Source organism: uncultured Eudoraea sp. (assembly GCF_947258925.1).
Lineage (GTDB): Bacteria > Bacteroidota > Bacteroidia > Flavobacteriales > Flavobacteriaceae > Eudoraea.
Map to the genome: position 1 here is coordinate 1 of NZ_CAMYKG010000001.1, position 115,343 is coordinate 115,343.

At 37.1% G+C, this 115,343-nt stretch carries 104 protein-coding genes and 1 riboswitch (1 of these 105 running past the window's edge); of the genes, 37 read left to right on the forward strand and 67 right to left on the reverse strand.

From position 1 onward, the window contains the following. Positions 1-62 precede the first annotated feature (62 nt). Both Q0X77_RS00005 and Q0X77_RS00010 read right to left on the reverse strand, forming a co-directional pair. Complete coding sequence (locus tag Q0X77_RS00005; RefSeq protein WP_297791556.1) at positions 63-1,730, reverse strand: ATP-binding cassette domain-containing protein; 1,668 nt, start codon at positions 1,728-1,730, stop codon at positions 63-65. Further along, complete coding sequence (locus Q0X77_RS00010) at positions 1,730-2,410, reverse strand: TetR/AcrR family transcriptional regulator (RefSeq protein ID WP_297791559.1); 681 nt, start codon at positions 2,408-2,410, stop codon at positions 1,730-1,732. Before Q0X77_RS00010 ends, Q0X77_RS00005 begins: the two co-directional genes overlap by 1 nt. Before the next feature lie 176 nt (positions 2,411-2,586). On the opposite strand from Q0X77_RS00010, the gene Q0X77_RS00015 reads away from it, so the two are divergent. The 3 genes from Q0X77_RS00015 to Q0X77_RS00025 are packed head-to-tail and all read left to right on the forward strand — an operon-like array spanning position 2,587 to position 4,400. After that, the gene (locus Q0X77_RS00015; protein WP_297791562.1) at positions 2,587-3,150 is read left to right on the forward strand and encodes a DNA-3-methyladenine glycosylase I; all 564 of its coding nucleotides are present in this window, start codon (positions 2,587-2,589) and stop codon (positions 3,148-3,150) included. Beyond that, positions 3,137-3,727 carry a hypothetical protein gene (locus Q0X77_RS00020; protein ID WP_297791566.1) on the forward strand — a complete coding sequence of 197 codons (591 nt, stop codon included), beginning with the start codon at positions 3,137-3,139 and terminating at the stop codon, positions 3,725-3,727. Before Q0X77_RS00015 ends, Q0X77_RS00020 begins: the two co-directional genes overlap by 14 nt. Further along, entirely contained in the window at positions 3,714-4,400 is a 687-nt protein-coding gene (locus Q0X77_RS00025) for a DUF2490 domain-containing protein (RefSeq protein ID WP_297791569.1), read from the forward strand. The genes Q0X77_RS00020 and Q0X77_RS00025 overlap by 14 nt, the downstream gene beginning before the upstream one ends. On the opposite strand, the gene aat is transcribed toward Q0X77_RS00025, so the two are convergent. The 3 genes from aat to Q0X77_RS00040 form a co-directional block, all read right to left on the reverse strand. Next, positions 4,380-5,045, reverse strand: a complete 666-nt coding sequence (aat, locus tag Q0X77_RS00030) for a leucyl/phenylalanyl-tRNA--protein transferase (RefSeq protein ID WP_297791572.1) — start codon at positions 5,043-5,045, stop codon at positions 4,380-4,382. The genes Q0X77_RS00025 and aat overlap by 21 nt on opposite strands. A 63-nt stretch (positions 5,046-5,108) precedes the next feature. Next, positions 5,109-5,486 (reverse strand): DUF3127 domain-containing protein, encoded by a 378-nt coding sequence (locus tag Q0X77_RS00035; protein WP_297791575.1) that lies wholly within the window; start codon positions 5,484-5,486, stop codon positions 5,109-5,111. Next, positions 5,464-6,375 (reverse strand): flavin reductase family protein, encoded by a 912-nt coding sequence (locus Q0X77_RS00040; RefSeq protein WP_297791577.1) that lies wholly within the window; start codon positions 6,373-6,375, stop codon positions 5,464-5,466. Before Q0X77_RS00040 ends, Q0X77_RS00035 begins: the two co-directional genes overlap by 23 nt. A 107-nt stretch (positions 6,376-6,482) precedes the next feature. Between Q0X77_RS00040 and Q0X77_RS00045 the strand changes: the two genes are divergently transcribed. Further along, positions 6,483-7,628 (forward strand): HAMP domain-containing sensor histidine kinase, encoded by a 1,146-nt coding sequence (locus tag Q0X77_RS00045; protein WP_297791579.1) that lies wholly within the window; start codon positions 6,483-6,485, stop codon positions 7,626-7,628. Positions 7,629-7,633: 5 nt separating this feature from the next. Further along, positions 7,634-7,990, forward strand: coding sequence for a hypothetical protein (locus Q0X77_RS00050; RefSeq protein ID WP_297791581.1), 357 nt, complete (start codon positions 7,634-7,636; stop codon positions 7,988-7,990). On the opposite strand, the gene Q0X77_RS00055 is transcribed toward Q0X77_RS00050, so the two are convergent. Further along, the gene (locus tag Q0X77_RS00055) at positions 7,977-8,369 is read right to left on the reverse strand and encodes an HIT family protein (RefSeq protein WP_297791584.1); all 393 of its coding nucleotides are present in this window, start codon (positions 8,367-8,369) and stop codon (positions 7,977-7,979) included. The two genes, Q0X77_RS00050 and Q0X77_RS00055, sit on opposite strands and share 14 nt — an antisense overlap. Positions 8,370-8,439: 70 nt before the next feature. After that, positions 8,440-8,916, reverse strand: a complete 477-nt coding sequence (gene greA / locus Q0X77_RS00060) for a transcription elongation factor GreA (protein WP_297791586.1) — start codon at positions 8,914-8,916, stop codon at positions 8,440-8,442. A 247-nt stretch (positions 8,917-9,163) separates the two neighbouring features. Between greA and Q0X77_RS00065 the strand changes: the two genes are divergently transcribed. After that, entirely contained in the window at positions 9,164-9,601 is a 438-nt protein-coding gene (locus tag Q0X77_RS00065) for a hypothetical protein (RefSeq protein ID WP_297791589.1), read from the forward strand. A gap of 38 nt (positions 9,602-9,639) precedes the next feature. On the opposite strand, the gene Q0X77_RS00070 is transcribed toward Q0X77_RS00065, so the two are convergent. From Q0X77_RS00070 to Q0X77_RS00095, 6 genes are all read right to left on the reverse strand, one after another. Further along, a complete protein-coding gene (locus Q0X77_RS00070) occupies positions 9,640-11,811 on the reverse strand; it encodes a TonB-dependent receptor (protein WP_297791591.1) in 2,172 nt (723 codons plus the stop codon). Between the two features lie 84 nt (positions 11,812-11,895). After that, positions 11,896-12,050, reverse strand: a riboswitch (TPP riboswitch). Positions 12,051-12,157: 107 nt separating this feature from the next. Further along, positions 12,158-13,699: a DUF4301 family protein gene (locus Q0X77_RS00075; RefSeq protein ID WP_297791592.1), complete on the reverse strand. Its 1,542-nt coding sequence runs from the start codon at positions 13,697-13,699 to the stop codon at positions 12,158-12,160. Then, on the reverse strand, positions 13,696-14,259 hold the full coding sequence (locus Q0X77_RS00080; protein WP_297791594.1) for an ATP-binding protein: 564 nt from the start codon (positions 14,257-14,259) through the stop codon (positions 13,696-13,698). Before Q0X77_RS00080 ends, Q0X77_RS00075 begins: the two co-directional genes overlap by 4 nt. Then, positions 14,214-14,852 carry a nicotinamide riboside transporter PnuC gene (gene pnuC / locus Q0X77_RS00085; protein ID WP_297791596.1) on the reverse strand — a complete coding sequence of 213 codons (639 nt, stop codon included), beginning with the start codon at positions 14,850-14,852 and terminating at the stop codon, positions 14,214-14,216. Before pnuC ends, Q0X77_RS00080 begins: the two co-directional genes overlap by 46 nt. After that, entirely contained in the window at positions 14,836-15,096 is a 261-nt protein-coding gene (locus tag Q0X77_RS00090) for a hypothetical protein (protein ID WP_297791598.1), read from the reverse strand. The genes pnuC and Q0X77_RS00090 overlap by 17 nt, the downstream gene beginning before the upstream one ends. A gap of 33 nt (positions 15,097-15,129) precedes the next feature. Then, on the reverse strand, positions 15,130-15,768 hold the full coding sequence (locus Q0X77_RS00095) for a 4'-phosphopantetheinyl transferase superfamily protein (protein ID WP_297791600.1): 639 nt from the start codon (positions 15,766-15,768) through the stop codon (positions 15,130-15,132). Between the two features lie 82 nt (positions 15,769-15,850). On the opposite strand from Q0X77_RS00095, the gene ahcY reads away from it, so the two are divergent. Then, complete coding sequence (gene ahcY, locus Q0X77_RS00100; RefSeq protein WP_297791602.1) at positions 15,851-17,167, forward strand: adenosylhomocysteinase; 1,317 nt, start codon at positions 15,851-15,853, stop codon at positions 17,165-17,167. Between the two features lie 85 nt (positions 17,168-17,252). On the opposite strand, the gene rpmA is transcribed toward ahcY, so the two are convergent. The 3 genes from rpmA to Q0X77_RS00115 all read right to left on the reverse strand — a co-directional run bounded on the left by rpmA (position 17,253) and on the right by Q0X77_RS00115 (position 18,707). Beyond that, positions 17,253-17,513: a 50S ribosomal protein L27 gene (gene rpmA / locus Q0X77_RS00105; RefSeq protein WP_297791604.1), complete on the reverse strand. Its 261-nt coding sequence runs from the start codon at positions 17,511-17,513 to the stop codon at positions 17,253-17,255. Positions 17,514-17,562: 49 nt separating this feature from the next. Continuing rightward, positions 17,563-18,126, reverse strand: a complete 564-nt coding sequence (rplU, locus tag Q0X77_RS00110; RefSeq protein ID WP_297791606.1) for a 50S ribosomal protein L21 — start codon at positions 18,124-18,126, stop codon at positions 17,563-17,565. 125 nt (positions 18,127-18,251) lie between these two features. Continuing rightward, on the reverse strand, positions 18,252-18,707 hold the full coding sequence (locus tag Q0X77_RS00115) for a DUF4199 domain-containing protein (RefSeq protein ID WP_297791608.1): 456 nt from the start codon (positions 18,705-18,707) through the stop codon (positions 18,252-18,254). 180 nt (positions 18,708-18,887) lie between these two features. On the opposite strand from Q0X77_RS00115, the gene Q0X77_RS00120 reads away from it, so the two are divergent. Both Q0X77_RS00120 and Q0X77_RS00125 read left to right on the forward strand, forming a co-directional pair. After that, positions 18,888-20,210, forward strand: coding sequence for a pitrilysin family protein (locus Q0X77_RS00120; protein WP_297791610.1), 1,323 nt, complete (start codon positions 18,888-18,890; stop codon positions 20,208-20,210). Between the two features lie 4 nt (positions 20,211-20,214). Beyond that, positions 20,215-22,293 carry a pitrilysin family protein gene (locus Q0X77_RS00125; protein ID WP_297791612.1) on the forward strand — a complete coding sequence of 693 codons (2,079 nt, stop codon included), beginning with the start codon at positions 20,215-20,217 and terminating at the stop codon, positions 22,291-22,293. Between the two features lie 86 nt (positions 22,294-22,379). Here Q0X77_RS00125 and Q0X77_RS00130 read toward each other — a convergent pair whose 3' ends face one another. Together Q0X77_RS00130 and Q0X77_RS00135 are read right to left on the reverse strand one after the other, a co-directional pair. Then, complete coding sequence (locus tag Q0X77_RS00130; RefSeq protein WP_297791614.1) at positions 22,380-23,132, reverse strand: head GIN domain-containing protein; 753 nt, start codon at positions 23,130-23,132, stop codon at positions 22,380-22,382. Between the two features lie 77 nt (positions 23,133-23,209). Further along, positions 23,210-24,091, reverse strand: a complete 882-nt coding sequence (locus Q0X77_RS00135; RefSeq protein ID WP_297791616.1) for a DMT family transporter — start codon at positions 24,089-24,091, stop codon at positions 23,210-23,212. Positions 24,092-24,178: 87 nt separating this feature from the next. Between Q0X77_RS00135 and Q0X77_RS00140 the strand changes: the two genes are divergently transcribed. Next, on the forward strand, positions 24,179-24,598 hold the full coding sequence (locus tag Q0X77_RS00140; RefSeq protein WP_297791618.1) for a hypothetical protein: 420 nt from the start codon (positions 24,179-24,181) through the stop codon (positions 24,596-24,598). A 4-nt stretch (positions 24,599-24,602) separates the two neighbouring features. Here the strand turns inward: Q0X77_RS00140 and Q0X77_RS00145 are convergent, their stop codons facing one another. Genes Q0X77_RS00145 through mutY form a run of 5 tightly spaced genes read right to left on the reverse strand, consistent with a single transcriptional unit; the run spans position 24,603 to position 29,007 of the window. Continuing rightward, the gene (locus Q0X77_RS00145; protein ID WP_297791620.1) at positions 24,603-25,538 is read right to left on the reverse strand and encodes a pyridoxal-phosphate dependent enzyme; all 936 of its coding nucleotides are present in this window, start codon (positions 25,536-25,538) and stop codon (positions 24,603-24,605) included. A 39-nt stretch (positions 25,539-25,577) separates the two neighbouring features. Further along, complete coding sequence (gldD, locus tag Q0X77_RS00150; protein ID WP_297791622.1) at positions 25,578-26,135, reverse strand: gliding motility lipoprotein GldD; 558 nt, start codon at positions 26,133-26,135, stop codon at positions 25,578-25,580. Continuing rightward, positions 26,125-27,453: a gliding motility-associated protein GldE gene (locus tag Q0X77_RS00155; RefSeq protein ID WP_297791624.1), complete on the reverse strand. Its 1,329-nt coding sequence runs from the start codon at positions 27,451-27,453 to the stop codon at positions 26,125-26,127. Before Q0X77_RS00155 ends, gldD begins: the two co-directional genes overlap by 11 nt. A gap of 24 nt (positions 27,454-27,477) precedes the next feature. After that, entirely contained in the window at positions 27,478-27,945 is a 468-nt protein-coding gene (gene ssb / locus Q0X77_RS00160) for a single-stranded DNA-binding protein (RefSeq protein WP_297791626.1), read from the reverse strand. 6 nt (positions 27,946-27,951) lie between these two features. Then, entirely contained in the window at positions 27,952-29,007 is a 1,056-nt protein-coding gene (gene mutY / locus Q0X77_RS00165) for an A/G-specific adenine glycosylase (protein ID WP_297791628.1), read from the reverse strand. 126 nt (positions 29,008-29,133) lie between these two features. Here mutY and Q0X77_RS00170 point away from each other — a divergent pair, with 126 nt between their 5' ends. The 4 genes from Q0X77_RS00170 to Q0X77_RS00185 all read left to right on the forward strand — a co-directional run bounded on the left by Q0X77_RS00170 (position 29,134) and on the right by Q0X77_RS00185 (position 32,806). Next, positions 29,134-29,424, forward strand: coding sequence for an HU family DNA-binding protein (locus Q0X77_RS00170; RefSeq protein ID WP_297705515.1), 291 nt, complete (start codon positions 29,134-29,136; stop codon positions 29,422-29,424). Positions 29,425-29,680: 256 nt separating this feature from the next. Continuing rightward, positions 29,681-31,228, forward strand: a complete 1,548-nt coding sequence (locus Q0X77_RS00175) for a ribonuclease E/G (RefSeq protein WP_297791630.1) — start codon at positions 29,681-29,683, stop codon at positions 31,226-31,228. 352 nt (positions 31,229-31,580) lie between these two features. After that, complete coding sequence (locus tag Q0X77_RS00180) at positions 31,581-32,057, forward strand: regulatory protein RecX (RefSeq protein WP_297791632.1); 477 nt, start codon at positions 31,581-31,583, stop codon at positions 32,055-32,057. A gap of 89 nt (positions 32,058-32,146) precedes the next feature. Further along, positions 32,147-32,806, forward strand: a complete 660-nt coding sequence (locus tag Q0X77_RS00185; RefSeq protein ID WP_297791634.1) for a sterol desaturase family protein — start codon at positions 32,147-32,149, stop codon at positions 32,804-32,806. Between the two features lie 14 nt (positions 32,807-32,820). Here Q0X77_RS00185 and Q0X77_RS00190 read toward each other — a convergent pair whose 3' ends face one another. The 4 genes from Q0X77_RS00190 to Q0X77_RS00205 all read right to left on the reverse strand — a co-directional run bounded on the left by Q0X77_RS00190 (position 32,821) and on the right by Q0X77_RS00205 (position 37,356). Next, complete coding sequence (locus Q0X77_RS00190) at positions 32,821-33,987, reverse strand: hypothetical protein (RefSeq protein WP_297791636.1); 1,167 nt, start codon at positions 33,985-33,987, stop codon at positions 32,821-32,823. 96 nt (positions 33,988-34,083) lie between these two features. Then, entirely contained in the window at positions 34,084-34,941 is an 858-nt protein-coding gene (locus Q0X77_RS00195; protein ID WP_297791638.1) for a cupin-like domain-containing protein, read from the reverse strand. Positions 34,942-35,005: 64 nt separating this feature from the next. Continuing rightward, positions 35,006-36,106: a biotin synthase BioB gene (gene bioB, locus Q0X77_RS00200; protein WP_297791640.1), complete on the reverse strand. Its 1,101-nt coding sequence runs from the start codon at positions 36,104-36,106 to the stop codon at positions 35,006-35,008. An 86-nt stretch (positions 36,107-36,192) separates the two neighbouring features. Further along, positions 36,193-37,356: a beta-ketoacyl synthase N-terminal-like domain-containing protein gene (locus tag Q0X77_RS00205; protein WP_297791642.1), complete on the reverse strand. Its 1,164-nt coding sequence runs from the start codon at positions 37,354-37,356 to the stop codon at positions 36,193-36,195. Positions 37,357-37,422: 66 nt separating this feature from the next. On the opposite strand from Q0X77_RS00205, the gene Q0X77_RS00210 reads away from it, so the two are divergent. Continuing rightward, on the forward strand, positions 37,423-37,851 hold the full coding sequence (locus tag Q0X77_RS00210) for a cytochrome c oxidase assembly factor Coa1 family protein (RefSeq protein ID WP_297791644.1): 429 nt from the start codon (positions 37,423-37,425) through the stop codon (positions 37,849-37,851). Positions 37,852-37,866: 15 nt separating this feature from the next. Here the strand turns inward: Q0X77_RS00210 and bioA are convergent, their stop codons facing one another. From bioA to Q0X77_RS00230, 4 genes are all read right to left on the reverse strand, one after another. Continuing rightward, positions 37,867-39,138 (reverse strand): adenosylmethionine--8-amino-7-oxononanoate transaminase, encoded by a 1,272-nt coding sequence (bioA, locus tag Q0X77_RS00215; RefSeq protein WP_297791646.1) that lies wholly within the window; start codon positions 39,136-39,138, stop codon positions 37,867-37,869. Between the two features lie 159 nt (positions 39,139-39,297). Beyond that, positions 39,298-39,915: a dethiobiotin synthase gene (bioD, locus tag Q0X77_RS00220; protein WP_297791648.1), complete on the reverse strand. Its 618-nt coding sequence runs from the start codon at positions 39,913-39,915 to the stop codon at positions 39,298-39,300. Between the two features lie 6 nt (positions 39,916-39,921). After that, complete coding sequence (locus Q0X77_RS00225; protein ID WP_297791650.1) at positions 39,922-40,302, reverse strand: DUF2007 domain-containing protein; 381 nt, start codon at positions 40,300-40,302, stop codon at positions 39,922-39,924. Further along, positions 40,292-41,470: an aminotransferase class I/II-fold pyridoxal phosphate-dependent enzyme gene (locus Q0X77_RS00230; RefSeq protein WP_297791652.1), complete on the reverse strand. Its 1,179-nt coding sequence runs from the start codon at positions 41,468-41,470 to the stop codon at positions 40,292-40,294. Before Q0X77_RS00230 ends, Q0X77_RS00225 begins: the two co-directional genes overlap by 11 nt. A 60-nt stretch (positions 41,471-41,530) precedes the next feature. Between Q0X77_RS00230 and Q0X77_RS00235 the strand changes: the two genes are divergently transcribed. Beyond that, on the forward strand, positions 41,531-42,064 hold the full coding sequence (locus Q0X77_RS00235) for a GNAT family N-acetyltransferase (RefSeq protein ID WP_297791654.1): 534 nt from the start codon (positions 41,531-41,533) through the stop codon (positions 42,062-42,064). A 49-nt stretch (positions 42,065-42,113) separates the two neighbouring features. Here Q0X77_RS00235 and Q0X77_RS00240 read toward each other — a convergent pair whose 3' ends face one another. The 7 genes from Q0X77_RS00240 to Q0X77_RS00270 form a co-directional block, all read right to left on the reverse strand. Further along, the gene (locus Q0X77_RS00240) at positions 42,114-42,392 is read right to left on the reverse strand and encodes a hypothetical protein (protein ID WP_297791656.1); all 279 of its coding nucleotides are present in this window, start codon (positions 42,390-42,392) and stop codon (positions 42,114-42,116) included. Between the two features lie 11 nt (positions 42,393-42,403). After that, the gene (gene atpD / locus Q0X77_RS00245) at positions 42,404-43,912 is read right to left on the reverse strand and encodes a F0F1 ATP synthase subunit beta (protein ID WP_297791658.1); all 1,509 of its coding nucleotides are present in this window, start codon (positions 43,910-43,912) and stop codon (positions 42,404-42,406) included. 185 nt (positions 43,913-44,097) lie between these two features. Further along, positions 44,098-45,627, reverse strand: a complete 1,530-nt coding sequence (locus Q0X77_RS00250; RefSeq protein WP_297791660.1) for a G-D-S-L family lipolytic protein — start codon at positions 45,625-45,627, stop codon at positions 44,098-44,100. Positions 45,628-45,637: 10 nt separating this feature from the next. Further along, the gene (locus Q0X77_RS00255; protein WP_297791662.1) at positions 45,638-48,424 is read right to left on the reverse strand and encodes a TonB-dependent receptor; all 2,787 of its coding nucleotides are present in this window, start codon (positions 48,422-48,424) and stop codon (positions 45,638-45,640) included. Between the two features lie 193 nt (positions 48,425-48,617). Next, entirely contained in the window at positions 48,618-50,465 is a 1,848-nt protein-coding gene (glmS, locus tag Q0X77_RS00260; RefSeq protein ID WP_297791664.1) for a glutamine--fructose-6-phosphate transaminase (isomerizing), read from the reverse strand. A 114-nt stretch (positions 50,466-50,579) separates the two neighbouring features. Further along, positions 50,580-52,409, reverse strand: a complete 1,830-nt coding sequence (locus tag Q0X77_RS00265; protein ID WP_297791666.1) for a DUF4270 domain-containing protein — start codon at positions 52,407-52,409, stop codon at positions 50,580-50,582. Between the two features lie 5 nt (positions 52,410-52,414). After that, entirely contained in the window at positions 52,415-53,224 is an 810-nt protein-coding gene (locus tag Q0X77_RS00270) for a glycogen/starch synthase (RefSeq protein ID WP_297791668.1), read from the reverse strand. Between the two features lie 102 nt (positions 53,225-53,326). Between Q0X77_RS00270 and panC the strand changes: the two genes are divergently transcribed. The 5 genes from panC to radA all read left to right on the forward strand — a co-directional run bounded on the left by panC (position 53,327) and on the right by radA (position 58,169). Beyond that, positions 53,327-54,175 carry a pantoate--beta-alanine ligase gene (gene panC / locus Q0X77_RS00275; protein WP_297791670.1) on the forward strand — a complete coding sequence of 283 codons (849 nt, stop codon included), beginning with the start codon at positions 53,327-53,329 and terminating at the stop codon, positions 54,173-54,175. A 13-nt stretch (positions 54,176-54,188) separates the two neighbouring features. Next, positions 54,189-54,539 (forward strand): aspartate 1-decarboxylase, encoded by a 351-nt coding sequence (gene panD, locus Q0X77_RS00280; RefSeq protein ID WP_297791672.1) that lies wholly within the window; start codon positions 54,189-54,191, stop codon positions 54,537-54,539. Positions 54,540-54,541: 2 nt separating this feature from the next. Next, positions 54,542-55,507 carry a lysylphosphatidylglycerol synthase transmembrane domain-containing protein gene (locus tag Q0X77_RS00285; RefSeq protein ID WP_297791674.1) on the forward strand — a complete coding sequence of 322 codons (966 nt, stop codon included), beginning with the start codon at positions 54,542-54,544 and terminating at the stop codon, positions 55,505-55,507. A gap of 27 nt (positions 55,508-55,534) precedes the next feature. Next, on the forward strand, positions 55,535-56,680 hold the full coding sequence (locus Q0X77_RS00290; RefSeq protein WP_297791676.1) for an alpha/beta hydrolase-fold protein: 1,146 nt from the start codon (positions 55,535-55,537) through the stop codon (positions 56,678-56,680). A gap of 115 nt (positions 56,681-56,795) precedes the next feature. Continuing rightward, positions 56,796-58,169 carry a DNA repair protein RadA gene (radA, locus tag Q0X77_RS00295; RefSeq protein WP_297791678.1) on the forward strand — a complete coding sequence of 458 codons (1,374 nt, stop codon included), beginning with the start codon at positions 56,796-56,798 and terminating at the stop codon, positions 58,167-58,169. A 50-nt stretch (positions 58,170-58,219) separates the two neighbouring features. Here the strand turns inward: radA and Q0X77_RS00300 are convergent, their stop codons facing one another. Continuing rightward, on the reverse strand, positions 58,220-59,260 hold the full coding sequence (locus Q0X77_RS00300; RefSeq protein ID WP_297791680.1) for an aldo/keto reductase: 1,041 nt from the start codon (positions 59,258-59,260) through the stop codon (positions 58,220-58,222). Between the two features lie 70 nt (positions 59,261-59,330). Continuing rightward, the gene (locus Q0X77_RS00305) at positions 59,331-60,098 is read right to left on the reverse strand and encodes an exodeoxyribonuclease III (protein ID WP_297791682.1); all 768 of its coding nucleotides are present in this window, start codon (positions 60,096-60,098) and stop codon (positions 59,331-59,333) included. Between the two features lie 126 nt (positions 60,099-60,224). Between Q0X77_RS00305 and Q0X77_RS00310 the strand changes: the two genes are divergently transcribed. Beyond that, positions 60,225-62,303, forward strand: a complete 2,079-nt coding sequence (locus Q0X77_RS00310) for a TonB-dependent receptor (RefSeq protein ID WP_297791684.1) — start codon at positions 60,225-60,227, stop codon at positions 62,301-62,303. A gap of 20 nt (positions 62,304-62,323) precedes the next feature. Here the strand turns inward: Q0X77_RS00310 and Q0X77_RS00315 are convergent, their stop codons facing one another. Both Q0X77_RS00315 and Q0X77_RS00320 read right to left on the reverse strand, forming a co-directional pair. Then, a complete protein-coding gene (locus tag Q0X77_RS00315) occupies positions 62,324-63,868 on the reverse strand; it encodes a glycine--tRNA ligase (RefSeq protein ID WP_297791686.1) in 1,545 nt (514 codons plus the stop codon). 77 nt (positions 63,869-63,945) lie between these two features. Then, positions 63,946-64,842: a hypothetical protein gene (locus Q0X77_RS00320; protein WP_297791688.1), complete on the reverse strand. Its 897-nt coding sequence runs from the start codon at positions 64,840-64,842 to the stop codon at positions 63,946-63,948. 207 nt (positions 64,843-65,049) lie between these two features. Between Q0X77_RS00320 and Q0X77_RS00325 the strand changes: the two genes are divergently transcribed. Continuing rightward, positions 65,050-65,586 carry a ComF family protein gene (locus Q0X77_RS00325; RefSeq protein ID WP_366939181.1) on the forward strand — a complete coding sequence of 179 codons (537 nt, stop codon included), beginning with the start codon at positions 65,050-65,052 and terminating at the stop codon, positions 65,584-65,586. A gap of 49 nt (positions 65,587-65,635) precedes the next feature. Further along, the gene (locus Q0X77_RS00330; RefSeq protein WP_297791692.1) at positions 65,636-67,255 is read left to right on the forward strand and encodes an Ig-like domain-containing protein; all 1,620 of its coding nucleotides are present in this window, start codon (positions 65,636-65,638) and stop codon (positions 67,253-67,255) included. Here Q0X77_RS00330 and Q0X77_RS00335 read toward each other — a convergent pair. Further along, a complete protein-coding gene (locus Q0X77_RS00335; RefSeq protein WP_297791694.1) occupies positions 67,239-68,015 on the reverse strand; it encodes an amidohydrolase in 777 nt (258 codons plus the stop codon). The genes Q0X77_RS00330 and Q0X77_RS00335 overlap by 17 nt on opposite strands. Before the next feature lie 5 nt (positions 68,016-68,020). Continuing rightward, the gene (locus Q0X77_RS00340; protein ID WP_297791696.1) at positions 68,021-68,509 is read right to left on the reverse strand and encodes an ankyrin repeat domain-containing protein; all 489 of its coding nucleotides are present in this window, start codon (positions 68,507-68,509) and stop codon (positions 68,021-68,023) included. A 189-nt stretch (positions 68,510-68,698) separates the two neighbouring features. On the opposite strand from Q0X77_RS00340, the gene Q0X77_RS00345 reads away from it, so the two are divergent. Then, a complete protein-coding gene (locus tag Q0X77_RS00345; RefSeq protein WP_297791698.1) occupies positions 68,699-70,519 on the forward strand; it encodes a PAS domain-containing protein in 1,821 nt (606 codons plus the stop codon). 11 nt (positions 70,520-70,530) lie between these two features. Beyond that, a complete protein-coding gene (locus Q0X77_RS00350) occupies positions 70,531-70,935 on the forward strand; it encodes a response regulator (RefSeq protein WP_297791700.1) in 405 nt (134 codons plus the stop codon). A 10-nt stretch (positions 70,936-70,945) separates the two neighbouring features. On the opposite strand, the gene Q0X77_RS00355 is transcribed toward Q0X77_RS00350, so the two are convergent. Both Q0X77_RS00355 and Q0X77_RS00360 read right to left on the reverse strand, forming a co-directional pair. Next, entirely contained in the window at positions 70,946-72,319 is a 1,374-nt protein-coding gene (locus Q0X77_RS00355; RefSeq protein ID WP_297791702.1) for a DUF5689 domain-containing protein, read from the reverse strand. A gap of 37 nt (positions 72,320-72,356) precedes the next feature. Continuing rightward, a complete protein-coding gene (locus Q0X77_RS00360; RefSeq protein WP_297791704.1) occupies positions 72,357-75,095 on the reverse strand; it encodes a TonB-dependent receptor plug domain-containing protein in 2,739 nt (912 codons plus the stop codon). Between the two features lie 116 nt (positions 75,096-75,211). On the opposite strand from Q0X77_RS00360, the gene Q0X77_RS00365 reads away from it, so the two are divergent. Continuing rightward, positions 75,212-76,252 (forward strand): endonuclease/exonuclease/phosphatase family protein, encoded by a 1,041-nt coding sequence (locus Q0X77_RS00365; RefSeq protein WP_297791706.1) that lies wholly within the window; start codon positions 75,212-75,214, stop codon positions 76,250-76,252. Between the two features lie 2 nt (positions 76,253-76,254). Here the strand turns inward: Q0X77_RS00365 and Q0X77_RS00370 are convergent, their stop codons facing one another. From Q0X77_RS00370 to uvrC, 10 genes are all read right to left on the reverse strand, one after another. Next, complete coding sequence (locus Q0X77_RS00370; protein ID WP_297791708.1) at positions 76,255-76,848, reverse strand: DUF1080 domain-containing protein; 594 nt, start codon at positions 76,846-76,848, stop codon at positions 76,255-76,257. A gap of 10 nt (positions 76,849-76,858) precedes the next feature. Further along, complete coding sequence (locus Q0X77_RS00375) at positions 76,859-77,296, reverse strand: hypothetical protein (protein WP_297791710.1); 438 nt, start codon at positions 77,294-77,296, stop codon at positions 76,859-76,861. Between the two features lie 90 nt (positions 77,297-77,386). Continuing rightward, positions 77,387-80,632 (reverse strand): TonB-dependent receptor, encoded by a 3,246-nt coding sequence (locus tag Q0X77_RS00380; protein WP_297791712.1) that lies wholly within the window; start codon positions 80,630-80,632, stop codon positions 77,387-77,389. 175 nt (positions 80,633-80,807) lie between these two features. Beyond that, on the reverse strand, positions 80,808-82,445 hold the full coding sequence (pgi, locus tag Q0X77_RS00385) for a glucose-6-phosphate isomerase (protein WP_297791714.1): 1,638 nt from the start codon (positions 82,443-82,445) through the stop codon (positions 80,808-80,810). A 4-nt stretch (positions 82,446-82,449) separates the two neighbouring features. Then, positions 82,450-83,721: a peptidoglycan DD-metalloendopeptidase family protein gene (locus Q0X77_RS00390; RefSeq protein ID WP_297791717.1), complete on the reverse strand. Its 1,272-nt coding sequence runs from the start codon at positions 83,719-83,721 to the stop codon at positions 82,450-82,452. A 2-nt stretch (positions 83,722-83,723) separates the two neighbouring features. Further along, on the reverse strand, positions 83,724-84,692 hold the full coding sequence (locus Q0X77_RS00395) for a tryptophan 2,3-dioxygenase family protein (RefSeq protein ID WP_297791719.1): 969 nt from the start codon (positions 84,690-84,692) through the stop codon (positions 83,724-83,726). A gap of 7 nt (positions 84,693-84,699) precedes the next feature. Continuing rightward, positions 84,700-85,530, reverse strand: coding sequence for a DUF3108 domain-containing protein (locus Q0X77_RS00400; RefSeq protein WP_297791721.1), 831 nt, complete (start codon positions 85,528-85,530; stop codon positions 84,700-84,702). 445 nt (positions 85,531-85,975) lie between these two features. After that, the gene (hppD, locus tag Q0X77_RS00405) at positions 85,976-87,118 is read right to left on the reverse strand and encodes a 4-hydroxyphenylpyruvate dioxygenase (protein ID WP_297791723.1); all 1,143 of its coding nucleotides are present in this window, start codon (positions 87,116-87,118) and stop codon (positions 85,976-85,978) included. A gap of 216 nt (positions 87,119-87,334) precedes the next feature. Beyond that, on the reverse strand, positions 87,335-89,590 hold the full coding sequence (locus Q0X77_RS00410; RefSeq protein WP_297791725.1) for a patatin-like phospholipase family protein: 2,256 nt from the start codon (positions 89,588-89,590) through the stop codon (positions 87,335-87,337). Between the two features lie 17 nt (positions 89,591-89,607). Next, entirely contained in the window at positions 89,608-91,395 is a 1,788-nt protein-coding gene (gene uvrC, locus Q0X77_RS00415; RefSeq protein WP_297791727.1) for an excinuclease ABC subunit UvrC, read from the reverse strand. 507 nt (positions 91,396-91,902) lie between these two features. On the opposite strand from uvrC, the gene Q0X77_RS00420 reads away from it, so the two are divergent. Then, positions 91,903-92,463 carry a 5-formyltetrahydrofolate cyclo-ligase gene (locus tag Q0X77_RS00420; RefSeq protein ID WP_297791729.1) on the forward strand — a complete coding sequence of 187 codons (561 nt, stop codon included), beginning with the start codon at positions 91,903-91,905 and terminating at the stop codon, positions 92,461-92,463. Here the strand turns inward: Q0X77_RS00420 and Q0X77_RS00425 are convergent. From Q0X77_RS00425 to Q0X77_RS00455, 7 genes are all read right to left on the reverse strand, one after another. Continuing rightward, complete coding sequence (locus tag Q0X77_RS00425; RefSeq protein WP_297791731.1) at positions 92,460-93,080, reverse strand: lipoprotein signal peptidase; 621 nt, start codon at positions 93,078-93,080, stop codon at positions 92,460-92,462. The genes Q0X77_RS00420 and Q0X77_RS00425 overlap by 4 nt on opposite strands. A 273-nt stretch (positions 93,081-93,353) precedes the next feature. Then, positions 93,354-93,737, reverse strand: a complete 384-nt coding sequence (locus tag Q0X77_RS00430) for a TraR/DksA C4-type zinc finger protein (RefSeq protein WP_297791733.1) — start codon at positions 93,735-93,737, stop codon at positions 93,354-93,356. Positions 93,738-93,741: 4 nt separating this feature from the next. After that, positions 93,742-97,143: an isoleucine--tRNA ligase gene (gene ileS, locus Q0X77_RS00435; RefSeq protein WP_297791735.1), complete on the reverse strand. Its 3,402-nt coding sequence runs from the start codon at positions 97,141-97,143 to the stop codon at positions 93,742-93,744. 192 nt (positions 97,144-97,335) lie between these two features. Further along, positions 97,336-99,765, reverse strand: coding sequence for a TonB-dependent receptor (locus Q0X77_RS00440; RefSeq protein WP_297791737.1), 2,430 nt, complete (start codon positions 99,763-99,765; stop codon positions 97,336-97,338). Next, complete coding sequence (gene recO / locus Q0X77_RS00445; RefSeq protein WP_297791739.1) at positions 99,749-100,468, reverse strand: DNA repair protein RecO; 720 nt, start codon at positions 100,466-100,468, stop codon at positions 99,749-99,751. The genes Q0X77_RS00440 and recO overlap by 17 nt, the downstream gene beginning before the upstream one ends. 128 nt (positions 100,469-100,596) lie before the next feature. Beyond that, positions 100,597-101,940: an NADP-specific glutamate dehydrogenase gene (gdhA, locus tag Q0X77_RS00450; RefSeq protein ID WP_297791741.1), complete on the reverse strand. Its 1,344-nt coding sequence runs from the start codon at positions 101,938-101,940 to the stop codon at positions 100,597-100,599. A gap of 103 nt (positions 101,941-102,043) precedes the next feature. After that, complete coding sequence (locus Q0X77_RS00455) at positions 102,044-103,198, reverse strand: cystathionine gamma-synthase (protein WP_297791743.1); 1,155 nt, start codon at positions 103,196-103,198, stop codon at positions 102,044-102,046. Between the two features lie 87 nt (positions 103,199-103,285). On the opposite strand from Q0X77_RS00455, the gene Q0X77_RS00460 reads away from it, so the two are divergent. After that, positions 103,286-104,029, forward strand: coding sequence for a DUF3298 and DUF4163 domain-containing protein (locus Q0X77_RS00460; RefSeq protein ID WP_297791744.1), 744 nt, complete (start codon positions 103,286-103,288; stop codon positions 104,027-104,029). Here Q0X77_RS00460 and Q0X77_RS00465 read toward each other — a convergent pair. After that, positions 104,026-104,499 carry a DinB family protein gene (locus Q0X77_RS00465; protein WP_297791746.1) on the reverse strand — a complete coding sequence of 158 codons (474 nt, stop codon included), beginning with the start codon at positions 104,497-104,499 and terminating at the stop codon, positions 104,026-104,028. The two genes, Q0X77_RS00460 and Q0X77_RS00465, sit on opposite strands and share 4 nt — an antisense overlap. A 113-nt stretch (positions 104,500-104,612) precedes the next feature. Here Q0X77_RS00465 and Q0X77_RS00470 point away from each other — a divergent pair, with 113 nt between their 5' ends. After that, positions 104,613-104,966 (forward strand): ArsC/Spx/MgsR family protein, encoded by a 354-nt coding sequence (locus Q0X77_RS00470; RefSeq protein ID WP_297791748.1) that lies wholly within the window; start codon positions 104,613-104,615, stop codon positions 104,964-104,966. Next, positions 104,963-105,865, forward strand: coding sequence for a DMT family transporter (locus Q0X77_RS00475; protein ID WP_297791750.1), 903 nt, complete (start codon positions 104,963-104,965; stop codon positions 105,863-105,865). Before Q0X77_RS00470 ends, Q0X77_RS00475 begins: the two co-directional genes overlap by 4 nt. Before the next feature lie 64 nt (positions 105,866-105,929). On the opposite strand, the gene Q0X77_RS00480 is transcribed toward Q0X77_RS00475, so the two are convergent. After that, on the reverse strand, positions 105,930-107,729 hold the full coding sequence (locus Q0X77_RS00480) for a DUF5060 domain-containing protein (RefSeq protein ID WP_297791752.1): 1,800 nt from the start codon (positions 107,727-107,729) through the stop codon (positions 105,930-105,932). Positions 107,730-107,981: 252 nt separating this feature from the next. Between Q0X77_RS00480 and Q0X77_RS00485 the strand changes: the two genes are divergently transcribed. The 5 genes from Q0X77_RS00485 to Q0X77_RS00505 all read left to right on the forward strand — a co-directional run bounded on the left by Q0X77_RS00485 (position 107,982) and on the right by Q0X77_RS00505 (position 112,381). Beyond that, the gene (locus tag Q0X77_RS00485) at positions 107,982-108,956 is read left to right on the forward strand and encodes a nitronate monooxygenase family protein (RefSeq protein ID WP_297791754.1); all 975 of its coding nucleotides are present in this window, start codon (positions 107,982-107,984) and stop codon (positions 108,954-108,956) included. A gap of 23 nt (positions 108,957-108,979) precedes the next feature. Beyond that, on the forward strand, positions 108,980-109,996 hold the full coding sequence (locus tag Q0X77_RS00490; protein WP_297791756.1) for a bestrophin family protein: 1,017 nt from the start codon (positions 108,980-108,982) through the stop codon (positions 109,994-109,996). After that, entirely contained in the window at positions 109,996-110,955 is a 960-nt protein-coding gene (locus Q0X77_RS00495) for an alpha/beta fold hydrolase (RefSeq protein WP_297791758.1), read from the forward strand. The genes Q0X77_RS00490 and Q0X77_RS00495 overlap by 1 nt, the downstream gene beginning before the upstream one ends. 41 nt (positions 110,956-110,996) lie before the next feature. Then, complete coding sequence (locus Q0X77_RS00500) at positions 110,997-111,479, forward strand: cytochrome c (protein ID WP_297791760.1); 483 nt, start codon at positions 110,997-110,999, stop codon at positions 111,477-111,479. 188 nt (positions 111,480-111,667) lie between these two features. Continuing rightward, positions 111,668-112,381: an SIMPL domain-containing protein gene (locus Q0X77_RS00505; protein ID WP_297791762.1), complete on the forward strand. Its 714-nt coding sequence runs from the start codon at positions 111,668-111,670 to the stop codon at positions 112,379-112,381. Between the two features lie 3 nt (positions 112,382-112,384). On the opposite strand, the gene Q0X77_RS00510 is transcribed toward Q0X77_RS00505, so the two are convergent. Then, positions 112,385-113,914, reverse strand: a complete 1,530-nt coding sequence (locus tag Q0X77_RS00510; protein WP_297791764.1) for a SulP family inorganic anion transporter — start codon at positions 113,912-113,914, stop codon at positions 112,385-112,387. An 82-nt stretch (positions 113,915-113,996) separates the two neighbouring features. Beyond that, positions 113,997-114,971: a phytanoyl-CoA dioxygenase family protein gene (locus tag Q0X77_RS00515; protein WP_297791766.1), complete on the reverse strand. Its 975-nt coding sequence runs from the start codon at positions 114,969-114,971 to the stop codon at positions 113,997-113,999. Positions 114,972-115,118: 147 nt separating this feature from the next. Between Q0X77_RS00515 and Q0X77_RS00520 the strand changes: the two genes are divergently transcribed. Further along, a protein-coding gene (locus tag Q0X77_RS00520; RefSeq protein WP_297791768.1) for an AraC family transcriptional regulator crosses the window boundary here: on the forward strand, positions 115,119-115,343 show its 5' portion. Its footprint extends 627 nt past the window's final position; the window shows 225 of its 852 coding nt (coding positions 1-225); its start codon is at positions 115,119-115,121; the stop codon falls past the right edge of the window.

Genomic DNA, 115,343 nt, shown 5'->3' on the forward strand with positions numbered 1-115,343 from the left:
GGTATAAACACTCAGATCTACTTTCTGATTTAGTTTATTAGGTGAAATGTTTAGCATGTCTTCTAACTTTGGTTTTTTATTTTACCATTTTCCATGGTAATAATGGTGGTACATTTTTGTTCCCATCGTGGATTTTGACTTACTACCAGGAGTGCCCATGGGTTTGACTTATCCGATAAGAAATCCATTATTTCCTTCGTTTCTTTAGGATTAAAATGGTCTAATGGATCCTTTAAAATCAACATCTTTGGCTTTTTAACTATACTACGTGCCAAAACAATTTTCTTAGAAACTACATAAGGTATTTGCTGGCCTTCGGGATAAAGCATTGTATGAAGTCCTTTAGGTTGGTTCTTTACAAATTCCACTAAACCGGTTTTCTCTAAAACCCAATAAACCTCATCTTCTGTAATAGAAGTATCTCCGAAAGTTATGTTCTCTAAAATACTGCCCTCGAAAGGAGATTCCTCAGGGAGAGATTTTCCTATATGAGAACGATAATAATTTATATTGATCATTTGCAAAGAAGCATTGTTTACATAGATATTTCCTCTATCGGGTTCTACAATTCCGGCAATTAATCGAAGTAGAGTAGACTTACCAGAACCGCTATTGCCATGTATTAATATTCTGCAGCCAGGGGTAATAGTAAGCGAAACCGAATCAATGATCTGCTTTTCGCGCCCAGGTACATTATAACTAACTTCATCTAATTCTACAGTGAAAGCTTCATCTTCCTTAAAAGGCATTTCCCCATCTTGCGGCTCTAATTCCTTATCTACCACTTGCCCCAGTTTTTCTATTGAAGTTAGCAAGTCATAAAATGTCTCTAATCCTAATATTAGTTTCTCAACGGAGTTAATCACCAACAATATTATGATTTCGGCAGCAACAAATTGTCCAATATTCATCTCCTGATTAAGGACAAGAATCCCCCCTATAAGCAATAGGCCAAGGGTAACCAGAACTTTAAAACCAATCATCTGAATAAACTGAATCACCAAAATTTTAAAGTGACTTTCCCTGGCGCCAAGATAGTCAGACACTAAAACGTCAGTCTTATTCATAGCTAAATTGGTTTTCCCGGATAATTTAAAACTAACTATTGAGCGTGCTACCTCTTGTATCCAATGTGCAACCTTATATTTATTTTTTGACTCATCTAAGCTGGTCTCCAAGCCTCTTTGTGCTGTAAATTTGAAGACTATGTATATAAGTAATAAAAGCAGAATCCCATAAATAATGAAAAAAGGATGATAGAACGAGAGTAAAAGTAGACCCAGAATTATCTGTAATAAAGCTGCCGGGAAATCAATTAGTATTTTGGAAAGGCCTTTCTGCACATTTAAGGTGTCAAAAAAGCGGTTAGCCAACTCCGGAGGATAGAAATTTAGGAGTTGATTCATCTTTATTTTTGGGAATCGGTAAGCAAACTCAAATGCAGATCTGGTGAATATTTTTTGCTGGACATTTTCAATAATCCGTATCTGCATTAATTGCAGGATACCCACAAAAGCGACACCTAATGTTACCAGAATTACCAGAATTATCCAGGAAGTACTTACCTGGGCTCCCTGGATCAGGTTTATTATGGCTTGTATCCCTAATGGAAGGGATAAATTGACTACCCCTGCAAATATTGCATAGTAAAAAATCTGGATAACGTCTCTCTTGTCCAGCTTTAATAATCCCATTAAACGCTGCCAGGCACTAAGTATATTTTTAGCCATTATATGTTTTTATTTAGGGTGTTGAAGGCAAGGTGTTTAAAGTATTCCGTTGGTGTATTTTTGTTATCACAACTTGTTAGTGAAGCAAAATGATCAATCAAAAAATATTGATGCAGGGTCCCTTCAATAATTGTACTGGCAAGACTGGCAGGATAGCGGTAATTTACATTTACTTCACTAATCATTTGGCTCATTCTGTTAACAAGCCTTTTGTAAATAACAAAATAGCCATCTTTGTTTTCCTGATCCACTTCTTTCGTTAAATACGATTTGGAATATTCATTAATCACAATTTTATTCAACAGAACTTCATTAATATGGGTGAAAGCCAGGTCTATTTCAGTAGCCCTGGTCATAATTTCTATGGCCCTCTCCAGCTTGTGACCGGGATCAGGAATATTATTTGTGGCAAAAACCAACTGATATTCAAGCCAGCCCCAATACCAGGAAGCCAGATAAAGCAACAGCTTATGTTTATTCTCAAAATAGCGATAAATGGAGCTTTCATTGGATCCAATTTTTTTACCTAACTTTTTGAACGTGAAACTCTCGAAACCAATATCATTAATCATAAGGATACTTTCTCCAACAATTCGCTTCCCCAGATTAGATGATTCAGGATCCTTCAGGTATAATTTATCATTAATCGTAATCCGAATAGAATGTATTAGCTTTTCCATAGTATTAAAATTAAAACAGGTCAAATATAATAGTATTACTATCATATATAGATAGTTTAACGTTTATTTAACAATAGTATTGCTTATTTATAGTGGTTGTAGAACTTGTTATCATCTTATGAATGATTCATCCAATTCAGATTTATGCCATATCTTTATTAAAAAGATTATAACTAATGGAACCTCACAGATGTGGCTGGTGTTTGGGCGATAAATTATATAAAGCTTACCACGATAAAGAATGGGGCGTCCCCGTGAAAGATGATGCTACCCTATTTGAATTCCTGGTTCTTGAAACCTTTCAGGCAGGATTGAGTTGGCTTACTGTACTTAAGAAACGAGAGAATTTCCGTAAAGCATTTGACAATTTTGATTTTAGAAAAATTGCTCATTACGATCAATCCAAGATTGATGCTTTACTTAAAGATGCCGGTATCATCAGGAACAAACTTAAAATTAAGGCTACCGTTACCAATGCCCGGGCATTTATCCGGATACAGGAGGAATTTGGAAGTTTTAGTGACTATATCTGGGGGTTTGTCAACGGGAAACCCATAAAAAATAGATGGGCAGATCACAGAGAGGCCCCTGCAAAAACATCACTTTCGGATACATTGAGCAAGGATTTAAAGAAGCGTGGATTCAAGTTTGTTGGAAGTACAGTAGTTTATGCTCACATGCAGGCAACAGGAATGGTAAATGATCACGAATTAAAATGTTTTAGATATGAACAAGTATAGATTTTTACTATTGGGAGTCATTGTTTTATTGCAGTTTTCAGCAGGCTTTTGTCAAGTAAAAGTTGAGCGCGAACATCGCATTAAAAAAAATCAATTCCCTGAAACTGCGCATGATTTTATCAAAGAGAAACTGAAGGATGCCAAAAATATACGTTTTTATAAAGAAACGGATACCACAAAAATTACATATGAAGCGAAGTTTAAAAAAGACAGATTGCACTACAGTGTTGAATTTGATGAATCGGGCAAACTTGAGGATATTGAAATTCTAATCAAAGAAGTAGATGTCCCTGAGGATTCCTGGTCAAATATCACAAAATTCCTGGAGGAAAAGTTTGATAAGCACAAAATCAGGAAGATTCAGCAGCAATATCCTATTACCTCCGCTGAAACAGCCGAAACTACTTTAAATAATGCATTCCAAAATCTTTTAATTCCTTCCTTGAATTATGAATTAATGGTACGCGGCAAAACAAAGGGTAACCATGCCGACTTTGAAATACTATTCGGTGCGGAGGGAGGTTTTATTAAAATGAGAGAATCCCTACCGGCCAACTATGATCATGTCCTTTATTAAAAATTATAAACTAGTAATAGGTTTACTACTATTTTGTGTTTTTGTAAGAAGTCAGAAAAATTTTACCACGTTTATTGAACCTCGTGTAGCCATAAACTACAATCTATCCAAATTGTATTCACACAATTGGTCGGTTGCCAATAGGAGTACAATATATGAATCGTCAAAATTAGAATTTAATGCGCTTCAGTTTGATTTTGGTCATTTTTCAAATTTTAGAGTAGGTGGTAATCAAAATTTGAGCCTCGGAATTTTGTACAGATATTCTGAACTATTCGAACAGGAAAGTATAAATGAATTTCGGATAACGGAACAATACAACATAATATCCAGATCCAATAAGGTACGCTATGGACATAGGGTTAGAGTTGAACAAAGGATTACATCGCTACTAACCATTCATCGTTTTAGATATAGGTTTACTTTAGACATGCCTCTTGAAGGTCAGAATCTGGATGTAGGTGAAAGTTATTTTATAGGCAATACTGAAACACTTCTTAATGTAGGAAAGGATTTGAAGCCAATTTACGAACAACGTTTTACAGCAAATTTTGGCTGGTTATTAAGCTCTAAAACCAAATTGCAATTTGGTGTCGAATATAGATTGCTGAATTTTACGGAGACTATTGAACATAGACTATTATTGCTATCTTCACTTAACTTCAGCCTGTAGTAATTCCAGAAATTCCTTCCTTGGTATTTCCTCAGCCCCCAAACTTTCTAAATGTCTGTTATAAACCTGGCAATCTATGAATTTGTAGCCCTGCTTTTCAAGGTCTTTTGCCAAATGTATAAATGCATATTTAGAAGCATTGCTTGTTTTAGAGAACATACTTTCTCCACAAAACACCTGTCCCAGATCAATACCGTAAAGTCCCCCTACTAACTTCCCTTCTTCCCAGACCTCATAAGACCTGGCAATCCCTTGCTGGTGCAATTGCAAATAAGCTTCTTTCATATTATCCGTAATCCAGGTCCCTTCCTGGCCAGTTCTTTCTATATCCGCACAGTTTTCGATTACTTCCTTAAAAGATTTGTCACGGGTTAACCTAAACCTCTTACCTGACAGAATATGTCGCATGCTTTTAGAAATCCTGATTTTTTGTGGGAATAAAACCATCCGGGGATCCGGGCTCCACCATAAGATCAACGAATCCTCATTAAACCAAGGGAATATCCCTGATTTATAGGCCAGCAATAGTCGGGCAGGAGACAAATCCCCGCCAACTGCCAGTAGTCCATCCCCATTGGCATTATCCGCCGGAGGAAATTCCAGCCGATCTGTTAAAAAATAAATTTCCGAATTCTTTTTCTTCAAGTTTAACAGCTCATTAAATTACCCTTAAACCTAAAATTAATCCGATGCTGAATAGGGCGATTTCTAAAAAGGCAGATCGTCGTGATCTTCCTCATTTAATTCTTCAGCCGGTTCAAATGCCTCAATAGGCGGAACAGGTGGTATTGCATTTCCTCCCTGATCTGCCTGCAAAGATTCTATTCGCCATCCCTGAACGGAATTAAAATATTTAACCTCTCCCTGAGGGTTAGTCCATTCCCTTCCTCTAAGGTTAATACTGATTTTTACAGCTTCACCAACACTATGCTTATTGAGTAAATCACATTTATCCTGTACGAATTCTACCAATATATGTTGTGGATATTGTTCTTCAGTAGTAATCACCACCTCTCTTTTTCTAAAACCATTATTGCCAAAGGTTTTAGTCTCACCAATCAATTTAACTTTTCCCTGTATTTCCATTTAATTCAATTTGTATTAGTAATACTTTCCATGCCGAAAGTACCTCATTATTATCTAAATATTCCCTAATTATTCTTAGTAATTCCTTTGAATCCCCACTTTTAACAATTCCCTCGATCTGGGGGTTGGATGCCACAAATTCTTCAGTTTCTTTTTTATCCGGAATACTTTCAACATTACCCAATAAACCCAGATCATTACCAGTAAGCATTTTTAATGATCTTATTTTTTCGGGTATATTATCAACCCCTATTCCTAGTTTTGATAGTGGTTTAGGCACTTCAAACATCCCCATATTTGCCCTGCTATACCAGTTACCCCCCATTCTCGCAACCTGATCAATTTTAAATTGGTCAATTAATCCCTTTTCATCTAAAACTGAATCCTGTACATGCATTTTAAGTACTTCCGCAAAAACCAAATTACCAGCCCCTCCTTTTTCACCTAAGGCCTCAACCTTTGTTACCTTACATTCAAACTGCACGGGGGATTCCGCAACCCTGAAGGGTTTAACCAAATCGGAGTCTAACATGGTTAGTCCGGCCTTAATAAATTCATTCTCACTTTCGCTGTATTCGGTACTTGTCAAAGACATTTGCTGTACAAGTTCGTAATTCACAACATTGATTACTACTTCCCTTATTTTATGTACGTTATCCAACGTATGTTTTGTTGTATTATTCCTAACCCTCCTGGCCGGCGAGAAAATTAATATGGGGGGATTAGCACTAAATACATTAAAAAAACTAAAGGGAGAAAGGTTTGGAATTCCTTCTTCACTAATAGTACTTGCAAAAGCAATTGGCCTGGGTCCCACGGCACCCAAAAGATAAGCATGTAATTGTCCGGTACTAATTTCAGACGGTATAATGGAAAGAACTTTTTGCATGAACACAAAGGTATATAAATTGTATCCCATTTAAAACTTTAACTCACTCAAGAGACACAACATTTTAGGTCATTTTCAGTTATCTTTATTGCTAATTAAAAGCAAGAATGAATTTTAGTTCCAAAAAGAAGACTTCTAATCTATTTCTATTGATAGCATCTTTGGTTATCGTTAGTCTTATTCTCTGGAATACCAATAGTTTTTTTAAAAAATTTAAGGAAGAAGAGCGCCATAAGATGGAGATATGGGCCACTGCTCAATCTGAATTGCTTCAATCTTCCGAGGACAGAGATCTGGGTAATTTACACGTAAAAATCTTTCAAAATAATACCTCTACACCCATGATCCTGGTAAATATGGATGGATCCATAAGAACCAACAACATGCCCGAAGAATTAATTGTTGACACCCTTTATTTGAAGCAAAAGATCAAAAAATTTGAGTCAGAGAATACGCCAATTACTATAGACTATAATGGAGAACAACTGGCCACCTTGTATTATGGTAACTCTGAAGTTTTAAACAAACTTAAATACTACCCTATAGCTCTTTTATTAATCATCTTTCTGTTTGCTGCAGTAATTTTCTTTTTCTTCAAAACAAGCAAAGCTTCAGAGCAAAACAAGCTATGGGCCGGAATGGCCAAAGAAACCGCCCATCAAATTGGAACCCCCCTTACGTCTCTTCTGGGGTGGAATGAGCTATTGAAAAATGAACAAATTAATCCGGATATTACTAAAGAAATCGAAAAAGATATCGGTAGATTACAGAATATTACGGATCGATTTTCAAAAATAGGTTCTCTCCCCATACTCGAAGAACATGACGTTGTAAAAGAAACAAAAAAGGCCTTCGAATACCTTAAATTGAGGAGTTCAAAGCTTATTCACTTTACATTTAAATCTCAGGTTGACCAACTTCCGGTTTTATTGAACCGTTCATTATACAATTGGACCATTGAGAATTTGGTCAAAAATGGCATAGATGCCATGAAGGGCAAGGGCAATATTGCTATTGAAATCGTTCCGGATGGAAAATACGTCAATATCCTGGTTTCGGATACAGGGCATGGGATAGCGAAAGGAGATTTCAGTACTATATTTAATCCCGGTGTAACTTCAAAAAAACGCGGTTGGGGTTTGGGTCTATCTCTGGTTAAAAGAATTATTGAAGAGTATCACAAGGGCAAGATAAAAGTGCTTTCATCGAGCAAGGAAGGAACGATAATGCAGATCTCGCTAAAATCAAATTAGTCCTAATGGCAAAAGAAAAATTAGTAGTCATAAAAGAGGCAGACCTTACGAATAATTGCCCGGAGTGTTTTAATCAGGATATGAAACTCACATTTTTTCAAAAACACTTGTTTGGGAAGTTATATCATAAGACTACATCAAAGATCAGTCATCAAATAAAATGCAATAAATGTGAAAGTCTTATTTATCCTGTAAACTGGACTGAAGATATTGAACGAATCTTTGATTATTATCAAAAAACAGTTGTCCCTGAAAAAGCGACGACCAAATTCACCGCTCTGTTTTATATTATTGTGCTTTTACCACTGGTAATAGCCGTGGTGTTATTTGTCCTTTATAAAAAAGAAATTATTTCATTTTAGACCGAATTTTTTCGGCAACTTCCTCAAATTGTAGAGGTGTTAATTCTATTTTATTCATAAAGGTCGCATCTGCCATTTTATTTAAAGGGATTAAGTGCACGTGTACATGGGGTACATCAAGACCTATGACCGTAAAACCAACTCTTTTGCAGTCCATCGCGGCTTCAATAGCCAGACCTACCCTTCTGGAAAAAGCCATTAACCCCAAATAGGTAGCCTCATCTAAATCTAAAATCTTATCAACCTCTTTCTTTGGAATGCATAGCGTATGACCCTCCGCATTGGGATTAATGTCCAGAAACGCAAAATATTGATCATCTTCGGCAATTTTGTAACACGGTATTTCGCCATTAACTATTTTAGTAAAAATGCTTTCCATGGGTTATTTTGAATAATATAAAAAGTCCTATCATTATTGACAGGACTAAATATAAAAAAATTATGTCTTTTTAATTCCTGCTTATTTCAAGAACATCAAATTTCAGGACACCATTTGGAACCTGAATTTCAGCAACATCTCCTACTTCTTTTCCAAGTAATCCTTTACCAATGGGAGAAGTAACAGAAATTTTTCCGGCTTTTAAATCGGCCTCACTTTCAGCAACAAGGGTGTAGCTAATGGTCATCCCATTTTGTTGGTTTTTTAGTTTTACCGTAGAAAGCACCAATACTTTAGAAGTATCCAGCTGAGATTCGTCTATTAACCTGGCGTTGGACAGGGTTTCTTCCAATTTGGCTATTTTTAATTCCAATAACCCCTGGGCTTCCTTAGCCGCATCGTATTCCGCATTTTCAGATAAATCACCCTTATCCCTCGCATCTGCAATTGCTTGCGAAGATTTAGGTCTTTCTACATCCCGTAGGTGATTTAATTCTTCTTTTAATTTTTGTAACCCTTCTGCCGTGTAATAAGACACATTACTCATAGCTTCATTATTTATTGAACTTAAAATAAGTCAAAATCATTAAACAATAAATCCCACGGAACCGCAGGATTAGTTGAAACAATCATTTTGATGTAACTAATTTAATATAAACACGTTAAGTGGATTTATTCTTCAAAATGAGGTTTAACTAATAAGAAAATCCCCTTTTTTAGAGAGGATTTAACGCAAAGATACATATTTTTTGTTCAATTTTGTTTAAGATTTCTAAATTGAATCCTTTTGCTATATGAAAAGAATATGCCTCTGGTTAGTTTTTGTCATGCTACTGGCCTGCAGTAAAGATGAAGGAAACCGTAACCCTTATCTGCAGGAAATTGCTTTCAGATTTGAAGTCAATCTTAATTTACCCTTATATAGTCCTTTGTCCAACACCGGAAATGCAATTTACATTGGAAACCAGGGTGTTGGATTAAGAGGTGTTTTTGTTATCAATAAAGGTTTCGACCAGTTTTTTGCCTGGGAGGCAAGTTGTCCTAATCATGCACCTAATGCATGCTCGACAATGGACCTCAATAGTCAAACGGTAATTTGTTCTTGCGAAGATTATGAATATAATCTGTTCACTGGCCAACAACTAAACAGGCCTGATGACGACAAACAATATTATGACCTTTTATTTTACAATACAACCTTTAATGGAACCACTATTGTGATTTCTAACTAGGTATTGTTTTTAGTGATCCAATATCACAGATATTTCCCTTAAAAGTTCAACGACACACCCAATAAAAAATTAATCCCTGCCTGTGGGTAATACCCGGCGCCTTCTATTGTTGTTATTGTCCCCGGGTTGGAAAAATCATCGTCAAAAGTAAAAAAGTAACCATTAGACTCATATTGGGCATCAAAAATATTGTTTAACAGTCCGGAGAGTACGATGCTTTTTATAAATGAATTGGTTTTTATTGTGTACTGCACATTAAAATCCGTTTGGGTATAATCTTGAAGTACTGAAGCTTCCGCATCAATGTTACCCATATACTGTTTACCCACATATTTGGTGAGTAATGCAATTTGAAATTTTTCACTTGGTTGATAGGAAATGATGTTTCCCAGTACAATTTCCGGTGAATACGCAATATTTGTATTGCCAAGGTTCTGTATCTCACCATCTCTCTGAAATACAAAATCAATATTCTTATTTGAACTCAGTGCTAAATTCGGCTGCCATGTGAAGTGTTTGCCAATACCCACATTGGCATCAATTTCCAGTCCCACCCGGTAACTATCACCTACATTAGACCTTAGCGGGGCTCCTACATCATTTAGTTCGCCGGTTAAAACCAATTGATCTTTATACCGCATATAATACAAGTTTGTACTTATCTGAACAGAAGGTGTCACATATCTCCAGCCCAGCTCAAAATCATTCAGTTTTTCAGGTTTAGGGGAACCATTCTCATAATCGTTCCTATTGGGTTCCCTATTGGCCACAGCAAAAGACAGGTAGAAGTTATTGTTGGTATTTAAGTCATAAGTGACCCCTAATTTAGGGTTGAAGAAGTTGAACGTATCATCCACGATCCCCGTTTCATCTCCATTGGCTCTATAGCCCACATTTCTATATTGTAAATCTCCAAAAAGTCTCCAATGTTTAGAAATCTCATAATTGATTTTTCCAAAGACATTGAAATCCGTTTTTTTGGAATCATCGTCGTAGTACCTATCCCTGATCATACTATTCCCTGCAAAACGGGCCCAGATAATTTCACCGAAATGATCGCCCTCGTAGGAATTCCAACCTCCTCCAAGGATTATATTTGTATTTTCCTTTTGATATTTTGCAGAGAAAACTGTGCCGTAAAAATCGTTATCCAACCAACGCCTGCGGATTAGATCTGTAGTATTTACTTCCTCTCCATCCACTGTTATGGGTTGAAATCCATATGTGGCAAAATCATCATCTTCCCTGAATTGTTCAAAATACCCCCCTCCTTTCGTATAATGAATTGCAATATTTGTACTCCAGAAGGGGGATATTGCCTCATTCCAATGTAATTGAAAATGATTTTGTTTATAGTTATCTTCTTCCTTATCATAAAATTGGGTATTCCCATTTTCATCCGTATAAATCCCCGCCGGGTTAAATGTCCTGTCGGTGGCAAGCGTTTCGGCATCGATACCAAACCATGACTGATAGGTAATTTCATGACCACCAAACAGGAGTGCTTTGACTAATGTATTGTCATCGACATATGCCCCTTGTAAGAAATAAGACTTCAGATCAGAGGAAGCCCTGTCCACATAACCATCCGAAGTTATTCGTGATAATCTACCTGAAATTTCAACATGCTCGTTTAACAATCCCGTACTAAACTTCAGATTGTTGCGTAACGTATTAAAACTGCCATAGGAAGCTGAAATATATCCATAGGCTTCCTGTGAAGTAGCATCTGTAAGTATATTTAAACTTGCACCAAAAGCACCTGCCCCATTGGTAGATGTGCCCACTCCACGTTGTAATTGAAGATTTTCCGTTGAAGATGCAAAATCGGGTAGGTTTACCCAAAATGTGCCATGGGATTCAGAATCGTTATACGGTATCCCATTGATGGTTACATTAACCCGGGTGGCATCGCTGCCGCGAACACGTATTCCTGTATAACCCACGCCAGCACCAGCATCCGAAGTAGTCACCACAGCAGGTAAAAAGTTCATAAGAACAGGAATATCCTGACCCAGATTCCTGGGTGCAATTTCCTCCTTTGCTAGATTAGAAAAGGTTACCGGAGATTCTTTGGTGACCCTTACAGCAGAAACAAGCACTTCATCTAAAACAATCTTTTTTAGTGTGGTAGTATCCGCTTCTTGTTCCTGAGCAAAAATATTTGTGCTGAATAACACCAGAAAACACAACGCAAAAAAAGCCTTCATTCGTAATTCAATTAAACGAATAAAAGAGGTTCTATTCTAAGTTCTTATGATTTATATTTTTTCTGAAGAGACAGAAAAAACTCCAAATGGTGACTTTCACCTCCCTTAGCAGCATTACCTGCTCAGGTTCATTGGGTATAATCTCAGCTTATCCTGAAAACTTTATGATAAAAATCGCAAACAATAATTACGAACTTACCGTAGCGCCATTTCAGGAGTTAGCACCCCTTTTGAGATGTGTCAAAGGTACAATGGTAATTTCAATTTTCATAAAAAACCACCTTCGAATTCTTTAAACTATTAATTAAAGAATTTCATGCTATTCAAATACAAAGTATTGTCCGGATTAAGTTACCTGATGGGTCGGTTTTAAAAGGTCATTTACGGTTTTTACAGGATTAAATGTAAACAAGGGGACTTCTACGAATAGGGTATTCCAAAAAGCCATTGCCCCATTCCATAATCCGGGTAATTCCAACGCTTTTAATTCTTTTCCATCCTTTGTTTTTTTACTTATAAAACCCTGTTTGGTATCGACATAGTTTAAAAGGTTATATTTTTCACCTCTGAAATTTCTGACCCCACATACGATATCGACCGGATTAAAATGCGTTGAATTCTTAAAAATAGCCATTTGTCCTTCATCAGCTGTATCTACCTGTGCAGATTCCACTATCTGCAATGAAATATGTCCATGCGCATCTCTTATCCAAAAAGGTCCCCCACCAGGTTCCCCTTCATTCTTAACCATCCCGCAAATCCGAATTGGCCTGTTAATTTTGTCTTTTAAAATTTCTAATTGCTCGGCGATACTAAAACTAGAAAAACTGTCTAAAAACCTGACATTGAGTTCATTTTCCAAAAACGTCTTGATTTCGTGTAATTGTTCTCCATTGATGTCATTTCTATCCAATAGATCTGCATAAGAAAATGCTTTCTGCTGTACTTCCAGAAGCAGACCTGCGAGTATTTTCTTGCTTCTTACAACTTTATCCTGAACACCGGGCACAACCACATTATCAATGTTTTTAATAAAGATTATATCGGCATTTTGTTCATTTAGGTTCTCAATTAGTGCCCCATGGCCTCCTGGCCTAAATAATAATGAGCCATCTTCATTTACAAAGGGTTCATTTTCCAAAGTTACAGCTAGCGTATCGGTTGAGGGTTTTTGATTGGAATAGGTAACCTCAAATTCGGTCTGTGTTGCTTTTGTTACCCTTGGTCCGGCAATTTTTAGAGTTTCTGCAAATAAGGGATGGTGATTTTCAGAAATAGTAAAATGCAATTTTGCGGTATTGTTTACGGCAGCATAACCGGCAGCCTCTTTAAGGTGTTCCTCAAACGGAGTTATTGTAAATTTGCCATATTTGTGGAAGGGCAAAAGTCCTTTCGGGTAGAAACCATAGTTGAGTCCATCCTCTAATAGCATTTCGGAAACAAAACGATATGCTAATTCACCCTTAGATTTAGTATTATTTTTTATCCTTTTTTGAACCTCCTCGTAAAAGGGGAATTCTTCTATCTTTTCAAAAAAGGTCTTTAACTCGGTATTATTTTGTCTCTTTAAAAAGACTTCTAAATCTTCGACGGCAGGATCAAAATGCTCCAAAAACTTATAAAGAGATTTGAACATCCTTGAAGCAGCACCAGATGCAGGGACAAATTTTAATAAACTTAAAAGACTTTCTAGGTTTTCAAATATATTTATTAAACTTTTCTCCCTGGACGTACTCAATTTAATAATCCCGTCTGAAACTATTGCGGCCTTTTCCAATCGAACAAAAGGGATTCCTTCTTTGAATATTTCTATCTGATTCAGAACCTTTTCTTTAGAAATTCCTTTCTTTTGAAGTTGTTGTACATCTAATGGTGATAATTCAATCATTTATCCAGTAATTTATCAATATGCTTAATCGCCAGAGCCAACCTTTCATCTTTGCCGCCCTTTAAAATAACAAAATTCCTATCATACTTTTCTAAAGTTCCTTTAAAATACTTAAACATTCGCTCTCGTTCATTCGGTTTATCCCGGAGATCATCTTTCTTCCACGGAATATCGATAGAAGTAAGCAGATATAGATCATAGGAATTCTCTAAAGCGTATCTTTCCAAAACAGGATCACAATAACCTAGATAGTACGCTTCAGAATATACTTTGGTCTCCAATAAATCTGTATCACAAATAAGAAGTTCCTTTGCAATTACAGAAAAGGAATTCTCTAATCGAATTTGTCCTTCTGCTATGGGAATAAGATCATGAGGTTCGCACGTAGTGCGTTCTTTATCCCACTTTTCCTGCAAATATTCCCGTGCGTATTCCGGCACCCATTCAGTTTTATAATGCTTAGCAAGTTCCATGGCCAGGGTCGTCTTTCCGGATGATTCAGGTCCAAAAAGGACTACTTTAATAAGGTCACTGGACTTTTGTTTAAGTTTTTCTTCCATGCCATATAACCGTAAATAGCAATTATGGTGAATAATAAATATTGAAGTGATGTAAAAATTAGTCCTTTATACAAATATAATGGAACTGTAATTACATCACCAATGATCCAATAGGTCCAATTTTCCAATTTTTTCTTAGCCATAAGCCACATTCCCACAAAGAAAATAGCGGTTGTGAGCGTATCAACATAAGCTGTCCAGCTATTGAATTTATCAAATAAGGTATAAACCAGAAAAACAAAGACAAAAGCACTTACAAACAGTAATAAAGACCATTTTTTTTCCAGCTTATTGGTTCTGGTTATTGGAATAAAATGGTCTGCATCTACTTTTCTTGTCCAGAAATACCAACCTATTATACTCATGCTAAAATAATAAGCATTAATGAGCATATCGCCCAGTAAACCATATATCCATAGAATATATACAAATATCCCCGTGCTTATTATTCCGGTGGGAAATACAAGGATATTTTCCCTTTTAGCGTACCACACACTTAAGAGCCCAAAAATAACCCCTATCATTTCAAGAAGGATTATAAATGTAGGAGTATCCCGGTACTGTGCAAATACCCAATCAAAAATCTGGCTCATACTTGCTCCGGTCTGTTTTTACAATTTTTATATACATTAAACCATTATCCATTAATTCCAAGGCAAGTTTAATTTCATTGGTAAGTAATTTCATCACCTCATCATAGTCACCATAAACCTGTGTACTTAATGGATTTTCCAATACCACAAGCCCGGATTTGCGTAACTTTTTAATGAACCCAATTATAGGCTCTTCAAAATCATCCTGAAGTGGTGTCAGGGTCAGTTCAACAGATATATTCATAACTTGTAAATTAAAATAAGGCAAGACTTTTTATTATTCCTTTTTTTCAATTGCATAAACACAGGTAAATCCTTCAAATTCGAGAAATGAAACATCATACTCAGATGTGCATCCTTCATATTTAATAATGCCTTTAGTAGTAGTATCGGTTTTAATAAAATCATCGATATATATATGCTGTAAAAAACTTAGGCCATGTGTTGCATATATTTTGAAAAGGGACTCTTTAGCACCCCAAATAATTGTTAGTTTTTTGATAATTTCAATTGAATTCTCAACCTCAGGGTTTACTTTTAAGGTGCTGAATTTATGGCCAATACGAATTATTTTATTGCGTTGTTTTTCAATATCAATCCCAACCTGATCTTTCTGACTAATAATTATACCCGTAAAATGATAGGAATGCGTAATGGAGATATTATTTCCATCCTTCAAATGCGGCTTCCCATATGAGTCGTAATATAGATCATGATCAACATAACCAGCCAGACCCATCAAGTGTCGTATACTTAAGAATCCTCTTCTGTGAAGTTCAGACTTCATTCCGTCCATTCTGGACTGGCAAATATCTGTGAGTTGAATATTTAAAGAAAGTTCGTTTTCAGTCTCCGTAATTTTCCAAATGTATACCTTGGTATTGGGATCTACTGTTATAGTTTTGTAAAGAGGCATGCAATATTTTGAGTTATCATTACCTTTGCACTTCAAAAGTATAAAAGGCTTTCCGCAAGACGAAAGTAAAAAATAAAAAGATATGAAAACCAAGACAATACCATATGTGCCGTTTAAAGTCAAGGACATTGCTTTAGCGGAATGGGGAAGAAAAGAAATACGATTGGCTGAAGCCGAAATGCCAGGGCTTATGGCTTTGCGTGAAGAGTATAAAAAAGAACAGCCCCTTAAAGGTGCCAGAATTGCCGGCTGTCTCCACATGACAATTCAAACAGCTGTGCTAATTGAAACACTTACCGCCCTGGGCGCAGATGTTACCTGGAGTTCATGCAACATATTTTCTACTCAGGATCATGCCGCTGCGGCCATTGCTGCTGCCGGTATACCGGTATATGCGTGGAAAGGAATGAATGAAGAGGAATTTAATTGGTGTATAGAGCAAACCCTGTTTTTTGGTGAAGATCGCAAGCCACTCAATATGATATTGGATGACGGAGGAGATCTAACCAATATGGTACTAGACGAATTTCCGGAACTTACATCCGGAATTAAAGGTCTTTCAGAAGAAACAACTACCGGGGTACACAGGTTATATGAGAGATTCAAAAATGGGATCTTGCCTATGCCAGCTATAAATGTGAATGATTCGGTGACAAAATCCAAATTTGATAACAAATATGGCTGCAAGGAAAGTGCGGTTGATGCAATTCGCAGGGCCACGGACACTATGCTTGCTGGAAAACGCGTGGTTGTTGCCGGATATGGAGACGTTGGAAAAGGAACAGCCGCTTCGTTCAGAGGGGCAGGAGCCATTGTAACTGTTACGGAAATAGACCCCATCTGTGCGCTACAGGCGTGTATGGATGGTTTTGAGGTTAAAAAACTGAATTCTGTAGTGGGTAATGCGGATGTAGTAATTACGGCGACCGGAAATAAAGACATAATCAAAGAAGAGCATTTTAGGGCTATGCGAGATAAGGCCATTGTCTGCAATATTGGTCATTTTGATAACGAAATTGATATGGCCTGGTTAAATGACAACTATGGCAATACCAAAGACGAGATAAAACCGCAGGTGGATAAGTATACTATAAATGGAAAAGATATTATAGTTCTTGCCGAAGGTCGTTTGGTTAACCTGGGATGTGCTACTGGTCATCCAAGTTTTGTTATGAGCAACTCATTTACCAATCAAACCCTTGCCCAAATAGAGCTTTGGAAGAATAGCGATAACTATGAAAATAAGGTTTACATGCTACCCAAACATTTGGATGAAAAGGTTGCTAAGCTACATCTTGAACGCTTGGGTGCTGAACTAACTGAACTGCGAAAAGATCAGGCTTCTTATATCGGTGTTGAGGTTAAAGGTCCTTTTAAGCCAGATTATTACAGGTATTAGGAATAAATAAAACTTAATTAAAAACATAAAAAAACCCATTATGAAAAACATAATGGGTTTTTAATTTGAGTTATTTATTTGAGCATTATGCTTCAAAAGGCTCTATAGAAACATAGGATTTTCCACCTGCCTTTTTTTCAAATTTTACCAGACCGTCTACTTTGGCATGTAATGTATGATCTTTCCCAAGATAAACATTATTACCAGGGTTGTGTTTGGTACCACGTTGTCTTACAATGATATTTCCAGCTATAGCAGCCTGACCACCAAAAATCTTAACACCTAAGCGTTTCGATTCTGATTCTCTACCGTTTTTAGAACTACCTACACCTTTTTTATGTGCCATGATATTAAATTTTACACCAACCCTAGAGTTGGCATTCGTTATTAACTTTTTACTTTTTTAAAGCCTCTATTAGATCAGCCTTCTTCATTGAAGAGATCCCTGAGATACCCTTTGCTTTGGCCATTTCTTTTAATTCCGCTACCGTCTTTTTACTTAAATCAAGTGCTTCTTTAGGAGCTGCCTTCGTTTTTTCAACTTTGGCTTTTGGAGCTTCAGCTTTTGGAGCTGCTTTTTTTACAGGGGCAGCTTTTGCAGGAGCTTCTTTTTTAGTTTCAGACTTAGCAGCCTTCTTTTTCGCACCTTTGGCAACGATTCCTTCAATAACCAGTTCAGTTAAATACTGTCTGTGGCCATTCTTTTTTCGATACCCTTTTCGTCTTTTCTTTTTAAAGACAATTACTTTGTCTCCTTTGAGATGTTTAACGACTTTAGCCTCTACCTGGGCTCCGTCTATAGCCGGGGCGCCAATTGTAATGTTTGCACCATCTTCAAGTAAAAGAACATTCTGAAAAGAAACTTTTTTTCCTTCTTCTTCCTGTAAACGATGAACATATACTTTTTGGTCTTTAGCAACCTTAAATTGCTGCCCTGCTATTTCTACAATTGCATACATAGCGTATATATTAATGATTTTTAATTCTCTTTTAAAAGAGTTTCAGGCCCTGTTACACAATTCAGGTGCTCCAAAGGCGGGTGCAAATATACTGCTTAATTGGGAAATCACAAGAGTTTTTTATCCTAAACAGGATTTTTCTTCAGCTTCCTCGGTGTTTTAAACAACTGCATAAAAGTAAGTGTTAGGACAAGGGTAGTTGCAAAACCCATAATTGCCACTGTGAAGAATACAATTCCTTGAAAGTTTTTAAAATTATTGAACCAAGTTGTAGAAAGTTTCTTTAAAAACTCCGTATTAATTTCTGTAGCGTAAAAAGCAAAAAAGATCGTAAATATTATTGTAGCTACAAAGCCGGTTACAATTCCAGTTTTAAACCCCAGTCCATAGTTGAAATTTTCTTTTTGCTCAAGTCTATTATATTTAATAGCCTCATATATTCCAAAACCTGTGATTACACCATTAAAAAGACTGTAAAACACATTGGTGTGCAAATCAAAAAGTGAAAGGATCAAAAAATAAGCTATTAGACTGCCACTAGTGGCAATACCAAATCTTATGGGAAGTGTTAATCTCTTCATCGCTGATATTTTTTACTGTTCGGTTTTAAATCTAAGAAATTAAGTGTAATTATAATATAAAATCTTGTTAAAGAAGCAGAGTTTTCCCGCATATACCACTAAAAAATTTATCTTAGCTGCTCTTTTAAATACAAGTATTAACAAGATAAATACATAAACCAATCTATGAATTCAAGATCTATGAAAAGTAAATGTTTTTTACTGCTGTTAGCATTCCTGACTGCTCTGACAGTTAGTGCTCAAGAAGTAGTCTATGAGGAATACGACCTGGATAATGGACTACATGTCATTCTGCATCAGGATAATACGGCTCCAGTGGTGACTACATCTGTAATGTACCACGTTGGTGGTAAGGACCGAACGGAAGGACGTACGGGTTTTGCCCATTTTTTTGAACACCTGTTGTTTGAGGGTACAAAGAATATTAAGAAAGGTAAATGGTTCGAAATAGTCTCATCTAATGGTGGACAAAACAATGCCAATACCTCCCAGGATAGGACATACTACTATGAAGTATTTCCATCAAACAACCTGGAACTAGGCTTATGGATGGAATCTGAACGTATGCTTCACCCGGTTATTGATCAAACCGGTGTAGATACACAACAGGAAGTTGTAAAAGAGGAAAAGAGGCTTAGCTACGATAATAGGCCTTATGGACAATTACTACCTGTCTTAGGCAAAAGCCTATTTAAAGTTCATCCTTATAAAGACCCTAACATTGGGTACATGGAAGATCTGGACGCAGCTACACTGGAAGATGTTATTGCCTATAACAAAAAATATTACGTTCCCAATAACGCGGTTTTAGTTGTTGCTGGGGATATTGATGTTGCGAAAACGAAAAAAATGGTTTCAGATTATTTTTCTACTATTCCAAGAGGGGAAGATATTGAAAGGAATTTTCCAAAGGAGACCCCTATTACAGAGGAAGTTAAGGTGACCGCTTATGATGCCAATATTCAAATTCCTGCAGTAGGCGTTGCCTACAGAATCCCCGGTTTTAAGGAGAGAGATGCTTACATTCTTGATATGGTCTCTACTTATCTAAGTGATGGTAAAAGCTCAAAACTCTATAAAAAGATTGTAGATGAACAAAAACAAGGATTACAAGTAGGGGCTATCAATATAGGGCAAGAAGATTATGGCATGTACTTGGTTTATGCGCTTCCTGTGGGCCAAACTTCTCTGGATGTTCTGGTTACTGAAATGGAAGAGGAAATATCCAAAGTACGTTCAGAATTGATTTCGGAGAACGATTATCAAAAGCTACAAAACAAGTTTGAAAATAACTATGTAAACTCTAACTCCAGTATCGAAGGTATTGCAAATTCTCTTGCAAGATATTATATGCTTTACGGAGATACTGAGTTAATAAATAAAGATATAGAGATTTACCGTTCCATTACCAGGGAAGAGATTAAGGCTGTTGCTCAGAAATATCTAAACCCAAATCAAAGGGTAATTATCGACTACTTACCAAAAGAAAAAATTGACAACTAAGACTATGAAAAAACTATATTTTACACTTGTTCTAATACTCTCAACCATTGCACTTTCTGCCCAGATAGATAGGAGTGTAATGCCTAAACCAGGACCCTCGCCGGAAATCAATCTAAAAGACCCTCAACGTTTTGAACTCATTAATGGTCTAAAGGTTTTAGTTGTAGAAAATCATAAATTACCCAGGGTTTCCATACAACTCACAATAGACAATCCACCGGTTGCTGAAGGTGATAAGGCTGGTGTTTCAGTTCTTACAGGGAGTTTATTGGGAAATGGCTCGAAATCAATTTCGAAAGATGATTTTATTGAAGAGGTCGATTTTCTTGGTGCGCGCATCAACTTTGGATATCAAAGTGCATTCGCATCCTCTTTATCTAAATATTTCCCCAGGATTTTGGAGCTTATGGCAGATGCCGCAATTAATCCAAACTTTACACAGGAAGAATTCGATAAAGAGAAGGCTAAATTTATTACCGGGTTAAAAACGGAGGAAAAGGATGTGTCTGCTATCGCCAACAGAGTTAGGAGTGCTTTAGCCTACGGCACTAATCATCCTTACGGAGAATTCGCAACAGAGGAAACGGTAAACAATGTTACCCTGGCAGATGTGGAAAGGTTTTACAGGGAATTATTTGTTCCTGCAAATGCTTACCTGGTTGTTATTGGAGACGTGAAATTTGATGACGTTAAAGAATTGGTTACTAATAGCTTTGATGATTGGATTAAGGCGGCACCACCTTCTTTGGGGTATTCAGAACCCGTGGATGCACAATATACTCAGATCAACTTTGTAGATGTTCCTAATGCGGTTCAATCTGAGGTAGCTGTGCAAAATCTTGTAAATCTTAAGATGAAAGACCCGGATTATCTTGCTGCTCTTGTAACCAATCGCATTTTAGGCGGAGGCGGTGAAGCCCGACTTTTTCTTAATTTAAGGGAAGACAAAGGGTATACCTATGGATCTTATTCTAGGATAGGTAATGATAAATATGCTCCATCAAGATTTAGAGCTACTGCCAGCGTAAGAAACATAGTAACGGATAGTGCGGTGGTAGAAATATTAAAAGAAGTAGACCGCATCACAAAAGAACCAGTCTCAGAAATAGAGTTAAAAAATACAAAAGCTAAATATATTGGAAATTTTGTATTGGCTTTAGAGCAGCCTTCTACTATTGCGAGATATGCCCTGAATATTGAAACCGAAGGCCTGCCGAAAGACTTCTATAAGACCTATTTGGAACGGATAAATACAATTACGGTTGAAGATGTACAGCAAGCTGCCCAGAAATATTTCCATATTAATAACGCCAGAATAGTAGTAGCCGGAAAAGGAAGTGAAGTTTTGGAAAATCTGGAAAAAGTTGCGTTTAATGGTAGAACTTTACCCATAAGTTATTACGATAAGTACGCAAACTCAGTAGAAAAACCAAATTACGAAATTGCCTTACCTGAAGGTGTTAATGTAAAAAGCGTCTTAGACTCGTATTTTGAGGCTATAGGAGGTAAAGCTGCTGTGGATAAAATTCAATCTTTAAAACTGGTTTACGAAGGTTCTGCTATGGGATCAACCATTAAAACCGAGGAAAAAAGAACTGCAGATAAATATGTGCAAACTACTTTTATGAATGATGCTCCTATGATGGGGCTTATTGCAAAAGGAGATGAGTTATTTATGAAGCAAGGTGGCAATAAGGTCCCTCTGCCCCCGGAAATGCAACAGGATATGAAGTCCACAATGGGAATTTTTCCCGAACAGGGAATTGCTTTAAATTCTAATGCAAAACTATTGGGAACTGAAGAAGTTGATGGCAAAGATGCTTATAAAATTGAAGTCCCCGGATCAACTGTTCAGGCGACATATTTTTACGACGTGGAATCAGGATTAAAAGTTAAAGAATCAACGGTAATCACAATGAATGGTCAAACCCAGAACCAGGAGGTGAATTATAAAGAGTATCAGGAGGTAGATGGAATTAAATTCCCTTCTGTTAAGGTTGGTTCCATGGGGCCTCAGATGATTGAGACCAAGTTGCTGGAGGCTGTTATAAATGTAGAGGTTAATGAGGCAGATTTTGAATAAGCCCTGCTAAAAATATCCTAATAAAAGAAGACCCGCTCTGAAAAGCGGGTCTTCTTTTTCGATACTATTTAACCAAAGGAAAGGTATTATCCGGTTTTGCGAATAGACGCTTCACCAATAACAACCCCTTTATCTACATTGGCATTTCCCTGGTACTCTATATCTGCTTCCCCATAACAAGTTACTTTCAGTTTGTCTGATACATTTACCCTAAATTCACTTTCGCCATAAGCAGTGATTTTTGTGGATGAATTCTCCATTTTCAGCGTGTTTACCTCGCTTTCACCATATGCGTTATATTTTTGATGATTGACTGTACCGCTTTTAACTTCGAGATAACTTTCGCCATAAATGGCCACGGAAAGGTGTTGCAATGATAGTTTATCCATATAAACTTCTGATTCCCCGTAGATTGTTAATTCCAATTCGTTTTGATCTATAGGACTTTCACATTTGATGGTTTCTTCCCCCCTGACAGATAGCTTCTTTAACATTTTATAGGTGATGTTTGCAGTTACCATAGTACCGTCGTAAATATCTTTTCTTCCTGAATAATCTTCACCTTTTACTTTTTTACTTTTGGTATACATCTTTGCATCATCCAAATATATACGCAAGGTCCCTTTAACCACCTCGATATTTATTTTCTCTCTTGGCACCTCCACGTTCTCAAGAACAACAGTTTCCCTATCTCCTTCCATCAAATTCACTTCAATATGTGGACTGATAATGACTTTTGAAAATGGTTCAACGGCAATAGTTGCAGATTGAGCAAACAACATTGGTAATCCCGCAAATAAAAATGCAATTACTATCCCAGATTTTACTGCTACATTCATGTTTAGAAATTTATATAGTTAATCTTCATTTACTTCAAAGAGTCGCCTCTGATGCAAATGTTACACAAAATCAGATATTATTTTATTTTTTGTTTGTTTATTAAGTATACCCCTAATATTATGATACAAGCGGCAAGGAACTGGGGTAATATAAAATTTTCCCCATCTAGAACTCCCCAGAATATTCCAACCAGGGGTATTAAATAAGTAACCGAAACTGAAAATACCGGGGACGAGATTTGAATTAATCTATTAAACATTACCTTGGCAATACATGTTCCCAGCACACATAGGATAATTATATATCCAAGTGAGCTTAAGAAATACTCTCCTTCCAGCACTTTGTCCTCGAATACACCGGAGAAAGGCACTATTATCAATGCCGGTATTAACATAATTGTAAAATTGCCCACTGCAATACCTAAAGGGGTTACGTCGTATAATTTACTTTTTATAATATTTGCATTAAAAGCGTAACAGATGGTTGCCATGATAACCAAACCGGCATACCAATAATTTTGCTCAGGGTTGATCTCTGCGCCAATATAAATGAGTAAAATAGCCCCGAGCAAACCTACAATTACACCTATAAATTGATTGCGATTAAAGGTAATCCTAAAAAAAAAGTAACCTACAATGATGGTAAACAGAGGTACTAGCGAATTAAGTATAGAAGCTATGCTACTATCTATTTGAGTCTGGGCAAAAGCAAAGAGAAAAACAGGAATAAAACTACCTACTAGCCCGGATATAGCAACCCATTTCCATTCTTGTTTCGTTATACCCCGAAGTGTTTTTACTCCCAATATCAATAAAAGGATAGCCGCTATTATGATGCGGAGTACTCCTAATTGAACCGGAGTGAATCCCAGTAAACTCTTTTTTATAAGTATATAAGACGTTCCCCAGATAATGGAAAGAATTATAAGGTATACCCATTTTCTGTTTAAGTCGCTCATTACAACTTTCTATTCGGAAAAAGGCTTGCTTTTTAATAGAAAAAGCCTCAGTTTTTCTTAATTTTATCTCATCAAAATTCCATCATTATGAGAATAAAATTTGCTTCTTTTGCCACTTTAATTTTAGTGATCTTTATATCGTGTAAAGAAAAAGAAAAGAAATCTGAATCCCTTACACAAATGAAAGAAGTTATGGCCATCCATGATGAAGTTATGCCAAAGATGGGCACCATAAGTAAGCTTGTAGCAGAACTTAAACCAAAAGTAGATTCCACAGAAGCGGGAATGTCCTATGGTAATGCCATGAAAGATTTGCAGGCTGCTCATAAATCCATGATGGATTGGATGAAAGGTTTTGGGGATCGCTTCACTTCCGATGAAATTTTGAATGGGGCTGCACTAACAGAACAAAAACAAGAATGGTTGAATGAGGAAGAAGAGAAAGTTAAAGCTCTGAAAATACAAATCAATAGCAGTATTGAAAATGCAGAAAAATTACTGGAATAATTGTTTAAAAGGGTAAATTATTCAAATCTACATTTCCTCCTGAAATAATTATTCCGATCTGTTTCTTGTGAAATCGATCCTTTTCCCGAATCAAAGCTGCCAGGGCAACAGCGCTTGAAGGTTCTACAATAATTTTTAACCTTTCCCAAATTAGGCGCATTGCACTGACTATCTCGTCTTCAGTGACACGTATAATATCATGAACATGTTCAAGGATTATTGGAAAGGTTTGGTCCCCTAAGACTGTTTTTAAACCATCTGCAATCGTGTTGGTAGTATCATTCGATTCAATTTTACCGCTATGAAAGGAACGGTAGGCATCGTCTGCTTCAAAAGGTTCTCCGCCAACCACCTTACAATTATTTCCAAAATAATTTGCGGCCAGCGCTGTACCTGCAATTAATCCTCCACCTCCTACAGGGGCGAAAATATAATCTAGTTTGGGGTAATCTTTCAACAATTCCAGGGCTGCCGTACCTTGTCCAATTATCACATTCATATCATTTGAAGGGTGGATAAAAGTTGCTCCTGTTTCATAGGCAATTTTACTGGCTGTTGTAATTCGTGCTTCAATGGTAGGGGCGCATTCTATAATATTTCCCCCGTATTGGCCCACTGCAACTTTCTTAACTTTTGGGGCATTTGAGGGCATAACTATATAGGCTTTTACCTCAAGACTCTGAGCTGCAAGAGAAAGTGCCTGAGCGAAATTCCCGGATGAATGAGTCACTACACCCTTTGTCCTTTCTTTTTCGGATAATAACAATATGGCATTAGTTGCACCTCTCATTTTATAGGCTCCCATTCGTTGAAAATTCTCACATTTAAAAAACAATTGAGCGCCTGCAATGTCATCTAACAATCGGGACTTTAATACGGGAGTCCTGTGGATATAGGGTTTTATCCTGTTGTGGCAGTCGAGAAGTTGTTGTTTATACATGACTTAGAATTCTTTTAACTAGAAAAACTTCGGGCATTTCTAATTCTTCCACCGCAATGTTTCCATAATTCTCCTAATGTCCTTTTGCAGATATACCGCAGCAGGATAAATGGAATCATAGTTGGGCTTTGCCCGGAAGTAAAGAGATCCTGTTACAAAATGGTTTGTACTATCGGTTACATAAAATTGGGCCTGTGAAGCTGCATTACCCAATACCTCATAAAACATCCCATATACAAGGTCTTTTTCATTAATAAACGGCTGCTCCATAATGTTATCTGCCTTAACTACGTGCTCATAAGACAATTTTTGTGCATCAGTAAGCAACTCTTCAAGGTTGTTGTCCACCTTTTTATAAGTTAAAAATATGGAACCTTTCATCACAGGATAATCCAGCGTTACCGCGAAGTTTCTGTTCTTCGTAATTTTCGCCATTTTGTTATATTCAAATTGAAATTTTTCCGTAACAAGTGTATCGGCCTGCGACGAGGGGTATTCTAAACGAAGCATAGCTTTCGGCTTCGGAATGTAATCCTCCTTGCATGACACTGTAATTACAGCAAAAACCAAAAATAGTAGATATAACTTACGATTCATGAGGCAAGGATACTTTAATTTGTTTTAAACGCTTCTTATCCAGGCTTTCTACCACAAATTGATATTCTTGAAAAGTCACTTTTTCTCCCCGTTTAGGGAAACTGCCTGCGATTTCAAGTACAAATCCTGCAATTGTTTCAGATTCTCCTTTTTGTAACTCAAAATCTTCCTCATTTTCAATCTTAACTACCCTGTAAAAGTCTTTTAAGGTTGTTTTTCCCTCAAAGACATAATTATAGTCATCAAGTTTTGAAAATACAAGGTCTTCGTCATCAAATTCGTCAGAGATATCACCTACTATTTCCTCAATCACATCCTCCAGAGTCACAATTCCGGAAGTGCCACCATACTCATCAACAACTACAGCCAAGTGATTTTTTTTATCCTGAAATTCTAATAATAGATCATCGAGTTTTTTATTTTCAGGCACAAAGTATGGTTCCCGTATTAACGTTAACCAATTAAAACTCTTCCTGTCAATATAAGGAAGTAAATCCTTCACATAAAGCACTCCCAATACATTATCCATATTTTCTGAGAACACAGGAATTCTGGAATACCCCTGATTCTTTATTTCTTCCAATACCTCTGTGAATTTCATGTCTTCACTAAGAGCGAAGATATCTATGCGTGGTCTCATTACCTGTTTTGTATCTGTATTTCCAAAAGTAACAATCCCTTCTAAAATTTTTTGTTCTTCCTTAGAAGTATCGCCTTCAGAGGTAAGTTCCAGAGCCTGAGATAAATGATCTACGCTTAAGTTGGATTTCTGTTTCCCCAATCTGTTATACATAAAAAGAGTTGCAGAACGCATTGGCGAACTAAGTGGTGTTAAAAGGAAATCAAGAATTTTAAGAGGATAAGCCATAAAAAGCGAAAATTGGATTTTATTCCTATTCGCATAGATCTTAGGCAGTATTTCACCAAACATCAATATCAGGAAGGTAGCGACTAAAACTTCCAACAAAAAACGCACTGATACCAGACCGAAGAGTTGGTAGTTTATTTCCGAAAATATAACATCCCCAATAGAATTGAACAAGAGAACAATACCAATATTAATGGCATTATTAGCAATAAGTATTGTTGCCAATAGTTTTTTAGGATACTCTAACAACTTAACCACAATTCTTCCTTTGGAAGTCTTCTTTTCTTCTATTTCATTTAAATCTGTTTGAGAAAGCCCAAAAAAAGCTACTTCGGCACCTGAGATAAGCGCCGACGAAAATAAAAGTAGAATCAGGATTACAACCTTTAATACAAAAGTGCTGTCGATCATTACAAAATTCAAAAATAAACCAAGGGGGTCAGGGTCCAATAGTCAAAATTTACTTTTATTTGATTAGAACGGTAAATCGTCGTCCTGTTCTTGATCTTTTACAGCATGCACTTCCCGGGCACTATTCTGTTGTATTGTTCCGGAATTTGGTTGGTTCTTTGGAATATCGGTTGCTGCGTTAGCCATACTTTCTTTCTTAGTAGATAGAAAAGTAAAATCCTGAACATTTATTTCTGTAGTATATCGTGTATTGCCATCCTCACCCTGCCATTGTCTGGTTTTTAACCTTCCTTCCACATATATTTTATCTCCTTTGCTAAGGTATTTTTCACAAATTTCTGCTGCTTTATTACGAACGACAATATTATGCCATTCCGTATTTGTGACTTTTTCGCCTGTTTGTTTGTTTGTGTACGTTTCATTTGTGGCGATCGGAAATCTTCCTATACAGTTGCCGCCTTCAAAATAATGCATTTTTACTTCGTCTCCCAGATGCCCAATCAGCATAACTTTATTCAATGTTCCGCTCATAATATTTTAATTATCCCAAAAGTACGAATTTTTGAGTGTTTTTATGAATTCTGCAATTAAAACAGGTACAGGATATTTTTCTAGGTCTGCAGGTGACATCCCACTTTTTAAACGATTAGATGTTTTAACAATCCAGAATTTTGTGTACAGGTGTTGATGTGATAATTTATGTACCACCATTTTGTCAGAAGACTCATATATATGGTGAGGTTCCTCTAGTGTAAGAATACCAGGTATCTGCTGCTTAATCTCTGTTATACCAACTTCATTGGACGTTTCCAATAAAGGGAATTCATACAAATGCTGCCAAATATCTTTTGCGGACCTTTTTGTGAGACTTAAATTCCCTTCTTTATCAACTACCACGAGGTAATTGAAAAAACGTTTCCTTATTTTAGTCTTTTTAAGTTTCACAGGGTATTTGTCTACACTATTTGTTTGAAGTGCCACACAGGTTTGATTCAATGGACAGGATAAACAAAGTGGCTTTTTAGGCGCACATTGAATGGCCCCGAATTCCATAATCCCCTGATTGTAATCCCTTATTTGCTCTGAGTTCAAAACTTTACGCGCCAGTTTTTTGAAATATGATATTCCTTCAGAACCATTTATTGGAATATCTATCCCAAAATACCTCGATAAAACCCTATAAACATTTCCATCTACCACAGGTTCAGGCTTTTGGTAACTTATAGATGCGATAGCGCTTGCAGTATAGTCTCCCACACCTTTTAATTTTATCAATTCCTCGTAGGTATCGGGAAAGTAACCATCGTATTCCTCTACAATTGTTTTTGCTGTAAAATGCAAATTCCTTGCTCGGGAATAATATCCGAGACCCTGCCACAGTTTTAGTACCGTTTCTTCCTCAGCATCGGCCAGATCATAAACTGTAGGAAACTCTTCTACAAATTTGAGGTAGTACGGTGTCCCCTGCGCTACCCTGGTTTGTTGTAATATAATTTCGGAAAGCCATATTTTATATGGATCAGTAGTCTCACGCCAGGGGAGTGACCTTTTGTTTTCAGAATACCAATGAAGAATTTTTTTTGAAAACGACATCACTAAAAATACTAAGGAGCAAAAGTAAGAGTTTATATACTTAAAATTAGTTTATTAAGCAGAAAGAATGAATTTAATTTATATATTTGCAAGCTTGAAAAACTTACAGAAATTTAAAATATTAAAATGACGAAAGCGGATATTGTATCGAGAATCTCAGAAAAACTAGGTATAGAAAAAGGCGACGTGCAAGCAACTGTTGAGAGTTTTATGGAAGAAGTTAAATCTTCTTTAGAAAATGGAGATAACGTGTATCTCCGAGGATTTGGCAGTTTTATTATCAAAACTAGAGCGGAAAAAACTGGTAGAAATATTTCTAAAAATACCACTATCAAAATACCGGCTCATAATATTCCTGCGTTTAAACCTGCGAAGGTTTTTGTTGAAGGAGTAAAGAGCAACGTACAAATAAAATAATAACAGCAATAAAAAGTATAATTTCATGCCGAGTGGTAAAAAAAGAAAAAGACACAAGGTAGCTACCCACAAAAGGAAAAAAAGACGGAGAGCTAACCGCCACAAGAAAAAGTAGTTATAAAACTACTTTTTCATTTTATACGTTCATTGACATAGAAATTCAAAAAAAGAATTTCAACGGGTTTATACAACCTGTTACGACTATTGTTTAATCAATTCGTACTAGTTTATAGTTTACGAATAAAATTTAAATCAGGTGAATAGAGAATTAATCGTAAGATCCAATTCTAATACCGTTGATTTTGCCTTATTAAATGATGGAAAACTCATAGAACTTCATAAAGATGAAGACGATAATAATTTCAATGTTGGCGATATTTTAATTGCCAAAGTCCGAAAACCAGTTACTGGTCTCAATGCTGCATTTGTGAATGTAGGTTATGAAAAAGATGCTTTCTTACATTATCATGACCTTGGACCGCAATTATCCAGTATGTTGAAATTTATTAAGTTAGTGAGTACCGGGAAATTGAGAGATTATTCCCTGAAAAATTTTCCATTTGAAAAAGATATTGATAAGCATGGAAGCATTAATAATGTAATCAAAGCTAATCAGTCACTTTTAGTGCAAATTGTTAAAGAACCCATTTCTACTAAAGGACCCCGAATTAGTTCCGAACTTTCTATAGCCGGACGTTATTTGGTTATGGTTCCTTTTTCAAATCGTGTTTCCGTATCACAAAAAATAGGAAGCAGTAAAGAGAAAGACAGGCTTAAAAGGCTAGTAAAAAGCATTAAACCCAAAGGGTTTGGGGTAATTATCAGAACAGTTGCAGAAGGCAAAAAAGTAGCAGAATTAGACAGAGATCTTCATAACTTGCTGAACAAGTGGACAGCAATGTGTAAGAAATTGTATAAAGCGCCAACACCTTCAAAAGTATTGATTGAGCTAAATAGAGCTTCGTCAATTTTGAGAGATGTTTTTAATGATTCGTTCAGCGGTATCTACGTTGACGATGAAACGCTTTATGACCAGATTAAAGATTATGTGCTGGAAATAGCACCAAAAAAAGAATCCATAGTTAAGTTGTATAATTCTCCTGTGCCCATTTTTGAGAAATTTGGGATAGAAAGGCAAATTAAGACTTCCTTCGGACGCACCGCGTCCATGAGCAAAGGAGCCTATTTAGTGATTGAACATACCGAAGCTCTTCACGTAATAGACGTGAATAGTGGTAATCGATCCAACAAAGCAAAAAATCAAGAAGATACCGCTTTGGAGGTTAACCTCTTAGCCGCATCAGAGATTGCAAGACAATTGCGCTTGCGTGACATGGGTGGCATCATAGTTGTTGATTTCATAGACATGGTAAAAGCCGATCACAGAAGAAAACTTTTTGACCATCTTAGAGATGAGATGAAAGAAGACAGAGCCAAACATAAAATTTTGCCTCCCAGCAAGTTTGGTCTTATACAAATTACGCGGCAAAGGGTACGTCCAGAAGTAAATATTAAAACAACCGAAGTTGATCCAAGTGGCAAAAGCCAGGAGGTTGAAGCTCCAATTGTCTTAATAGATAAAATTAATGTAGATCTTGAAAGAATAATGAAAGGACCCTCAAGAGATAAGGGGATTGTACTGAATACTCATCCTTTTATTGCTGCATATTTGACCAAAGGATTCCCCTCACACCGTTCCAAATGGTTTATGGAACATAAAAAATGGATAAAAATTCAACCAAGAGATGTTTATACATATCTTGAATACCATTTTATGACTAAAGATGGTGAAACCATTAAATAATAAAAAAGCGACTTCTAATTAGAAGTCGCTTTTTTTTGTGCCAAAATCAAATAGAAAAGGCAGATCGAACAAAACCTTTAATTATCCAAAAAGGTTTTGTAAATCTGTTTCTATTATACTTGGATTGTAATTTCTATTTTTGCTTTAAACGTCTAATCTATACGTTCAAAATGACTGGAGTTTCACATGTTTTCTTAAGTTTCTTATTTTCAATTTCTGCTTGTACTTCTACCCCCATTGCCACGGATTTTGTTGAAATAATCAAAGAAAGTTCTTCTATTACCGGCAAAAGCGACAATTTAAATTCCCCATATGTTTTGAATTCCTTTTACCACTAAAGCTATAAATCTGAATGACCTATTCCCCAAAATCGTATACTGTCCCTGAGGCCACAAAGAAGCTGGAAAGATATTGTGCTTATCAGGAACGGTGCCATTTAGAAGTGGTAAATAAATTACGAACGATGCGAATGATTCCTGAAGCAGTAGATCATATTACCGCACATTTAATACAGCATGATTTTTTAAACGAGGAAAGGTTTTCCAGAAGTTATGCTCGTGGAAAATTTAATGTTAAAAATTGGGGGAAAGGTAGAATTGTCGCAGAACTCCTACGACGAAATATTTCAAAATACAACATTAAACTGGCATTGGAAGAAATTCCAGAAAAGGATTATCTTCAAAAATTGGATCTGATAGCAAAAAAACGATTATCTCAAATTAAAGAAAGGAATATACAAAAGAAGAAAAAAAAGTTGGCTGATTATCTGTTATACAGAGGTTGGGAAAAACATTTGATATACCAGAAAATTTCTGACCTTATAAATTAGAGTTTTGAATCCAATTTTTATTCTTCATAATGTAATTAACTTGTAATTAATATGGTATTTCGTAACTTTGCAAACTAAAATATAAAAAAATGAAGCCAAAAGTGACCACAGAGTTTCATCATGGTAAAGCACAAATCTTCAAAAACCCATTTTTGGAGAGCCTTACAAAAACGAATCCTGTTCAAAATATTATTGTCTATGGCATAACTATTATAGCGATGATTTCCTTTGCTTATATTAAAATAGGTCTGTCCATTCCGCAAATCATAGTGCTCTTTATTGGCGGGGTTTTCTTTTGGACTTTTGCCGAATATATGCTACACCGATTTGTATTTCACTGGGTTACTGAAGCAAAATGGTCTCAGCGATTTCATTTTGTTATGCACGGTTCACACCATCATTATCCAAGGGATGAAGAACGCTTACTAATGCCTCCCGTTCCGGGCTTAATTATGGCAAGTGTACTTTTTGCTCTTTTTTATGGTATTTTCTGGCTAATGGGGATATCTGATTTGTCCTTTGGGTTCTTTCCCGGATTCTTTTCAGGCTATCTGATGTATTCCTTTGTGCATAGGGCGACACATATTATGCGCCCTCCCAAGAGATTTAAGAACTTATGGCAGCATCATAGTCTGCATCATTACAGATATCCCGATAAGGCTTTCGGAGTATCTAATACTTTTTGGGATAAGGTCTTCGGAACCATGCCTCCGGCTAAGGAAAGAGTAAAAAAGGAAAAATTAGCTTAAAGTAGCAGGCATTTCTATTTTATTGCCTTCATTCTTTCAAAAGGTTTAGTGCGATCAAATAAGTACCTATAGGTGGTATGCACTTTGCATATTTCGCCACCAACCTGCTTTACCACAATAATCATTTTTCTATTAAAATCGCCTATCCCATTAATTTCAATTACCTCATATTGGTTAGATAGACTTTTGGCCATATTGTGAAAGGCATGAATTATTCCACCGTCCAGACCCTTGCCCTGATGTGCCGGTATAACGCCGAATACAAATCCCAGCATTTTCTTATTTGTTTTCCGCCATTTATGCCAAACAAATTTTAGTTTCCCTACTAGATTTAACTTCCCATTTACATGTTTGAACCACTGATTTACTTCAGGAATATTAATGTAAAAGGCTACGGGTTCACCTTTATAATATGCAAACCAAATTATTTTCTCATCAATTATGGGCTTTAACTTCTTCATAAGTAAATGCCCCTGCTCCTGTGATATCTGAGAAACCCCTTCGTGATTAACCCAGGCTTTGTTATACATTTCAATTATACTATTGGTTTGCTCTTCAAATTTTTCCATTTTGAAATGATCAAACGTATAATCAGGGTTACTATTAACTATATTGGCTTTTCGTTCTAACCGAGGGTGTACATCTTCCCGTATTAGTTTTAGAAAAGTATAATGCTCAAAATATATTTGAAAACCATAGTTTTCAAATAACTCTTTGTAATACGGAAAATTGTAATTGCATTGATAGTTGGGTTCTAAATCATATCCTTTGGTTAATAGGCCCCACCATTTATCTCTTGCTCCAAAATTTATCGGCCCATCCATAAACTCCAGGCCCTGATCTGCTAACCATTTTTTACTAATATCAAATAATTCATTGGCAGCATTTTGATCATTAACACATTCAAAAAAACCCACCCCGCCATAAGATTTTGTTTCTCCCTTGGATGAGGTTTTTCTTAAATTAAAAGCTGCAATTCGTCCTATAACCTTGTCATCGTTTAATAAAAGCCATCTTATACAGTCACCCTGTTCAAAGTTTTTATTAACTGCAGGATCAAAAATATCTGCAATGTCCTTATCAAGAGGCCTTATATATTGTTTTTGATTTTTGTAAAGATCAATAGGGAACTTGACGAATCTTTTACAATCGCGGGTGGACTTTACTTCGAGCAGATGCATTAAATACAATTAAAAGAAATGTAAACATAATCATAAATGAAAAGAAAATATAAAGTGAGGATAAGTTTTTGTTGGGAAAACCTATCAAGTAAAGAATTATCTAATCATTCTATTAGTTCTTTTTATGGATTCTTCATTTTTCCAGTCAATCCATTTCTGTCCTTTGATCCTGCGCATAAGGTTATCAAAGTGCCTCATAATAAAGACATTGTAAACTGCCGTTGCGAGATTTTTGGGGTTACGGGCGAGCCCGCGCAGACTCATAGAAAAACCAGGGCTAATATATTTCATGTAGTGCCAGTAACCTTCAGGTATATAAAGCGTTTCTCCATGGTTTAAATGCGTTTTGTACCCCTTTGCCAATTGTAAAGCGGGCCATTCTTCAAAATCCGGATTAGAAAAATCTATACTCTCGTGTGTAATTAGAGAATAAGGTATTTTATAGAGAAATTTATTCTGAGTTTGAGAGAAAAGGACACATTCCTTTTTGCCTTCAAAATGGAAATGGAAGATATTGGCCAGATCAATATCATAGTGCATGAAGGTATAGGAATTAATTCCGCCAAAAAATAACATAGGAAGACCTTTCAGTAATTTTGGGCCAAGTTTTGGATATGTAAAATCATTTTGTAGTTGCGGAACTTCCTTTATTAAATTCCATAAAAATATTCTGTATTTCGTGGGCTCCCGCTTCAGAAGATCTATATAGGCTCCCATCTTCATTTTGGCATGGGGTTCATTAAACCCTTCTTTATAATCTACAGGCCTGTCATCATATAGTGGTACCGTTATATCTCCTGCCACCTCATTTATATAATCGAAATTCCATTTGGTATAGGCAGGCCAATCCGTGATAAACTTTTCAATAACAACCGGCATTTGAGGCCTGTAATAGTTTGTTATAAAGTCCTCTCTGCTAATGGTTTTTACTCTTGGTATATCTTTTAATTGCAATTTCTAAAAGGATTAAAAATTCTGTATTAAAACATAATAGAAAGCATTACTGCTGCTAAACCCGCTATGAAAGCTTCTCTCTCCCGGATTTGGCCCTAGCATGTTCGTTGCGCTCTATCTTATGTTCAGGTCTTGACCATTTTGGTTTTTCACCAATGGGTTGTAAAAGAGATTCATTGGCCTCCACAGTGCTGGGTTGCGGAGCCTTTACAAAAGGTTTTTGCGGAGTAAGTCCTAATTGATCAAACATTTCAAGGTCTTCATTAACATCAGGGTTTGGAGTAGTCAATAATTTATCTCCGGCAAAAATAGAATTCGCACCGGCAAAAAAGCACATGGCCTGACCTTCCCTGGTCATTTCTGTTCTACCTGCAGAAAGTCTTACCTGGGTTTTAGGCATTACTATTCGCGTTGTAGCAACCATCCTTATCATATCCCAAATTGGTATGGGTTCAATGTCCTGCAAAGGCGTGCCTTCAACTGCAACAAGAGCATTAATTGGAACCGATTCAGGCTGAGGGTTCAAAGTAGATAAAGCTACTAACATCCCTGCTCTATCTTCTAATTTCTCACCCATCCCAATAATTCCACCACTGCATACCGTTACATTGCTTTTCCTGACATTCTCAATGGTTTTTAATCTATCATCAAAGGCTCTGGTAGAAATAACATCTTTATAGTAATCTTCAGAAGTATCCAGATTATGATTATATGCGTAAAGACCAGCTTCTGCCAGCCGCCGTGCCTGATTTTCTGTGAGCATTCCCAATGTGCAACAAACTTCCATATCGAGTTTGTTGATTGTTCTAACCATCTCTAAAACCTGATCAAATTCTTCACCATCTTTTACATTTCTCCATGCCGCTCCCATGCAAACGCGTGAACTTCCGGACGCCTTAGCACGCAATGATTGTGCCTTAACCTGTTGGACAGTCATCAAGTCGTTTCCCTCAATGTCTGTATGATAGCGAGCAGCCTGGGGACAATATCCACAATCTTCAGGACACCCACCTGTCTTTATAGAGAGCAAGGTAGATACTTGTACCGTATTTGGATCATGAAATTTACGATGTACTGTTGCAGCTTCGTATAATAATTCCATGAAGGGCTTATTATATATATTCAGTATTTCATCTTTTGTCCAATTATGACGCACTACATCCATATGAAAAATTGTTAATTGAACTCAAAAATAATCTTTAATCCCTAAAATATCCATAAAATCAATCTTAATTGTAGTGATCCCAACTATTAGGTTTTAGGTGTTTTCAATAAAACACTCACCGCATTCCCACCAAATCCTACAGCATTAATTAATACCCTATTTATTTGTGCAGGAGAATCGTATTCTTTAAATGGAGTGCCCAAAAAGTTTTGTTTCTTCAGCATTAAAATTGCCATTTCAAGACTTAGAATTCCGGAGGCACCAAATGTATGACCAACCTTCCACTTATTTGTAGTGAGGGCTGGCATGGAATTACCAAAGATTGTTTCAATTGCGGTATACTCTGCTACATCTCCTTTTACGGTACCGGGCGCATGCATGACAATTACATCTACTTCCCCGGGAGCTAAGTTTTTTAAAGCCATAAGCATTGATTCCTGTAAACACTGTGCATTCGCTGATAGCGAAATATTATGTTTCAAAGGCTCCGTCGCAAATCCCACGCCCTCCAGTATAGCAAGGGAATCTTCAGTAATTCCTTTTGTCAAACAAGCAGCTCCAGCACCTTCACCGAGTACCATGGAGTTTTCTTGCTTTTCGAGATCAAGAGCTCTACAGGGATATGCACTATTACTTTTGGAAGCATATATCTTTAAAGCTTTCATCTGAGCAATCGTAAAAGGAGTCAATGGGGCTTCGCTACCTCCAATAAGGAATTTATCGGTCATTCCGCTTTTTATCCATGCCATACCATTTAATAAAGCATGCAGCGCTGTTGAACAGGTAATAGAGTGCGAAATAGTGGGTCCCTTGGACTTAAGATCATCAGCGATCCAGGAAGATATATTTCCCAAAGTAGTCGTCGGTGAAGTTAAAACCGCAGCAGTATTATTATTTAAAAAATCACTGTGGTACTTTTCAAATAACCCGGTGGCTCCTCGGGAAGAACCCATATTTATTCCGAAATTTTCCTTTTCTCCCCAACCGGCATGTTCAACTGCCTTCCTGGCTGCATAAATTCCGTAAAGGACGCTGTCGTCAAGATTTTGATATCTGGAATTGCTATTTCTAATAGTATTCACTTCCAATTTGGCAGATTCAGATAGAGAAGAAACCCACGCCTTGGTGTCTCCAAAACTCACTTCTTTTAAAAGATGAGTAGTTTTTTGATAATTGGAGCAAATATCCTCCTTGGTTATCCCCAAAGGAGAAATAGAAGCGATTGATTCAATACAAATGTTTTCTGCCAAAGCATCACTATTTAAAGTAAAAATAAAAGTTCTTACCTTCAATGTGTAAAAACAATATTAAAAACAATGAACAATGAACTAATACCTGAACCCAGTTGGTGGAAACGAAATTGGTCCTGGGCTTTACCGCTTGGTGGCTGCTTAACGGTATTAATTATTGTAATTATCTCTGTTTCTTCCATATTCTTTGGTGTTACTTCAATGATGGATGATTCTGTTCCAATAGAACACGGTCTTCAAAAAATTAATTCAGATCCCGAAATTGTAGAACTGATGGGAACTCCTATTGAAAAGAATGGCATGGTTCAGGGTGATTTTAATTGGAAAAATGACGCGAAAAGTGTCGATATCAAAGTGCCTATTACTGGCCCTAAAGAAAATGGAATTTTATTTATTAAAGCATCTGCTAAAGATGACAAATGGATTTATCATGAAATTAGAGTGGTTGTCCAGGACAACACCGAGGTAAATTTTCCAGAAGATGATTGGGAATAAATAATAAACCCGGTCCTATTCAATTGTTTCCAAGGCACGTTCAATGATATCATAAACCTTTGTTAGTTGAGCATCGGTAATTGTGTAAGGAGCCAAAATATATATTGTGTTGCCCAATGGCCGAAGGAATACGCCATGTTTCATGAAAAAGTTAAATAGTTGGTCTCGCAAACTACCATAACGATCCATAGAGATTTTTAAGTCAAGTGCAAAGATGATCCCACATTGACGAATTGCTTTCACCTTAGGGTGATCCTTAATTCTTAAACCAAAGGACCTGTGTGAATCTATTATTTTACGGATATTATTTTGAATTTCGTTAGACCGGAGTAGTTCCAAACCTGCCAGTGCAGCGGTACAGGCCAATGGATTTGCCGTATAGGTATGACCATGGAAAAGACCTTTGGAAATATCATTACTATAGAACGCATCAAACACCTTTTGTGTAGCAGATGTTATAGCCATTGGCAGCAAACCGGCAGTAAGTGCTTTTGAAAGGCAAATGATATCGGGTTTCACCGGGATATGATCTGAAGCAAAATATTTTCCAGTCTTTCCAAACCCCGTCATGACCTCATCTGCTATTAACAATACTTCATTTTTATGAAGCAGATCCAGTATCATATTCAATCCATTCTTATCATGCATTTTCATTCCGGCTGCACCCTGTACTAATGGTTCATAGATAAAAGCCGCTATATCATTCGAAGCTAATCTTGTAGTAAGCTGTTGCAAAATATTCTGGATATTCTCTTCATCAGGTACGGGAATTCGTTCTACTTCAATAGAAAAATCTTCAAAAGGACCATTATAAACCGAGAGTCCCGAAACAGACATGGCACCAAAAGTATCTCCATGAAAGCCTTCTTCGAATGCGAGAAGTACACGTCTTCTTTTGCCTTTATTAAAATGATATTGTAAGGCCATTTTAATACCTACCTCTGTAGCTGTGGAACCATTATCAGAAAAAAATAGTTTCATTTGATTAGACGGTAATATTTTTATCAGCTCTTCTGAAAGCTTGATAGCCGGTTCATGAGTAAAGCCGCTGAAAACCACCTGATCTAATATTTCCATTTGTTGCTGCACCCTTCCCAGGATAAATTCATTACAATGTCCATACATTGAAGTATACCAGGAGGCTATCCCATCGATGTATGAATTACCCAATTCATCATACAGGATTGCACCCTTGGCCTTAACAATACCCAGCATATCGGAGTTCCGTTTATGTTGGGTAAGTGGGTGCCACAAATATTTCTTATCCCTTTCAGTTAAATTTTTCAATTTTTAAGTAATAAATGAATTGATTAAGTCCAAATTAACAGCGATATGGTAAATACCTTTGCACACAAAGTTATTACTTCTATTTGTCATGACCATCATTCCCATTGAGCTGCAACGGTTATAATTTCTGTTGCAATCTATGAGTTGCTTTCATGTTCATTAGAAGGCCATAAGCGCATCATGAAATTTGTCAGCATAATGTTGTATTACGGTTTTGTTAAAAGAAGTCTCTTCATCAATTCTGCCTAATACTTTTACCCCGGACTTTCGGGTTATAATGCCTTCGGTAGTTGGGTGTTCGTCTCCGCTGAAGATTACAGCAACATCAAATCCCTTATTTTGAAGGCTTTCAATGGTTAACAATGAATGGTTAATACTTCCCAAATAATGCCTTGAAACAACAATTACCTGATAGGAAGGTTTGATGATATCCAGAATAGTATCCTTTTCATTTAGAGGAACCATTAAGCCCCCTGCTCCTTCAATTATGAGATGATTTGTTGTTTTAGGTTCTTCTATTTGATTAATGTCAATCACAAGATTATCAATTTCTGCAGCTGCGTGAGGACTCATCGCTGTTTTTAATTCGTAATTGCTCTTATGAATTTTAGTCTTTTCATTAGAGATTAGTTCAGAGAGTTTCCTACTGTCAGAATTTTCCAAATCACCTGCTTGAACGGGTTTCCAGTAATCCGCTTTCAAAGACTCCGTTACAATTGCCGCAGCAATGGTTTTACCTACATCTGTGGATATTCCTGTGATGAAAATTCGTTTCATTCTTTTCTACGGTTGGGTAATCATGTTACATTTGAGACATCTGTATTTTTTCTTTTCCAAAAATGGAAACAATTTATGGATCAAACCTTTTCGTCTGTAGTAGACTTCAGATCTTTGTGCCTTACAATTTGGACAGGTTATTAAGTTTCCCTTATCGTCTACTGCATAATTTCTTATTTCATTGTATACACTCAATGCCCTCTCTTTATCTTTTGAGTAGACCTGTAACTTCACCCCACCAATGGCCTGACTTATTAAAGGATCTGTATTTACAGTATTCTCATCCTTTAGAAAAACCGGAATACCTTCAGATTCAAGTTTTCCTTTAATTATTTGGACATCTGCAGCATACTCAAATGCGCCCAGAGTAAAGAATTCATTTTTCATGTTTTTTTATCGCTATTTGTAATAGTTGTAAGACATTGGTGATGTCTTCCTTCGAATTATAACTATGTAAACAAAACCTCAGACGTTCTTTTCCCTTTTGTACCGTTGGGGAAAGGATAGGTCTAACGTCAAATGTACTTTTTTGAATATTTTCTGCTACCTGAATTACCTGATTATTATCACCAATAATACAGGAATGAATAGCTGAGATACTCGGAATGAAAAAAGATGAAATCCCTAAACGTTCCTTCTCGTGATTGAAATATTCTATATTTTTATGAAGAATTTTTCTTTCCCTGTTACCATCAGAGCCAGTCATAAATTGATAAGCAGCCATAATTGTTGCTAAGTTGTGGGGGGACATTCCGGTGGTATAGATAAAACTTCTTGCATAGTTTATCAAATATTTCTTTAGGTCTGAACCGCCTAGTATGGCTGCCCCATGACAACCCAGAGCCTTACCAAAAGTTATGGTTCTGGCAAAAATATTCTCCTCTAAGTCCTGTTCCTGTACATTACCCAGACCATTTTTGCCAAACAATCCTATAGCATGGGCTTCATCGACAATTAGATTCAAATTGAATTCCTGACATATTGAAGCCATTGCCTTCAGGTCTGGTGCATCTCCATCCATTGAAAATACAGATTCGGTTGCAATATATATTTGTTCTGTGGTACCAATATCTCCCGTTTGCCGGACCCGCTTTATTCTGGACAGTAAGTCATCAAGATCATTATGCCTGTATTTAAAGTTTCTGGCTTTACTCATGGCAATCCCATCCCTGATACTTGCATGAATATACTCATCGTATAAGATTATATCATCTCTTTGAGGCACTGAAGAAAACAGGCCAATATTTGCATCATATCCAGAATTAAATACCAAAGCAGAATCAACTTTATGAAATTTTCTAATAAGTTCTTCTACCTCATTATATAAAGAACTGTTCCCTGTAAGTAATCTTGAGCCGGAAGCACCATTAATACTTATTTCTTTTTCAGATAAAATGCGAATGGCATTATCGAAAACAGTACGGCTATGTCCAATTCCCAAATAGTCATTAGATGCAAAGTCAGTTCCGCCATTAACTTCAGGCAGTGATCTAAGCGCATTAATTCTCCTACGCTCTATTAACTTTTTTTGCAACTTTTCGGGCAAATTACGCATATTGCAAATGTAGCATATCCAATTTTTAAATAGTATATTGAATTCCAGAAACTCCATTCAATGGCAATTGAAATTAGCCGTGCACAAAATCGATCTGATTTAGAACAAATTCTGTCTTTACAGAAACAAAACCTTCCCAATGCCCTGTCTCAAATAGAAAAAGAGAAGGAAGGCTTTTTAACCGTAACGCACACCCTGGATTTATTAGTTCGAATGAATAACGTATGCCCTCATATTATTGCAAAAGATGGTAATAAGCTTGTTGGCTACGCATTGTGTATGCATCCTAAATTTGGTGATGAAATTGCGATTTTAAAACCTATGATTAATGAAATCAATACTATTCTACCACAGGATGAATCATTCATAATAATGGGACAGGTTTGCATTCATAAAGCATATCGAAAAGCCGGGATTTTCAGGAAACTTTACAAAAAAATGCAAGAAACGGTCGGTTCAATTAATACGAACATTGTTACGGAAGTAGATGCTTCGAATACGCGTTCACTCATCGCGCACCTGGCTGTTGGTTTTCAAGAACTCAAAATTTATAACGCTTCCGGGAGGAAATGGCATTTAATAGCTATGAAATAAAAAAGCCATACAAATGAATTCGTATGGCTTTAATTCAATATTAAATTCCTTAATCAGCAAGAACAATCAGTTTATTATCATTAAGTTCTATTGTCCCGCCATTGATAGGGAGTATGGTTTTTCCATTCGAATCTTTGGTGAATCTATCTTCGTGTTCTTCCTCAATCTGGATATCACCCTGAATCTTTACTTCACCTTCCTGAAGAATTGAAACAATTGGAGCATGGTCTGTTAACATCTGAAATTCTCCATTAACTCCGGGCACAGTCACGGAAACCACTTCTCCAGCAAATAAAACAGCTTCAGGGGATACAATTTCTAGATACATAATACTATATATTAAACTTCAGCAAGCATTTTTTCTCCAGCTTCAATTGCCTCTTCAATAGTTCCTTTAAGATTAAAAGCAGCCTCAGGCAAATGATCTAATTCTCCATCCATGATCATATTAAATCCTTTTATAGTCTCCTTGATATCTACCAGCACACCAGGTATTCCGGTAAACTGTTCTGCCACATGGAAAGGTTGTGACAAAAATCGTTGCACACGTCTGGCCCTTCCTACCGCCAATTTATCTTCTTCGGAGAGTTCTTCCATCCCCAGAATAGCAATAATATCTTGTAATTCCTTATAGTGTTGTAATAGCTCTTTAACTCTTTGTGCACAGCCGTAATGATCATTTCCAAGGATCTCGGGTGTAAGAATTCTGGAAGTAGAATCTAAAGGATCCACTGCCGGATAAATACCAAGTTCTGCAATCTTTCTGGATAATACCGTAGTTGCATCCAAATGGGCAAATGTAGTCGCAGGCGCAGGGTCTGTTAAATCATCCGCCGGTACGTATACCGCTTGTACTGAAGTAATGGAACCTCTTTTTGTAGAAGTAATTCGTTCCTGCATGGTACCCATTTCAGTGGCCAGAGTAGGTTGATAACCTACAGCAGAGGGCATCCTGCCTAAAAGTGCCGATACTTCAGAACCAGCTTGGGTAAACCGGAAAATATTATCTACGAAAAATAATACATCTTTACCTTGACCGTCTCCGGCACCATCCCGGAAATATTCCGCAATTGTAAGTCCTGATAGCGCAACCCTGGCACGAGCTCCAGGAGGTTCATTCATCTGTCCAAAAACAAATGTTGCTTTGGATTCTTTCATCGCTTTTTTATCAACTTTGGATAAGTCCCATCCACCTTCTTCCATGGAATGCAAAAAATCATCCCCATATTTTATAATCCCGGACTCCAACATCTCACGCAACAAATCATTTCCTTCCCTGGTACGCTCTCCAACTCCTGCAAATACCGAAAGTCCACCGTGACCCTTGGCTATATTATTAATTAATTCCTGAATAAGTACTGTTTTACCAACACCGGCGCCACCAAATAATCCGATTTTACCTCCTTTGGCATAAGGTTCAATAAGATCTATGACTTTAATTCCGGTAAATAAGACTTCTGTAGAAGTAGATAAATCTTCAAATTTAGGCGCTTCCCTGTGTATTGGAAGTCCATTTTTGCCAGTTTTTGGCAAATCTCCCATTCCATCAATAGCATCTCCAATAACATTGAACAGTCTTCCGTAAATATCTTCTCCAACCGGCATTTGAATGGCATTACCCGTCGCTTTTACTTCAGTTCCCCTGCTTAAACCATCAGTGGAATCCATAGCAACAGACTTAACCGTATTTTCTCCAATATGAGCTTGAACTTCTAAAACAAGAAGAGTACCATCACTTCTGGTGATTTCCAATGAATCATATATTCTTGGTAGGTCTGTCCCGGATGGAAACTCTACGTCAATAACCGGTCCAATAATCTGGGATACTTTACCTGTAACTTTAGCCATTATTCAAGTATTTATATTTAAAATTTATACCAATTTAAAAACAACGTAAGATGAAGTATAAATTGGATGTTTTTTCAGGCTGCAAAGATATGTTTTTCCTTTTTAAATAGGAATGGAATACTTTGATTTTTTGACATAAAAAAAAGCACCGGGAAAATGGTGCTTTTTTCATGTATTGTGAATACCTACTGTAAGGTTGGCGAATAGTTTGTTGGGTAATTTCCAATGTCTACCAGATTCCCGGAAGCTTCAAAATTTGATCCGTAGGTGGCATCAATGGCCTTCATAAATTCATTGGCCACTAAAGCATTCCCTCTCGCTGTAAGATGTACACCGTCTAATGAAAATGCCCCGCCGGTTACCAAATTCGATGTCAGGGTGAAATTACCACTTGTAATACCACCAGCTAATAATTGATTATACAAGCTATTAGCATCTACCAATGCGAGCCCCGCCGCACTTACCGCGCTGGAAATGGCCCCGTTAAAATTGGTTATTGCCTCTGAAATTTCGGCTTGTTCAGCAGGAATAAGCACCCATTTATCCGCTAAAGGTATAGCCACACCATTTACGGATAGTGGATTGTTTGGATCTGCCAGGGTGCCAATGAAATTTGCAGCCAATAAAACAAGAAGGTCATCTGCTGTAGCCTGTCTAATTTTTGGCAGTCCTGCAAAAGCAGGGTTTATAGCTCCCAAATCAGTTAAACTTTCATCTTCAATTACCACGGCATTAGTTTCACTGGCCTCAAAACTAATGATTCTGGCTGCTGCCTCTTCAGCTGTAAAAAGCCCTGTACCTTCCAAAGCGGCGAGCGCTGCCTGTATTCCCCCATTATAAGGTACATATTCCTGATTTACAGCTGCGGCTGTTGCAGCATCCAATGGAACCGGGTTATGTGGTACGGTAGTAAAATGTGGTATTTCCAAAACATTGGGTATATTAGCAACTACACCTCCGGCACCTGATGCTGTAAGCGAAGCAATCAAAGCACCAAATGTTTGGTTAAAACCCACTCCAGGAGGTCCGTCAACTGGTGTTATTGGATCCGTTCCATCACCTCCGCTGAGTGCGTATCCCAAAACATCATTATTACCAATCCATAATGAAAAGAAAGACGGTGTCTGGGTTGCCGCCAACTGCAAAACACTAGCGTCGGGGTTTGAGCCCGTCATTCTAATAAAATAAGGATTAGCCAGCCCTAAGGCAAGATTACCCAAATTACCATATCCCGGGGCTAACAGATGAAAACTCTTTGCGCCCGGCACCCCTAAATTGTTAAAAGGACCGGTAGGATTGTTAAGTACTATATCTGTGGTTACCGTTACAGGGCCAATCACAGATTCTAAGGGAGCAGGTCCTGCCCCGTCAAAAATAAACCTTGGATCAAAACCTGGAAGCCGATTCCCAGCTAAGGCTAAACCACCTAAATTATCATTGGTCAAGGGTTGTATAAAACTGCCCCCTCCTGCAACTTCAAATTGTTGTGATAAAATGTTAGGTAATGAATTGTTTTGTCCTGCAATAAATAGCGCCCCATCCGTAAATCCCGCCATCAAAGAATTACCCAAAGCCACAAAATTCGAAAAATCAGCAGATCCCGGGGTGGCAGGTGGTAACTGTACTTCCTCCTCAATCATTTCAAAATCTTCTCTTTTATTACAAGCAGAAAAGACTATTATGCATGCTAATAACCAGATATATTTTATTTTCATATTCATCATATTATAAAGTATTAATTGCCCATGAAACATAATATATGGAACCAATAAACCCTGTTCCAAAAGCAGTAAAGTATTCTTTCCCCAGTATATTGTTACCTCCGATCTTAAATGTTGATTTTATACTGGGTACCCTATAATTAAACTGGGCATCAAGTACATGGAATTCCGGAACAACCCCATTTCCAAAAGTAGCCTCCCAGAAATAGTCATCACTGAACCTATAGGAAATATTAAATCCGAAATTTTCAAAAAGATCCGTATTCCCAAAGGAAGCTTTAAACTTATGTTCAGGTGTATTGAAATTAGACATAAAATCAGGGTTAGCTTCCTGATCAAAATCTTGTTTTGTAAATGTATAGCTTCCGCCCAGATCAAAATTTCTAAATACTTTTAGCGATAGGCCCAAAGATGCTCCATAAGAGTTTATATCCACATCAGAATTTGTATAAGCGCTATACGCTTGAAAGTCACCATTACTAACAGCTGCTACTGAAAGTGAACCATCTCCAACCGTTCCGTAAAAGGGTGCTACAACTACTTCTTGAGAAATGAAATCCTTATAGTTGTTATAATAGGTGCTAAAATCTATAACTAATTTGTCTATTTTTCCTCTGTAACCTATCTCAAATGAAGTTACCTTTTCAGGCTTCACTAAATTAGGATTAGCTATTCTTAAATCACCAGGATCACCCGTTACTCCCAGCGTTTGAACGGAACTGAGGGAATATGAATTATTATAAGCAGCAGATCCTGTTTGGGTTATAGTAGCCGGCTGGCCTAAATCCTGTCCGCCACCACTAACATCGAAGTCTCTGGAGTACCTATCCAGGTTTTCCGGGGCCGAACCTATTAAAATGGCCCTTCCGGCATCGAGCCCTATAAATAAATCCTGTGTTGTGGGATTTCTAAATCCTGTTTGGAATGATGCTCGAACATTGTGATCCCTGTTAATTGTGAGACCGGCGGATATTCTCGGAGAAAAGAAGCCATCAAAAAATTCCGATTTGTCATAACGAATAGAACCTGTAAGTTTAAGCTTCAATTTTTCATTTAACTCTAAATCCTTCTGTATCTGGGTATAGATTCCAAATTCAGAATAGTCAATAGGGCCATCAAAGTCTGTATATATTGTTCCGAATGAATTTAAATTGTAGCGCCTGAAGGAACCTCCAAGTTGGATAGCGGCCCAATCGACCAGATGGCCAAAATTGTAATTACCATCGGCATGATAATACTTAGATGCATCTTTAAACTGAGACCCTGAGGCCAGATCAGGATTTTTAATAACACTTTCAAAAGCATTATTGAATTCTGGTGAACCTGGCAGATAACGTCCGGATTCTGCTTGTGCCCTGGCAGCCGCATGGGCTTGTTCATCAGTGGCCCCTCCTAAAGTAGCCTGAACGTAGGTTCCGGCATATTCACCAAACCAAGTCTGGTCATCTTTCCATCGCCTGTTAATGTTAATCCCCGTGAAAACCATATCATAGGAATCCCCGGCTTTATCTGACACTATATATCCCCTCAGAAAGAAGTTATCGTTTCTAAATTCGATTTTGTGCTGCTGCTGGAAAAACCCATTAATATTATATCTGTTGGTGCCCTGATAAATCGTGGAACCTGTTCCCACTTTACCTACATAGGACATTTCGAAACTTTTTCCTGTTATGGGTCGGTAAAACAAGCCCCAATCCGCTTTGATACTTTCCGCATTATAATTGGTGAGGTCTTCTTCGTTATATCCGGTTCTACTAACATCTACTGAGGGCACTAGTGCATTAGCTCCCTCCGGGAGAATACCAAGGCCTTCTAATGTCACGGCAACACTTTTTATGTCAGCGGATACTTCATCGCCATAGACGTTAATCCCATCATAATCCAGATCTGCCCTTGTACGGGTAGGGTCAAACTTATCTATTTCGCTTGTAGCGGCCCAATCTGTTCCTTTGAGATAGCCAAAATTCACTTTTCCCGCAAATTTGTCTGAGAACTTATATGCGGCCCTTATACCAAAATCTGTATAACTATTATCCCCTGCAGCCTCCTGTGAGGTAATCCCCTGTTTAATTGTTACGCTAATTCCCTGGTAATCAAATGGACTTTTACTGCGCATAAAAAGAATCCCATTAAAAGCATTTGCACCATATAGTGCAGAAGAAGCACCTGGCAATAATTCAACGCTTTGTACATCTGCTTCAATTAAGCCAACAAGATTCCCAATAGGAAAGTTCAAGGCAGGAGTAGAATTATCCATACCATCTACCAACTGCATAAAACGCGTATTGGCAAAGGTGGCAAAACCACGAGTATTCACTGATTTAAAGGTTAAACTGTTGGTGTTTATATCAACCCCTTTTAAGTTTTCCAAGCCCCCGTAAAAATCTGCTGAAGTAGTATTTTTTATTGCTTCAATACTTAAGCGTTCTACCGTTACGGGAGATTCAAAAATTCGTTCCGGTGTTCTGGAAGCTGAAATAACTACTTCATCCAAAAATGTTTGTGTCTCACCAAGAATTACAGTTATGGTTTGATTGTTCGAAGTTACCTCAACCGTTTCCTCCGCAAATCCAATGCTGGTTATCCTTAATTGAAAGGGGGGAACTTCAGAAGTTTCAAGAACAAAATTACCATCAAAATCGGAGGTTGTTCCAATCGCCTTTCCAAGTATTACCACATTGGCTCCTGGAATAGGCTGACCGTTTTCATCCGTTACATTTCCATTCACGGTTGTCTGTGAATAGACTCCAAAGCCCAACATTAGAAGGGAAAAAAGAATGATTCTTTTCATGTTAATTTTGAGTTAAATTAGTATGTTGCCAATATACAGATTTTTTAAATTGTAAATGAAAAAAATTGAAAAAGAATACACTTATGCTGTTAATTTCTCAGTCCGACAGGGCTTCTATTCATAAATCGATAATCAAAACAAAAAAGGCGACCATAAATTATGGTCGCCTTTTTCTAAATTTATTCAAATTCAGTTATTCCACAGTAACTGATTTAGCCAAATTTCGAGGTTGATCGACATTGCATCCTCTCATTATCGCGATATGATATGATAACAACTGTAACGGTATTGTAGTAATAAGTGGGGTAAGACTTTCAAGCGTTTCAGGCACTTCAATTACATGATCTGCTAAATCCTTAACCTGATCATCCCCTTCAGTGACAACGGCAATAATTTTACCATTTCTAGATTTTATCTCCTGAATATTACTTACAACCTTCTCATAATGCCCTTTATTGGTAGCAATAACTATAACCGGCATTTGTTCATCTATTAGTGCTATAGGTCCATGTTTCATTTCTGCTGCAGGATATCCCTCTGCATGGATATAGCTTATCTCCTTCAACTTTAAAGCGCCTTCGAGGGCCACAGGAAAATTATAACCCCTGCCCAGGTATAAACAATTTTCGGAATCTTTATATTCATTTGCGATGATTTCAACCAAAGGATTCGATTGAAGTGCTATCTCAACTTTTCTTGGAATGTTCTCTAATTCTGAAAGGAATTCATGAAATCTAGATTGTGAAAATTCACCCTTTTCTTTTGCCAATTTTAAAGCAATTAGTGTGAGGACTGTTATCTGAGTAGTGAATGCCTTAGTAGAAGCTACGCCAATTTCCGGTCCGGCATGTGTATATGCCCCCGCATGGGTCTCACGTGCAATAGAAGAACCTACTACATTACACACCCCAAATACATAAGCTCCTTTCTCTTTAGCAAGCTTAATTGCCGCTAATGTATCAGCTGTCTCACCGGATTGTGAAATAGCAATTACCACGTCGTTTTCAGTAATTACAGGATTTCTATATCTGAATTCTGAAGCATATTCTACTTCCACAGGTATTCTTGCCAAATCTTCGAAAATATACTCAGCTACTAGCCCTGCGTGCCAGGAAGTTCCGCATGCCACAATAATTATCCTATTTGCGTTGAGAAATTTTTCGAGATTCTGATCAATACCAGACATTTTAATTATGCCCTGATCAACCAGTAATCTTCCCCTGTAAGTATCCTTGATAGCGCTTGGTTGCTCATAGATCTCCTTTAACATAAAATGATCATACATCCCTTTTTCAATTTCCTCAAGATTTAATTGAAGTTCCTGCACCAGAGGGTAAGCTATAGCATCATTCTTTATCTTCCGTAGTTTAATTTCTTTGCCAAGGCGAACTATAGCCATTTCCTGGTCTTCGAGGTAAACCGCATTATTGGTATATTCAATAAAAGGCGAAGCATCGGAAGCTATAAAAAATTCATCTTCTCCGATACCAATTGCAAGAGGACTGCCCAATTTCGCTACCACAATTTCATCTGGCTTTTCAATATCGAATACAGCAATGGCATAGGCGCCAACTACTTGGTTTAAAGCAATCTGAACAGCTTTTCCTAAAAGGACATTTTCCTTTTTCTTTACTTCTTCAATAAGATTGACAAGAACTTCGGTATCGGTATCCGATTTGAAGGTATAGCCCCTTTTAGTTAGTTCTTGTTTTATGGCTTCATAATTCTCAATAATGCCATTATGGATAATTATAAGATTTCCCGAATTTGAATAATGCGGATGCGAATTAACATCGTTTGGAACACCATGAGTTGCCCATCTTGTATGTCCTATACCAACACTGCCATTTAAGGGAATATCGCTTTCCGACCGCTCTTTGAGATCTTGAACCTTACCCTTAGTTTTAGAAAGATTGATCTTATTTCCGTCGAATAATGCAATTCCTGCACTGTCATACCCCCGGTATTCAAGGCGTTGCAAACCTTTCATAATTACTGGATATGCATCCTTTTTACCAATATAACCCACAATTCCACACATAGTATTACTAATTAAATAGTTAGTAGATGATCAAATTTACAAGAAGAATTTCAATACTATCAGAATTTTCGGTTGTATAACGTAAAAATACTACAAGAAGTATTATCAAGAAGGTTAATTAACCTCTGTATAGAATATCTCCAATTTCAGCTTCAAATCCTCTTCTTCGATAGGTAAATTACTGCCATAAAGAACAGTACTTAGGGGGGTAATTGTGGCGCTCAAGGGCAGATCCGATTCATTCATCATATCTAACACGGCATTTTTAGAAGCACTAATCGACAAATCGGCCGTTACGGAGAGGCCAAGAGTAACATTTGTAGAATCTCTTATTAAAATATCATTAATATGATTCGTTATTTTCATTTTATAACGGACCCCCTTATTGTTTTCTTTTTCCAAAGACCCGCCATAATTAATATCAATTCTGGTTCTGAGGTCTGGATCACTAATTACGGAAAGGTCATAAATTGGCCTGTTGGTCTCCGCATCAAACAGGTATAATGCCGGGGGTTCATCAACTATACCGGCCATGTCTAACATTTCCCTGTCTACATAAAAGATAAGGTTGGCTTCATTGACTATCCAATTATTCGCCTTAATCTGGTTTATTATATCCTCGCCGTTATCTTCCTCAAACAACTGGATCTCAGTATAGGCTCCCGAACCTCCTTTAAGATAAATTCTCCCTGCATTTTCGTCTAAGTCTAATTCACCTGCAATTTCTGAAGGAAATGGTTCATTTATTAACGTATTGACCGCGTTACCACTAATTGCGCCAAAGGTTAAGTCTCTGGTAATTAATGTCAATTCGTATAATGATTCTTCCTTAATAATTTGGTCATCTTCCTGTTTATCATACTCATAGGTAATTGTAACCGTGGCTTCGGTAATATCCAGGATAAGCAAAATATCATCAGTTATAGCCGAAACAGACAAATGAAGTCCCCTGATAAAATCACTAAAATTTGCCTGACTTAATAACTCTGACTGGCCTTCTTTATCTAGAACATTTTGTTGAAAAAATGCAGGATCCAATGCAACCTGAATACCAGGTTGGATTCGCTCCGGTTCATTAAGAGATTCGTCCGCTTCTGTATCGGGATCATCTTCGGGAAAAATTAATGTTTCTTCATCCGATATGGTTACCGAACCATCAAAAAGTACTTCAGAAACAAAATCAGGAGAAAACTCCTGAGACGAGTAATATTCCTGCGATTCCAGAAAACCGGTATCCGGGTCCAAATCTCTCAAAAAGTAAGTAGACCTTTCAACCTTGAAATTAAAGGGTGCATCCCGGTTTCCATAAATACTGTCCAGATCTACTTTCAGAGGATATCTGTTTACATCAATCTCGGTATCATCCCCATCCTTTATACCATCATTATCTGTATCATCACTAAGAGGGTTTGTTCCTATTGATCTTTCATCAGCATCTGTAATACCATCTCCATCACTGTCACTATTCGGATCATCCGGATCTGCGTCAAAAGTATCCGGCACACCATCTAAATCTCTGTCCCCGTTTGGGTTTTGAAGATATGGGATATAAAGTATTACTTCTTTAACCGTTTCATTCTCCTGAATTGAGGTTGCGTCCGGATCCGATGCAGAATCATCTTCTCTTTGCTGCGAAAAGAGGCCAAATGATGGATTACCGGTTCCTCCCTGTAGTCTCAACTGCGAAGTTATACTAGCCTCGGTACTCCCATAAAGCGGATCATTGTATACGCCTATTTGATAGATGGGAAGTTGGTTAGTTTCGACTGCATTAATTTTTTTATTAAATGCAAAAACATCATAAACCGCTTTACTCGTATTAAAGGGATCTCCTCCTATAACACCATCGCCAATTGTAGTTATATCTTCTTCACAAGAAGAAAACGAAAGGAATAGTAGCAAAACTGCCAAAGCAGCGAATACCGGTTTAAAAAAAATTTTCATTGAGCCTATTTTAAAACTTCAGTGCTGTAAAAGTCAGCATATGCTTCTTCAAATTCCTGAAGAGTCACATACGGCAACAGAGGTTTTTGGAGGTTTGTTATGTAATTACTTAAATCTTCTGAAATATCTTCAGCGGCTAAAATAATAGCATCAGAAAAATCTACAGCAACTTTTAACAAATTATTATAGGTGGGTGAATCCAAATGCGAAATACTTTCATCAGCAATTCCATCAAATGAAATTTTTTGCTTCATACTTCCATCCAGACTTCCTTCGAAACCTTTACTATAAACTGAAGTGACTATTTTGCTATCCGCGAATAGAGGTTCATCTGCATAATAGTTTCGTAAATATAAAGGTACAAGTGAGGCCATCCATCCATGTACATGAATAATATCCGGTGACCAATTCAATTTTTTTACTGTTTCTACTACCCCCTTAGCAAAGAAAATTGCTCTTTCATCGTTATCAGGAAACAATGCCCCATTTTCATCTGTGAAGGTAGCTTTGCGCTTAAAATACTCCTCATTATCTATAAAATATACCTGAATGCGCTCTTTGGGTATCGAAGCAACCTTAATAATAAGCGGCATATCCATATCATTAATTACAAGGTTCATCCCAGATAGTCGAATTACTTCATGCAACTGATGCCTGCGCTCATTAATATTGCCATATCTTGGCATAAAAATTCGTATTTGGCCCTTTCTGCTGTTGACCATTTTTGGCGCTTCGTAAGACATTAAGGAAACTTCATTCTCTGGTAGGTAGGGCACTAATTCAGAAGATACAAACAATATCTTTTTACCATTCATAAAAAATGTATTTTGTTTATAGGTAAAACGTAGCTGCAAAATTACAAAAATAATGTAGAATAGCCCTAATTATAGTAAGTTTGCTGGCTGTAATAATTTATTATGTTGATATTTAGTAGCAAAAAGGTTCTAATATCTCATTTATCCGCATTTAAACATGCTTCAAATTCTCTTGGCATGGTCCCAACTATGGGGGCATTACACAAAGGACATCTTGCATTGGTCAAAAAAGCCATCTCTGAAAATGATGCTGTTGTGGTGAGTATTTTTGTCAATCCCACGCAGTTTGACAATAAAGATGATTTAAAGAAATATCCCAGTACATTGGATACAGATCTCGAATATTTGAAAAGCATATCAGATGAATTGATAGTCTTTACTCCATCGGTAACAGATTTGTATTCCAAAAATATTAAATCAAAAGAATACGAATTCAATGGATTGGACAAGAGAATGGAAGGGGAGTTTAGAAGCAATCATTTCTCTGGTGTGGCAACTGTTGTCGAAAAACTGTTCTCTATTGTGAAACCCAACAGGGCATATTTTGGTGAAAAGGATTTTCAACAACTATTAATTATTAAAAAGTTGGTTCAAAAAATGAATATGCCAATTGAAATAATTGGCTGTCCAATTGTCAGGGAACCTGGGGGACTTGCGATGAGTTCTAGAAATGAAAGACTGCCAGAATCCTTAAGAAATCGAGCCTCTTTTATTTATAAAACTCTAATATCTGCCAAAAAAATATTTGGCATGAAAAGTGCACAATATGTGAGGAATTGGGTTCAAAATAAATTTGATGATGCCTCTGATTTCGATTTGGAATATATAGAAATATGTGATCAGGAAACTTTAATACCTGTTAAAAGAAAACAAAAGAATACAAAATACAGGGCCTTTATTGCGGTTTATATCAGTGGGGTTCGACTGATAGATAATATAGCCCTCAATTAATTAACTTTGTCCTATGCAAATAGAAGTTGTAAAATCAAAAATACATCGTGTCCGTGTTACCGGAGCGGATCTTAATTATATAGGAAGTATCACCATTGACGAAGACCTTATGGATGCTGCCAATATTATTCATGGTGAAAAAGTCCAGATTGTGAACAATAATAATGGTGAACGATTGGAAACCTATGTTATTCCGGGACCCAGGGGTTCAGGAGAATTAACGTTAAATGGAGCTGCAGCCAGAAAAGTAGCAGTAGGAGATATTCTTATTTTAATTACCTATGCCAGGATGGATATAGAAGAAGCTAAAAAGTTTAATCCAGCTCTGGTATTCCCTGATGAAGAAACCAATCTATTAAAATAGGTTTGAGTACAAGGCTAAAAAAGATCTTGAAAATCGTACTCCCAATTGCTTTGGGAGTTTTTTTAGTTTGGTATTCTTATTACAACACTTCGGCAGAAGAAAGGTTACAAATAATAAAGTACATCAAAGAAGCCGACTTGTTTTGGGTAGGTCTTTCCATTTTTATAGGTATACTAAGTCATATTTCAAGAGCTGTTAGATGGAATTATCTTCTGGAACCTTTAGGATATTCTCCAAAAGTGTCAAATAATATATTGATTATTTTGATGGCATACTTTGCCAATTTAGGGATTCCAAGGTCGGGCGAGGTGTTAAGAGCAACAGCTCTTGCCACCTACGAGGACGTACCTTTTGAAAAAGGTTTTGGAACAATTGTCACGGAAAGGGTAGTAGATTTAATTGTATTACTACTCATAATATTAATCGCATTATTTTCTCAAACAGAAGTAATACTCAACTTTTTGAATGAAAAAGGATTGGGTTTAACAAATACCCTTATTTTTCTTGGGGTTGGCTTTATAGGGCTATTATTTATCCTTGTTTTTTTAAAACGATCAAGTTCAAGACTGGCTATAAGAATCAGAGATTTTATTAAAGGTTTGCTCGATGGTATTTTGAGTATTTTTAAAATGAAATACAAATGGGCATTTTTACTACACACTATATTTATTTGGAGTGCCTATGTTCTTATGTTTTGGGTAATAAAATTTACGGTCCCAGAAACCATATCTCTTTCGTTTGGGCAATTATTAGTAGCATTCGTTGCAGGAGCCTTCGCTATGTCTACGACTAATGGAGGAATAGGCCTTTACCCTATAGCAGTAAGTAAATCTCTGGCAATTTTTGGTGTTTCAGCTGTTGCCGGTAATTCATTCGGATGGATCATGTGGATATCTCAAACACTCATGGTTGTGCTATTTGGTGCAATATCTTTCCTGATCTTACCGTTATTGAACAGGAATAAATAGCATAAAGCTGTTATCAATCTTTTCAACATGACACGTAATTTTTTTCTATGTGTTGCATTGCTTTTCTGTTCAGGATTAGTAGCACAGGTAACACAGGAGATCTTTGAATCTTTTAAACTTCAGGAAAGAAGGGATGTAAAATATTATATCCCCGAGAATTATACCCCTGAAAAGAAATATCCATTGGTTGTTGTTTTGGATGGTGAATACCTTTTTGATCAGGTGGTCGCTATTTCAAAATTTTACAGTTCTTTCCAGGGAACTCCCGAGGCGATTATAGTAGGAGTATTTCAAAGTGAAAATGATTTGCGGTGGGAAGATTGCGCATTTGAGGAAGACACTGGCCTCCCTGCGGAAAAAGGTAAATTGTTTTTTGAATTTCTCGGTATGGAGCTGATTCCATACCTTAAAACAACTTATAGTACCGCCCCCTTTAGTATGTTTGTTGGATATGATATTACCGCAAACTTTGGGAACTACTATTTATTTAAGGAAAGATCCCTTTTCAATGCATTCATAAGTATTTCTCCATATCTGGCGCCTGAAATGGAAAACAGAATTCCTGCGAGACTAAATGAAATAGATCAACACATTTTTTATCATTTAATCGTCGGTGGAAAACTCGACAATAGCCGAAAAGCTATTTTGCAAATGGACAAGGCTCTAACAAGTATTGAAAAGGAGAGTTTCAATTATCATTTTGATGAATATCCTGATGCTAATGAAGTATCGGTAGCAACCTTTGGCATTGGTAAGGCCTGGGGAAGTATGTTTGAAATTTTCAAACCCATTAGTCCAAAAGAATACAAAGAAAAAATTCTTACTTCGGAAGAACCAGTCTATAAATATTTGGAGGACAAATACAATTCAATAGAGGAGTTGTTCGGATTTAGAAAGGAAGTTGAACTAAACGATATTATGGCCATCTATGCCGGAAGCAGAAAAAAAGATGATTTTGAGTCTTTGAAACCTTTGTCAGAGCTATGTAAAAAAGAATTTCCCACTACCATGCTCGGATTCTATTTTGAAGGAGAATATTACGAAGAAATAGGAGAACCCAAAAAAGCACTTCGGACATTTGAGAAGGCCTTTGGCATGGAAGAAATTGATTTTTTAACAAAGGAAATGGCCCTGGAAAAAATGGACGCCCTAAAAGCAGACTTTGGTTTTTAAATCAACTGTGATCTAATCTTACTAACTACTACAGAATATGATATTTAAAGTATCAACATTCTTTTGATTTTTACAGGAACCACAATATCTTTAGCCAAAACCAGCTTAGGTTCAAATGGCTAAAACAAAAACAGCTTTTTTTTGCCAGAATTGTGGCACCCAATATGCAAAATGGGTAGGTCAGTGCGGGGCCTGCAAAGAATGGAATACGGTTGTAGAAGAGATAATACAGAAAGAAAATACCGTTCCCTGGAAAAGTGCAGAAAGTACTAAAGAAAAAGCTTCAAAACCACTGCTCATTGGACAGATAAATTCATCTAAGGAATTTAGGCTGGACATTTGCGATAAAGAATTTAACAGGGTTTTAGGCGGAGGTTTGGTGCCCGGTTCACTTGTTCTTCTTGGTGGCGAACCCGGTATAGGCAAAAGTACTTTACTACTGCAAATTGCCTTAAGACTTAATTTGCGTACCCTCTATGTTTCGGGTGAAGAAAGTATGAAGCAAATAAAAATGAGGGCTGAGAGAATTCATCCAAATAATCAGACCTGCTATATTCTGACTGAAACCAAAACCCAAAATATTTTTAAACAGATTCATGAAATTGCACCAGATATACTGGTAATTGACTCTATACAGACACTGCATACAGATTATATAGAATCTTCAGCGGGAAGTATATCTCAGATTCGGGAGTGTGCTTCAGAACTAATACGATTTGCTAAAGAAACTAATACCCCGGTTATCCTAATAGGGCATATTACCAAAGATGGCAATATTGCCGGACCAAAGATTTTGGAGCATATGGTAGACACTGTCCTTCAGTTTGAAGGAGATCGGAATTACGTTTACAGGATTTTAAGGGCGCTAAAGAACAGATTTGGATCTACTGCAGAACTTGGTATCTATGAAATGCAGGGTGATGGACTTCGGGAGGTAAATAACCCTTCGGAAGTATTACTTTCTAAAAATGATTCAGGGCTAAGTGGTACTGCCATTGCTTCAACTATAGAAGGCATGCGTCCTTTAATGATAGAAATTCAGGCTTTAGTGAGTTCTGCAGTCTATGGAACACCGCAGCGTTCTGCCACCGGTTACAATGCCAAACGGCTAAACATGTTATTGGCCGTTTTGGAAAAAAGGGCAGGCTTTAAATTGGGAGCAAAGGACGTATTTCTAAATATTACTGGGGGCATTACTGTAGACGACCCTGCAATAGATCTTGCAGTAATTGCCGCTATTTTATCCAGCAACGCGGATATTCCGATAGAGAAAAATGTATGTTTCGCTGCGGAAATAGGATTGGCAGGAGAAATTCGACCGGTACAAAGAGTAGAGCAACGTATTTTGGAAGCGGATAAACTGGGGTTTTCTACAATTTATGTTTCAAAGAACAACAAAATTGCACTTAAGAAAACTAAAATCAAGGTTGAAATGGTCTCGAAAATTGAGGATGTGGTTGTCAAACTCTTTGTCAATAAGATACTTTAAACAAATTTAAATCCTATCTAATTACAAACCATTCCTGAATTGCAGCAAAATTATGGCGCCGGATCGGGTATATCATTATGTACGTCATCAATTCGTTTTAATAATTCATCAGAAAGATCAACTTCTATACTGGATATGTTTTCTTTCAATTGTTTCATAGAAGTAGCCCCAATTATATTACTGGTTATAAACGGCCTTGAATTCACAAATGCCAGTGCCATTTGGGTAAGTGACAAGTTATATTCCTGTGCAAGTTCATAATATTCCTGGGTAGCCTTGTTTGCATTTTCACTAATATACCTATTATAGTTTGGAAATAGGGTGATTCGGGCATTTGCCGGTTTCATACCACCCCTATACTTCCCGCTGAGAACACCAAATCCTAATGGGGAATAAGCTAAGAGACCTATATTTTCCCGCATTGAAATTTCAGAAAGACCTACCTCAAATTGACGATTCAATAAATTATAAGGATTTTGTATCGTAATCATTCTTGGTAAACTGGAGTGTACTTTGCTCTCCTCCAAAAATCGCATGGTACCCCAAGGGGTTTCATTTGAAAGTCCCACATGTCTTATTTTACCTTCAGTAATCAGATCCCTCAAAGTTTCTAATACCTGATGTATATTATCCTGCCAAAAATCTGAAAGATCATGTTTATAACCCCTTTTTCCAAAATAGTTGGTCGTACGTTCAGGCCAATGTAGTTGATACAAATCTATATAATCTGTTTGAAGTCGTTCAAGGCTTCCCTCAACGGCATCAATCAAAGATTCCCTTCTGAAACCTGTTGTTCTTATAAATTTTGTGAATTCCGCTTTTCCTGCAATTTTGCTTCCCAGAATAATCTTATCTCTATTTCCGGTTTTCTTAAACCAATTTCCAATAATCTTCTCAGTGTCTGCATATCTGTCGGGATGGGCCGGAATTGGGTATAATTCAGCGGTATCGAAAAAATTTATTCCCTGTTCAACCGCATAATCCATTTGCTCATGACCTTCTGCTTCGGTATTTTGTCGCCCCCAGGTCATGGTCCCCAGACAAATCTTACTAATTTCTAAGTCCGTATGGGGTAATTTTTGATATATCATAGGCAAATTCTATTCTTTTGAGACCGGGCAAATTTACTAATTCCCTTTTTTACATTATATGAAAAGTAGTTTATTGTTCATCTAATTCCATTAGAATGGGACAATGATCACTGTGTTTTGCTTCAGCTAGAATTACCGAACGTTTAAGTCTGTGCTCCAAAGAGCGGCTGACCATACCGTAATCCAGACGCCATCCTTTATTATTATTCCGTGCATTTGCTCTATAACTCCACCAGGTATAATTATGGGGTTCTTTGTTAAAAAATCGAAAACTGTCTATAAATCCACTATCCATAAATTTTCCTATCCATTCCCGTTCAACCGGCAGAAATCCTGAAACATTCTTATTTCTCACCGGATCATGGATATCAATTGCCTGATGACAAATATTATAGTCTCCACATATTATCAGGTTTGGATATGCTGTTTTGATCTTATCTACATAGGTTTGCAGATCTGCCATATATTGTAATTTAAGATCCAATCTTGCGAGGTTGGTACCTGAAGGCAGATACATGCTCATAACAGACAGCCCGTCAAAATCTGCGCGCAGGTTTCTTCCTTCAAAATCCATATAGTCTATCCCTGTGCCGTATTCAACATGTTTTGGTTGCCTCTTAGATAAAATGGCCACTCCGCTATATCCTTTTTTCTGTGCACTAAACCAGTAATTATAGACGTATCCGCTTTTCTCAAAAATACTGAGGTCTAACTGTTCTTTCATGGCTTTGATCTCCTGAAGACAGATTACGTCCGGGTCAACCTGTTTAAACCAATCCAGTAATCCTTTGTTCAGGGCGGCCCTGATACCGTTAACGTTGTATGAAACTATTTTCAAATCAATTTAATTTGTTTTCAAAAATAGTGAATGTTTATACCATCTTACAAAATGTAATTTATTGTATAACTTCGCCGAATTCTACAAGACCAACTTTTATAAAGATTCTTTAAGAGAACAATATTAATGAAGCGAAAATTTCTATTTTTAATCCTTATCACAAGTTATTTTTACGGAGTTTCACAAGAATCCGAGAAAGATTCGATAACTTATCTCAAGGAAGTTATAATTTATAATCCCGGGAAAATTGATAAAACTCTGGGTATTACTGAAACGACGATAATTCGTGAAAAAGCATTTCAGAATCACAGTCCAATAGATGTTGCTTCATCAATTAACCAAATCTCCGGGGTTTATCTACTTTCCGGGGCATTAAATACAAACCGAATAACCATACGCGGGGTGGGTGCAAGAACACCTTTTGGCACAGACAAATTGAGGTTATATTTCCAGGGTATCCCTGTTACTAATGGCACCGGTTTCTCTACTATTGAAGCGTTTGATTTGGAAAATCTTGCTTCGATAGAGGTAGTTAAAGGGCCTAAAGCAACTGCCTATGGTACAAATCTGGGGGGGGCTATCCTTCTTAAAACAAAAGAACGGGATAGCAAAGGAACCTTATTTGCCAATAATTTTACCTTAGGGTCTTATGGCCTTTTGAAGGATAATTTTAGTTTTGATCACACTACAGATCATTTAACCCTTAATTTGCGCTATAACCATTTAGATACAGATGGTTATAGGGAAAATAATTCCTTTAAAAGAGATGGCTTACTATTGAACGCATCAATGAAACTTAGCTCAAAAAGTTCGTTGGCTGTTTTAGCTAATTATATTGACTACACGGCTCAAATCCCAAGTTCATTAGGAATAACTGATTTTACGGAAAATCCGAGGCAAGCCGCTTTTACCTGGAATCAGGCACAGGGGTTTGAAACCAATAAATATTCACTTCTTGGACTCTCATATACTCTTAAGTTTAGTCCCAAACTGGAAAATACCACAAGTTTATTTTACACTTATCTTGACCATTATGAAGCCCGCCCTTTCAATATTTTAGATGAGTTTACCAATGGTTATGGGTTTAGAACCCAATTCAATGGTAATTTTAGATATAACGATAGAACCGGGTTTTATTTATTTGGCGGAGAACTCTATAAAGACGAATACAATTGGAAAACCTTTGAGAACTTATATCGGGATAATAATGGAAATGGTAGTCTTCAGGGGGATCAATTGAGCGAGAATAAAGAATACAGAAGACAATTTAATGCCTTTGCGACTGTTTCAATTCCATTTACGAATAGGTTCAATATGCAACTGGGGGTGAACGTCAATAAAACTGTTTACGATTTCAGGGATTTATTTAACACAGGTGACACCAACAAAAGTGCAAGACGCAATTTTGATCTTATCGTAATGCCCGGAATGGATTTAATCTATCGTTTTTGGAAAGGAAGTCAGGTTTATGCAAATATTAGCCGAGGTTTTTCTAACCCCGGATTAGAAGAAACACTTACTCCAGAGGGTGTAATAAACCCGGAGATAACTCAGGAAAAGGGAATGAATTATGAGATTGGCACTAAGATGTTATTGGCAAATAACAAACTATGGTTGAGCCTGGCTCTATTCAGGATGCATATTGATGACTTATTGGTTGCACAACGCGTAGGGGAAGATCAATTTATTGGTAAAAATGCAGGGAGTACGAGACATCAAGGGCTTGAGCTAGACCTGAATTATACGATTGATCTCAGTTCTAAATTACAAATGACACCTTTTGCAAGTTATACTCTCAGTGACCATAAGTTTGTGGATTTTGTAGATGGGAATAATGATTATTCAGGTAATCCTTTAACCGGAGTCCCCAAAAACAGGATAAATTTAGGACTGCGAATTAACCACACGAAAGGCTTTTACTGGAATACAACCTATCAATATGTAGATGCTATTCCTCTAACAGATGCAAATTCTTTGTCTAGTGAACCCTACAATTTATTAAATACAAGGCTGGGCTATAAAAAAGAGTTAGTTACTAATTTGCAGATTTCTTTGGATTTAGGCATCAATAACATTTTCAATGTCAATTATGCCCAATCGGTATTGATAAATGCTTTAAGTTTTGGAGGATCTGAACCCCGCTATTATTATCCTGGCAATGATAGAAATTTTTATGCAAGCCTTGGGTTGAATTATCAATTATGATCCAGGCATCATAAGAGCTGTCATTCCGTTTTTTTCAGCCAGTATTTCATACCTACTTCCATGGCAATCGTATGATTAACGGCATCTATTGCTATCCTCTTTTGTTCCATACTATCCCTATGCCGAATGGTTACTGTCTGGTCTTCCAGGGTTTGATGATCCACCGTAATACAAAAAGGCGTTCCTGCGGCATCTTGCCTTCTATACCTTCTTCCAACGGCATCTTTCTCATCATATACAACATTGAAATCCCACTTTAATTCATCAATAATTTTATGTGCTACCTCTGGCAATCCATCCTTTTTAACAAGAGGTAAAACTGCAGCTTTTATTGGAGCAATAACAGCAGGTATTTTTAAGACTGTCCGCGTGGTGCCATTTTCTAATTCCTCTTCTGCCAATGAATTGGATAATACAGCCAGGAACATTCTATCTACTCCAATTGAAGTTTCAACTACGTATGGGACATAATTTTCATTTAGTTCAGGATCAAAATACTGTAATTTCCTTCCCGAATATTTTTCATGGCTGGAAAGATCAAAATCAGTTCTGGAGTGTATTCCTTCCAATTCTTTAAATCCAAATGGAAATTTAAACTCAATATCCGAGGCGGCATCAGCATAATGGGCCAATTTCTCATGATCATGAAAGCGGTAATTATCTTCGCCCATTCCCAATGATAAATGCCATTTCATTCGCATTTCCTTCCATTTCTCATACCATTCCATTTGAGTTCCGGGTCTTATAAAGAATTGAAGTTCCATTTGCTCAAATTCACGCATCCTGAAGATAAATTGCCTTGCCACAATTTCATTTCTGAAGGCCTTTCCAATTTGTGCTATTCCAAAAGGTATTTTAAGTCGTCCGGATTTTTGAACATTTAAAAAATTTACGAAAATTCCCTGAGCAGTTTCTGGTCTTAGATAAAGATCTGTTGCAGTTTCTGCTGAAGCTCCCAGTTTGGTGCCAAACATTAAATTAAACTGTTTAACATCAGTCCAGTTTTTAGAACCAGACACCGGGCAAACGATTTGCAATTCTTCAATCAGGTTTTTAACATCTGCCAAATCTTCTGCCTCTAAAGATTTTCCCAACCTTTTTAATACAGTCTGAATCTTTTCCTGGTAGCCCAAAACACGTGGATTAGTGGCAAGAAATTGAGTTTTATCAAAAGCATCACCAAATCGTTTATGAGCTTTTTTAACTTCCTTCTCAATTTTTGCCTCTATTTTGGCTACATGATCCTCAACCAACACATCCGCACGGTACCTTTTTTTTGAGTCCTTGTTATCAATAAGGGGATCATTAAAAGCATCAACATGGCCGGATGCTTTCCAAGTAGTTGGGTGCATAAATATTGCCGCATCAATCCCGACAATATTTTCATGCATTTGCACCATGGCCTTCCACCAGTATTCTTTGATATTTTTCTTTAGTTCAGCTCCATTCTGCGTATAATCATATACCGCACTCAAGCCATCATAAATTTCACTCGACTGAACCACATAGCCATATTCCTTGGCATGCGAAATAACCTTTCTAAATATATCTTCTTGATTTGCCATTTGGCAAAAATAGAATATTATGGCATTTATTTTTTAAGTCTTGGAAATAAAATGAAATAACACAAATAACAGGTTGTTTATTTCAATTGAAATTCTGCTGATGAAAGTAGTTTTTCATCTTCAAAAACGTTCAGGGTATAGGTCCCGGATTCCAATGACCCTTCAGGTATTGTTATAAAATCGCATACGCTTATCTCATCACCTGAGGATATAAGTTCCACCCTTTTACTATAGGTGTTTCCACTAACAGAAATGACATTAGCATTATCTTCTATAACCCCCATATTCGGGCCGAGAAACTGAAAATAGATAACCTTTTCCTCGTTTCTGTCAGAAGGATTTGCAATAATAGTAACACAGCCCCTAAGTTTTTCAATGGTAGATGCTTTAGTTGTTTTTATGGGTTTTCCACTACGCAGTCTAAAGCCACTTCCTTCCGCATTTTGTAACTGTAAATAACTCTTTATTCTTAATTCCTTGCTAAGCTCCTTATTTTTTTCACGTAAAAGCGCCTCAGCTTCGGCCAGAGAACTGCTTTTACCCTGTAATTCCTCAATCATTTTACGGGTCTCCTCATATTTATCGGAGAGTAGCATATTATTATACTTAAGGAAGTTATTTTTAAGTTTAAGACTATCGTGTTTTATTTCCAGTTCCCGAAGTTCCTTCTTAAATTCCTTAAGTTTAGCTACAGTGAAGTTGAGTCTGCCAACGGAATCCAATAATTGTTGTACTCTATATCTCGAATCCTGTAATTCTATTTCATTTACCTCGTTTAGTGCGGAAAGCCGGTCCACTTCGGTTTTCATTAACGTTAAGTCCTTAACCAGTAAGCCTTTTTCATCCTCCAGATAGTTGATTTGGTTTCTGGATTGGGCATAACTATAGTAGAAAGCTATTAGTATGCCGATAATTACGGCAACTAATGCAGCAAGTATTATCTTATAGTTAAATTTATTATCTTGAATATCCATTCAGATAGGCTAAGTAAATAAGATTAGGTTAATTAAGATTTGTACTTTTCCAAGCTATCAAATATAATAAATGATATCAACACGGTACTTCTACCGAGGTTGTGTTTTGGATGTAATGCTCAATTATATCGAGGAGAGCAGCTATTGTGTACAGTTTGTCGAAACCAAATACCGCTTACCGAATACGATTTTATTGAGGTTAATGCAGTGGATAAAATATTTTATGGCCGTGTTGACATAAAAAAAGCCGCTGCTTTCCTTTTTTACGCTGATCAGGGGATCGTAAAAAATTTAATCCACTTTTTAAAATACAAAAATCAACCTCAAATAGGTCAATTTTTAGGTGACTGGTACGGACAAGTTATGAAAGAAGATAACGCTCCGGATGACATTGATATTGTAATCCCGGTACCTTTACACAAAAAAAGGCTTAAAAAACGGGGGTATAATCAGGTAAGCGGCTTTGCAAAAAGAATTGCAGGTCATCTCAATGCCCAATACATAGAACACCTTTTGGTTAAAACAGCAAACACGCGAACCCAGACCAAAAAATCAAGGCTTTATCGATGGAGAGAAATGCCAAATCTATTTGAAGTGACCAATCCTGATTATTTAAATGCTAAAAATATACTTTTGGTTGATGATGTGATTACAACTGGCGCTACCATGGAAGCATGTGCAAGGGCTCTGAAAAGGGCTAACGATGTTACAGTTTCTATTGCTGCAATGGCGGTCGTTCCGTAATTTTACCATTCTTTAAATTAGTTGTTTCTTTGCCCTATAGAAAAATCAAATGGCTCGAGTGCGGCGTATTTTATCCTACTTTTTTCTAATTGCAGTTGTTTTTGCCGTAGTGCAATGTGCACGGAGAGGCAGTCCATCCGGAGGCCCAAAGGATACAACACCTCCTGTTTTACTGAAGACAGAACCAGAAAACTTAACAACCGAATTCAAAGCGAAAAAAATAAGACTGTATTTTGATGAATATATCAAATTGGAGGATGTCCAAAATCAGCTAATTGTCTCTCCTCCTTTAAAATACAACCCTGAAATATCTCCGCAAGGAGGTGCTAGCAAGTATGTGGAAATTATACTGAAAGATACGCTATTAGAAAATACAACTTATACATTAAACTTCGGACAGAGTATTGTGGATAATAATGAGGGCAATCCGAACAGTTTTCTAACCTATGTCTTTTCTACCGGTACTTATATTGATTCACTAACGGTATCAGGGGTTGTAAAGGACGCTTTCAATAGAAAAGCGGACGAATTCATTAGCGTAATGTTATATGAAATTGATACGGCCTATACCGATTCTACAATTTATAAAAAACCACCAAATTATATTACTAATACCCTGGATAGTGCCACCATCTTTCAACTGAAGTACTTAAAAGCCGGGAAATATGCTCTTTTTGCCGTTAAGGATGAATCTAAGAATAATGTGTTCGATCAAAACACCGACAAAATAGGTTTCATCAAAGACACAGTATCCTTGCCAACCGATACAGTATTTCTTCTTAATCTTTTTAAGGAAATTCCCAATTACACTATTAAAACCCCGACCTACGCAGCGGCTAACAAAATTATTTTCGGGTATACCGGTAGCGATCAAAAATTAAATATTGAATCTTTGACAGAACTTCCTGATTCTATTCAGACACTTATTTATAAAGATCCGGAAAAGGACACCCTTAACTTTTGGTTTACCCCTTTTGAGATAGATTCCATAATTTTCAAAGTAACTAATGAGACTTTAGAGAAAATTGATACGTTTACGGTGAAATCAAGAAAACTTGCTGCAGATTCACTATTGCTCAGCCCAAGCCACCGAAACGCCATCAACTTCGAAGATGAATTTTACATCAATTCCACCATTCCGGTTGCCAGTATAGATACAGCTATGATGACCCTTTACAACAAGGATACGCTGGCCGTTAGTTTCAGTGCCCAATTGGATACCGTAAAAAATCGTATATCTCTTGACTTTGAAAAACAACCAGATGACACCTATTTTATAAGTTTATACCCCAATAGTATTACAGATTTTTTTGGGGATACCAACGATACAATTAATTACAGGTTATCTACTGGCAACTATGCAGATTTTGGTAATTTACAATTGAATTTGGAAGGTGCTGTAGCCTATCCAATCATTGTACAATTAACCGATGATAAAGGGAAAATGTATAGGGAAATTTATGTCCCTGAAGCCCAAGTCCTTCAGTTCAATTACCTTGAACCTTCCAATTATCTTATCCGGATTATTTTCGATGAGAACAAAAACGGAAAATGGGACACTGGGAATTATTTAAAAAACATCCAGCCAGAAAGAGTCACGTATTATCCAACTGCTATTGAAATGCGTGCCAATTGGGAAAAGATTGAAACATTTACGGTTCTAGATTAAAATGATCTCTATCTTCCAAAAATTTAAACTGCTCCCTTAAATTGTTTAAGTGTTGCAGACTTAAAGAAGCAAAGATTATCTCATTGTTTCTGGAGAAAACAATTTCCTTTCCCAAAGGATCATAAATGGCCGAATGACCCGGATATCTGTGTTTGTTAGCATCGTCACCAAGCCTGTTAACCCCTATGCAATAGCTCATATTCTCAATTGCCCGTGCTTTCAGTAAAGTATCCCAGGCTTCAATCCTAGGTTCCGGCCAATTAGCAACGTAAAGCAATACATCATAATCTCCTTGATATCTGGCCCATACCGGGAATCGAAGATCATAACAAATCAATGGGTAAATCCTGAAGCCCCTGAAGGAAATCACCAATCTTTCATTACCGGAATCATAGACTTTATCTTCCCCTGCAAACGTAAATGTGTGTTTCTTATCACAGCTTTGAATACTTCCATCCGGATGTACAAAAAAAAGGCGATTGGTAAATTTGTCATTTGTTTTAAAGGCAATACTCCCAACCAAAGCCATATTTTGATCTATAGCCATTTCTTTCATCCATTGAACTGTACTTTCTCCCTCTTCATAATTTACAGCTTCGGGTGTCATAGTAAATCCCGTCGTAAACATTTCAGGTAAAATGATCAAATCTGTTTCACTCGGAATTGTACTAATCTTCTCGGAAAACATCTTTCTGTTCTCCTTTGGATTTTCCCATTGCAATGTAGTTTGTATCAGTGCTACTTTAAGCTCACTTGCCATAATATTCACCGGTTATTGTGCGTTTCTAAAAGAGTAATCATTTCTGAAAACCCCTGCATTTTTGCATGGTCTAAAGCCGTATTTCCACGCCCGTCTTTCACTGTGGCGTCTGCACCACTATCCAGCAAAAGTCCGGCTAATTCTTCTCTATTAAAGGTAGCCGCGTATATCAAACAAGTGGCACCCATGGCATTTCTTGTATTTACATTTGCCCCTCTCCCTATTAATTCTTCAGCTATTTGTACCAGGCCTTTAAAGCTGGTTCCCATAAGCGCAGTATTACCTGAAGCATCCTGGGCATCAATTAAGGCTCCCTGGTCCAGAAGAAAATTTGCCACCTCTGCGTGGTTGTAATAGGTTGCAAGAATTAAAGGGGTAGATCCTCTCTGGTCAATGGAATTAACGAGGTCCGGGAACTCTGTAATCAATTCCTTGACGCCTTCGATATTACCAATTCTTATTTCATTAAAAAAAGTAATTATTTTGTCTTGCATGGATATTAAAAGTATTTAAAAATTGGCGAGAAGATATTAATAAAATTATTATGAATTAAAACTTAAATTCTTTTTTGTAGGTCATTGGGATCCAATCAGCTATAGTCAAAGTTGTATTTTATTATATACTTTTAACGTATTTTCTTACGTTATAAAGGAATAAATGTAACTTTAATATAAATTGATCTCTTGGAAACACTTTTAACTTCTTCCTTTATTAAGGACTATCCTGCGTCTGTGGTTATTGTAAATCCGCAAATGCGGATTATTGAACATTCCAAACTTTGGCTGAAGGAATTAGAGAACCGCAATGGCAGCCCTATAGGAATTCCTTTCTATGATATAATCGACTACACGGATGAGGGATTTTCAAAATGTTGTGAAGAATGTCTGCAAGGAGGTAAAATAACGAAGGTTATTCAAAAATTAAACCCTCCCGAGGAAAAGACACGATGGCTGGAATGGACCATTTCCCCATGGAAAGAGAATCACATTGAGGTCAACGGCCTGATCATAATAAAGAATGATATCACTGAAACGAAAAGAAAAGAAGAGCTGTTACTAAAATCCAAGCGTATTTCACGAATAGGCGGATGGGAAGTAGATTTGTTGGCAAATACGGTGTATTGGACGCAGGTTACTAAAGAAATTCACGAAGTCCCTATGGATTATGTCCCTAATTTAGAAGAAGGGATAAATTTCTACAAAGAAGGGGTTGACCGTGATAAAATCTCCATTTTGGTAAGTGATGCTATGAATGAAGGTTTACCCTGGGATACCGAGTTGCGAATTATAACTGCCAAAGGAAAAGAAATATGGGTAAGAGCTAAAGGAGAAGTCGAAATTGTTGATGGTATATGCGTCCGCATTTATGGTACTTTCCAGGATATTGATGAAAAAAAGAGAGTTGAATTAAAATACCAGGAAGTCTCGGACAGGTTAGCTATTGCAACTAAGGCCGCCTCAATTGGAATATGGGATTACAACATAGTTGAAAACGTATTGGTATGGGATGATAATATGTATCCACTATACGGAGTCAAAAAAGAAGATTTTAGTGGTGTTTATGAGGCATGGGAATCTACTATTCATCCTGAGGATTCAAAGCCTGCTCAGGATCAATTGGAGCTTGCCATAAATGGTGAAATAGATTTTAATACTGAATTTCGAGTTGTATGGCCAAACGGCGAAATCAGATATATTAAAGCAGTAGCCCATGTCATCCGGGATGCTAAAGAAAATGCAGTTAAAATGGTTGGTGCTAATTGGGATATTACCACGAATAAAAAGGCTGAAAAAAAGTTAAAAAATCTTCTCGATATCACTAGCGAACAGAATAATAGTTTAATGAACTTTGCTCATATTGTTTCCCATAACCTTAGGTCTCATTCCAGCAATTTATCAATGCTTTCGGGGTTTTTCGTTGAAGAAAAAGACAAGGATGAAAAGGATCAGCTTATAAAAATGTTATGTGAAGCTTCTGAAAGTTTGAATGAGACCGTACAAAATCTATCCGAAGTGGTACAGGTAAAAACAGATGCCCTTGATAAAATGCGTCCGGTAAACTTATACGAGACCATAACAGCTGTTGAAAAAAACCTGGCTGTACTACTCAAAGAAAAAGATACGGTATGTGAAATTGAAGTAGATAAAGAACTTAAAATTAAAGCCATCCCGGCCTATTTGGATAGTATTCTGTTAAATTTATTCACAAATAGCATAAAATATAGTTCCCCCGAAAGATCACTGGCCCTCAGAATTACAGCGGAAAAAAATGGTGATCATACATTGGTTACCTTTTCTGACAATGGTCAGGGAATAAACTTGAAAAGACATGGCAATGCCATTTTCGGGATGTATAAGACCTTCCATAAACATAAAGATGCAAAAGGTATAGGCTTATTTATTACCAAAAATCAAATTGAGTCCATGAATGGTAAAATTGAAGTAGACAGCCAGGTAAATAAGGGCACTACTTTCCAATTGTATTTCGAAAGTATTGATCTCTAAGCCTCAGGATTATGAAGAAGTTTAAAAATGCTTGTATTATAGATGATGATCACATTTTTATCTATGGAATAAAACGTTTAATGATAGAAGTTAATTTCTGTGAAGAAATTTTAGTGTACAATAATGGAGAAGATGCCATAAAAGCCTTTACAATAAACAAACAATCAGGCAGGCCTGTTCCCTCAATCATCTTTTTGGATTTGAATATGCCCATTATGAATGGTTGGGATTTTCTTGACGCTTTTTGTAAAAGCAATGAATCAGGGTTAGATAACACGATTGTATATATCATAAGCTCTTCGGTTGATCCGAGAGACCTGGTTCGCATTAAAGACTACGCCGTAGTGAAAAACTACATTCTCAAACCCATAACAGCAAATGACCTTGAAGCTATTCAGAAAGAAGAAGTTGCCTAGTTAGTAAAACCTAACGAATTCCGGGAGAATAATCCTCAGGGGCATTTTGCGGAATATTTAATGTTCCGGATCCTCCGGTGTCATTATAAATAGTCCATTCGCTAAAGGTATACACCGGATTCCCCGTCATAATATTTAAGTTCCTTTCTGCTTTTCCGTCTTCAAATTCATGGTTGGTCCCCGAACCATCTTCTCCTATAAGTCCGAAGACATCTATAATAGTACCGAAGGGATCTATTAGAACTATATTATCGTCCCCGTTGGAGTCCGCTGCACTATTGCGCCCAACTTCAATATCCGGAGGAAAACCATATACGTTTTCAAATTCTAAGGCATTTGGTGAAATAACCAGCGTGCTATTTGTATCAATAATCAACCCTGCAAGGTCTAATTCAGATCCCGGTGTAACATTTGCATTGGTATACCTTAACAAGAACCAACCATTTAATGGTATCGGCTCGCTGCCGGCGTTATAGAGCTCAATAAATCGTGCCTGAGCGTTATTATCAGGATCCGCAATCTCAGTGATAAAGATTTGGTCAGATGTCATTAGAACTTCTGCCTCCTTGCAACGTTCATTTTGAAAATCCATATCATCCAAATCTCTGATGATTAATTGATAGTCATTGTTCTCTTTGTAAAGTATGGCTGTAATTGATCCATTACCGGAAGGTAATATTGTATCCCTGAAATTGGAATATCCACTATTTAGCAATTCAATTAAATCTCCATCACAATTTTTAAGACTCCTTATCGTCTCCTTTTCAGGTAGGGCGAATGTCAGGTCTAGTTCTTCTTCAATTACCTCTATATTATCTAGTTCAATTAAAGTACTAACCATATCTTCACTGAGGGCAGGTATAGCGATAACGCGAGGAGATATTTCAATAATAGGGTCACATGAAAGAAAAATATGATCCCTTACCGCATGAGCTGGCAGCCTCCCAATGCTCAAATTTCCAAAAGACGTAAATACTCCCCCTATTTTGTATACGCCTTTACTCTTCCCAAGAAATAGTCCTTTAAGTTTTACGTAAACTTTATTCCCTATTTCATAAAATAAGTAGGAATCTCTAAGATCTATTTCGATTTGAAAGCCGGAGGTAGGGTTTACCGGATGATCCTGAATATGTAGTGTGCCAAAAAAGTTTCCTGCTTGATCTGAAGATATAACATAGCCTTCAATAACCAAATCTTCCTGTATTTGTATAACCTCGCCTTTAAATCTATTCTTTACCTCCTTAAAAGTAACGTTGGCGATTAATTGATTATTACAGAAGCCTTCCGGACTTTTAAAATTGGTGTCCTTAACACAGCTGACAATGAAAAATAGAGAACACCATCTTACTAAAAAACCAAGTGGTAATTTTTTTAAACATTTCATTTTTGTCATTTATACTAATTGTTAGCTCAATTTCATCTTAAAAACTAATAGCCAGATTTAAAAAATAAGTTCTTCCATAACCAAACCAGAATTTTGGACCAAATGACGGTGAATCACTGAGATTGTCCCTAACTAATTGACCGTAATTACCATTTCTGTTTTGTTCATATCCCCCGGTTCTGAAATCAGCATCAAAAACATTATTTATACTAACAAATACACTTAGGTATTTACCATTTAGTAACCACGATTTACCTCCAACAATGTTAAGGAGATAGATGTCATCCAAAGAGTTTTGCTTTAAAATGCCAGCAACATTTTCAGAAGTTGCATTTTCAAAAGGTTGCCCTGTTTCGGGATTCAATAAGAAACTCTGAGTTCTTCTAATAGTAGATATACTGGTATAATTATCAGATAGATAATTAACTTTTGCACTTACCCACCAATATTTAGGATCCCTGTAATCTATGCCCAGCGAAAGTGCCGTTTGAGGTCCTGCCGGTAGCTTATAATTTTTAATTTCTGCTCTACCCAAATCTTTGCGGCCTTCAATACTAATAAAATCTTCTTCGCTACCGGCGGTATCAAAATTTATGGTCAGATTGGGGTCACTTGCAAAAACATACTTACCCAGAGCCAAGGCAGCAGATAAACTTACAGAAGAAGAAAGTTGATATGACAGGCCTAACTCCATCCCCATATGGAGCTTATCAAGGTTGGTAATTGCTTCTTGCACAAAATCTGAGCCTACCCCAGCATCAACAAAGAAAAAATTTATATCGGTAAGTTTTTGAAAGCGAGTATAGAATCCCGTTAACCTTCCTATTAGGTTCGGAAACCTTGCAAAATAATTCAATTCCAGGCTTGTGATTTTTTCACTGTTCAAATCAGGTACTATGGTGTTATTCTCCCTTGGATTAATAAATGAATTTTCGGCTAAAGGTGCCCTGTTTAAAAAAGCTCCATTTGTACTAATCCATTGTCTGCCATTTATTTTATAGGTAACACCCCCTTTTATCCCATAATTAAGAAAACGCAGAGCTTTGCCCTTTCCGAATGAATTTTCAGGGAAACGTTCATTTAAAAAAAGTCCGGTTCGCTGATAGGTCGAATGATTAAAGTTGGCAGCTATAAAAGAATTCCACTTATTTTTTAAGACTCTCATTTGGACAAAAGCATCGAACACGCTATAATCAATAGCGTAATTATAACTAAAGATATCCCCTTCACCCTTTCTTAGATCGCCATTAACATCATTCAGAGTATCAGAAAAAGGATCCCTGTCATCATGATAATCAGCTCCTAATAAATCTTCAATCAGTGCAAAATTTTGAGAGTTGGTATTTCTAAAAGTGAAATTCATATCTATAGCGATCAGATCAGAAGGTTTAATGTTAAGTGAAGTATTTAAGGTTAATTGTTGTTCCTCCCTGGTATCATTATACAAAATGTACGAAGCCTTACCCATAGCTGCGTTTATGGAATTAGCCCTGTATAGATTTTCCCATTGCAACTGAGGCTTTAACAAGAATGCTTGCTTAGCCTGTTGGGCACTTACGAAATTTGCGCCAATTGGACTATTTATATAAAAACTGGGTAAATATCTATAATAGACAGGGTCCGGATTAGGTGCATTAAAATATCCTATTCTACTCTTATTAAAACTGCCAAATTGGTATGACAATCCCATAGTAACATCAAGTTTTTGAAATCTCCCGTAGTAATTAAACAAGATTATAGGTTCTGATATTTTTCGTTCCCGAGAATTGCGGTAATTCCCGTCCTGGACACCCCAATAGGGATTGTATCTGTTTCCAGTTAAGCGGTATACCTCTGATGTAAGTGCTGATGAAGACCCTCGCCGGTTAGAGGCAAGAATTGCTGTTAACAGTAGACTATTTTTTGAATTGATTTGGTATTCAATTGCGCCATATACAGAAAAAGCATCATAAAGCGTCCCATCAATATAACCTTCCCTTGCCCACCTTCTGGAAGCGGAAAGAGAATACACAAAATCGCTCTTTTTCTTTCTTGATGTATAGGTTGCCATGATACGGCCGGAATATGTTCGGTTAGAAAATGATCCGGAAAACCTAAACCCCGGCCGAAGCCCCGATGGCCTGGTATCTATATAGGTTGATCCTAAAAGTCCGCCAAATCCATATGGAGCAGCTCCTAATCCCAAATTAAAAACCTGGTTTCGTTGTATATCATTAAGACCTCCCCAGTTATTCCATTGAGGTCGACCGTTCAAAAGTTTATTCATGGGAATCCCATTAATTAGAACACTATTATTTCGAGAATCATAACCCCTTACTCTGAAAAATACCTGACCAAAATCAAAAGCGGCACGATTAAGAAAGACATCCCGTGTAGCGGTTAACAGCGCTAAATTTCCTGTTTCCAATTGTTCATCAATAATCTGAGTTTCGGTAAGTGCTATGAGGGCGTCATTTTGTTCATTTGAGAAATCCTTTTCCAATAAAATTTGACCAAGTTTTAATTCAGTCATAGATATTTCCAGAGGCAGCCTTTTTATGTTAAAATCTTTTGCCTCAATTGATAGTATGAAGTCCCCTTTTAAATCAGTTTTTAGTTCAAATCTTCCTTCCGTATCTGATTTTGTCCGGTATAAAGTACCTTCAATTTCCAGCCTTGCATCAGCAATAGGCAAGAGGCTTTGTGAATCTACAATACTCCCGTTTATCTTTGATTCCTGAGAATTGAGTGCTTGAACTGCCAATAAGATTATGAATACCCAAAGATTAAAACGCATCCCAATAACTATTAGATTCCGTTCTAAAGTATTCTCATCCCCTGCATCTAGCTTGCGGCACTCAAGTATAAATTGGCGTTAAAAGTCTTAATCTTTAAATAAATGCATCATACTATATGGCATATAAGTTCATAATATTGAGTATTTCACTGGTGTCAAACTTTCTCTTATCCCAGGGAACAGATCGCTATAGCATTCGTACAATTGCCTTCTATAATGTTGAAAACCTTTTTGATACAACTAACGATTCATTGTACTTTGATGACGAAATGACTCCGGAAGGAAATTATAACTGGACCCTCAAACGCTATGAAAAAAAAATTAACAATATTGCCAGTGTTATCTCAAAAATTGGTCAGGATATCACAAAGACTGGCCCTGATATAGTAGGTGTTTGTGAAGTTGAAAATTTTAAAGTGCTGAAAGACTTGGTAGCGCATTCTTCTCTTAATTCCTATGGCTACAGTATCATTCATTTTGATTCTCCGGATGAGAGAGGTATTGATGTGGCATTTCTTTATAAAAGAGCACTATTTATCCCTATAGCTTTTAAAAGCCATAGACTTTTGCTCTTCAATGATTCTGAACAACGAGATTACACTCGAGATCAACTAGTCGTATATGGATTGTTGGATGGTGAAGAATTTTATTTTTTAATCAATCATTGGCCTTCCCGAAGCGGAGGTGAAGCAAGAAGCAGGCCTTACAGACATGCCGCTGCAAGACTAAATAGAAGAATAATAGATTCTATAGTGGAACGTAATATAGATGCCAAAATAATAAGTATGGGAGATCTCAATGATAATCCCACAGATAAGAGTATTAAAAATAAGCTGACAATGCCTGAATTGGAAAATTCTAAAAGTATCACCTTCTATAATCCCATGGAAAAGTTATATCAAAAAGGAGAAGGTTCTCTTGCTTACAGGGACCAGTGGAATTTGTTTGATCAAATTCTATTTTCCAGAAATCTCATCAGTGAAAACCGAAATTCATATACCCTCTGGAAAGCGGGTATTTACCATCCTGTATTCCTAATGACCAAAGAAGGAAATTATAAGGGTTATCCTTTACGTACTTATGCCGGTGGCAGGTATATAGGTGGATATAGTGATCATTTCCCAGTCTATGCTTTTCTTATCAAAAAAGTGGATTAGGCTTAATCCTGGGAAGTAATTTGAATATTTCTCCATTTCACTTTTATTCCTCCTCCATCATGGATTTGAAGTGCTATAGAACCTTCGCCCTTGCCAATTTTCTCGTCTTTAATGGAAACCATTTCCACGCCATTGAGCCAGGAAACCAACTCATCACCAACTACCTTAATTTTCATTGTATTCCATTCGCCTTCTTTAAGGACATTCTCCTTTTCTGGAGTAGGTTTAATAAGCCATCCCCTACCATAGGATTCGTAAACCCCTCCGGTATGATGTCCTTTTGGTGCAACTTCAACCTGCCAGCCACTTACTTTAGTGCCATCCACGGTAGACCTAATAAATACACCACTATTGCCATCTGCCTCCTGCAAAAACTCCAGCGTAAGCACAAAGTCCTTATAGTGTTGATCTGTAGCCAGGTAACCATATTGTGCATCGGGACCACTTTCTGAAACCAAAAGAGCGTCTTCTACATACCATTTCTCAGTACCATAAATAGTCCACCCATCGAGATCTATACCGTTAAATAAAGATTGCTCCTGTGCAAAGAGTAGTGCAGAAGAAAAAAAGAATATTATACTTATATAGTGTTTCATATCTTAACTATTAATTAAGCCATTGGCTCCACGGAATCCTGCTTAAAATAAGTACAAGTCCAAGACCGTAGAAAATGGCTATTGCCTTAAATTTGGGCTTGGCTTCCATAAATTTTTTATGGCGAGACCAACCTATTGTAATCAAAATAATGGCAATGATATTAATAAAAGGGTGTTCAACCGCCAGGAGTCTTGCTGCCGAGTTTAAGCCACCCATTCCCAATTCTCTAATTGCGGAAAAGCCATTGGAAGAGACAAAAAACAGGACAAGACCCAATAGCAATTGCAAGTGCGAAAATATTAACGCAAATAAACTTATCCTAAAATCCTTTTGTAAATTAAAGATTCTATTACTCATTAATCCTGTAATTGCATTGGCTACCGCGAGAAAGAGTATGGCCAGAACCACATAAGCAAGATAAGAGTGAGCGGTTTGTAAAATTTCCATTTTGAATTATTTTTTCTAAAAATACGGAATTTATATAATTAAAAAACCCCAACAAGTTTGTTGGGGTTTTTCAGATTAATTTAAGAGACCTTAATTGAATATATATCGTAGCCCAAGTTGCATTTGCCATCTGGAAGACTGCAATCCGGCGTCATCCAATTCAACAATATTTGGTGAACCATCATCATTGATAACCCCGTCATTAATATCGAAGGTTGGTGTATCATCCGTAGATACGGTAGTAAGCGGGCTTACATTGCTTCTAACAAATTTTCTCTTACCCCAATCCTTGCTTAACAAATTCGTGAAATTGAAGATATCTGCAGAAATTTGGATAGTATTTCGCTTTCCTCCGACATCAAAAGAGAAATCCTGAAGAAATTTCAAATCAATTACATGACTCCATGGCCCCCTTGAACCATTTCTTTCGGCATATTGCCCTCTTCTATTTCTTAAATAAGGAACACTGTTTATGAATGTATCCAATTGTTGCCATTTAGCAGCCTGTTCAGCAGGATCCCCGGCAAAAACAATTTCGTCCTGAGATGCAGGAATATAAATCAGTGCATTATCCCTGGAATCATCATTCAACAAGTCGCGTCCTTCTCTATAGGTAAAACTATAAGGCTGGGATTGCGATCCGTCATAAAACACCCCAAAAGTGGTTTTGATATTATCATTCCATCTCAATTCATAGCTTACATTAGCAGTAACCCTGTTACCCAATGCAAAATCTGAACGCGTCACCGGTAGGTTTGAATTTTTACCATTTACAGTCTGAATGTTTCTCCATTGGGAGCTGTTCTGTGAAGAGGTTCCATCAAAAATCTTAAACGAATCTCCCCATGAATAGTTAACCTGGCCTGCAAAGCCATTCTCAAATGGTTTTCTTAAAGAGAAAGTAAAGTTGGTTGAGTTCCCACCACCAGTATTTGAGGCTAATATAATCCTGCCATATGTATCATCTATTTCATCTCTTCTGTCGTAGAAAGGTCTGGTATCTGCCCCAATATAATTACCTGCGGGACCTTTAAGATTGAGGTTTTGATAATAAATATCTGTTATTACATCAGTAAACAAGAAATCAGCTGAAGCAATTAATCCCCAAATAGGTAATTTCTGATCTATAGCAATATTAAACTTGGCTACCTGTGGTAATTTAAAATCTTTTGCGATGAGATCAATATTACCTCCAACTCCTCCTGTGCCGGGAAGCGGATCTTTGAACTGATTGTTAACATCCGGTTCAAAAGGCTGACCAAATTCAAACATAAATCCACCGGTAACACCATTATTATTATAAGTTCCTCCGGGCCATACCAGTGGAAGTCTGGATGTAAATACACCTACCCCACCTCTTATCTGGGTGGTATTCCTACCGTTTACATCCCAGTTTAATCCAAAACGAGGTGCTATCATAGCTGTAGGGTTTATACCCTGACCAACTCTGGCACCCTGTAAGTCTTTCCCCGCAGCTTCAAGCAAGCCTACGGTCCTTGTGTTAAAATCTTCGTTTACAGTACCATCAGACCAATAAGGAACATCTATACGGAAACCTAAAGTAGCTTTCAAATTGTCTGATACATTAATTTCATCCTGAATATAGAGGCCCAGTTGGAAGGTATCAAATTCTGAAGCACCATCAGATTCGTCACCAACGGTACCGTCCCCAATCAATGAATAACCATGCTGATAAACATCACTATTCTGCACAGTTAGGAACTGATTCAATCCAGAGGAAAGAAGAATTCCCGCATCATCAAATTGGTCCTCAAATGTGTAATCTCCATAGTTAAAGGCAAAGAACAAGTTTTTAACTTTAGCAAATTCAAGGTTTGTTCCGAAAGTAAATGTATGCCTACCGGCGTATACGTCAAAATTATTTGTAATTGTAAAGACATCCTGATTCAATAGATTGGCCGTTGAAAATGGCTCGGCTCCGAAAGAAATTGTACCTCCACCATCTTGTATATCTACAGTTGGGAATGGGGCTCCTGCCGGGTCCCTGTCATCTCTTACCCTAGTATAACCGAGAACAAGGTTATTGGCAAACTTATTCCCGTACCTTGAACTCCATTCCAGGGCAGTTGAATTAGTTGTAGTGTTAAATGTCTCAGACCCATTGATAAAACCAATATTTCTATTGCCAGAGTTTCGGGCTTCAACATTGTCTGCTCCAACATAACTATGCCTTAAGGTAATTTTATGTTCCTGGTTTATATTCCAATCTATTTTTGCAACCAGTTTATTACTTTCAAGCGTCCTGGTATTGTTATCAAAGATACCAGTGTCGTAACCATATGTAGATTGAAGAAAATTAGATAGCCCTTCGATATCTGCAAGTGAAGATCTACCTGTATAATTACTGAAATTAAAAGGTTGTGGCGTTTCTTCGTCCTGTCTTTCGTAGTTTACAAAAAAGAACAGCTTGTCCTTCACTATTGGACCCCCTATTCTTAAACCATAGGTGTATGCACTAAAATCTGATACTTTTTCTCTTTCTTCGTCACCACCTACTAAATCGGGAGGTGTTTTACCTACAAGATCCTGATTGCGAATAAACCCGTAAGCAGAGCCACTAAATTCATTAGACCCCGATCTGGTAATTGCATTAATAGATCCACCAGAGAAACCGGACTGCCTTACATCAAAAGGTGCAATATTTACCTGAAAGGTTTCAATAGCATCTACAGAGAAGGGATTAACCCCGGTCTGACCTCCATTAGTACCTGAGCCCGCAAGTCCGAACACGTCATTGTTAACAGCTCCATCAATATAAATAGCATTATACCTGTTGTTCTGACCAGCCAGGGATATAGAAAAACCATCATTCCCTTCAGTTAGCTGGGCCTGAGGAGTAATCCTTACAAAATCTGCCAGGGATCTGGATGCCGACGGCAAGGTCTGAATATCTCTCTGGGAGACATTAGTTTCCGTACCGGTCTTACTTGAACTGAATACACCAGTACCCGATGCGGTCACCACAACTTCGTCTAAGGCAGTAGCCGACTCAGCTAATCCCGTGCTTATTGTAGTAGATTGTCCTAAAGTTAAGTTTACGTTTTCCTGAACATAATCGTTAAAACCAACATAAGATATAGTAATTCTATAAGGACCACCAGATCTCATATTTGATATCCTGTAATAGCCATCAAAATCCGTTGCGGCACCATATTTAGCCCCTGTTGGAACATAAACAGCCACTATGGTTGCCCCAGGCAATGGTTCACCAGTGTTATCTGTTATCTTACCTCCAATAGAAGAGGTTGTAACTCCTTGTGAAAATGCCATAGCTGACACTAAAAAAGCAACTAAGCCAAAGTAGATTTTTTTCATTTTACTAAGTGTTAATTAATTTTTGATTTATCCTGCAAATGTGCCGTATACATGACAAATATGCGTTAAGGTAATGTTAAAAAACCAATAACAAAAGTAACGCAAGTTTGGCAACAAATAGATAGAAAATCGGATTAATTAAGGTAGCATTTTATCGAATTATAAAAGTGCTAATTTAATCCTTAAAAAAATGCAAAAGTTTCAGCGTAGAGCTATCATGTTTGCTAATATCTGAATCATTGATATCATCCAAAATTTTGGAAGCCAGTTGCTTGCCTAATTCCACCCCCCACTGATCAAAACTAAAAATATTCCATATAACACCCTGAACAAATATTTTATGTTCATACATGGCAATCAGCATTCCCAGAGTATGGGGTGTAAGCTTATCTATCAATAGTGTATTGGTGGGGTTATTTCCTTTAAAAGTCTTAAAGGGAACCAGAGCTTCGATTTCATTTTCCGGCATTTCTTTAGCTTCTAATTCCTGTCTCACCTCATTTTCGGTTTTACCATTCATCAGTGCTTCGGTCTGAGCAAAGAAATTTGCCATTAATTTATTGTGATGATCCGTATCACCATGCAATGATTCCTTAAAGCCTATAAAATCAGCAGGTATTAGTTTGGTACCCTGATGCATTAATTGAAAGAAAGCATGTTGAGAATTAGTGCCAGGTTCTCCCCATATTATAGTTCCCGTCTGATAATTTAGAAAATGACCATCTCTATCTACACTCTTACCGTTACTTTCCATCATGCCCTGCTGCAAATATGCCGAAAATCTATTGAGATATTGGGTGTAAGGAATAATTGCTTCCGTTTCTGCATGATAGAAATTGTTATACCAAACACTTATTAGGGCTAAAATTACAGGGATATTTTGCTCAAAATCAGCAGTTTTGAAATGGGTGTCCATCTCATTTGCACCTGATAATAAGGATTCAAAATTATCATATCCTACTGCAAGTGAAATCGAAAGTCCAACTGCACTCCAGAGTGAAAACCTTCCGCCTACCCAATCCCACATTGGAAATACGTTTTCCCGGGCTATTCCAAATTCATTGATCTTCGTTGTATTTGTCGAAACAGCCGCAAAATGCCTTGCGACATCTCCTTCCTTCGCTGATTTTAAGAACCATCTTTTAATGGTATTTGCATTGGTCAGCGTCTCCTGAGTAGTGAAAGTTTTGGAAACGATTATGAATAATGTCGTCTCAGGATTAAGTTCCTTTAGTATCTCATATACATGATCTCCATCAACGTTACTGACAAAGTGAGTGCGCAAATGATTTTTGTAGAACTTTAAGGCCTCTGTGACCATCAATGGTCCCAAATCGGAACCTCCTATGCCAATATTAACTACATCTGTGAATGCCTTTCCGGTATACCCCTTTTTTTCTCCACTGATGACACTATTGGTAAATTGTTGAATTTGTCTTCTAACCTGGTAAACTTCAGGCATAATATTAGCCCCCGACACCAGTACGGTATCTGTTTCTTTTGCTCTGAGAGCCGTATGAAGAACAGATCTGCCTTCGGTTTTGTTAATAAGATCTCCATTAAAAGTCTTTTCTATGGCGTCCTTCAAATTAACTTCTTCAGCTAACTGTAGCAGTAGGGACATCGTTTTATCTGTTATTCTATTCTTAGAATAATCAACATAAAAATCCTTAAATCTAAGTGTGAATTTTTTAGCACGTTCTTTATCGGCTTCAAAAAGTTCCTTTAAATGTAACTGAGCGGTTTCCCTATAATTTTCTCCAAGTAGTTTCCAGGCTTCAGTAGCGGTTGGGTTAGTGTTCTGTAGTGGCATTGCGTTAGTTAAGTGTTAGCAATTTTTCTTCTGTTTTTTCAGGAAATTCAATACAATCTAACTGTACTTTTTGTGGACTAATAAATTCAAAATAATCCTTTCTTATCGCTTCGGGAAGAGGTTCTGCAGCAGGAAGTTTTTCTTTAAAAGGATCAACCTGGCGTCCATTTTTCCAGAAACGATAACACACGTGCGGGCCACCGGTATTACCTGTCATGCCTACCCATCCAATGACATCTCCTTGCCTCACAAATTCTCCGCGTTTAACTTTTTGCTTTTTCATATGGAGGTATTGCGTGCTATAGGTTCCATTATGCCTTATTTTAACATATTTCCCATTACCTCCTTTTCTGGTCGATTCTGTAATTGTACCATCTGCTGTTGCCATTATTGGGGTTCCTACGGGTGCGGCATAATCAGTGCCACGATGTGGCCTTACTTTATATCCATAATAGCGTATCCTCCTTTTCAGATTGTATCTAGAGGAAATTCTACTAAACTTAACAGGCGCCCTTAAAAAAGTCCTCCTGAGATTATTAGCCTCTTCATCAAAGTAATCAATTATATTTTTTAGAGAATCCGACTCGTAGGCAAATGCATAGAGAGGTGTGCCATTATGTTCGAAGTATGCTGCCTCAATAGGTTCTGCACCCGCATAAATGGTATCATTAATATATTTTTCCTTGTAGATAACCTTAAATTTATCTCCTTTTTGCAACCTGAAAAAATCTATGGTCCAGGCATAAATTTCCGAAAGGTCATTGGTGACATTGTAATCAATTCCCTGATCCAATATTGCCTCGGAAAGCGAAGATTCAATTATTCCCCCTGCCTCTTTTTGAATATATTTTACTTGCTTACGATCCTTATAGGCTACAACAGAATCACGAAAATCAATTACAGTGAAATTAATCAGATCATTCTGGTAAATAAAAACCTGGGCTCCCCGGGCGGTATCTTTAGACTTTAGAATTAGATAAGGCTTACCAACTCTAATCTTTCGAACATCAAAAGTGTCCCTATATTCTTCAGATAACTTAGCAATTTTAGGATAATCAACTTTGTTTTCAATCATGATTTCTCCAAAGCTATCCCCACGTTTAACAGTGTCTCGAATGACCATAAAGTCTTCAAGATTAAATCCGAATTCTTTCTCAGTAGATAAATTTGTGTTGATTGCGGTATTAACTACCTGTTCGGTATCTTTTTCGGTTTGAACTTTCTTGCAGGAAATGATTATACTAAGTAATAAAATTGTGCCCCAATACTTATACATGGTCAGTTTTTAATTTTTTCAGGGTTAAAGATATGGTCTACCCATTGCTTTCCCCAATTATTTAACTCTAGTTTTGAATACAAATTTGGAAAAAATACAACCTTTTGAAAACTAGGAGGCAAATATTCCTTCCAATTAGTTCCACCGGTGGCCTCAATTGAAGTGCTCTCTTTGTTCAGATATCTATGGGCTGATCCCAAATGCATCAAAGGCCAGTTAATGTTGGCATTCATGTCCATACTTTTTAACGCTTCTTTAAGCGCTTTATTATGTCTGCTCTCTTCCGGTAAATTTAAATATTTATGATATATCGTGTTGTTTTTCAACTGTTTGGCAATCCGAATAAATCTTGGGGTATATCTATATTCAAACTGCTTAAGGGTAAGGGTCTTTTCTCCTGTATCCTTGTCAGTTGCTCCTTTCTTCCAATAAATTTGCTCATAAAGTTCTTCGATACTATTTTCTTCGGAAAAGTTTTTCCTACCAGATGGGTGCACTAAATGTTCCAAAGGAGTAGCGTAAATTTCGATGGTCCTGTACTGAGCAGACTGAAACCCGCTCGACGGTAACAGGGCCATTCGGTATTGAAGGAATTGTTCACGTTCCATTCCGCGAATCATGATACTAAATGAAGAAATTAATGCTTTGTAGTAACTATTGATTCGGTTTATTTTTTCAAGAAAGAAATCTACATTTTGAGATTTATCATCTACAATTTGTTTTTCTTCATGGATAATCAACTTAAAGTAAAGCTCGGTGATCTGGTGGTACATAATAAATATTTCCTCATCGGGAAAATATGTTCGGGGTACCTGTAAACTTAATAGTGTATCCAAATGAATATAATCCCAATAGGTGAGGTAACGTTGATACAACAATCCATCTAAGTAAGAGCTTAAATCCTGGCCTGAATCCTTATATTTTTCTTCAAGTTTTGATATTTGGGATTCTATACGCTCCTTACTTTTCATATGAAGTTTAGTCCATTATTATTTTGAACTGGTACTTAAGCGCATTATACGCGTCTAAATCTGCCGTAATAGCGCCAACTACAAGGTTGGCTTTTATCCTTATTGGTATTTTATTCATATCATTAGAAACCCATAAGGACAAACTTTCCTTTTCTTTAAAAATACGGCCGGATTGTACCATAGGCCTAAATTTAAGACATTCTACTTTACCAAACTTGGTCTTCAGAATTTCTTTGCCCATATATTTGAGTTTGAACTTATAGATCCCGTCATCATCATAAAGTACCTTAAGTTCTAATGACTCCCCTTCGACTAAATCCTCAAATTCATAGTTATTTCTTAAATAATAGAAAGCAGAAATCAGATCCTGTACGCTATCCTTAATGGTAATATTAAGCCTTCTATCATTCTTTTTATCATTTAGAACCGCTACTTCTTTTTTGTGATCAAAATTAATTTCCTCATCTTTAGTGTAACCGCCCTCATTAAGTTTTCTAACAAACCGGTACGGCTTCCCATCTTCTTTATCGAAATAGCTTTCATAGGTGTCATCCACTTTAAAAAATATGCTGGCAAAACCTGTAGTTTTTCCTCTGCCAACAACGTGATATACAGGAATACTGTCTATCATATTGGACTTGATATGCAAGGTAGCATAACTTGCGTTTAAGAAGCCATAGTGTACCCTGAATTTCAGCCATTCCCCTGGCTTAAATGCCGGATCATTGTGCTTCTTATCAACTTTTTCATAATTGTTGTTAAAATTCTCAACCCTTATGTACTGTCCACTAAGCGATAGGCATAAAATGATAAAAAATAGAAGAATGATCTTTTTCATAACAGATTTTCGAATGTAATTTATCAAAAAAGATGTCAAATAAATTCAAATTTACTATTACTTAAACAAAATTTGTTCCAAAGTATTGTACTGTACATTACAACCAAGTGAAACAAAACAGTAATGGCCAGAGCAAAATTTCTGTGAATTCGTTTCACACAGAGCGGGGCATCTGACAATGCGTAACTATGAATTCTACTTTTGTCAAAGTCATGCGGGTGAAAAAAAAAGCCCCGATAAAGAATCAGGGCTTTTCCTAAATAACCAACCAAACTTTAAATTATGAAAAACCAATACTTAAAGTTATAAGGGAACCACCCCTTATGTTGCACAAATTTAATTCATAAGTATTTTATCTAAAAGTTTTTTAACTTACTTTAACTAGACTATTAACAATACTTTATAAAAGCATCTGAAATTTTGACATATTCTTAAGATAAGAGTTTCACAAAGTACCTCGGGAGGCCTGTTCCCTTTCAATAGCTTCAAAAAGCGCTTTAAAATTTCCTTTCCCAAAAGACTTGGCGCCTTTCCTCTGGATAATTTCAATAAACATTGTGGGTCGGTCCAGAACAGGTTTCGTAAATATCTGAAGTAAATATCCCTCATCATCTCTATCAATGAGAATACCCAATTCGCTTAAGGGTTCCAAATCTTCATCAATTTCGCCTACGCGGTCCAGCACATCCTCATAATAACTGGAAGGGACAGTTAAAAACTCCACCCCCCTCTCCCTGAGAGCCGTAACCGTATGTATGATATTATCCGTGGCCATGGCCATATGTTGAACCCCAGCTCCATTATAAAACTGGATATATTCTTCTATCTGCGATTTCTTTCGTCCGTCTGCCGGTTCATTTATTGGAAATTTTATCCTGCCATTTCCATTACTCATTACCTTACTCATCAATGCCGTATACTCTGTTGAGATATCTTTGTCGTCAAAGGAAACCAATTGTGCAAAACCCATAACCTTTGCATAAAATTCACACCATTTATTCATCTCATTCCAACCGACATTACCCACCATATGATCTATATACTTCAGACCTACATTTGAAGGTTTGTAATAGGGATCCCACTTTGTATATCCCGGCATAAAAACACCATCATATTCTCGGCGCTCAACGAAAACATGCACAGTTTCACCATAAGTATGAATTCCAGAGAGCACAATAGAACCATTTTCATCCTTTATTTCTTTGGGTTCAAAATAGCTTTCTGCTCCTCTACTGGTAGTTTCTTTATAACTTTTTGCAGCATCATCCACCCACAGGGCAATAACCTTTACTCCGTCGCCATGTGAATCCACATGTTTATTAATTTCCCCTCCTGGTGTTAGTGATGATGTAAGAACCAGTCTAATTTTGTCCTGTTCCACAACATAAGAAACTTTGTCCTTTAGTCCGGTTTCCAATCCGGCATATGCCAAAGGCTGAAAGCCCCATGCGGCCATATAATAGTAGGCCGCCTGTTTGGCGTTACCTACATAAAGTTCTACGTAATCTGTGCCTAAAAGAGGTAAAAAATCTTCTGCTTCCAGGTTTTCTTTAGGCAATTTTAAAGACGATTTATCCAGTATTTCCATGATATTTTTTTGATTTTATTAGTAACTAAAGTTGTTTTGGGACGCGTTTGTCCAAGTCAGAGGTTTTCTGTGTTTACCACATTGCCCGAAGATGGGCGGAAATATCAATTCTGGTTTCTAACATTGTGTTTGCTCAACCTTACAAATATCGGAAAAAACTGCTAATCCCAATAGACACAGAGCGCTTTTCCTGTTCAATAGGTAGCTAAACAACTCTTAAAACCAATATCCGATACTGAAAAAGAAATTTCCATCATTTATTTCGGGAGTCCAGGAGTACATTATTTGTACCGGTCCTATAAAAGATTCCCATCCATATGATACGGCATAACCTGTATAATTGGGTAGTGTAAACCATTCTCCGGTCCTGAAAAGATCATCTTCAACATTAGCAATATTTGCTGTTAGCATAAAATGATGTTTTTTAACGAACTCAAAATCTAAACGGGCGGTGGATTTTACATAGCTATTGCCGGGTAAGCTCAGAAAATCATATCCTACAAAAGGAATAAAATTATTTATAAGATCATTCCCATAACCTCCCAGCACAAAATCGAGTGCTTTTACATCAGAGCTTCCCAGTTTAAACCCACCTTCAGTGGAAAGGTTCATTGAAAGTTTTCCTATAATAGGAAATGCAGCACCGAATTTGGCTTGAGCTATGGAAAATTCCTTGAAATTATCATTAAAGTCTGATGAAAATAAATACAGGTGAAAATCCCCCTTAAAATACAGACCTCTTGAGGGAAAGTACCTTTTATTGTAGGTGTCTAATATTAATTGGCCATAGGTACTAAAATAGTCGCTTTTCTCAAAAAACACCCGTTCGTTTGAAGGGGGTTGTGGTGAAGGGTCTGTATCATCAATAAAGGTTTTGGTACTGTATTTAAGCAATTTATGTTCAGCCCCCAGGATAAAAGCAAATTCCTCTTTAAAAACGGTCTGAACATATAATTGATTCGTAAAATCTGATACCTCCAGATTAATTACATTGATATTACTGATGTTTGAAATGTTAAAATTAGATCCAATTACATCTAAATCCACATCCTGTTTAAAATCATTGAGCCTCGAATTCACTCCAAAACTCCAATATGAACCTTTATCCAGATAGTATTGAAAATTATATCTGATGTTATCCCCAAGAGCAAAATCAATTGAAGCTACATCATCTTTCATAAACAAGTTCTTTTTGGTAATGTTTATCAGTGCAGCCGTTTTATATAAATCATCATAGTGTACCCCTAATCTTAAATATGCTTTATTCGGGTTTTCTCTTAATTTAAGAATTAATTCCTCGCCAGGCTCATTTGAAACCAACTCATAGCGAATTGTAGTGAAATTATTGGTGGCCGCAAGATTACTCATTCCCTGTTGCAATTTTTTAAAAGTAATTCTGGCTGGTAAATCAATGCGTAATTTCCCTTTTACATATGCCCTGGAATAATTAATATTACCATCAATTGTTAGTTTATTGATAAAAATAGAATCCTGGGGCACTATCTTTGGGGCATCCTTTCTAATACTTTTTTGTTGGGCTGCCACTTCCTTTAAATTCTCTAAATTATCGAGGGCTGCCAACCTCCCATTTTCTATAATAGTCTCTGCTAAATCAAAATCAATCACAGAAATGTTCTCTACATCAGGTCTAATATAGATATCGGTTTCACTTACCTTTGCCTTCATGTCTTCTACAGTACGAAAATTATTAATCTGAAGTATGATATCCGTTGCTGAATTAAGGGATTCACGGTCTTTCAAATCATGCTGCACATCAACACCAATAATGATATCCGCGCCAAGCTGTTTAACTTCCTCGACCGGATAATTGTTTAAGACGCCTCCGTCAATTAAAATTTGATCATCTACTTCAGCGGGTTCAAATAGTGATGGAAATGTACCGCTTGCCATAACCGCTTCGGGCAGATAGCCTTTATTGAGTAAGACTTCCTGGCCTGTCTCTATATTGGTCGCTATGCAAAAAAATGGTATGGGTAATTTATTAAAATCATTGATGTCCTTTACATGATAAAGCAGCCGTGCAAGTTCATTATAAATTCTCTGACCCCCGGAAATGGCCTTTGGAAACGATATTTTAAATCTATTAAAAGGAAGTGTAAGCGCATATCTTTCAGAATCTTCTTTTTCATAAAAAGTCTTTGCACCCCTGGGAAGGTTGTCCTGAATAAGTTCACTAAAATTGGCTTGTCGGAAAATAGAATCCAGTTCGTTTGCCGAATATCCCGAAGCATACAAAGAGCCCACAATAGCACCCATACTTGTGCCTCCGATATAATCAATAGTTATACCCGCTTCTTCGATTACCTTAAGCGCACCTATATGTGCCATTCCCTTTGCTCCACCACCACTTAGAACCAGGCCTACTTTAATTGGCTGATCGGGTTCAATGAACTGGGCCCGACTTGCTGCAATGCATAGAATAAAAGTAAGAGTCAATGCCAATTTTTGCATCAGGTTAAGTTAAAGTATTAATGGAAGTTTTCATAAATTTTCTTTGCCATAGACTTTCCAACAATATCAGAAAGATCTTTAACAGAAGCTTTTTTTATTCTACTTACAGATTTAAATTTTTTGAGCAATACTTCTGCTGTTTTTTTTCCCACGCCTTTAATATGTTCCAGTTCAGAATCAATGGCAGCTTTACTTCGCTTATTTCTATGGAAAGTAATTCCGAACCTATGGGCCTCATTTCTCAATTGTTGAATTATTTTAAGGGATTCCGATTTTTTGTCCAGATATAAGGGTATTGAATCATTTGGAAAATATATTTCTTCCAGTCTTTTTGCGATCCCAATAATTGCTATTTTGCCTCTAAGCCCCAATAAATCCAAGCTATTAACAGCAGACGACAATTGTCCTTTACCTCCATCTATCACAACAAGTTGTGGCAGACCTGCATCTTCTTCTAACAATCTCTTATAGCGTCTGAATACCACTTCTTCCATTGATTTGTAATCGTCAGGGCCATCTACAGTTTTAATATTAAAATGCCGGTACTCCTTTTTAGAAGGTTTACCATTTCTGAAAACCACACATGCAGCAACAGGGTTACTTCCCTGAATGTTTGAATTGTCAAAACACTCAATATGCCTGGGTTCTTCAGAGAGTCGCAGATCAGTCTTCATCTGTGCCATGATTCGATTAGAATGCCTATCGGGATCTGTGATCTTTACCTGCTTAAATCTTTCCAGCCTATAATATTTCGAATTTCTTTCCGACAACTCCAATAACTTCTTCTTATCACCCAATTTGGGAACCGTGACTTTTAAATCCTCGCTTATTATACATGAAAAAGGGAGAATAAGTTCGCCGGACTGAGAATTAAAACGCTGTCGAATTTCAATAATTGCCAATTGAAGAAGCTCTTTATCGGATTCTTGTAACTTTTTCTTGATTTCTATTGTGTGGGACCTCACAATAGATCCATGAGAAAGTTGCAGGAAGTTAACATAAGCATAAGCATCATCGGAAATAATGCTAAAAACATCAACATTGTTTATTCTTGGGTTTACTATTGTAGATTTTACCTGGTAGTTTTCAAGCACTTCTATTTTATCTTTAACACGCTGGGCCTCTTCAAATTGCATTTCACGCGCAAATATCTTCATCTGTTTTTTAAAGTAGTGAAGGGAGGACTTAAAATTACCCTTAATTATTTGTCTTATATCAGCTATCTGTTTATCGTATTCCTCTGAAGTTTGAAGCCCAACACATGGCCCTTTACAATTACCGAGATGGTACTCCAGACACAATTTGTACTTACCTGTATTGATTTTTTCAGAAGATAAATCATAATTACAAGTGCGTAATTGGTATACACTTTTAATAAGTTCGAGCAGAACTTTCACGGTTTTCATACTGGTATAGGGCCCATAATATTCAGAGCCATCCTTAATAAGTTTCCGAGTTGGAAATATTCGCGGAAAACGTTCATTCTTGATGCAAATCCAGGGATAAGATTTATCATCTTTCAGCATGACATTATACCTTGGCTGATATTTTTTGATCAGGTTATTCTCCAACAATAACGCATCTGATTCCGTTTTAACGACAATATGTTTTAAAGAATGGATTTTCTTAACCATGACACGAGTTTTGCCGTACTCATGTCTTTTGTTAAAATAAGAAGTAACTCTTTTTTTTAAATTTTTTGCTTTACCTACATATAAAATTTTACCCTCTACATCATAGAATTGATAAACTCCGGGGCTATGGGGTAATGTACTCAATTTAATATCTAAAGGGATATCTGCCATAAGTCTGAATAGAACTTCATTACAAATGTAAGTTACTATCCTTTTAATGTAAGTTACTTTATCATTAATAAATGTCCTCCCATCCCTATAATTACCAGAGAAAAGAGGATTAGTCAAGAAACAGTTAATGGTTTATTAAAGCATTTGAATTCCAGATACTTTGAACATTACAGGACCGGTTTCCCAATGAAAAATATAACTATTTGACAATCTGTATGTTGCGGCTATAACAATGATTTTTAACAAAAAATATAGACTGGCTGTATGTTAAAAGAATTGTAAATATTGTGCATTTCATCGATTAAAATGTGCTCTTCATAGGATTAATGCCATTTTTTTATTTATATTTAACCAATAAATTTTACAAACTACATGGAAAATTATGTCATCACTTTAGGTATGTACCTTATTTTGATGCTATTTTTTAAAATATATTTTGCTGTTGCAGCAAAGGATTAATTTTATTAAAATAGTTCCCCAAACTAGCTACATGTTTAATCGATTATTATGCTAAAAAAAGAGCTTCGATTAAACCACCTCAAATTTAGAAAAGAATTATCTTCAGAAGTAATTCCCAATTACAGTTTAAGAATTGCAAATAATCTTTTGCAACTACCGGTATGGAAATTTGATTACTATCATTTATTCCTGTCAATCACCGAAAAAAATGAAATTGATACGAGTTTCATTATATCCATTCTACAGGGAAAGGACAAAAATATTGTTGTCCCCAAGGTATTAGATAACAGGAAATTAATTCATTATTTACTCACAGACAATACAACGTTCAGAAAAAATAAATGGCATATTCCGGAACCCGAAGATGGGTTAGAAGTACCACCGAACAAAATCGATGTTGTATTTATCCCCCTTCTGGCATTTGACGAACTTGGTTACAGAGTTGGCTATGGGAAAGGATATTACGATATGTTTATAAATGAATGTCGTGAAGACGTTCTAAAAATAGGGCTTTCCCTATTTAAGCCTGTAAGTAAAATAAGTGATGTGCAGAAACACGATTTACGAATGGATTACTGCATCACTCCAGAAAAAGTTTTTACTTTTTAATCTTCTTTCTTTCCAAATGCCTTTTTGTTGAATACTATTAATATTCCAACACCTGTACTTATAGCTGTGTCAGCTACATTAAACACAGGTTCAAAAAATCTAAAATTATCACCTCCGACAAAAGGCACCCATTGAGGCCAATTTGCGTCAATAAGGGGAAAATAAAGCATATCAACTACTTTACCATAAAACAGACTACCATAAGGTTCTTCTGAAAATAGTGTAGCTACCTGGTTATAGCTATCGTTAAAAATCATGCCATAGAAAAGGGAATCGATAATATTACCAACGGCTCCGGCAAAAATTAAGGACACAGCGGTAATTAATGTAGCTGTCGAATTCTTCTTTATAATATCGTATAACCAATATCCTATTCCAATAATTGCAAAAAGACGAAAAACAGTGAGTATCAACTTGCCAATTTTGTCAGATACCGGTAGGATATCACTTAATTTAGCACCCCATGCGGCGCCTTCATTCTCAATAAATAGAATTTTAAACCAGGAGAAGACTTCGGTTGCCTCTCCAAGTTCAAAATGCGTTTTGATATATATTTTACTAAGCTGATCTATTACTAAAACAATAACAATAATCAGCAGGGACTTTTTAAAAATCATTCTTGACACAATAGATTCGGCTAAAATAAGTATTCTTCCAACAATAGGGCTGGATATTCATTTAAATTAAACCTATGGTGCCATGGATTCAAAGAAGCACAAACGAGGGATTTTTTTCTATCCCAATAAATCCAATAATCACAATAGCATTATGAGGCCTGGAACAGCAATTCCAAACCAAAGAGGGGTATTGTTACAAGGATAAAATTGTAAAATTCCTAAAGGGCAATCCTCTGTTAAATCTAGTAACAAGTTCTCCGACAGGACAACTATTTATTTTTGCATATTCTTAGCCTCGATACTAAGGGTGGCATGAGGAACTAATTTAAGCCTTTCCTTATTGATAAGTTTACCGGTAACACGGCAAATACCATAAGTCTTATTTTCTATTCTTAGCAAGGCGTTTTTCAGATCGCGAATAAATTTTTCCTGGCGTATAGCCAACTGAGTATTTGCTTCTTTACTCATAGTCTCAGAACCCTCTTCAAAAGCCTTGAACGTTGGAGAGGTATCATCTGTACCATTATTTCCATCATTCATGTAAGAGCTCCTGAGCAAATCGAGATGGCTTTTTGCTTTCTCTATCTTTTCTTCTATAAGTACCTTGAATTCTTCCAATTCTTTATCGTTATACCTTACTTTTAAATCTTGTCCCATAATTTTAGTGTTTTTGGATAGACAATTTTGTGTTTACATCATCAAAGGAAATAGCAACGCCATCTTCCATTTGTTCTTCAAAATTAAGTTCAGAAGTTAAGGTTTCATTTTTAATATAGCTAATATTGCTCTTAACCGCTCTTTCAACCAAACCGTCTTTTAATATTCTAATATCTATTTTATCTGTTACCTCAAAACCCGAATCTTTCCTTAGGTTTTGAATTCTATTTACCAATTCCCTAGCAATCCCCTCCTGTTTCAGTTCATCATCAATAGTAATGTCCAATGCTACGGTTAAAGTGCCTGAGCTGGCAACAAGCCAGCCTTCTATATCCTGAGAGGATATCTCTACATCCTCTAACTGTAATATAATAATTTTATTATTTATATCAAGTGAAATTTTCCCTTCGCGTTCAATTTTTTGGATTTCATTTTGACCCAGTTTGCCAATAGCCGCACTTATCAGCTTCATGTCTTTACCAAATCTCGGCCCCAATACTTTAAAGTTAGGCTTTATCCTTTTTACGAGGACTCCTGAAGCATCATCCAAAAGTTTAATCTCTTTTACATTTACTTCGGTCTTGATTAAATCTGCGACAGCCTGAATCTCTGAGCGCTGTTTTTCATCCAAAACCGGAATCATAATTTTTTGCAAAGGTTGGCGAACCTTTATCTTTTCTTTCTGACGAATAGACAGAACAAGAGAAGAAATGCTTTGTGCTTTTTGCATTTTACTTTCCAATTCCTTGTTTACATAATAAGGATCATATTCCGGAAAGCTAGCCAGGTGAACACTGTCGGAAGCATCCTTAGCTGTTGCCCGGGTTAAATCCAGAAACAGCCTGTCCATAAAGAATGGCGCAACTGGTGCAGAGAGTTTGGCAATAGTTACAAGACAGGTATAAAGGGTCTGATAAGCAGATATTTTATCTTCCTGGTAATCCCCTTTCCAAAACCTTCTTCTGCTTAAACGAACGTACCAATTACTTAGGTTTTCCTGTACATAGTATGCAATGGCGCGTGTAGCTTTAGTAGGTTCATAATTGGCATAAGCTTCATCCACTGTTTTAATTAGTGTATGCAACTCTGATAATATCCATTGATCAATCTCCGGACGATTTTCCAGTAGAATTTCCTCTTCAGAGTAATCAAATTCATCAATATTGGCATATAAAGAAAAGAAAGAATAGGTATTGTAAAGTGTTCCGAAAAATTTTCTTTTTACTTCAGCTATTCCCTCAGAATCAAACTTTAGGTTATCCCATGGGTTGGCATTAGAAATAAGGTACCAACGCGTAGCGTCCGGACCATATTCTTTTATAGTCAACCATGGATCTGCTGCATTCCCCAGCCGTTTCGACATTTTTTTTCCTTCCTTGTCTAGAACTAACCCATTGGAAACCACGTTTTTATACGCTACGGAATCAAAAACCAATGTAGCGATCGCATGCAATGTATAAAACCATCCTCTGGTCTGGTCAACACCTTCTGCTATAAAATCTGCCGGAAAACTTTCCCGCTGATCAATAATCTCTTTGTTTTCAAACGGATAGTGCCACTGTGCATAAGGCATTGAGCCACTATCAAACCAAACATCAATAAGGTCGTTTTCCCGTTTCATCGGTTTTCCTGAATCTGAAACCAGGACAATCTGATCAACAATATTTTTGTGAAGGTCTATCTTATCATAATTCTCTTCATTCATATTGCCAACTTCAAAATCAGGGAAGACATCAGCATTCATAATCCCTGCGTCTACGGACCTGGCCATTTCCTTTTTCAATTGTTCAACGGAACCAATGATTAGTTCTTCTTTACCATCCTCGGTTCTCCATATGGGTAATGGTATTCCCCAAAATCTGGATCTTGAAAGATTCCAATCATTAGCGCTCGCAAGCCAGTTCCCAAATCTTTTCTCTCCTGTGGCTTTTGGTTTCCAGTTTATGGTTTCATTGAGGTCGTACATACGCTCCCTCACATCAGTGATTTTTATAAACCATGAATCTAAAGGGTAATACAAAATTGGTTTATCTGTACGCCAGCAATTTGGATAGCTATGCAGATATTTTTCGACCTTAAACGCCTTGTTTTCTTCTTTCAAACGAATGGCAATTTCAACATCAACTGAGCGTTCCGGAGCTTGTCCTTCTTCATAGTATTCATTCTTGACAAATTTGCCCGCAAGATCCCCCATTTCTTTTCTAAACCTGCCTTGCAAATCCACCAGCGGAACCGGGGTGCCATTTTCATCGAGCACCAACATGGGTGGTACAGGCGGATCTGCTTTTTGAGCGACCTGCATGTCGTCTGCCCCAAAAGTAGGAGCAGTATGAACTATTCCTGTACCATCTTCTGTGGTAACAAAATCTCCTGCAATAACGCGAAATGCATTTTCCCGGTTTTTATAAGGTTGGGCATAAGTGATTAGCTGCTCATATCCAATTCCTACCAATTCTTCTCCGCTGCAAGATCCCTGTATGTAATACGGTATTTTTTTATCTTCTTTAGAATAAGATAGCAGCTCTTCTTCATTTTCTACTTCAAAAAATCTTCCTGAAAACTGATTGCTTATAAGGCTTTTAGCCAATAAAACAGTGGTAGGCAGATATGTATATTGATTGTAGGTTTTAACCCAGGCGTATTCAATTTTTGGGCCAACCGTAAGTGCAGTATTTGAAGGAAGTGTCCATGGTGTAGTTGTCCATGCCAGGAAATACATGTCACCTTCAATCTCCTTTAAAAAATTCGGTATTGAGTTCTTTTTAATCTTAAATTGAGCGGTAACCGTAGTGTCTGTAATATCCTGGTAGGTGCCCGGCATATTCAATTCATGAGAACTTAACCCAGTTCCCGCTTTAGGGGAATAAGGCTGTATGGTATAGCCTTTATAAATAAGGCCTTTATCATAAATCTGTTTCAAAAGCCACCATACCGTTTCAATATATTTGGGCTTATAAGTAATGTACGGATCATCCATATCTACCCAATATCCCATCTTCTCGGTAAGATCATTCCAGGCATCTGTATAGCGCATTACCGCTTTTTTACAAGCCTCATTATATTCTTCTACTGAAATCTTAGTACCGATATCCTCTTTGGTTATTCCCAATTCCTTCTCTACACCAAGTTCAATAGGCAGTCCATGCGTATCCCATCCGGCTTTTCGTTTTACCTGAAAACCCTTCATAGTTTTATATCTGGGAAATAAGTCCTTTATGGTCCTTGATATTACATGATGAATACCGGGCATTCCGTTGGCCGAAGGTGGTCCTTCATAAAAAACATAGCTCTCCTGACCCTCTCTTGTGGTAATACTCTTTTCAAAAATATTCTGGTCCTTCCAGAATTGAAGTATTTCTTCTCCAACCCTTGATAAATCTAATCCCTTATATTCCGCAAACTTCATAGTAACGGTTTCCTTTGCTGTAATTTAAGTCTGCAAAATTAATGAATTAGAATGAAATTTAAGGTCTTTCACAAAAATGTAATTAGCTAATCCTAGGTGTCGCTTTTGTTAGGAGCAAAAGACCTATGAAATATATACAGAACTATTCTGGGAAAGTATACAGGAGAAATCTTGGAAATTCAACTATCCCCATTAAAAACGAAAACTTAATCCCAGAACAAAATTAATTCCCGTTGCCGCAATTCCGGAAGAATAAGGGCGATATCTTTGATTCGTTATATTTTCGATCGTAAATGTTAATCTTAAAGGATTAGATATCTGATATTGGGACCTTAAATTTAAGGTATACCAGGATGGGGAATAAGGATTACCATTTGCATCTTTGGCATAGATATAACTTTTATTCCTTTCAGAAATAGCCAGGTTGTTATAGGAAATTTCCCCATTGTAATTTAAGAATAGGTCTGTTTTCAACTTTTGGTTCCTCCAAATAAGATGAAAATCAGCAAAAGAAGGAGGAACATGCCTCACGGGAGTGTCATCACCATTTTCATCTTCTTCGGTACCATTTGTTAATGTAAGATTAGACAAGATGGAGAAATTATCAGAAAGAAACGCTTCTAATCCAAACTCCAACCCGTAGACATATGCACTCGATGCATTCTGAATAGCCTGCACATTACTCAATTCCCCGTTATAAATGATTTCTTCTTCCCCATTAAACTGATAATCCCTTCGCACCAGCGCATCAACGAGGTAGGTATAATAAGCAGCGCCTTTAAGGACTACTTTATCTTTAAAATTCTTATGCAACCCTATTTCAGCATTATAGGCATATTCTGGTTTTAAAAAGGGATTAGGTACAACTACAGATCCGGGTTCAGAATCGAACACTTTACCAATATCATCAATATTTGGCGCCCTAAATCCTGTAGATCCATTTAGTGTAACCTGGAAATCTGCTTTGGGAAACCAGCTAAAACCTACGCTCCCTGTCAAAGCACCATTATTCAAATCAGCATTATCAACAGGAAAAGAATAAAAAGTTGTATCAAAATCTGCGTTTATCCATACATGGCTATAACGAATCCCTCCCAGCCATGTAAAATTTGGTTTCGATTTTAATTCGGCATTAACATAGGCAGCCAGGGTTTGCCAGGTAGAACCGTCGGGATACCTGGACTGTGCGTTTTGCACTAATCCACTCTCAATATTGGTCTGTATTCCTTTAGACCCTACATTATTAAAAATATATTCGGCTCCATAATACATTCTTAAATTACCAATTTTTTTGTTTTCGAAATCCACATTGACAGAAAGTGCATCTATATTTTCCTTTGTTGTATATCGTATTGAATCCTGAAATTGCCGTTCATTTCTACTTTCTTTAAAATTCTGGTATGCGGTCGTAATTTTAAGGCCATCATAAAACTTTCCGCTCCCGTTTTTATAGATCTGTATATTTCCCATAAACCACTTTTGTGGTCCATAAAACCATTCAGCCGATTGTAAACCGGTACCATCACTATTTGGCCTTATTAATCTGTCGTATCTCGAATAATCCGAAGTGCTTGAATAAAACAAGCCTAAATCATACCTCCAATTATTATTCGGTTTATGCGTTATCTTCTGCATCAGGTTAATCTGATCATATTCTGTTGGTTTCTGCAGCCGTGGATCTTCATTTTCAACCAATACATCATTCCCATTCAAACGTTTTACATATTCATTCCTGAGATAAGAATCCGGGCCATGTCTACCCATTTTTAAATCATTAAAATTATTATAGGTAGCACTGGTGAGAAAAGCCCATTTAGAAGTACCCAGGTTTATTTTGAAATGTCCGGTATTTTCATCATTCCCTGAGGCGTATCTGTAATTCAAATTACCTGAAATATGCAGGCTATCTGTTGCTGAAAACTGAGCCTCATTTGTGATAAAATTCATTACCCCGCCAATTGCATCACTTCCATATATAACCGAACCGGGTCCAAAAACAACCTCGGTATTTTTAACCGTAAAGGGATCTATTGAAATAATATTCTGAATATTTCCTCCTCTGAAAATGGCATTATTCATACGTACCCCATCCACGGACAATAAGAGTCTATTTGTTGAAAATCCCCTGATGATCGGACTTCCACCTCCCAGTTGACTTTTTTGTACAAAAATTTGTCCGCTGTTTTGTAATAGATCTGCAGAAGTTTGTGGATTTGTAAACGCTATAGATTGTGTATTAATGGAAACTATCTTTTGAGGGATATCCTTTTTCTGCTGTTCCCACTTAGAAATGGACATTACCACTTCATCTAGCTGTTCTCTCTTTAAAGTAAGATAAACTTTCCCTCCCCTTCTGGTAAGAAGCTCTTTTGTGGATCTTTTGGTCTGGTAACTAATATGTCGTATTGTAATCCGTTCCTCCATATTAAAAACCGAAAGATCAGATATACCATCAAAATCGGTTAGAACGGTTTTTGACTTGTCGTTGTTGTATAGTACAGCATTGATAACTGGTTCCTGAGTTTCTGAATCAAGAATCGTTATTTTCTGAGCAGAAATAACGTTTACCAAAAGAAGTATAATAAGAAAAAGTCCCCTATTCATTTTAGCTAAAAACTTCATTCAAAATAGCAAGTGATCTGGGTTTTTTGAATCCGTGCAAATGTACTTCAAAATAGAGTACAAGGGATTGTAAAAGTTCTTGCCTGGTCTTGTTGCCCACTCTGATCATATGAATAGCATCAAAATTTGTGCCCAAAAATTCTTTAAAGGTTTCAAGCATATCGCCCTTAAGAATTGGATTAATCCCCGGGGATTCAATAAATTCTCCCTCTACAAGATCAAAATAAGGATAGCCGATATTTGTAGTGTCAGGATAAAACCCCAAATATTTTGATAACCCTAAAAGGAAAAAGAGATGAAAATTGCTAATACTATCGTGGGTATCGAGCCATTGAAGTGATGCTTCCAGAAAATTGAATAGCTCCTTATTTTGTTCTTCTTCAAAAATGCTGTTGAGCAATATCTCCGCCAAAAATAAGATCATTGCATTTTTGGCCATTTCTGAATGGACAGATTGATAGGGGTAACTGACCTTTGCATCAATTAGTCGCTCAAGAGATCCCTTATTTTTGTGATGTACAACTATTTCGAGTTGTGTTAGGGGTTGAAAGTATGCAGCTTTTAATTTCCCTTTTTTAGATGCCAATACCCCTTTAAGAAGATACGATTTTAAACCATCAGAATAGGTAAATGCTTTTACAATCAAACTTGTGTCTCCATATTTCAAAGAAGACAGAATTAAAGCTTTAGTAGTAATTTGCATCAAGAGTCCTTAAAATAAGGCAAAGATAGGTTGAATTAACCATAAAATAAGATTGACAATTACAGGCGCCAAGACTTTCACAAAGTTGGAAGCCAGGCCCACATAATTGTCAATCAGTCAATAAAAATTTATATCACACCCTGAGCAAGCATGGCATCGGCCACTTTTACAAATCCGGCAATATTAGCGCCTTTTACATAATTGCAATATCCGTCATCCTCTTGACCATATTCAATGCATGAGTCGTGAATATCTTCCATAATACCGCGCAATCTTTCATCTACTTCTTCCCTGGTCCAACTTATTCTCAAAGAATTTTGAGACATCTCCAGGCCTGAGGTAGCAACACCTCCGGCATTAGAAGCTTTGCCTGGTGCAAATAAGACTTTTGCATCATGAAAAGCATGGATTGCCTCCGGGGTTGATGGCATATTCGCTCCTTCAGCAATGCACAGACAACCATTGGCGATTAATTCTTTGGCATCATTTCCATCTAATTCATTTTGGGTCGCACATGGCAAGGCAATATCACATTTAACTCCCCAGGGACGTTTACCTTCATGGTAAGATGCTGATTTATATTTTTTTACGTACTCAGAGATACGTCCTCTTTTGTTGTTCTTAAGATCCATAACAAATTCTAATTTTTCAGTATCTATCCCATCTTTGTCATAGATATATCCACCAGAATCAGATAAGGTTAGTACCTTACCTCCCAATTGCAAGATCTTTTCCGCAGCAAACTGGGCAACATTACCCGATCCTGAAACTACAACCGTTTTACCTTTAATTTCCTCACTTTTGGTTTTTAACATACTTTGAGCAAAATAAACGGTACCGTACCCCGTTGCTTCCGGACGTATTTTAGATCCCCCCCAGGATAATCCTTTCCCGGTAAGTACTCCGGTGAATTCATTTCTTATTTTTTTATACATCCCAAAAAGGAATCCTATTTCCCTTGCACCTACGCCTATATCACCTGCCGGAACATCCGTGTTAGGTCCAATATGCCTGCATAACTCTGTCATAAAAGCATGGCAAAATCTCATAACCTCATCATCAGATTTTCCTTTAGGGTCAAAATCCGAGCCTCCTTTGCCTCCGCCCATTGGAAGGGTAGTCAGACTATTTTTGAATACCTGCTCAAAAGCCAGAAATTTAAGAATACTCGCATTTACCGATGGGTGAAAGCGAAGCCCGCCTTTATAAGGTCCTATCGCAGAATTCATTTGAATACGGTATCCCCGGTTTACATGTATTTCGCCGTCATCATCTACCCAGGAAACCCTAAAAGAAATTAATCGTTCCGGCTCTACCATCCTTAATAAGATATTTTTGCCGTAATAGATTTCATGTTGGACTATGTAAGGTAGTACTGTATCAGCGACTTCCTGTACCGCCTGGATGAATTCTGGTTCATGGCCATTTCGGGTCCGCACCTCATCCATAAATGCTTCGATAGTTGTGTTCATACTTAAATTGATTAGCTAGAGTATTTATTGAATTATAAATTCAGGCGCAAAATTATATCTTTTCTGCAATTTAGAGTAGCTTTTTTTAAAAATATGATAAAATTTATCCGATTGCCTGTTCCAGGTCAGAAATAAGGTCCTGGACATCTTCAATTCCCACACTAAGTCGAATCAGAGAATCAACAACACCACTTTTTTCCCGTTCATTTTTAGGTATACTGGCATGTGTCATACTTGCCGGGTGTCCGGCCAAACTCTCTACACCTCCAAGTGATTCAGCAAGGGTAAAAACTTTTAATTTTTCTACTATGGAGACGGCTTCCTTAAAATTGCTCCCTTTAGGTATAAACGATATCATTCCACCAAATGCATTCATTTGCCTGGCAGCAATATCATGATTGGGATGATCCTCAAAACCCGGCCAATACACTTTTTCAATCTTTGGATGCTCCTTTAAAAATTTCGCAATATGCATTCCATTCTCACAATGCCGTTCCATCCGAACATGTAATGTTTTAATTCCCCTCAGGACCAAAAAACTATCCATAGGACCACATACCGCTCCACTGGCATTTTGAATGAAATATAACTTTTCTGCTAAGACCTCATCTTTTACAACCAAAGCCCCTACAACGACATCACTGTGTCCTCCAAGGTATTTTGTAGCTGAATGCATGACTATGTCTGCTCCCAGGTCCAGAGGTTGCTGTAAATAAGGGGTTGCAAAAGTATTGTCTACCGCCATTAGCAGTTTATTCAATTTGGCCAATTCTGAGACTGCTTTCAGGTCAATAACATTCATCATTGGATTTGTTGGTGTCTCAACCCAGATTAATTTCGTTTTTGGATTAATTAAGGCCGCGATATTACCCACTTCCTGCATCCCTGTGAAGTGAAATTTAATTCCATACTTTTCAAAGATCTGCCGGAAAAGGCGATAACTTCCACCATAAAGATCATTCGTAGAAATTACTTCATCACCTGGCTCCAATAGTTTTATTACTGCATCCATGGCTGCTAAACCACTTGCGAATGCCAACCCATACTTACCGTTTTCAATACTGGCAAGTGAATTCTCCAGGGCGCTTCTAGTTGGGTTAGCACTGCGAGAGTATTCAAAACCCATGTGCTCACCAGGACTGGTTTGAGCATATGTAGAGGTTTGATAAATTGGGGGCATGACCGCTCCATAAGCTTTATCGGGACTTTGGCCACCATGTATTACCTTGCTATTAAATCTCAATTTCTTTTCACTCATAAGAAAAATTTATATCCACAAATGTATTGCTATCTTTTGGAGAAACCAATGAATGATTAGTTTTGCAAAAGATCCAAATTCTACACAATGAAACATATTATAGCCTGCCTTTTTCTTCTTACTTTATTAAATGGCTGCCAGGATAAGGGCAATATTACATTTGTATCCTTAAAACTCGCCAACACCAAATGTCAGGAATGCCCTGAGATTTCAATTGATATCCCAAAGGCCACAGGCAAAAGCCAACTCGATAAGACCATTAATCTTGCATTACAAAAAAAAATCATTTCCAAATTAACTTTTGATGATGAATTTAAAGATAAAACTATACTGGAGGCCATGGAATCTTTTACTGATGGCTACTTCGAATTAAAAAAGATTTATCATGATGAGACTATTGGATGGGAAGCAACATTTGATGGAAAGGTAATTTATGAAGACAAAAAACTACTGACTATTGAACTTCAATCGTATTTATTCACGGGAGGAGCTCATGGTTATGGATCTACCAATTATTTAAATTTTGATAAAAAAAGAGGTAAGGAAATGGATGACTGGGAGCTGTTCAAAGATAGAGAAGGTTTTGAACGGTATGCAGAAACTCAATTTAGATTACAGCAGAACATCCCTGAAAATGAGCCTATCAATAGTACCGGATTCATGTTTGAACAAGACCATTTCTATTTACCAGAAAATATTGGATTTACAAAAGAGGGCCTTAAACTATTCTACAATCAATATGAAGTTGCTTCCTATGCTGATGGGCCTATAGAACTCATCCTGCCTTATAGGGATGTCAAGAAATTTTTAAGTGCTAATATTAGAACCTAGAGATGCTGTTCCTTTAACAGGATTTTTTCCAAAGACAAAATCAATCCAAGATGCAATCCTTCGTGAAATAAATTATACACCAATGCGTCTTCAACATTACCCAATGTAACTTTGGTGCTGGTTGTATATTCATTATACTCCTTAAAAACCCCATTTTCATAATCCTCCTGGGTCCATTCTATAGTAGACATTAGAAATGCTCCGATATTGCCGATCTCTTCATCTGTAGGATGGGTATCCGGGACTGTCCCTTTTTTATATTTTTCAACTAACTCATCATCAATCCGCATTTTCAGATTACCCAACTTGTATACTAGTAGTTGTTGAGTAACAACAACATGTGCTATATTCCACCATATATTATTTCTATAACCTTCCGGGATTTGCAGCAGGAGTTCCCGAGGAGTTCGCCTTAATATTTTGTATAGTATTTTCCTGTTTTTAATGGTGATGTCAAATAATTTTTCCAATGCTCCGTGTTTTGTGGTTAATTACTATTTAAAAAGAAATACTAAAAATAGCACATTCATTACAAAATAATTAGGCCGGGATATCATATTTTTGAATTAGATAGCGCTTAGATATGAAAAAAATTTACTACTTAAGTACCTGCGATACTTGCAAACGTATTTTAAAAGAATTAAAGCCCCTGGATGATTTAGAATTACAGGATATTAAATCGGACCCCATTTCCCCTGTGGAGCTGAATGTGCTGCGAAATTTAGCGGGTAGTTATGAAGCCTTATTTAGCAAAAGGGCACGCCTTTTCCGCGAGCGGCAACTTAAAAACCGTCAATTGGAAGAAAATGATTATGAGACACTGCTATTGGAACATTATACATTTCTTAAAAGACCTGTTATAGTAGTCAACGATCAAATATTTATAGGGAATACTCCAAAGGTAATTTCAGCTGCCAAAGAAACTATCCATTCTTGAGCAAACGCACCCTCGCCATATTAGCCGCATTTGGTGCTACTACAATTTATGGCCTAAACCATACGATTGCTAAAGGAGTGATGCCTATGTATGTTAAGCCTTTCGGCTTTATTATGCTCAGAGTAATAGGAGCCTCTATTTTATTCTGGAGTATTTCATTTTTGGCTCCTAATGAAAAAATTGAAAGGAGGGACTGGGGAAGAGTGCTGCTGTGTTCTCTTTTTGGGATGGCCATCAATATGCTCGCATTTTTCAAGGGTTTAGATTTATCCACGCCCATTAATAGTGCCGTTTTAGTTACAACAACTCCTATAATCGTTGTAATATTATCTTTTTTCCTGATCAAGGAAAAGATAAGAGGACACAAAATCCTGGGTATTCTGATAGGGCTTGCAGGTGCTCTTTTTCTTGTCTTATATGGGAATGAAATTAGACAAGATGCATCAAATATTCCGTTGGGAAATACCCTTTTTTTACTCAACGCCCTATTTTTTGGCCTTTACCTAATCCTTGTTAAAAAGCTACTTGAAAAATACCACCCTATAACACTTCTGAAATGGATGTTCCTGCTTGGTATTTTCTATAATCTTCCTGTTGCCCTTCCTGAATTTTTGGAAATTTCATGGTCTGATCTGCCATTTGAAGCCATATGGAAAATGGCATTTGTGGTAATAGGCACCACTTTTTGTGCTTATTTGTTCAATGTCTTTGCCCTTACACAACTTAAGGCTTCCACGGTCAGTGCATTCGTTTACGTTCAACCGGTAATCGGAATTCTATTTGCCGTCATTAGTGGCAAAGATGTTCTTACCACTGTAAAAATAGGTGCCGCATCCTTGGTTTTGCTGGGGGTTTATCTTGTAAGTAAAAAACCAAAACCCGGTAAAATTTATAATTAGCTATCTATTGTTGAACGGGATACTTCACCAATTTTCTATTATCATTTCCCTTTACCTTGTAATCCTATTTTACCTTGCGGACCAAAGCAGTCCAGTCCTTATTAGTTTCCGAGGGTGGACTCCCTATTTGAATCCAGGTACCTCCATCCACCTCTTCTATTGATCCTTCAATATAGTCTCCTCCTTTTCTAGGGTTATACCAGAGTATTTCAAATTTACCTTTAAAACCCTCGAGATTTATACTTTCTGTGCCCCCATTTTTTAAATACAAGGCATAGATTTCCCCTTCCTTACCAAAGCAGTAATTAGTCGCGTTTCTAATTTTATGGTCAAGAACAGCCATTTCTTTATAGGAGAGTTTTTTAAAAAACTTAAAGGCTATGGCAGACTGCTCCCAAATATTGTTTCTGCTCCGCCAGTCTTCTGCATTTAAATCGTGTGGAGGTTTGAGCCAACCAAAATACCACTCTATTCCGGCACCTCCAGCCATTAGAGTTCCCCATAATGCATCCTGCCGCAAGGCGGTATGTGCAGGATCATCTTCATCCGTTTTTGTTCCTGTATGCCAGGGTCCGATTTCATCCATCATTACAATCCAGGGCCGCTCTGCTTCTTTCGATTTTTGTATCCAGTCCATAATGTCATTATGAATATTTTCTATGTTGGATACCTGCATAGAAAGACCGTCCAACTTATCAAAATGCAACAATTTGTTAAGAATTGGATTTCTTGATTCGCTGTCTGGCATAGTATGTATAACCACAGGATTTTTATAAGGATCATGATCTTTAATATATCGGATCATTGCATATCGTTGTTGATCGTTCTGTCCATTAGGCCACCAGGGAGCTGATCCATTCTCCTCGCCCATATTCCAGATGATATTCTTGTGATACCCGAACCGCGCAATCAGTTCCCGGTAATATAACTTTCGTTCGTCCCTGGTATAACCATCATCCAGTATAAGTTCGTTCTCCTTCTCCTGAGTTACAAGGTTCATTATTATTCCTAAATCTTCTGCATGCGAAAAAATAATATCCCACTGGGCAAGTTTACTCACGTCATACCTTTTAAAGTCGCTCTTTCTGTGACTCAGAAAAGGCCACACATCTCTTGCATCTCCTTCAATGTTCAGCGTAAGGGCATATACGCTATTCATGCCTTTGGAAGCTAAATAGTTGAGTGCCCCAATTATTCCTTTCCCCTTAGTTCCCTGCCATACAGGATCACCAGTTCTCCAGTCTTTTACATGAGGTTTCCACGTTTTTATAAAAGACTTTTCAGGATCATACGCATATGTGCTATCAATATCTGCATAGGCTAAGAAATTCTCAGGGGAATTAGCCCCAAATTTCAGCAAAGGTTCCCCGTTTTCTGTGTGCAGATATCTACTATTCGCATAGCACAACCTCCCCCTCGCATTAAATCCGGTGGCTTCTTCATGGGGCAAAACTACCTTTATTGAACCTCTCTTACCGTCATGGCGTCTAATGGGTTCACCGGAATATATGTCTTCATCCATAGCAATATTTTTGCCTTTCTTAAAGGATACTTTATATTCCAGGAGCCCAGCGGTATTCGGAGTAAACACCACCCTCCATGTTCCCCCGGAAGAACTGCTAGTCTCGGCAGCATTCCCGTCTGCCGCATAAAAACCAGGTACTGAAAACACATTGTCCTTTAGGGTAAACTCTACCTGCAAACAATAATCGGTAAATGGGTTTTCAGAAGCAGTTTCGCTCGTTGCTTCAATTTCAAAATCCATTATTATCGGTTGGTACTGCCTGTATTCCTTCTGAGAGAAAGCCAGTCTGAATGAAGTTAGTGCTACTAAGCAGTAAATTAAATAAATATTTTTCTTCATAATAAGCAGATTTGATGTTCATGAACAGATCAAATTATTAGAAGTGCCAAGAAAGCCAATTAAAGTTTAGATCTTATCAGAGATATCTAATGTAACAAAGATGTGATAAGTAATATTAAGTCCGGCTAAATTTTATACAATTCTTTGCTCAATACGGGTACTAATGCTTATTCTACAATTGTTGAATTTGATTTACCAAGGTCTGCGATGGCTAAAAATTTATCCCTATTTTTAAACCCATAATAGAACACTATGACAAACAAACCAGCATTTATTAAAAAACTTTCACTGCCTGCCATTGCCGCACCCATGTTCTTAATCTCTGGTCCTAAATTAGTGATAGAATGTTGCAAAAAAGGAATAATTGGAACTTTTCCCGCTCTTAACCAACGCACAAGTGAAGGTTTTGAAGAATGGCTAATTCAAATTAATACGGAATTGGCCAATTATGAAGAGGAGACAGGGGAAAAGCCAGCACCTTTTGGTGTTAATCTTATAGTCCATCAAACCAATCCAAGACTGGAGGCAGATCTTAAATTGTGTATTAAACATAAAGTCCCCATTATTATTACTTCACTTGGAGCGGTATCTCAGGTAGTTGATGCCATTCATAGCTACGGGGGACTTGTCTTTCACGATATAATTAAAAAAAGGCATGCTGAAAAAGCAGCGGAAGCCGGTGTAGACGGACTAATACTGGTCGCTGCGGGTGCGGGTGGACATGCGGGAACAATTAACCCGATGAGCCTTGTAGCAGAAATTAAAAAATTCTACAATAAAACTATTATCCTTTCAGGCTGTATCAGTACAGGTAGGGATATTGCATCTGCCCTTCAAATGGGCGCGGATATGGCCTATATGGGAACACGATTTATCAATACCCTTGAAAGTAAAGCACCGGAAGAATATCGGCAGATGATCATTAATGCAGGAGCCAGTGATATAACGTATACAGCTGCAATATCAGGAGTACATGCCAATTTTCTTGGAGCCAGTCTGGCAGCTGCAGGAATTACAAAAGAAGACTTACAAAAGGATGTCAAAATTGACTTCGGAAAGGAATTGGATACAGAAGCCAAGGCTTGGAAAACAATATGGTCAGCAGGCCAGGGCGTAACCACCGTGGAGGATGTGCTAAGTGTTTCAGAACTTGTAGAAAAACTCAAATCTGAATTCAAAGCAGCGATAGATGAACAAATTACTTTTTTGGAAATTTATCCAAAATGATCATGCCTAATTAACATATATATATGTACGTCAAAAGAAATATTGGCTGGGGAGTCATCCTTAAATTCGCCTGGAAAAACCTGATCTTTTTTACTTTATATGCAGGCTTAATATTTTATATGTATCATTTTCTGGGGTGGAATTATATAGATATTCCCTTCCAGCCAATTAGCGTTATTGGAATTGCAGTTGCATTTTATATCGGGTTCAAGAACTCCCAAAGCTATGATCGTTTCTGGGAAGGTCGAAAAATTTGGGGAGGAATAGTAAATTACAGCAGAACCTGGGGTATACAGGTGTTAAGTTTTATTCATACGGAGGATAAAGCATTCGACAAGAAGATACAAACACAATTAATTTACAGGCATATTGGATGGATTAACGCGCTTAGGGTGCAGCTCAGGCAACCAAGACCCTGGTCCCTGAAAGAGAACAGATTTGTTGAGAAAATGATCGAGAAGCATGGAGAGCGTAACCCATCCTGTAATGAGGCGTTTAAATATGTAAGTAAAAGAGAGTTTATTGACCTTAAAAAAAGGGTAAACCCAGCTACCCATTTGGTCAAAAACCAGGCCATGGACCTTGTTGCTCTAAAAGGAAAAGGTGTTATTGATGGCTTTCAGGAAGATCAGATGCAGTCTGTTCTGGAAGAGTTCTATAATCTCCAGGGTAAAAGTGAACGAATAAAAAACACTCCTTTTCCAAGACAATATGGATATTTTTCAAGAGTTTTTACCTGGATATTTATATTGATTTTACCTTTTGGTCTACTCGATGTATTTGAGGATGATACCATAATATCTATGGATTCTATTGAAGCCTGGTATGTATTTTTAATGATTCCGTTTTCAGTTTTGATCTCATGGATTTTCATTACCATGGAAAAAGTAGGAGACAATAGTGAGGACCCTTTTGAAGGTCGCATAAATGATGTGCCAATGACCGCCTTATGCCGTACAATCGAGATTGATTTACGCGACATGCTCGATGAGGAAAACCTTCCCGATCCTGTTGCACCTAAGGATCATGTTCTTTACTAATGCCTCTGGTTGAATCTCCATATAATCCACCACTTCCATTTAAAAATGGTCATATCTCCACTATTTATTCCGGCCTGATCAGAAAGGTTGCGAACCTAAAACAGCAAAGAGAACGCCTTGAACTTGCAGATGGAGATTTTATAGACCTGGATTGGAGTTATACCTCTGATCCCAGTTCTATTTTGGTTATTCTGCTGCACGGCCTTGAAGGACATGGCCAACGTCCTTATATTTTGGGGAGTGCCATACATTTTAACAATAATGGAATGGATTGCTGTGCCGTTAATTTCAGAGGCTGCAGTGGAGAAACCAATCGCCTTTTCAGATCCTATCACTCAGGTGATACTGGAGATCTTAAAGCTGTAATACAACATATTATTTCTACTCGTAAGTATAAAAATATTTTTATTAAAGGTTTTAGCCTTGGGGGGAACCTAACGCTCAAGTATCTGGGAGAAGGTCATGTGCCAAATCAGGTAAAAGGTGCTGTTACCGTCTCAGTTCCTTGCAGTTTACACGATTCACTCCTTCAATTGCTTAAATTTAAAAATACACTTTATGCCAAACGATTTAAGAAACACCTCGTTGCAAAATTGCAACTAAAAAGACTAAACTTTCCTGAATTAATATCTGAAGAGGATATAAAAAACATCAGAAACCTAAAGGATTTTGATGATATTTATACCAGTAAAGCTCATGGTTTTAAGGATGCCATGGATTACTATGACCAATGCAGCAGTCTACAATTTTTGCCTGGCATAAAAATCCCAACACTCATTATTAATGCCCTGGACGACTCATTTTTGGGAGAGGCATGTTATCCTGAGGAGGAAGCTAAAGACAATTCTTTACTTTTTTTGGATATGCCTAAATATGGTGGACATGTAGGATTCTTTGATTCAGAGAATATCTCTTATTCAGAAAAAAGAGGTTTAAAGTTTATAAAGGAATTCTTTTGATCCCCGCTATTTTATATATTTGGAACACTAATTTATACAACATGCGAAAATTATTATCCCTAATTGCAATTTGTGCCCTGACGATGGGCTGCGGCGAAAAAAAAGAAGAAAAAAAAGAAGGCGGTTTTGAAATGAATCGAACCAAGAAGGAGGTTAAAACAGAAGCTAAATCTGAAGGTGTTCCGGTTGATTTAAATAACAAAGGAGTAGGGCCCATTACTTCAGTTGAATTCGGGGCAGAAATAGATACTGAATTGGCCGCGATTGGTGAGGCAAAGTATAATGCCATTTGCACAGCTTGTCATATGGCTAACCAACGTATGATAGGACCCGCTTTAGCCGGGGTTTATGAACGTAGGAGTCCGGAATGGGTTATGAACATGATACTAAATCCGGATGGTATGCTAAAAGAAGATCCGATTGCGAAGGCTTTATATGAAGAATACAATAAAGCTATTATGCTCAATCAGAACTTAACTGAAGAAGAAGCGCGGGCTGTTTCAGAATACCTGCGTACCCTTTAGCACGGTTTAAGGATTTTATTGCTGCAATTGTGGTGGATCAATCCAAATAGGTAAATGATCATGATGGGGTATTTGATTTAACATTTACTACTTAATCAACACTGTTTACTCATTGTAAAGGTTATTTCCCTAATTCTATTTTTTGAATTCAAAAAGTGACTATTAGGTTTGTAAAAACATATTTAAAAATGAAAAAATCAAATCTTCAGGAAAACGTATGTAAAACATTACTACTATTCTTATTATTGAGTTTCACGAGCTACGGTCAAAATAAAAACTTTATTGATCAACCGTATTTGGAGACCACAGCAAGGGTAGATACCTTAGTTATCCCGGACCGCATCTTTCTCTCAATTCGCATCGCAGAGGCAGACACTAAAGGGAAAACTTCCGTTGAAAAATTGGAAAATAAAATGGAGGAAAAGCTGAAATCTCTGGGAATTGACACAGAGAAACAATTGACGTTGTCCGATCTGGCAAGTAATTTTAAAAAATATTTCCTCAGAAAAACAGACGTCCAAAAAGACAAAGAATATTCCCTCCTTGTTTATGATGCTGTAATGGCAGGAAAAGTAATTATTGGCCTGGAATCTATTGGAGTATCTAATGTGAACCTTACAAAAACCGAGTATTCAAAAATTGAAAAGCTTAAAATTGATCTGAGACAAGAGGCTGTACGGGCAGCAAAAAAACAGGCAGAGGCTATGGTGCGCCCTTTAGGTCAGAAATTAGGACATGCCCTTTATATCTCCGATCTGAATACGGGCATTCAACCCATGATGGAAGGACGAGTAGCGAGGGTACAAATGCTTAAAGAAGCCGATGAACAGCAACCCATTGCCATTGAATTTGAAAAAATAAAAATAGAAAGTACGGTGAATGTAAAATTCGCCATTCAGTAGTTATCAGACCTTATCCACAACAATTTTGTAGGTAGGATCCTCCAGGACATTGACATCAATTATGGCATCGGCATTTGACAACAGGCGTCTGCAATCCGGACTCAAATGCCTCAAATGAACTTTCTTACCCACTTTGTGATAGCGTTCGGTTATCTTATTTAAGGCTTCTATGGCAGACATGTCTACCACCCTGCTCTCTTTAAAATCTATAATTATCTCTTCCGGGTCCTCAAGTACCTCGAATTTTTCATTGAATAAGGTAACAGAACCAAAAAACAGCGGTCCGTAAATCTCATAATGCTTTATTCCATTTTCATCGGTATATTTCCTTGCGCGTATCCTTTTCGCATTATCCCATGCGAAGACAAGGGCCGAAATTATAACCCCAACCAAAACTGCTAAGGCAAGGTTATGCAGGAATACCGTAACCAGGGTTACCAGTATCATTACAAGTACGTCAGATTTTGGCATTCTTCGAAAGGTACGCAGGCTGGCCCACTCAAATGTTCCTAAGGCAACCATTATCATTAATCCTGTAAGTGCGGCCATAGGCACTTTTTCAATCAAATTAGCCCCGAACATAATAAAAACAAGAAGCATCACAGCGGCCACTATTCCCGATAATCTTGCCCTTGCTCCATTGGAAGTATTGATTAAACTCTGTCCAATCATAGCACATCCACCCATTCCCGAAAAAAGGCCTGAAAGTATATTGGCCGTGCCCTGGGCAACAGCTTCTTTATTCCCGCGACCACGGGTTTCCGTAATTTCATCAACAATGTTTAGCGTTAATAAACTCTCTATCAAGCCCACTCCGGCAACTATTGCCGAATAGGGAAATATGATCTTTAAAGTTTCTATGTTAAAAGGAATTTCAGGGATATGAAAGGGAGGAAAACCACCCTGAATTGATGCTATATCACCAATTGTTCTGGTATCAATGCCAAATGCAAGTACCAATCCAAATACAGCCAGGATAGCGATCAAAGAAGAAGGTACTACTTTACTTAATTTGGGTAATCCCCAAATGATGACCATGGTGAACAATACTAGTCCTAAAAAAATAAATAAAGAACTCCCGGACAACCAGGAGCCATCAGGGGATTTGAATTGGTCTAATTGAGAAATAAAAATAATGATTGCAAGGCCATTTACAAATCCGAATATTACCGGATGAGGTACGAGACGCATCAATTTCCCGAGTCGAAGAAAGCCTGCGGCCATTTCAAGGATACCTGCCAATATTACTGCAGCAAATACATATTCTACGCCATAATCCGCCGCAAGTGAAACAATAACTACGGCTACTGCCCCGGTTGCCCCGGATATCATTCCGGGTCTTCCCCCAAGGATGGAGGTTACCAACCCCATAACAAATGCGGCGTATAAGCCGGTTAATGGCGACAAGCCCGCGATAAGCGCAAATGCTATCGCCTCAGGCACCAAAGCCAGGGCCACCGTTATTCCTGATAAGATCTCGGTTTTATAGTTGACCTTTTGCGAAAAATCAAATAGATTTAAATACTTCTTCAAACCCTTATTATTTTAAGGGGGCAAAAATAGTACTTATTAACCGGGAATCGACTTATTCGCCAAGAATTATGGAATTAATAGATTACCAGCGGTTTAGCCCTAGTAATTTCTTTCCAAGGCTGGATAGTTTAGCAGTTTCGTATTTCTTTTGTTCCCAATTTCTCGGATCACCGGGGAATGCGTAACCTTCTGGTGCTATTTTGTTTTTCCAGGAATTAATTCGCCATTGTCTTAATGCTTCATTTTCCTCTTCCGCAGGCATCATAGAAATATATTGGGCAATCCTGACCTTGTTCTGCGATCTATTTGGTCTGATACCATGGGGTTCTGTGCTGTTAAAAATAAGCAAGTCACCAATTTCCAGTTTAACTTTTACAATTTTATCTTCCAATCCTGAAATGTCTGGTTGAAAGTGATCCCGATCTTCAGGTTGTGTTAACTTCCAGCTATCGTAATTTCTGTACAACCAGGGAATACACTGAAACCCACCCATATTCTCATCGGTTTGATCTGATAATGCCAATACACCTTGTACATTTTGCGGTTTGGTTTCAGGATCATAATCCCAATGAATAAAGCCTTTCCTTTCAAAACCGGGCCTTTGAGGAAAATTGAGATTTGCCCTGTCTATAGTTACCCATAATTTTTCTGTTCCCCAGACATCTACAAAGGCATCATAAACACGCTGCATCTGCCTGTTATTCCATAGATGTTGGTTATTGTAAACCTCAACCATCCCAGTACCTGTTAGCTCTTTCATTTGCATTTCTGCCCTTGGTGGAGCATACCAGGTAGTACTGTCCTCAGGATCCTTTTCATCGAATTCCCATAAAAAATCTGCTGTTGCCTTTGCCTGGGAAACAGGCACTGCATTCTTTATAACAATATAACCATTATGGATCCAAAACTCCCAATCTTCTTCACTTAGCACTCTTAGCGGAACCTGATTAGAACGATCATTCAGTTTAATTTTACTGCTTGTAGCCGTCGAAGGGTTTCCGGGAATATCTTTATGAGCCTTATTCGCCATTTCTAATTTGCCTGCTGCTTTTTCCATGATGCTTCCTGATTGTGATTAACTGTTAGTCAAAACTATTTAGATAAACCGCCTTTCTCCACCTTGATTTTGATATATATTTGAACTATATTGATATTTTAAAGACTTATTTATATTTATAATAGCAATTTTGTTAAATTTTTTAGTTTGAAAATTCAATTAGAACAAATAAACACGGATAATAAAAGCTCGTTCCGCTTGCTACATAATCCCAGATTGAATGATCTGTTCTACTGGCACTTTCACCCCGAATATGAATTGGTCTATATTGAAGGTGCAAATGGTACAAGGCATGTAGGGGATCATATATCCCAATATGTATATAGTGATCTGGTATTAATAGGATCAAATATCCCTCATTTAAATTTCGAT

What these genes read in the sequence shown, in the direction of transcription:
- bioD (WP_297791648.1), bottom strand. Translation starts at nt 39,915, where the DNA reads ATGAAACGAATTTTCATCACAGGAATATCCACAGATGTAGGTAAAACC.
- Q0X77_RS00015 (WP_297791562.1), top strand. Translation starts at nt 2,587, where the DNA reads ATGGAACCTCACAGATGTGGCTGGTGTTTGGGCGATAAATTATATAAA.
- Q0X77_RS00240 (WP_297791656.1), bottom strand. Translation starts at nt 42,392, where the DNA reads ATGTATCTAGAAATTGTATCCCCTGAAGCTGTTTTATTTGCTGGAGAA.
- Q0X77_RS00235 (WP_297791654.1), top strand. Translation starts at nt 41,531, where the DNA reads ATGGCAATTGAAATTAGCCGTGCACAAAATCGATCTGATTTAGAACAA.
- Q0X77_RS00135 (WP_297791616.1), bottom strand. Translation starts at nt 24,091, where the DNA reads ATGAGCGACTTAAACAGAAAATGGGTATACCTTATAATTCTTTCCATT.
- bioB (WP_297791640.1), bottom strand. Translation starts at nt 36,106, where the DNA reads ATGGATGTAGTGCGTCATAATTGGACAAAAGATGAAATACTGAATATA.
- atpD (WP_297791658.1), bottom strand. Translation starts at nt 43,912, where the DNA reads ATGGCTAAAGTTACAGGTAAAGTATCCCAGATTATTGGACCGGTTATT.
- Q0X77_RS00255 (WP_297791662.1), bottom strand. Translation starts at nt 48,424, where the DNA reads ATGAAAAGAATCATTCTTTTTTCCCTTCTAATGTTGGGCTTTGGAGTC.
- ssb (WP_297791626.1), bottom strand. Translation starts at nt 27,945, where the DNA reads ATGAGCGGAACATTGAATAAAGTTATGCTGATTGGGCATCTGGGAGAC.
- recO (WP_297791739.1), bottom strand. Translation starts at nt 100,468, where the DNA reads ATGCAAATTACTACTAAAGCTTTAATTCTGTCTTCTTTGAAATATGGA.
- Q0X77_RS00075 (WP_297791592.1), bottom strand. Translation starts at nt 13,699, where the DNA reads ATGATTGAATTATCACCATTAGATGTACAACAACTTCAAAAGAAAGGA.
- Q0X77_RS00190 (WP_297791636.1), bottom strand. Translation starts at nt 33,987, where the DNA reads ATGCATCTGCTCGAAGTAAAGTCCACCCGCGATTGTAAAAGATTCGTC.
- Q0X77_RS00230 (WP_297791652.1), bottom strand. Translation starts at nt 41,470, where the DNA reads ATGCGTAATTTGCCCGAAAAGTTGCAAAAAAAGTTAATAGAGCGTAGG.
- Q0X77_RS00130 (WP_297791614.1), bottom strand. Translation starts at nt 23,132, where the DNA reads ATGAATGTAGCAGTAAAATCTGGGATAGTAATTGCATTTTTATTTGCG.
- Q0X77_RS00250 (WP_297791660.1), bottom strand. Translation starts at nt 45,627, where the DNA reads ATGAAAATAAAATATATCTGGTTATTAGCATGCATAATAGTCTTTTCT.
- Q0X77_RS00515 (WP_297791766.1), bottom strand. Translation starts at nt 114,971, where the DNA reads ATGGAAAAAGCAGCAGGCAAATTAGAAATGGCGAATAAGGCTCATAAA.
- Q0X77_RS00395 (WP_297791719.1), bottom strand. Translation starts at nt 84,692, where the DNA reads ATGAAAAGTAAGGAGCGTATAGAATCCCAAATATCAAAACTTGAAGAA.
- Q0X77_RS00095 (WP_297791600.1), bottom strand. Translation starts at nt 15,768, where the DNA reads ATGCCTCTTTACAAAACTATAACAGTAGATCCCAATACCAAGGTATAC.
- Q0X77_RS00010 (WP_297791559.1), bottom strand. Translation starts at nt 2,410, where the DNA reads ATGGAAAAGCTAATACATTCTATTCGGATTACGATTAATGATAAATTA.
- greA (WP_297791586.1), bottom strand. Translation starts at nt 8,916, where the DNA reads ATGAGTAATGTGTCTTATTACACGGCAGAAGGGTTACAAAAATTAAAA.
- gldD (WP_297791622.1), bottom strand. Translation starts at nt 26,135, where the DNA reads ATGAATCGTAAGTTATATCTACTATTTTTGGTTTTTGCTGTAATTACA.
- Q0X77_RS00120 (WP_297791610.1), top strand. Translation starts at nt 18,888, where the DNA reads ATGAAAAGTAAATGTTTTTTACTGCTGTTAGCATTCCTGACTGCTCTG.
- Q0X77_RS00495 (WP_297791758.1), top strand. Translation starts at nt 109,996, where the DNA reads ATGCCTCTGGTTGAATCTCCATATAATCCACCACTTCCATTTAAAAAT.
- rplU (WP_297791606.1), bottom strand. Translation starts at nt 18,126, where the DNA reads ATGTATGCAATTGTAGAAATAGCAGGGCAGCAATTTAAGGTTGCTAAA.
- Q0X77_RS00425 (WP_297791731.1), bottom strand. Translation starts at nt 93,080, where the DNA reads ATGATTTTTAAAAAGTCCCTGCTGATTATTGTTATTGTTTTAGTAATA.
- Q0X77_RS00420 (WP_297791729.1), top strand. Translation starts at nt 91,903, where the DNA reads ATGCTAAAAAAAGAGCTTCGATTAAACCACCTCAAATTTAGAAAAGAA.
- Q0X77_RS00480 (WP_297791752.1), bottom strand. Translation starts at nt 107,729, where the DNA reads ATGAAGAAAAATATTTATTTAATTTACTGCTTAGTAGCACTAACTTCA.
- Q0X77_RS00180 (WP_297791632.1), top strand. Translation starts at nt 31,581, where the DNA reads ATGACCTATTCCCCAAAATCGTATACTGTCCCTGAGGCCACAAAGAAG.
- Q0X77_RS00315 (WP_297791686.1), bottom strand. Translation starts at nt 63,868, where the DNA reads ATGGCAAATCAAGAAGATATATTTAGAAAGGTTATTTCGCATGCCAAG.
- Q0X77_RS00045 (WP_297791579.1), top strand. Translation starts at nt 6,483, where the DNA reads ATGAATTTTAGTTCCAAAAAGAAGACTTCTAATCTATTTCTATTGATA.
- Q0X77_RS00320 (WP_297791688.1), bottom strand. Translation starts at nt 64,842, where the DNA reads ATGGATATTCAAGATAATAAATTTAACTATAAGATAATACTTGCTGCA.
- Q0X77_RS00115 (WP_297791608.1), bottom strand. Translation starts at nt 18,707, where the DNA reads ATGAAGAGATTAACACTTCCCATAAGATTTGGTATTGCCACTAGTGGC.
- Q0X77_RS00310 (WP_297791684.1), top strand. Translation starts at nt 60,225, where the DNA reads ATGAAGCGAAAATTTCTATTTTTAATCCTTATCACAAGTTATTTTTAC.
- Q0X77_RS00470 (WP_297791748.1), top strand. Translation starts at nt 104,613, where the DNA reads ATGAAAAAAATTTACTACTTAAGTACCTGCGATACTTGCAAACGTATT.
- Q0X77_RS00460 (WP_297791744.1), top strand. Translation starts at nt 103,286, where the DNA reads ATGAAACATATTATAGCCTGCCTTTTTCTTCTTACTTTATTAAATGGC.
- Q0X77_RS00225 (WP_297791650.1), bottom strand. Translation starts at nt 40,302, where the DNA reads ATGAAAAATGAATTCTTTACTCTGGGCGCATTTGAGTATGCTGCAGAT.
- Q0X77_RS00290 (WP_297791676.1), top strand. Translation starts at nt 55,535, where the DNA reads ATGACACGTAATTTTTTTCTATGTGTTGCATTGCTTTTCTGTTCAGGA.
- Q0X77_RS00300 (WP_297791680.1), bottom strand. Translation starts at nt 59,260, where the DNA reads ATGATATATCAAAAATTACCCCATACGGACTTAGAAATTAGTAAGATT.
- Q0X77_RS00505 (WP_297791762.1), top strand. Translation starts at nt 111,668, where the DNA reads ATGAAAAAATCAAATCTTCAGGAAAACGTATGTAAAACATTACTACTA.
- mutY (WP_297791628.1), bottom strand. Translation starts at nt 29,007, where the DNA reads ATGTCGTTTTCAAAAAAAATTCTTCATTGGTATTCTGAAAACAAAAGG.
- Q0X77_RS00350 (WP_297791700.1), top strand. Translation starts at nt 70,531, where the DNA reads ATGAAGAAGTTTAAAAATGCTTGTATTATAGATGATGATCACATTTTT.
- uvrC (WP_297791727.1), bottom strand. Translation starts at nt 91,395, where the DNA reads ATGGCAGATATCCCTTTAGATATTAAATTGAGTACATTACCCCATAGC.
- Q0X77_RS00400 (WP_297791721.1), bottom strand. Translation starts at nt 85,530, where the DNA reads ATGAAAAAGATCATTCTTCTATTTTTTATCATTTTATGCCTATCGCTT.
- Q0X77_RS00035 (WP_297791575.1), bottom strand. Translation starts at nt 5,486, where the DNA reads ATGGAAATACAGGGAAAAGTTAAATTGATTGGTGAGACTAAAACCTTT.
- Q0X77_RS00375 (WP_297791710.1), bottom strand. Translation starts at nt 77,296, where the DNA reads ATGGAAATTTTACAAACCGCTCACTCTTATCTTGCTTATGTGGTTCTG.
- Q0X77_RS00360 (WP_297791704.1), bottom strand. Translation starts at nt 75,095, where the DNA reads ATGCGTTTTAATCTTTGGGTATTCATAATCTTATTGGCAGTTCAAGCA.
- Q0X77_RS00005 (WP_297791556.1), bottom strand. Translation starts at nt 1,730, where the DNA reads ATGGCTAAAAATATACTTAGTGCCTGGCAGCGTTTAATGGGATTATTA.
- panD (WP_297791672.1), top strand. Translation starts at nt 54,189, where the DNA reads ATGCAAATAGAAGTTGTAAAATCAAAAATACATCGTGTCCGTGTTACC.
- Q0X77_RS00265 (WP_297791666.1), bottom strand. Translation starts at nt 52,409, where the DNA reads ATGAAAATTTTTTTTAAACCGGTATTCGCTGCTTTGGCAGTTTTGCTA.
- Q0X77_RS00145 (WP_297791620.1), bottom strand. Translation starts at nt 25,538, where the DNA reads ATGTATAAACAACAACTTCTCGACTGCCACAACAGGATAAAACCCTAT.
- Q0X77_RS00340 (WP_297791696.1), bottom strand. Translation starts at nt 68,509, where the DNA reads ATGCAAGACAAAATAATTACTTTTTTTAATGAAATAAGAATTGGTAAT.
- Q0X77_RS00025 (WP_297791569.1), top strand. Translation starts at nt 3,714, where the DNA reads ATGTCCTTTATTAAAAATTATAAACTAGTAATAGGTTTACTACTATTT.
- glmS (WP_297791664.1), bottom strand. Translation starts at nt 50,465, where the DNA reads ATGTGTGGAATTGTGGGTTATATTGGTAAAAAGGATGCATATCCAGTA.
- Q0X77_RS00330 (WP_297791692.1), top strand. Translation starts at nt 65,636, where the DNA reads ATGGCTCGAGTGCGGCGTATTTTATCCTACTTTTTTCTAATTGCAGTT.
- Q0X77_RS00140 (WP_297791618.1), top strand. Translation starts at nt 24,179, where the DNA reads ATGAGAATAAAATTTGCTTCTTTTGCCACTTTAATTTTAGTGATCTTT.
- Q0X77_RS00430 (WP_297791733.1), bottom strand. Translation starts at nt 93,737, where the DNA reads ATGGGACAAGATTTAAAAGTAAGGTATAACGATAAAGAATTGGAAGAA.
- Q0X77_RS00500 (WP_297791760.1), top strand. Translation starts at nt 110,997, where the DNA reads ATGCGAAAATTATTATCCCTAATTGCAATTTGTGCCCTGACGATGGGC.
- Q0X77_RS00185 (WP_297791634.1), top strand. Translation starts at nt 32,147, where the DNA reads ATGAAGCCAAAAGTGACCACAGAGTTTCATCATGGTAAAGCACAAATC.
- hppD (WP_297791723.1), bottom strand. Translation starts at nt 87,118, where the DNA reads ATGGAAATACTGGATAAATCGTCTTTAAAATTGCCTAAAGAAAACCTG.
- Q0X77_RS00090 (WP_297791598.1), bottom strand. Translation starts at nt 15,096, where the DNA reads ATGAATATATCTGTTGAACTGACCCTGACACCACTTCAGGATGATTTT.
- ileS (WP_297791735.1), bottom strand. Translation starts at nt 97,143, where the DNA reads ATGAAGTTTGCGGAATATAAGGGATTAGATTTATCAAGGGTTGGAGAA.
- Q0X77_RS00270 (WP_297791668.1), bottom strand. Translation starts at nt 53,224, where the DNA reads ATGAATGGTAAAAAGATATTGTTTGTATCTTCTGAATTAGTGCCCTAC.
- Q0X77_RS00410 (WP_297791725.1), bottom strand. Translation starts at nt 89,590, where the DNA reads ATGCAAAAATTGGCATTGACTCTTACTTTTATTCTATGCATTGCAGCA.
- Q0X77_RS00210 (WP_297791644.1), top strand. Translation starts at nt 37,423, where the DNA reads ATGAACAATGAACTAATACCTGAACCCAGTTGGTGGAAACGAAATTGG.
- Q0X77_RS00455 (WP_297791743.1), bottom strand. Translation starts at nt 103,198, where the DNA reads ATGAGTGAAAAGAAATTGAGATTTAATAGCAAGGTAATACATGGTGGC.
- radA (WP_297791678.1), top strand. Translation starts at nt 56,796, where the DNA reads ATGGCTAAAACAAAAACAGCTTTTTTTTGCCAGAATTGTGGCACCCAA.
- Q0X77_RS00380 (WP_297791712.1), bottom strand. Translation starts at nt 80,632, where the DNA reads ATGAAAAAAATCTACTTTGGCTTAGTTGCTTTTTTAGTGTCAGCTATG.
- Q0X77_RS00335 (WP_297791694.1), bottom strand. Translation starts at nt 68,015, where the DNA reads ATGGCAAGTGAGCTTAAAGTAGCACTGATACAAACTACATTGCAATGG.
- Q0X77_RS00355 (WP_297791702.1), bottom strand. Translation starts at nt 72,319, where the DNA reads ATGAAATGTTTAAAAAAATTACCACTTGGTTTTTTAGTAAGATGGTGT.
- Q0X77_RS00020 (WP_297791566.1), top strand. Translation starts at nt 3,137, where the DNA reads ATGAACAAGTATAGATTTTTACTATTGGGAGTCATTGTTTTATTGCAG.
- Q0X77_RS00055 (WP_297791584.1), bottom strand. Translation starts at nt 8,369, where the DNA reads ATGGAAAGCATTTTTACTAAAATAGTTAATGGCGAAATACCGTGTTAC.
- rpmA (WP_297791604.1), bottom strand. Translation starts at nt 17,513, where the DNA reads ATGGCACATAAAAAAGGTGTAGGTAGTTCTAAAAACGGTAGAGAATCA.
- Q0X77_RS00490 (WP_297791756.1), top strand. Translation starts at nt 108,980, where the DNA reads ATGTACGTCAAAAGAAATATTGGCTGGGGAGTCATCCTTAAATTCGCC.
- panC (WP_297791670.1), top strand. Translation starts at nt 53,327, where the DNA reads ATGTTGATATTTAGTAGCAAAAAGGTTCTAATATCTCATTTATCCGCA.
- Q0X77_RS00485 (WP_297791754.1), top strand. Translation starts at nt 107,982, where the DNA reads ATGACAAACAAACCAGCATTTATTAAAAAACTTTCACTGCCTGCCATT.
- ahcY (WP_297791602.1), top strand. Translation starts at nt 15,851, where the DNA reads ATGAAAACCAAGACAATACCATATGTGCCGTTTAAAGTCAAGGACATT.
- gdhA (WP_297791741.1), bottom strand. Translation starts at nt 101,940, where the DNA reads ATGAACACAACTATCGAAGCATTTATGGATGAGGTGCGGACCCGAAAT.
- Q0X77_RS00390 (WP_297791717.1), bottom strand. Translation starts at nt 83,721, where the DNA reads ATGTATAAGTATTGGGGCACAATTTTATTACTTAGTATAATCATTTCC.
- Q0X77_RS00365 (WP_297791706.1), top strand. Translation starts at nt 75,212, where the DNA reads ATGGCATATAAGTTCATAATATTGAGTATTTCACTGGTGTCAAACTTT.
- Q0X77_RS00080 (WP_297791594.1), bottom strand. Translation starts at nt 14,259, where the DNA reads ATGGAAGAAAAACTTAAACAAAAGTCCAGTGACCTTATTAAAGTAGTC.
- Q0X77_RS00065 (WP_297791589.1), top strand. Translation starts at nt 9,164, where the DNA reads ATGAAAAGAATATGCCTCTGGTTAGTTTTTGTCATGCTACTGGCCTGC.
- pgi (WP_297791714.1), bottom strand. Translation starts at nt 82,445, where the DNA reads ATGCCACTACAGAACACTAACCCAACCGCTACTGAAGCCTGGAAACTA.
- Q0X77_RS00040 (WP_297791577.1), bottom strand. Translation starts at nt 6,375, where the DNA reads ATGCAAAAAGTTCTTTCCATTATACCGTCTGAAATTAGTACCGGACAA.
- Q0X77_RS00070 (WP_297791591.1), bottom strand. Translation starts at nt 11,811, where the DNA reads ATGAAGGCTTTTTTTGCGTTGTGTTTTCTGGTGTTATTCAGCACAAAT.
- Q0X77_RS00170 (WP_297705515.1), top strand. Translation starts at nt 29,134, where the DNA reads ATGACGAAAGCGGATATTGTATCGAGAATCTCAGAAAAACTAGGTATA.
- Q0X77_RS00050 (WP_297791581.1), top strand. Translation starts at nt 7,634, where the DNA reads ATGGCAAAAGAAAAATTAGTAGTCATAAAAGAGGCAGACCTTACGAAT.
- Q0X77_RS00125 (WP_297791612.1), top strand. Translation starts at nt 20,215, where the DNA reads ATGAAAAAACTATATTTTACACTTGTTCTAATACTCTCAACCATTGCA.
- Q0X77_RS00370 (WP_297791708.1), bottom strand. Translation starts at nt 76,848, where the DNA reads ATGAAACACTATATAAGTATAATATTCTTTTTTTCTTCTGCACTACTC.
- pnuC (WP_297791596.1), bottom strand. Translation starts at nt 14,852, where the DNA reads ATGAGCCAGATTTTTGATTGGGTATTTGCACAGTACCGGGATACTCCT.
- Q0X77_RS00440 (WP_297791737.1), bottom strand. Translation starts at nt 99,765, where the DNA reads ATGAAGTTTTTAGCTAAAATGAATAGGGGACTTTTTCTTATTATACTT.